This window comes from Streptomyces sp. NPDC045026 (assembly GCF_056432625.1).
On the sequence record NZ_JBWKIS010000014.1, the window covers coordinates 1 to 109,622 of the forward strand.

Sequence of the window (109,622 nt, forward strand, 5' to 3'; positions counted from 1 at the left end):
CCCGCGGAGCGGGTCCCTCCGGGCTGCGCCCGTCACAGCGAGCCGGGTCGCTGCGCTCCCCGGCCGCTCACGCTCCGCGTGAGCGGATGCGGTTCGCTGCGCTCACCGCCAGGCGGCACGCGCTGCGCGCGCACCACCAACAGCAGTGAAGACGGCCCGCGTTGCGGGCCGGGGCCGACCTCCGGCCGGCCCGTGGCCTCCGCTGCGCTCCAGCCACTCCAGGGCGCGCCCCCAACTTTCGTACAGGCAAGGCGCGCCACGCTCCGCGCGGCCCACCCACAGGGCTCGCGCCACAAGGAGCAGCAAGAGGAAGGGTGATGACGGGAAGTCGGAGCGAGTGACGGAGCACGGGGGCCGGTCTCTCGAGCGGGGGTGCAGATTGAGGAACCGTCAAGGTCTCTTGGGGGCTTGCGATAAGGAAAGACTAGCAGCTTTCGGCCACGTTAGGGGGAATCTCGGGATTCTGTGTGTCTCTTTTTTGAGAGCGAGATAGACTCTGGACTTAGAGCACGCCACCCCGGAGCACTCCGAGAGGTTTTCGAGATCCACGACACGGCCTGACCGGTGATCGGGAGGGCGGAGACACAAGCCGACCGCGTCAATCCAACCCTAGCTCTCACAGCTCCTCTACGTGCACGTTTTCCGTTTCCCGCCGCTCCAATCGACCGGACGGAATCCACGAGAAGGCAGACGGATATGTCAACCACTAACCGCGTTGATCAGCGCGAGGCCGCCCAGCGAGAAGCCATTGACGCGGTCGTGCGTACCCTCGAATTGCCTGCAAGATCACTTGTGCCCGAACGAGGGCTTCGAACGCAGGTGATCATGGCGACCGGGTCCGGGAAGACGAGGGTGGCGGTCCGCAGCGCGGAGGAGCTCCACGCAGGCCGTGTGCTGGTGCTCGTACCCTCGCTGGACCTGCTCGCCCAGACCGAGGCCGCGTGGCGCGAGGGGGGCCGCCGGGGGCCGATGATCGGGGTGTCCTCCCTGCGGGGCGAGGAGGTGTCCTTCCCCAACACCACGGACGTGGAAGAGCTGGTGGAGTGGACGCGGGGCCTGGACAAGGTCACCGTCTACGCCACGTACGCCAGCCTCGGTCTGGGCACGCTGGAGCGGGCGCACGCTGCGGGTTTGGCGGCTTGGGACCTGATCGTCGTGGACGAGGCCCACCGTGTTTCGGGCCGGATCGGGAAGCCGTGGGCGGTCGTCCACGACAACCAGAAGATCCCGTCCCTGCGCCGCCTCTACATGACGGCCACGCCGCGGCTGTGGCAGCTCGGGGACGAGGACGAGGGCGGCGCACCCGGCGAGCTGGTCGCGAGCATGGAAGACGACCCCGAGGGCCCTTTCGGCAGCCGGGCGTTCACTCTGACCCTCTCGGAGGCCATCGACCGGGGAATCTGCGCCCCCTACCAGGTCGTATGCGTGGACGTCACCGACACCGCGCTCCAGGCCGCGCAGCTCCTGGGAGCCGAAGGCCGGTCGGCAGAGGTCCGCGGGGCCCGGCTCGCCGCCCTGCAGACCGCCCTGGTGAAGGCGTCCGCTGAGGAGAACTTCCGGCGCACGCTCGTCTTCCACCACGTCGTCAAGGAGGCCGAAGCCTTCGCGGCCGGCCTCCCGGACGTCGCCGCGCAGCTGCACGCGGCCGACCCGGAGCTGTACCCGAAGACGATCTGGGCGGACTGGCTCTGCGGGGACCACAAGCCGCTCCACCGGCGCCGGCTGCTCGGTGAGTTCGCGGCCGGGATCGCCACGGACGGCACCGTGGTGGAGAAGTGCTTCCTGTGCTCGGTGAAGGTGCTGGGCGAGGGCGTCGACACGAAGAACTGCGACTCCGTGTACTGGGCGGACGTCCGCGGCTCGATGCCCGACCTGGTCCAGGCCGTCGGCCGGGCACTACGGATGCAGCCGGGCGAGGGCAAGATGGCCAGCCTGGTCGTGCCGGTGCTGCTCGGACCCGGAGAGACGGCGGACAACATGCTCACGAGCAGGGCGTTCGGCGGGCTCGCCAAGCTGCTGGAGGCGCTGCGGGCGCACGACGCGAGGATCGTGGAGACCCTCGCGGAGCAGCAGGCCCCGAGCCGCTACAAGCCCGTCAGCAAGGACGAGAGCGGGAAGAGCACGGGCGGGAGCGGCGAGGGCTCCGGGGGCGTCAGCGCCCCCGCCAAGGCCCTGCTGAAGTTCAGTACGCCCCGCGACCCCGCCGCGCTCGCCGCGTTCATCAAGCTGCGTGTCCTCAACCCCGAACACGAGCACTGGCGGCGCGGCGTGGAGGCCGCCGTGATCTACGCCCGCGAGCACGGTGACCTGCGGGTGCCGTTCACGTTCCGCGTGCCCGCCGTCGCCGACCAGGAGGCGGAAGCCACGGGGTGGCCGGCCTCGCTCGCGAACTTCCCGCTGGGGCAGTGGACCGCCGACGCGCGCCGGTTCTACGCCCGCGGCGAGATGGACGAGGACCGTGTCGCCCAGCTGGAGAAGCTCGGCATGATCTGGTCGCACTTCGACGTCGCGTGGGAGGAGGGCCTGTCCGCCGCGCGTGGGTGGGCTGCCGAGAACGGGCACCTCCTGGCGCCGCTGGACGCCACGTTCCAGGGCGCAGCGGTGGGCATCTGGCTGAAGAACGCGCGGGCCGCTGCCCGGAAGGCGCAGGAGATCGAGCGGCGGCGCGCGGAGGGTCTGCCGGTGGAGTCGTCGGCCGGGGCACTGTCGGACGAGCGGCGCGAGCAGCTGGAGGAGATCGACGCGTCCTGGTGCCCGTCGTGGCCCGTGACGTGGCAGCGGTGCTTCCACCTGGTGCGGATGCACCTGGACGCGGGCGAGGCGCTGCCCACCGAGGCGGGCGAGGTCCTGCGCCAGGGCGAGGATCTCGGACGGTGGGTGACGTCGGTGCGGTACGGGTGGGACCAGCTCAGCGGCGTGCAGCAGTGGATGTGCGAGCAGGTCCTCGGGATCGAGCCCGCGCCCGAGGACGAGAAGCCGAAGCGGCCCCGTACGCAGGCCGACAAGTGGACCGCCCACCTCGCCGCCGCCCGGCAGTTCTTCGAGCGCGAGGGCCACCTCAAGGTCCCGCGCAAGCACGTGGAGACCGTGCTCTCCGAGGACGGCCGGGAGGACCAGTACCGCCTGGGGGCATGGGTCAACAACCAGCGGAGCCGGGCGTCCGCGTTGTCCCCGGAGCGGCTGGAGCAGCTGTCCAAGGTCGGGATGCGGTGGTCCTGATGATGGCCGTCGTCGTCACCGCGGCCGCCGCGCTCGCGACCGGCTATCTGCTCGGACGGCTGCGCCCCTGGCGGCGTGCGGGCGACTGGGCGGCCGATCAGGTCCGCTTCACCGGGACGTGGGTCCGGGGCGGCACCGTGCGTCAGACCGTCGTCGTCCTGGTCCACGTAGTCACCGCACCGCGCACCAGCTGGCGCATCATGCGTGCCCCGGCCGCCGACACGCGGGCGCCGGTGCCCGTACGCGATCCGGACTGGGTCGCCAATCGCACCCGAACAGACAAGGGAGGCGCAGCGTGAGCACCGAGCAGCACGACGCCGACGCGTACGGCCAGGAGCTGGCCCGCATCAGCCACCACCAGCACGAGGGCACGAGCGCACGGTTCACCGTCTTCCAGGCCCTGGCCGCCATCGGGCTCTCGGACGAGCAGGCCGACGACATCGTGTCGAAGGTGGAGGCCGGGGCGGTGGCCGGCGCCCACACCTGGATCTCCGAGAGCAGCGCCCCGCACGGGTCCGAGCCGCGGTTCGAGGACGGCTGGTTCGCCGGGGTCCGCGACGTCGCCAGCTACCTGCTGCGCATCGCCGACACCACCGCCACCGCCCAGCGCGGGCGCGCCGCCTCCAGCGCCATGCTGCTCGCCCACGTTCAGCAGCCGGTCTCCCCCGCCCTGGAGGAAGCGCCGGCGGAAGAACCCGCCCCGGCCCCGGTGCCGCCGCTGGAGGCAAAGGACGTCCTTGCGGCGGCGGAACGCTTCCCGTGGGCCCTGGCCGCGCCGGGGACGCGTCACTGGCCGGACGGGGAGTTCCTGGACGTCGCGCTGAGCACGGTGCGCCCCGAGGAACGCGAGGGGTACATCGAGCGCCTGGAGGCGTTCGTGGAGCAGCGCCGCGCCCGCCTGGAGGAGCTGCTGCGGGCGTACGGGCCGGGCAGCAGGCCCGCCTCGCACGGCCGGTACGCGCTGGTCGGGCAGCCCGAGACCCTGGTCATCCTGGAGCGGATGGAGACCCACCCGTTCGGTCTGCGCGGCCAGTGGGAGAAGGAGATGGAGGACGTCTTCCTGGACGACCTCGAGTTCGCGTGGGGGCCGCGCATCCGCCTCAGCCGGTGAGCAGCCGGGAACGAGCAGCGGGGCCGGACAGGGTGAGGATCTGCGACACCGTGCTCTTCCCAAGGTCGGCCAGCTCGCCAACTCTCGCTCCCCACAGCGGGGCGTCCGCCGGCGCCGCAAGCAACAAACGCAGCACTTCAACTGTCGGCCGGGTCATGCGGATGACGGGAGTCTTCACACCACCCACCACAGCACCCCAAACCGCCATAGGTCAAGAATGAACTACAGCTCGAAACGCCCCAGACCCCGCTGCTTCACTGACACCCAGATGACGAATCACTACTGACACTCTCGTGCAGACCACCAGTCACCGTGACTGGGCTCGGCATGATCGGGCTGTTCTTCATCCCTACCGCCTGCTCCCGCCAGCTGCCGGACGTCATCCATCGGCGTTCCCGGCGTGTGACCGTGCCGGGTGAGGCGGACCCGCGGTAGGGACACCGTCTCGTCGGGCCCGGTCTGTCCGATTGCGAGATCGTCATTCCTCCGTGACCTCGGTGAGCGTCACACGGTGAGTGCTGCGGTGAGGGCCGGCCGCCATCATCCGCTTCGGTGGCTGCCGTGCGGCAGCTGCCTCAGCCGATGTGAGGAGACGTGACGATGGTTCCGTACCTGATGGGAGGCGAGGCGCTATACGCCGCTGCCTCGCCTCCGCGAGCGGATGAGGGCCAGAGGGGATGGATCGCCTCCTGGGTGATCCCGCTGCTGCCCAACACCATAGAAGAGCTGCAGATTTGGGTGGTCAGCGTCGCAGTTGCCGTCGGAGTCATGGGTGGGCTCGGCTCGCGCAGGCTCGCGGCGCAAGGGAAGAAGAACCGGCCCGGGCTCGACGGCGCAGCTGACGTACTGCTTGAGGGGCTGGGTGTTGTTGCTGGCGGACTGTGGCGCTTCGCTGCAGGTCAGTCACTGTGGGGCGAGCCCAGGAGCGACGCGACGTTTCTGCGCCGGGGCGTCCTCCTGGACCGCGGGCCGCTGAGCTCCGCCGGCGCCATGGATGGAGGAGCCGTCGTCGCCAGGGCAACGCCCGCCGTCGAGCAGTCCGACGTCGGCGAAGCAGCCCCGGGCGGGGCGGCCCGGCTGGGATTCTGGCACCAATGGCCGGGAGCGGCGCGCTCTGTCGTGCGCCTGGGTGCGGTGGCCGCCGGAATCGGCCTGTGGCGTGCCCCTGTCGTGACACTCGTCGGCCTCGCGGTGGCCGTGCCCCTCGTGCTCGTTCTGGTGAAGGTGATGGGTGGCCGGAGTGCCGACCGGACCGATGCACAGATCTACGGGCCTGGGCTGTGGGCCGCACTGATCCAGGTCCTGCGCCTGTCCGGTGAGGATCAGCAGCGCGGAGAGCGCTACTGGTTGGACCTTTCCGACGACCTGCACAGTGACGAGGCACGCATCGTCATCCGGCTGCCGCTGCAGTGGCTCGGGCACGAGAAGGAACGCGCAGCGCTGGCCCTCGCCATCGCCACCCGCATCCCCGGTGAATGGAACGGCGCCTACTTCCAGCGTGGCCGGTGCCACTACGCCCAGTTCACGCCGAAACCGGCGCCGAAGCCTCGGCCACAGCTGTCGGCCTCAGTGCCGTGGAAATCGACGGGCAACCCGTTCAAGGTGTTCGTCGGCCAGGCCATCGAGGGCGACCAGGTCGTCGACGTGGTGGTGTCCACCGAATCAGATACCCCTCACTGGGGCGTTGCCGGGGACACCGGCGCTGGGAAGAGCACGGTCCTCTACATCCCTGTGGTGCACGGGCGCCTGAACGGCTGGGTCGTGGACATCCTCGACAACAAGGAAAACTCGATGATCGAAGCGGAAGGGCACAGCGGCGTACGGGTCCACAAGACGACCCGCGCCTGCATGGGCGCTATCGCCGAGTTCATGACGTCGATGATCGCGGCGGAGAAGGCCAACGGCCTGGACGGCGACCCGCGGCTGAGGCGGACGCTGGTGCCCCGGCTCCTCGTCATCGACGAACTGCCGACCCTCATCCGGTTCGCCTACACCTGGTGGAAGTTCGGGATCCGGCAGAAGGGCACGCCGCCGTTCATCGACTGGTTCACCATCATCTTGATGATGGGGCGCTCTTCGGGGCACCGCGTCGTCGTCGGCGCCCAGCAGTTCGACAACGCGCTGTTCGGCGGCACGATCGGCCGGAAGCAGATCGGCACGAAGATCACCATTGGTAAGCAGGACATGGTGAGTTGGGGCGTTGCCTTCGGGCAGAACGCGCCGCGCTTCGGATACGACACGGACGTCAAGGGCCGCGGGGCGTACGCCGACAAGAAGACGGACCCGGACGGCGGCGACTTCGCCTGGGTGCGCGAGTTCCAAGCCGCCTACATCACTCCGCACGTCAAGGAGCTGCTCGCCGAGGCCCCCCAGGCGCCGGAGTGGTTCGACCGTGGAGAGATGGCTCCATGGATCACCGCGGAAGCACTCATGCAGGCTCAGGAAGAGGCGGCCGCCGACGACTTCCTGCCGGGCGGGGAATTCGCTCCGCTGTCCCGGCCTGTTGTCCCGGTGCGTCGAAACAGGGGGCAACAGGGGGATGTTCCCTGGTCAGGCGCCGGGACTGCCCCTCTCGGGACGGCCAGCGGGACAGCTACCGGGACAGGCGAGCAGGCCGTGGCCATCGCCACGGAACAGGCCGAGGACGAGGCGCTGCCCCAGACGTACAGCATCGCCGAAGCGTGCAAGCGCGGCATCCTGCCGTGGCACTACGACACGGCACGCAAGTACCTGCTGCAGCGGTCCAAGGCCAAGGGTGTTCCCGTCCCGGACGGCGTCACGGACGGCAAGGTCACCTACTACACCGAGCCGGAACTCATGTCCTGGCTCAAGGCCTGGAACGCCGCCGGGTCCGCTGGCTAGCCGCTCGAGGCGGCCCAGCCGGTCACGACCTGGGCCGCCGGGACGAAACGGCACGTGCGGTGCGACTCGGACGCTGTCCTGACCACCGATCAGGCAACGAACGACTGTACGGCGCGCGTGCATGACAGGGTGAAGATTGCTAACTGTTGATGATGGAGGGGCGGCAGTACGTGACTGCGGCGAAGGAACCGAGGGAACCCACCACCGCCATGCTCACCCGGACCCACCGCGTCCTGATCGGCGTGGTCGTCGCCGGAGCGGTGGTCATCGCCGGCATCGGCTTTGCGGGCTCATACGTAGCTGTGCGCGAGCTCGCCTTTCAGAAGGGGTTCGGGACGTTCAGCTATGTGTTCCCGATCGGCATCGACGCGGGTATCTGCGTACTCCTTGCCCTGGACCTGCTGCTGACCTGGATCCGCATACCGTTCCCGCTGCTGCGCCAGACCGCGTGGCTGCTGACGGCCGCGACGATCGCGTTCAACGGCGCGGCCGCCTGGCCCGACCCGCTCGGCGTCGGCATGCACGCCGTCATCCCGATCCTCTTCGTCGTCTCGGTCGAGGCGGCGCGGCACGCAGTGGGCCGGATCGCCGACATCACCGCCGACAAGCACATGGAAGGCGTGCGCCTCACGCGCTGGCTGCTCTCCCCGCTGCCCACCTTCCTGCTGTGGCGCCGGATGAAGCTGTGGGAGCTGCGCAGTTACGAGGCCGTCATCAAGCTGGAGCAGGAGCGGCTCGTCTACCAGGCGCGGCTGCGGTCCCGCTTCGGCCGCGCCTGGCGCCGCAAGGCTCCCGTCGAGTCCCTGATGCCGCTGCGCCTGGCGCGCTACGGCGTCCCGCTCGCCGAGACCGCCCCCGCCGGCCTGGCCGCCGCCGGCATCGAACCCGCGCTGCTGCCCCCGGCCCCGGCCGTGGCCGAGCTGGAACGCCCGGCTCTCACGACCACCGAGCCGCAGCCAGCTCCCTCCAGGCCGACGGCTGAAGCTGAAGGAGCGGAAGAGTCGAGCCCCTGGTTCACAACACCGCCGCCATCGGCCTCGTACGAAGGAAGCTACGACCCCTCGTACGCCGAGCAGGGGCAAGCTGCGGCAGTCCATGCTGGCGCAGCTGCGCAGACCGATCCGTTCAACAACAACGCGGTCCACACCGACGACGTCGGTCGGTTCGTTGACCCCGTCGACGAGTGGGAGTTCGGGGTCTCCCCCGCAGACGCATACGGACCCGTCCTGACGGACAACGACGGTCCGGACAGGGACACGGAGCCACTCCCGGACATGGAGACCGAGAACGCCGGCCTGCCGGTGACCGATCCGTCGGTCATGGGCAGCGCCAGCATCGGCGCGGTGACCGAACAGGCCGTCTCCGATGCGCTTCCGGGCTTCGGCACTCCGGCAGCCGAGCCGGTCCCCGTGTCGGCGGCATCCGCGGCTGGCGCCCCGGAGGGAAGCGGGGCTGGATGGACCGTCTCCGGTGGAGGGCCCGGCGAATCGGTCACGGTCAGCTCCGGCGAGGAAGCCACCGCTTGGGAAGCGACAGTGACCGACACCGGCGAGGCCACCGCACGGCTGCCCGAGCAGCAGACCGAGGAGTCGATTCCCGACCCCGTGCAGCAGGAAATCCTCACGGTGGTCACGTGGCTCGGCGAGGCGGACGCCGAGGGCAAGACGCTCTCAGGCGCGGCGGTTGCCCGCCGCCTGGGCGTCTCTCCCAAGACCGGGCAGCGCCGTGTCATCGCAGCCAAGGAGTACCGCGAAGAGCAGCGGCGGCAGCAGGGACGTGCCCACCTCAGGTCGGTCAACACCTGACTGAAGCCTGGCGCAGTGACCGGTGACCGATGTGGTCACCGGTCACTGGCGTTTCAGCCCCTTTGCGGTGACCGATCTGCGGCTGCGTCCTGTGACCGATAGAGCGTGACCGACGGGTCGTGACCGGTGACCGATTCCACGGGATCGGCCACCGGTCACGACCGATTCAAGGGGCGCGGTCACCGGCCACTGGGTCGGCCGGTCACTGCCCGCTCGGCTCGGGGAGCGTGACCTTCGAGCGGCGGACTCTCATCAGACCGGCCGCCGGCGCTGATCCCTATGGCGGCCCGCCTGAGCGCCTGCCCCTGACCTGTCTTTTATGGGCGGAGCCGCCACTCACGGCCGGGACTGCGAGCAGTTCCCTCATCCGGTGCCAGGCCCTCAAAACCGTGTCTGACCTGGGGTGGTGAGTGTGGGAGGACGGAACTCACCACGGCCTGGCCCACTTACCACCACGCTTACCACCAGGCCCAGGGCCGCTCACCACTGCAGGAGTTATGGGCTCGTGACGGCGTCAGGCCGGTGCTGGGAAGCGGGGCGGTGAGAGGGCGGGCGAAGAGTGACGGCACAGCCTCAATCCCGCTCTGGAGGAGCCGTCGATGTCCGCTTCCCTGCGCCGTGACCGGCGCGGCCCCACGAAAGATCAGCCGTCGGCGGGCTCGCCGCCGCGTGCCCGGTCACTGCCGGTGCGCCGGGCGGCCGTGATGCGCACCGCGGTGTGGCTCGCGGTGGCTGCCGGTCCGCTTGCGTTGGTCTCCAGCTGCGCACGACCGGACACCGCGGTGCGCAACACCCCGGCACCGGTCACGCGGACTGCCGAACTGCGCACCCCGTCGGTCACCCCGGCTGGATACGCCGAACTGTTCCTCGGCCTGTGGCTGCGCGGCGGCGGTGAGGACGGTCCGGCCGCTGACGAGTTGCACGCGATGGCTCCGTCCGTGCCGATGCCGACCTGGGGCGAGAAGAGTCCGGCCGTCGAACGGCTGGCCACGGTGCGCACCGCCCGCCAGGCACAGGACGCGTGGTCGGTCACGCTCGCCGTCACGTTCAAGGAGCCGGTCCGTGACCGATCCGAGCGCACGGCCGCAGCGCCGAGCGTGCGGTACTTCGCGCTGCCGGTGGTGGCCAAGGACGCGGGCACCACGCCGGCCTTCGCCGTCCCGGCCGCGCCGATGGAGGTCGCCGCCCCCAGCGTGATCGCAGAGAGCGCTACCCCCTACGGGCGCGAGGTCCCGGACGGCTCGGCCCTCGCGTCGACCGTTTCCGAGTTCCTGACTGCCTACCTCGGCGCCGAAGGTGGCGCCGAGCGGTATCTCGCCCCCGGCATCACGCTTCCCGCGCTTGCCGAGTCGTCGTTCGCCTCGGTTCAGATCGACGAACTGCGGGCTGTCCAGGCCACGGACGGAAAGCCGGGCCAGGACGGCTCCGTCGTACGCGTGCAGGCACAGGTCACCGCGACGGACGCGGCGGGCGGCCAGTGGCCGCTGTCGTACGCACTCGCCTTCACGGCGCGCGCCGGCCGGTGGGAAGTCACCGCGCTGCAGTCCGGCCTGGAGGACAAGACCGGAAAGGCGAAGACCGCGAGCAGCCACACGGACTTTGCGCTGAAGGGCACGGCCACGACGATGCGGACGGTCGCTGCGAGTCAGGGCACCGATGCGGTTTGGGAGATCACGCGATGAGCACCCTGCACTCCATCGTCATGGCCGCCGAGTTCAAGGACATGGGCGACCGACTCCTGGGCCTGAGCAGCGGCTGGGCGGAGAAGACGCTGAAGCTGTCCCTCATCGGGATCGTCGTCGGCAAGGTCATCCAAAAGTTCAGCCTGAAGGCCGGCATCGGCGGGCTGCTCGGTCTGGTGATCTGCCTCGGCATCTACTCCGCGCGCGGCGACCTGGCCGACTACTTCAAGAACGAACTGCTCAACAACGGCGCAGCGGCGCCTGTTGAGGCTCCGCTGGATCCCGGCCCCGGCTCGCACAACGCGACGCTGACTATGCAGGGCGCGGGCGGTGAGCGGACATGAGCAGCCCCACCTCCCTTCGCGTCGGCCGCTCGTACACGCGTGCCCGTCGGCACCCCTGGGTACTGGGCAAGATCGGCGACTTCACCCTGCCGCTCGGGCCCTACACCCCGGCCCAGTTGGCCATTGCCGCCGCCGGGACCTTCCTGCTGATCAAGACGTTCTCCCTCTGGTCATCCCTGGGACCCGTACCGGTGGTTGCCCTGGGCTTCGCCGTCTGGGCGGCGCGCGCCACCTCCATCGGCGGACGCTCCCCGCTCTGGACCGCCTACGGCTGGGTTCAATTCGCCCTCCAGCCGCACGGCGGCCGGATCGGCGGGAGCACCGTACGCGATCCCAAGGTGAGCAGCCTGCACGGCAGCTTCCTCATCGAGGACACCATGGCGCCCGCCTCTCGCCCTGCCGGTGCGGCTCCCTCTGCGCACCCCGCGCGGCCCTCCGCGCCCGGGCCGCGGCGTGGCCGGAACATCCGTGGTGCGCAAGGCATGTCGACCGGACCGCGCTGGGGGCGTCGCCGCCCGGGGACACGTCGGCCCGCGCCGGGCCCGCGCCCAGCGCCCACGCCTATGCAGCAGATGCTGCGTGAGCGGCAGGAGGCCCGCGGATGAAGCTCGCGATCCGGCACATAGTCGACAACGTGGTGTGGTCCACCTCCGGTGCCGTGTGGGCGATCTGGGCGGTGCCGGCCGAGGGCTCGCGCTACGTGGGCGAGCGCACCCGCGAGGAACTCCTGAACCGAGTCACCTCGCTGGTCCGCTCGCTGCCCGGCGCCGCCCGCATCTACGGGCTGTGCGCCCGGGTGGATCCGGGCGAGGTCGTGGCCCGCACCGTCGCCGGCGTCGACTACGTCAAAAACCCGCACTGGGCCGAGGTCGCCGACGCGCAGCTGCGCCTGCTCGCCGGCGACGACCTGGATGCACCGGTGGAGATGCACAAGCGCACCCTATGGCTGGCCGTCCCGCTGGAGACGAGCGGCGCACGGGCCGAGCTGTCCGCCGCGTTCGCCACCGCGTGGGCCGAACTGTCGGCCACGCTCGGCCTGCCCCCGGCACCGGTACCCGCCCACGAGGTCACCGAATACCAGCAGCGCGCCCGCCAGATGGCGGCGGAGTTCGGCGGCGGCCTGGAGCTGCACCCGGCCCGCCCGGCGGAGATCGTGTGGATGCACCAGCACGCCGTCGCCCGCGGCCTGGACGAGCCGCTGCTCGCCGAGTCCGAGCGTTCCGAGCTGCGCGGCAGCCGCCTCGTCAGCGGTGTCCTGCGTGCCCCCTCGCACGCCGACCTCGGTCAGGTGCGGATCCTGGAAGGCGGAAGCGACGAACCCGAGCCCGAACGCAAAGCTGTCCGAGGTCGCAGCGCGCGCGGCAAGGGAAAGTCCGGGCCGCGGGTGGGGCGCCGGTGGCTGCAGGTCGAGTCCGAGGCGGGCAGCTCCTACCAGGCGCACCTGGCGCTGGCGGAGATGCCGCGCAAGTTCCTTGCCACGGGCGGAGACTTCCTCGCCGAGCTGGACCGTCTCCCCTTCGGCGTCGACTGGGTGACGGACCTGAAGCTCGTGCCCACCGAGAAGGTCGCCGCGGAGATCAAGAAGAAGAAGCGGGACCTGGTCGACCAGGCCGAGCAGTACGCCGCGCAGCGCGAGACAGGCCTGCCCGAGGACATGCACGACGCCGCCGAGGACCTCGGCGACCTCGGCGCGCGGGCCGCCCGCAACAGCGTCGAGGTCGAAGTCCAGTCGGTCACCGTCATGACCGTGTGGGGCGAGAGTCCCGCCGAGTGTGAGCGGCGGGCCGGCGCCCTGCAGAGTCGGATGCGCGGCGCCAACTACCGCCTGGTGCGCCCGGTCGGCGGGCAGGAAGAGCTCTTCACCCTCACCCTGCCGGCCACGGCGACACCGCCCGCGGCCCGCCAGTACACCCAGCATCAGCTCGGTGAGGACTGGGCGATGCACGGCGCGTTCACCGGCCAGTCCTTCGGCGACCCGACCGGCGCGATGATCGGGTTCAGCCAGGACGTCGGCACGGTCACCCCCACCCTCCTCGACATCGCCAACGCCCCGATGCAGAACGCGTCCGCGTCCTTCGGGATCGCCGGCGACCTGGGCGGCGGCAAGAGCGTCCTGCTCAAGATGATCGCCTCCTCGATCGTCGACCGCGGCGGGCGTGTCATCGCGATCGACCGCACCAAGCGCCGCGAATGGGCGGCCTTCGCGCAGAGCGCCGCCCCTGGGCGCTGCCAGGTCGTCGACGCGGCCAAGGCCGAACTGTCCATCGACCCCTTGCGTGTGTTCGCCGACCCGGCCGTGGGCGCGCGCTACGCACTCAGCTACCTGACGGTCCAGCTGGGGGTGGGCCCGATGACCGAGTACGGAGCCCTGCTCAAGCGGGCCGTCGCGCAGGCCAGCGCCGCATCGTTCCCGTGCATGGCCGAGGTCCTCGTCGCCCTGGAAGAGATGGCTACGGGCGAGGGAGCGAGGGCCCACAACGCTGCCTCACTGGTGGAGTGGCTGAGGGTCGCCGCCGACGAGCCGCTCGCGGCCGCCGTGTTCGACCCCGAACTCCCGGTCCTCGATCTCGCCTCCGGCATGTCCAGCGACTTCGTCGTCATCACCACCGCCGGACTCACCCTGCCGCCCAGGGAGGCAGTCACCAACCCCGAGCTGATGCGCAACCAGCCGCTCGAGGCGCTCATCGGCCGCGCCGTCCTCTACCTGATCGCAGCCATCGGCCGCGAAGTCGCCTTCGCCGACACCCGCTTCACCCTGATCCCCCTGGACGAGGCGTACTGGCTGACCTCCTCTGCCGAGGGCCAGGCCCTGGTCGACGAGATCGTGTACGACGGCCGCAAGCACGGCGCCGGTGTCGGCCTGGGCTGCCACGACGTCCGCGAACTCGGCTCCAGCACCACCCTCGGGCTGCTTGCCTACCGGTTCATCTCCCGCACTTCCGACCCGGTCCTGGCCGCCCGCGGCCTGGAATGGCTCGGACTTCCCGGCGACGACCAGGACTTGCTGCGCATGGTCACTACCGACCTGTCGCCCTTCGGTAAGAAGGACCGCGCCGGCGAGATCCTCGGCCGCGATCCGCGCATGCAGATCGGGCGCTTCAAAGTCCTGGTCCCCGGCCTGGAGCGGCTCCTCGCGGACATCTTCACCAACCCCGAAGCCACCGCGCCCACCGACCAGACCGGCCACAGCGCATCGGTCACCGGCGGCACGCCCCCGGTGATGCCGCAGCTCACCACGAAGGTTCCCGCTTACCAAGCACAGCAGGGCTGACTCACCACGCCCGCTCGACGCAGGAGTTATGGCCCTGTGACGGCTGAGCCCCGCCAGCGGCAAGCGGGACGGTGAGCGGTCAGCCCGACAGTAGCGGCACAGCCCCGCACCTCCGCAGTGAGACGTCATCCGGGGCCGGCCCGCACCCCCGTCCGCTTCCGCGCCCTCTGGAGTACGCGATGAGTGACACCTTTTCCCACCCGCACCCCGTACGCAGGGCCACCCTGACGCTGGTCGCTGTCCTGGCGCTGACCGCCGCCGTGCTGGCGATGCTCTGGGGACCCGGCGTTCCGGACGCGTGGTGGCCGCAGACCGGCAATGCCTTCGCCGCCGAGCGCATCACGCCCTCCACTGCGCCGGCTGCCGCGGCCCCCGCGAGTGACCCGTGCGACCTGATCGTGGGCCCCGCCAAGGCGTACTGCCTGCGTTCCGACTCCCACATCCCGCCCGCCAAGGGCGAGCTCTGCTGGACAGGCGCGCTCCGGCTCACCCTCGTCCTCGCCCTGCTCGGCCTGGTCATCCTGCTGAACCGCCGACGGAGGCAGTCATGAACCCCGCACGCCGCAGCCGGTGGACGACCGTGGGGACCGTCGCAGCCCTGACCGTGCTGCTGATCGCCGCGAGCAGTGCTCCCTCGTTCGCCGCCGACGGTGGATCCTCCGGAGGACTGCTCGACCCGCTCAACGTGAAGAGCTCCGAGGGCGTGCCGGTCAACCGCTACGAGCTCACCGGCCATGCCGGGGGCGGCGAAATCACTGACCCCATCACCGCCGCGATGAACGGCGCCCTGGAACTGATCATGACCGGTGCCTTCGCCCTCGCACGGATCGTGACCGAGTTCGCATGCTGGCTGGTCGACTGGGCGTACCGGTTCCCGATCCTCGACAAGCTCGCCGGCCCCGCGCAGACGATCTCCGACGCCTACCAGGACAACATCGTCGGCCCGCTCGGGCTGGCAGGGCTGTTCCTGGCGTGGGCGTTCGTCTTCGGCCTCGTCCTGGTGATGCGGGGCAGGGTCGCCCGAGGCGCCGGCGAAATCCTCCTCACGCTGCTGATCGCCGCACTCGCCGCGACCACCATCGTGCGCCCCGCCATGCTGCTCGGCTACGACGGCCCGATCCAGCAGACCCAGCGCGCCGCTCTGGAGGCCGCCTCCATCACCACCAACGGCGGCGACAAGCGCCAGGGCAACGACCCGTGCGACCTGATCACCGGCCCCGCGCAGAACACCTGCCGCCAGGAGGCAGCCAAGACCCCCGCAGGCGACACAGACACCGCCAAAGCCCAGGACAAGAAGCGCAAGGCGAGCTGCGACGCAGTTGCCGGGCCGGCACGCGACACCTGCCTGAGCGGCGAGCGCCCCCTGGCCGCCGCCGATGTCTCTAAGCCGATCACTCACACCCTCACCCAAGTCCTGGTCGTGCAGCCCTACATGCTCCTGGAGTACGGCCGGGTCATCGACAAGGACGACCCCCTCTATAAAGTCCACAAGCAGGCCATCGACCCACCGAAGGTCAAGAACGACCCGTGCAACAAGCTCTACGGCCCGGCGAAGAGGTACTGCCAGCGCGACGACTTCATGGGCGACGGCGCGGCCAAGAAGTTCAAGGATCACGGCGCCGAAGGAAAGGCCGTCGCCGCCTACATGGAGAAGGTCACCTGGGACCGCGTCTTCGGAGCCCTCCTGGTCCTGATCGCCGCCGTCATCATCGCCGTCGTCATCATGGCGATGGTCCTGGCGCTCATCGCCGCACAGTTCGGCTGCGTCATCGCCGCCGTCTGCGGCTGCTTCGTCTTCGCCTGGGCCATGCTGCCCGGCCCCAACCGGGCCGTGCTGTGGAAATGGGTCGGCATCTACGCCTCCGCCGTCGTCGTCCTGTTCGGCGTCGCCGTGTTCATTCCAGCCTTCGGAGTGGCCGCCCGGGTCATGCTCGCCGACAACCAGACCCCTTTGGTGGAACGGCTGTTCCTCCTGGACGCCCTCGCCGTTGCCGCACTGGCCGGGCACCGCATCATGCTCCGCAAGGGCAACGCCCTGGGGCGCCGCTTCGCCGACCGCATGCGCTACGCCCGCATCGGCGGGAGCCACACGATGGGCGAGAACGCGGCCGCCACCGCAGCCGCGATGTCGTCCGTCGGCTACGGCCACTCTGGCAGCGGTTCCTCCGCGCACGTCTCGTTCATGGGACGCCACGCGGGGCTCACGGCAGGGCTGAAGGCCCTGGGGGATGCCGAGGGCATGGTCGGGCACCCAGGTGGCTTCCTCGCCGAGGCCCGCGCCGAAGGCCGCAGGGCTCTGGCCCCCCTCGCCCTCGGATTGAACGGCGCCCACACCGCCCTGATCGGCCCGCACCGTACGCCGAGGCAGCTTCCCCTGCTGGGCCCGGACGGAAAGCCCCTGCGGAAGGTCGTTGACGGCCGCACCGGAAGAATCATCAGCGGCGGCTACCAGCAGGGCTACATCCCCGCCGGAGCCCGCCTCGAGGAACAGCTCAAGCGGACCCGGGGCGGCCGCATCCTGGTCGGCACCAGCAAGGTCGCCTTCCACTCCACCGTCGGCCTGCCCGCCACCTGGACCCGGGTACGCCGGGCCAAGAGCGTCCTCACCCAGGACCTCACCCAGGAGTTCGGCCGCCAGCGCCAGCACTACGGCAACGTCGCCAGCGAGTTCAGCGCTGATTCACGCTCCGGCCTGAACTACTGGCGGGGCACCTGGACCGACTCCCACGGCCAACCCGGCGCGCGGGAGGAGCAGTGAAGAAAGTCGGATGCGCCGGCGCCCTCGTCCTCGCCCTCGTGGTGGCCTTGCCGGTCCTGTTCGTGGTGTTCGCCGCGGCCCGCGAGCCCGCCGCCGCCCCCGCCATGGAGACCGTGGGCAAAGTCTCCGGCATCCCGCAGCGCATGCTCGCGGCCTACCAGTCGGCAGCATCCCAACTGCCGGGCCAGGTACCCAAGTGCAAGGGCATGCGCTGGCCGATCCTCGCTGGAATCGCCAAGATCGAGTCCAACCACGCCGCGGGCCGCACCATCAAAGCCAACGGCGACATCACTCCGCACATCCTCGGCCCCCTCCTGGACGGTTCCGGCGTCGGAGGCAACACCACCGTCTTCCCCGAGGGCAACAACCGCGCGGTGGGCCCCTTCCAGTTCATGCCCGCCACCTGGACCGGGAGCGGGCGCGACGGAAACGGTGACGGTGACAAGGACCCGCACAATGCGGACGACGCCGCGCTCGGCGCCGCCGTCTACCTGTGCGGCAACGGACGCAACCTCACCGACCGCACCCAGCTCAAAGCCGCGATCTTCCAGTACAACCACTCCGACGCGTACGTCGCCGACGTCCTGTCCTGGATCGACCGCTACAGCCAGCTCGGCAACGGCACCATTCGCATCGGCGCCAACGCCACCGGGAACGCCCGCACCGTCATCACCAGCGCCTTGAGTGAACAGGGCACTTCCTACTCCTGGGGCGGCGGCGGCCCGAAAGGCCCCACCCCGGGCACCTGCTGCTCTCCGAGCGGGAAGTCGGGGGCGCGCATCACCGGCTACGACTGCTCGGGCCTGACCACCTACGCCTACGCCCAGGTCGGCATCAGCCTCCCGCGCACCGCCGCAGCCCAGTCGCAACACGGCAAACGCATCCCCGCCAGCCGCGGCGTCGGCGCCCTCAAGCCGGGCGACCTCGTCTTCTTCGCCTACGACCCCGCCAGCGACACCACCATCTATCACGTCGGGATCTACCTCGGAGACGGACAGATGGTCAACGCCGCCCGGCCAGGCACCAAGGTCCGCTCCGAAGCAATCTGGGACCACGGATTCGCCGGGGGTGCACGACTCCTGTGACCACCGACTCCCACGCCCCGCGCAAGGCCTCCGCTCTCGTACCGCTCGCCGTAGCTGCCCTCTGCGTCCTGATCGGCGTGACACTGCTGCGTCCTGCCGCTCACGACGAAACTGCGCGGCCGGCGCACACGCACGCCGCCGCCCCCACTCCTGATCCAAGCCATGACGTAACGAAACCAACGGCCGCACCGAAGGGCGTGGCAACCACCCGCGCCCCGTCAGAGCATGTGCCAACTAACCCGCAGGACGTTCCGGTTCCCGGAGAAGGACCCGCAGGCGACCCCGCCGTGCAGCGGCTCCTGGAGCGATCCTCACCCGCCGACCTTCCTCACGCACTGGAGACTCGGCTTGTTGCACTCGCCTCGCGCATCTGGAGGGCCGAGGTCACCGGCACAGGCCGTCAGGGCTGGCCCCGGTATTTCACTGGGCAGCCGCTGCGCGCGCCCTACCGTGATACGCGAATCCAGGCTGGCATCGGCCGCAGAGCAGACGGTCCTGGCGACCGCGTACGCGTACTCCTCGTGTGGGCCGGAACCGATCCGGCGGGCGAGAGCGAAGACGGCCGCAACGGCGAAGTGCTCCTTGTACGCCAAGGCACCACATGGGAACCGGAAAGGTGACTACGAGTGCGGCAGATCTGCTGCGTGACACCGGACTTGCTCAAGTTGCGTTTGTCTCTGCGAACTTGTGAGCCGGTAAGTACCGAGTTGCGACGGTCAACGACTCGAACGGGGTGGGCCGTTGACAGAGAGTTGCGTATCGTGCCTATTGCGCTACGCAAGCGGAAGGCGATCGTTGCAAATAGATGCATACGGTTGCCACCGTTACGAGCGCGACCAGACAACCAGTAAGCGTCACACGGGGCCAATGGGCCTATACGGGGAGGAAGTTGTGAGCCAGGCTTACCTCGGCGTCCTGCCTCTGCATAGGCGTGGGGCAATTGCCGCCACAGCCGCTTCGCTCACCTTCGTCACCTGCAATAGCGGCAGTAACAAGCCGGAAGCGTCGACACCGAGGACGTCAATAACGCCGGCTTTGGCGACTGCAGATCCCGACAACGCGGTGAAGAAGGAACTGCTCACCGTCTCCTCCCACTGCGGCGTGCCAGTGCGTGACAAGTCCGCGATCCAAGTGGATGGCGATCTTCGAAGACGGGGTGGACGTCACCGACGCGATGTTCCATCCAAGAGTGCCCACCATCGGCCACCGGCCCCCACGGGCTGTACGGGGAGGACGACTTGAACACCGCACCACATAGGCGCGCCGTTGCCACTGCCGGCGCTCTCACTCTCGTCGGTTTGGCTGCACTCACTGCCTGCGGAGGTGGCAAGGCCGACCAGAACGCCAAGCCGCATGCCCCCGCTACGTCGGAGCCCAGCACGCCGGACGGGTCACCCTCCACCAGTGCAGATCCGGACGCGGCCGAGAAGAAGGCCGTGACGGACGCATACGCCCGTATGTGGGAGGAGCAGGTCAAGGCCTACGCGAAGGCCGATCCGAAGGGCACTCACCTGTCGACGTACAGCGCCGCGATCAATTGGGCGGAGACGAAGAACGACCTCAAGGACCTCAAGTCCAAGGGCATCGTCGCCACCGGAGAGCCGGGCCACGAGGTCAAGTTGACCGGCATCAAGCCGGACAAGAAGGTGCCATGGGCGGGGCTGACCGACTGCCTTGACACGACCGACTGGAAGTTCATCTACAGCAAGTCAGGCAAGGCCGTGTCGATGCCAGCGGACCGCCTCAAGCGCTATGTCACCGAGATCCAAGCTGAGAAGTGGGGGAAGCAGTGGAAGATCGTCGACGTAAAACGGCTACAGCGAGCTTGCTGACCGCGGGCGTCGGCGGTCTGGCCACACTGGCCTTGCTGACGCCTACGGCGGTGGCCGAGCCTGAGGCCGGCGGAGGGGGCTGCTCCTCCGCGGGTCTGTTCATCCTCTGCAAGGCCACCGGGGACGGAAGGGCGGCGAGCGGGTCCTCCGCGTCCAAGGGCCAGAGCCACACCGGCGCAGGGAAACCGCCCAAGTGCGTGGTGGAGCGCCTCGAGGACCAGCCCCCGCCCGGCAGCCTCTGGTACGCAGGCGAGGGCAAGACTGCGTATACACGAACCTGCAAGACACCCGGAGGTACGAACGGCCCGACCACAGGGCTTGCTGTGGGCAATGGGCAGCCTCCTCCTCCCGTCGACCCGGCAGTCGTTGCCCAGCAGGCCGTGGACAAGATGAAGTTGTCCGGTCCCAGCGTCGCGAGTCCGCGGGCGGCAGGGAAGTACACGGTGGGCGTGCCGTTGTGGTTGTGGGTGAACAAATCACCAACCACGTTCGGGCCGAACACGGCGACGGCCACCGCAGGCGGCGTGACGGTCACCGCGACAGCGAAGGTGGAGCGGATCGTGTGGCGGCTGGGCGATGGCAGCACCGTGACGTGCGCCGGGGCAGGCACCCCCTACAAGGCCACCTACGGCATGAAGGACTCGCCGAGTTGCGGCCACCGCTACACCGAGACATCGGCCGATGCGCCAGGCGCCAAGTTCAAGGTGACCGCGACCTCGACGTGGGTCGTCGATTGGCAGGTGGCTGGCGGTGGCGGTGAGACGGGCCAGTTGAACGAGATCCGGCAGACCCAGGCACAGGTGGCCGTCGGCGAAGTCCAGGTCGTCGGTTAGCCCTCGAAAGGGATGAACGTGAGCAAGACGAAAGAACGCGCGATGCCCATGGGCGTCCCTGCGCAGGGGCAACCGGCCGGTCCGGTTGCCCCGCCGCGGGTCTCGGCACGCCGGCGCCGTCCGGGACTGATTGCGCTGTCCTTGGCGTTTATCGCCGCGGGCGGCGCGGGAGTTGTGGTGCTGGTCCTGCAGGCCGGGCACCGTACCCAGGTGGTCACCGTGACTCGCGACGTCCAGGTGGGCGAGGTGCTCACGGAGGCGGATCTCGGCCGCGCCTCAGTCGCCCTGGATCCCGCGGTGAAGGCAGTGGCCGCGGACGACCTCGACTCGGTCGTCGGCAAGAGGGCGGCGGTGGAACTGCGTCCCGGCTCGCTCCTTGCTCCTTCGCAGGTCACGTCCCACCAGCTGATCAAGGCCAACGAACAGCTCGTGCCGGTGGGGCTCAAGCCGGAGCAGGTCCCCGCAACGGCCCTGACTCCAGGGCAGAAGGTGCGCCTCGTGCACGTTCCGGCCCAGGGCGAGGACACGACGACGGCGAAGGACCCGCAGACGCCGGAGTCGGTGCCAGCGCGAGTAGTAAAGGCCGGTAAGGCGGCCCCTGGCACTGGCGTGGTGGTCGTCGATGTCGCCACCATCGCCGATGACGGCCCGCGGCTGGCCGCGTGGGTGTCGGCGGGCAATGTGCGGCTCGTGTTCGATGCGCCGGGCGGAAGCTGATGAGTGTGATCGCGCTGGCAGGCTGCAGCGGCGCGCCGGGGGTGACCACGAGTGCCCTCGCGCTGCTGCTGTCCTGGCCGCTTCAGCCCGGCCGGCGGATGGTGCTCGCGGAGTGCGACCCGGACGGTAGCGGCGTCCTGTACGGCCTGCTGCAGGGAAGTGTCGGAGACCGCTACGGGCTGCGGAACCTGTCGGTGGCCTCCCGTAAAGGCGAGCTGGTCGAGGCGTTCTGGCGTCAGCTCATCGATGTCAGCGCCGAGGAAGGCAAGCAGTCGCCGCACAACCGCCTGGTGCTGCCCGGCGTAACGGATCCGGCGCAGGCGGCCGGTCTCGGTCCGGCCTGGGATGCGATGGCGCAGCTATTCACGGGGATCGGTGAGCAGCGGGTCGACGGCCACGACGTGCTGATCGACCTGGGCCGCAGTGGTGCATTCGGGCCGTCGGCGGTATTGGCGCAGCGCGCGGACGCTCTGGTCGTCGTCGTGCGTAACACGGTGCGGTCACTTCAGGCGGCGCAGGTGCGCATCGAGGCGCTGGAGGAGCGCGTCGGGAACGTGGGGGTACTGATGATCGACGAAGGCCCGTATCCGGCCGGGGAGGTGCAGCGGGTGCTGCGCGCGCCCGTGGTGGCGACCCTGCCCTACGTTCCGCGTGAGGCGAGGGTCCTGTCCGACGGGGCGGAGCAGCCGCGCAACTTCACCAAGTCGCCGTTTATGAAGGCGGCCCGTTCGGCGTGCACGGTCCTGGAGCAGCGCGCCGCGATGCGCCGAGCGAGGCTCGCTCCGCGCTACGCAGGCCCGGGCGGGGAGGTGGGGCATGCGGGGTAAGCCCGTCCACGCCGACCCGACGGTCCGCCCGGTGAACCCGGGCGCACACCCTCTTGCGTCGCGCTGGCAGACCCAGGTGAACGGCACGGTGCCTGTTCCTGCCCCTGCTTCCGCGTCGAGCGCATCGGCCCTGGGCGTGGAGATGCCGCAGGTCACCGTCGATCACAAGGTGGCCCAGCACATCAAGTCCCAGGTCTCCAAGCGTCGCGAGGACCTCCTGAAGTCCGAACCGACGCTCGACCGGGCCGGCGAGGAACAGCGCTGCCTGGACTGGATCAACGAGGCGGTGGCTCTATGGTCGAGCGCCGAAGCCGCGAATACCGGGGTGAGCCCGACCGCGGCTGAAGACGACGCGTTGCGTCGTGCCGTGTACGACCTCCTCTTCCGTGCCGGGCGCCTGCAGCCCTACCTGGACGACCCGCGGGTGGAGGACATCTTCATCAACGGGCCCGCCGACGTGTGGCTCGACTACGGCGACGGACAGCGCCGGCGCGTCGGCCCGATCGCCGACTCGGAGGAGGAACTCCTGGAGCTCCTGCGCGAGCTGGCCCGCGAGTCCGGGCACAGCGAGCGGACCATCTCCACCGCGAACCCGCTGCTCGCGCTGTCCATGGCCGACGGATCCCGGCTGCAGGCAATCACCGCGGTGTCCCCGACCACGTATGCGGTGATCCGCCGGCACCGGGTCAAGAACGTGAACCTGGACGGCATGGTCGAGCTGGGCGCCATCGACCCGATCCTGGCCGAGTTCCTTCGCGCCTGCGTGAAGGCCGAGAAGAACGTGATCATCGCCGGGAAGCAGAAGGCGGGAAAGACCTCGCTGATGCGCGCGCTCCTCAAGGAGTTCGACCCCGACGAGCGTTTCGCCACCATCCAGACCGAGGACGAGCTTTTCACGCATGACAACGGCTACCACACCCAGGCACTGTCGCTGGTAGCCCGCGAGTCCAACGGCGAACTGGGCGCGAACGGCCGCGGGGCCGGCGAGGTCACCCTCCTCGACCTTCTGCACCCCGCACTGCGCATGTCGCTGGAACGGATGGTGGTCGGCGAGGTCCGCGGCCCCGAAGTCGTCGCGATGCTCCAGGCGATGTCCAACGGTGCCGGCGGCAACCTGTGCACCATCCACGCGCGTCGTCCCGACGTGGTCTTCGACCGGATCGCCGAGCTGTACGCGCTCGCGCAGAGCAACCTGTCCGAGAACAACGCCTACCGGCAGATCGCCAACGGCCTGGACTTCATCGTCTTCGTCTCCATGATTGACGAAACGAAGATCGGGGGCCGGCGCCACCGGTTCGTGTCCCACATCGTGGAGATCACGGGTGTCGGCGAATCCGGCCGCCCCGCCACCAACGAAATCTTCGCCCCGATGAAAGCGATCGGCGAGGAGCGGGGCGTGCCCACCGGGACGCACCCGGAGTGCATCGACGATCTGCGCCGCGTCGGGTTCGACTCCGAGCTCCTGCTGCACACCTACGGCGCCTGGCCACAGCCCCTGCCGCTGAAGGTGGTGAGCGGCACATGACGCTCCTGTGGGCCGTGCTGAGTGGCATGGCCGTGATGGGCGGGCTGGCCGCGCTCACAGCCGGCATCGTCGGCACCACCGCGCCCAAGAAGACCCCGGTGCAGGCCGGTTGGCGAAGGTGGCAGGCCATGTTCGCCGGGGCCGACTCCACCCAGCTACGGATGCAGCGCCGCACCCGGGCCGCGGCCGCGGGCGTGCTGTGGCTGGGGATCTGGCTCGTCAGCGGGAACTTCGTGGCCGGTGGGCTGATCGGCATGGCGGTGGTCGGCGTGCCCTGGCTGCTCTCGCCGGACCAGGCGACGAAGGTCCGCATCGGGCAGCTGGAAGGACTGAGCGAGTGGACCCAACGCCTGGCCGGACTACTCAGGCTCGGCATGGGCCTGGAACAAGCGATGATCAGCAGCCGGAAGTCGCCGCCGGAGGAGATCGCCGAGCAGGTCACCACACTGTCCGACCGGCTGCGGATGGGATGGCGGCCGGAAGAGGCGCTGCGCGCGTTCGGTGACGAACTCGACGATGTCACGGCCGACAAGATTGTCGCCGCTCTCATCCTGGCGGCCGCCGCCCGCGGCGACGGCCTGGCCGCAGCCCTCGAGGAGCTCGCCGCGAGCGTCCGTGAAGAGGTCGCCAAGAAGCGCAACACCGAGGCCGACCGGGCCAAGCCGCGCACCACCGTGCGCTGGATGACCCTCATCACCGTCGGTGTCATCGTCGCCGGGTTCTTCGTGCCGTCCTACACGGCCCCCTACGCGACGCTGGTCGGACAGCTGGTGCTGGCGCTGCTGACGGCCGGGTTCATCGCCACGCTCGTCCTGATGCGGCATCTGGCCCACTACCGGCGCATCCCGCGCTTCCTGGCCGTCGATCCCACCAGTACGGTCCGCCTGCCCGTGGCAGCTGTGGCACCCGAACCCGACAAGGCGGCGGTCCGATGAACCTGACACCCATGGTCCTGGCCGGCGGCGCCGTCGGCGCGGGCGTCGCGCTTTTGACGCGTGAACTGCTGCGCCCGCAGCCGGCCCTGGCTGCCGCGCTGCAGCGCACCGAGCAATTCGGTTTCACCGCCGCCGAGCCGGTCCTGGACCGTGAGGAAGTGTGGGGGCGCTGGCTGCTGGCCCGCATCGGGCGCCTGCCGGGTGTGCGGATCCCCACGCAGAACCTGTCGCTGCTCGGCCAGGGCCCGGGCCGCTTCCTCCTGATCAAAACGCTGCTTGCCGCGCTGGGGCTGCTGTGCCCGGTGCTGGCATCCGTCCCGTGGATCCTGGCGGGGATCTCCGTGCCCTTCTACGTCCCCGCCGCGGTGGGCCTGGGCGCGGCCGCACTGCTGTGGATCACTCCAGACCTTTCGGTGCGCGACCAGGCCAAACGCGCGCGCGAAGAGTTCGCTCATGCCATGTCCGCCTACCTCGACCTGGTGGCGCTCAAGCGGAAAGCCGACGCCGGCACCGCGACCGCGCTGGAGAAGGCCGCTGAGGTCGGCCGGGGCTGGCCGTTCGTCTACGTACAGGGCGCGTTGATGCGCGCCCGCCTGGAGAAGATTCCGTCCTGGCAGGCCCTTACTGACCTCAAGGACGAGTACGACCTGCCCGTCCTGGGCGACATCGCGGACATCATGCGGGGCTCGGACACCGACGGCGCCGCCGTCTACAAAGCGCTGCGCGCCCGCAGCGCCGCCCTGAACTCCGAGCTCCTTGCCGAGCAGGCCGCAGAGGCGAACACCGCCAGCGAGAAGATGACCGCCCCCGGCGCTCTTCTCGCGGTGCAGGTGATGCTGCTGATGGCCTTCCCCGCCGTGATCCGCATGCTGTCCTCATGACCGGCCGGAGAGAGATCCCCGTGAATGACAAGCAACCTCAGGGCGGTTCCATCCCGCTCGAGTTCATCGTCGTGTGGGCCATCGTCATCGCCATCGCGGTGACCATCACCATCGTGGTCACGATCATCGACCCCTTCCACCTTTCTGGAGCGTGAACACCGTGAAGCACACCGCCCGTTACTACTCCCGCCTCGCCGGCCGCCTCCAGTGGCTGCAGGCCCGCCTGGAAGAGGCGGCCCAGCGCCCCGACCGCGGCGACATCTCCATCACCACCGTCATCATCTGGGTGGCCTCCATCACCGGCGCTCTGTTGATCGCCGGGACCATCGCCCTGGTCATCTCGAAGTACAACGGCAAGCTGGCCGGCATCTGATGCCTTCCCGGGCACGGCTGACGGCCTGGTGGCACGGGCGACGGTTCCAGGACGACCGGGGCGACACCAGCATTCAGATGGCCATCGTCTTCCCGTTCGTCCTGCTGCTCACCGTCGCGGTCATCCAGGCGTCGATGTGGTTCTACGCCCGGGAGATCGCGCTCACCGCTGCCCGGGAGGGACTCAGCGCGGCCCGCTCCTATCAGGCGGGACCCGCCGAAGGCGCGGCACGTGCCCGCGACGTCCTGGACCGCACCGCGGGCGACAGCCTGATGTCGTCCAGCGTGTCCACCACCGGCAGCGGAGCCCAGCGCATCCGTATCGAAGTGTCCGGGACGGCCCAGTCGATGCTGCCGGGCGTGCCCGGCCTGCGGATCACGCAGTCCGCGTCGGGAACAGTGGAGCGTTGGACGAAGCCGGGGGCGCCGTGAACTCGCTGATTTCCAGGATCCGTTCAACCCAACTGGACCGGGGCAGCGCGGCCATCGAGGCCGCCATCATCCTGCCCTCTCTGCTCGTCTTTCTGTGCCTGGCCATCGCAGGCGGTCGGCTCGTCATGTCCGGCTCGAAGGTCGACGCCGCGGCGCAGGACGCGGCCCGTGAAGCCTCCATTCACCGCACTGCCGCCGCCGCCCAGGAAGCCGCCCGTGCCGCTGCCACCGAGTCCCTCGCCGACCAGGGCATCACGTGCGCGAGCAGCAGCGTGACCATCAACACCGCGGGCCTGTCCGTGCCCATCGGACAGGTGGCCACGGTGTCCGCGACGGTGAGCTGCACCGTCGACCTGTCCGACCTGCTGCTGCCCGGAGCTCCCGGCTCGCGAACCATGGAGTCGACAGCCACCTCGGTGGTGGACCAGTACCGGCAGAAGGGCGACTGACAATGAGACAGCAGCCGGCCCCCGCCTGGCAGAGAGCGGCCCTTGACGACCGTGGCGGCGTCACCGTCTTCGTGGCGGTCTGCGTGCTCGCGCTGCTCGGCATCATCGGACTGGCCGTGGACGGCGGCGGCAAGATGCGCGCCACCGAACGCGCCGACTTCGTCGCCACTGAAGCCGCCCGGGCCGGCGGCCAGGCCATCGACCCCGCACAAGCCGTGCCCGGCAAGACCCTCACCGTCGACCCCCAAGCCGCGCAGGCTGCCGCCCAGGCATACCTGCGCTCCGCGAACACCGCGGGCACCGCCACCGTCTCCGCCGACGGCAAGACCCTCACCGTCACCACTCAGGACAGCTACGCCACGAAGTTCCTGTCGGTCGCGGGCATCGGCTCCATGGCCGTGGCCGGGCATGGAAAGGCCACCCTCCTGCACGGCATCACCGCACCCGAAGGACCCTGACATGCCCAGCAATGCAGCCCCCAATGGCGCAGGCCGCACCATCGCCGCGGTGCTGCGCGCCCTCGCCAGCCTCGCCGTCCTGGCCACGGCCGTCGTGGGCCTGCCCCTCCTGCTGATCAAGGCCACACCCGTCGTATGGGACACCAGCCACGACGACCTGGCCCACCTGATCGACCGGCAGGACACCGGCGGCGCGTTCCTTCTCCTGCTGATCGCCGTCGCCTGGATCGGCTGGGCAACATTCGCGTTCTGCACGCTGCGCGAGATCCCCGCCCAACTCCGCGGCCGCGCTTGGAACGCCCCGCGCGGGCTCGGCTCATCCCAGCGCCTGGCCGCCGTACTCGTGGGCAGCATCCTGGTCCTGCTGCCCACCGGAACGGCCCTGGCCACACCCGCGACCGCCACCCCGGCCGCAACCGCCACCCACGTGCCCGCACAGACGCCGCACTCGCCCGAACCGCCGGCGCAGTCACCGTCCGCCGCGGCTCACGCGGCTGACGACGCTGCGCCGCATTACACGGTTCGCGAAGTCCGCCCTGCCGAGAGCCTGTGGAGCATCGCCGAGCGGGAACTCGGTGACGGCGAACGCTGGCGCGACATCGCCGCCTTGAACGACGGGCGGACCATGAGCGACGGAAGCGTCTTCCACGCCAGCACCTTCCTGCAACCTGGCTGGCAGCTCCGCATGCCCGACGCGTCGGCCTCTAGGACCAACGCTCCCGCCAGGCAGGGCGAGCACACGCGCAGCGTCACAGCCAAAGCGGGCGACACCCTGTGGGGGATCGCCGACAAGGAAATGGGCGACGGCGCGAAGTACCGCGAGATTTTCGACGCGAACAAGGGCGCCGAACAGCCCGGCGGCACCACGCTGACGGACCCCGATGACATCCGCGCCGGCCTGAAGCTCGACATCCCCCAGCCCACCGCGCCCCACACGCCGCCCGAAAAGGCGAAGCCGCACACCACGCCGCCCAGCGGGCCGGACGACAGCGCCGGCGCCGGCCAGGAGGCAGGCAAAGGCACCGGGACGGGCGGAGAGGAAACACGGCCTGCGCCGCATGAGTCAGCGCAGGAGACGGCGCCCCCGGCACCCGCCAAGACTCCGGAGCACGACAAGCCCCGGGAACAGGACCGCGGACAGCATGGCGCGGCGTCACACACGGCCGAGCCGAAGAAGCCGACCGCTGCCCCGTCCGTATCCGCTCAGCCGTCCAAGCCGGACGCGCCCGCAACAGCCCCGACGAACACCCCGCACGACGCCACCACTGGCGCTGATGAGACGGACGAATCCCCCGTCGGCGTACAGCAGGTTGCCGGGATCGGCATGCTGCTGGCGGGCTCCCTGGTCGCCTCCGTGGGCATCAAGCGCCTGCTGCAGCGACGCCGTAGGCGCCCCGGGGAGACCATCGCGATCGCCGAGCAGCCGGCCCCCCTCGAGCAGGTCCTGGAGGCGAGCGCCGAACCGGGCAGTGTGGAACTGCTGGACACTGCGCTGCGCACCCTGAACCACTACGCCCAGCAGGAAGGCCGCGCCCTGCCGGCGATCCTCGGCGCCCGCATCACGCACCGCACCCTCGACCTGCTTCTCGACACGGACGCCGAGTCACAGGCCGCAGCCGACCCGGTCCAGCCCTTCATGCAGCACAAGCACAGCCCCAGCTGCTGGACCCTGGACCGCAGCCACGAGCTCCTGGACCACGACCAGGCCCGCGCGATCCCCGCCCCCTACCCGGGGCTGACCACCATCGGGACCGACCCCGACGGCAACCACCTCCTCCTCAACCTCCCCGCCGCCCGCGTGCTGCTCCTGGACGGCGAAAGCGACGCCGTACGCGACACCGCCCGCGCCATCGCGCTGGAAGCCGCCACCAGCACATGGAGCGACCGCGCCGAAATCCTCACCGTCGGCCTCGGCACCGAACTGGCCACCCGGCTCCCCCAGGGCCGCCTGCGCGCCGTACCGCACCTACGCGCCGCGCAAAGAGACCTCGGCGAACTGCTCCTGGAACACCACCAGAACGCCGACGAAGACGAGACCGCCCCTCTTCCGTGGCTGCTGATCTGCGCCGCCGACGCCGCCGCAGAAGACGCCCAACACCTCGCGGACGCCCTCGCCGCAGCCCGCAACCTGCCCCTCGCCCTGGTGCTCCCCGCCCGCAGCGCCCAGAAGGCCTTCCCCAATGCCGAACGGCTGACCGTCGGATCCTCGACACCGCAGCGCCTCGACCTGCTCGACACCGACGTACTCGTGCAGTCGATGACCGACGGCGAATACCAGGACCTCGTCGGCGTGTTGAACATTGCCGAAGAACCCGCCCGTCCCGCCGAAGGCCCCTGGCAGCTGGTCCCGGCCGTCACCCTCGACCAGCCCGGCCACTGGCCCGCCTCGCCCAGCGCCGTCCCGGACACACCCTTCGCCGCGCTGACCGCTACAACATCCCTGCGCATCATGCCGACCCCACAGCACGCCGGCGAAGACGACTTGGCCCACGGACCCGCCACCACGCCCGGTCCGGAACCTGTACCCGCACGCGCCGAACAGGCGCCCGCGCAAGCCGAGGAAGACGAAAGCGAAGCAACAGGGGCCGTCGACTTGCACGCCCCCGACATTCAGGTCCTCGGCCCTGTCACCGTTGCGGGCATCGAGGCCTCCGGGCACGGCTTCAAACTCGCCCTGCTCGCCGCCCTGCTGTACTTCAAGCCCGGGATCAGCAGCGACACCGCACGCGAGGCCATGGACCCACGCAAGCCCTGGTCCAAAGCAACGCTCCAGTCCCGCATCTCGGAACTGCGCAACCGCCTGGGCACCGACTCCGACGGAAACCTTTACCTGCCCCGGGACCGTACCGGCACCTACCGCCTCTCCCCCAAGGCGCGCTGCGACTGGACGCGGTTCACCCAGCTCGCCGAACGCGGGCTCGCCAAGGGCCCGGAGGCCGGGGCCGGCATCACGGACCTGGAAGCGGCACTCGACCTCGTGCGCGGCCGCCCATTCGGCGGCGCCGACCTGGCCTGGGCCGCCGCCCGCATCCAGGAAATGCTCGTCCGCATCACCGACGTCGCCCACACACTCGCGACCTGGCACCGCACTGCACCGCGCCCAGACCTCACAGCCGCCCGCCGCGCCGTCACGCGCGGTCTCGACATCGACGACAGCGCTGAAATCCTGTACCAGGACTGGATGCTGATCGAGGACCAGGCAGGCAACCGCGCCGGAGTCAGCGCCGCGTACGAAACCCTCCGCGGCGTCAACCAACGCCTCGAGATCGGGATGGAAGGCGAGACCGAGAAAGTCTTCGACACCATCATGAGCCGGACCGCGTCCTGAGCGCGGCTGTAAGACCCGCAACTTCCTGACACTGAAGGCGGATCGGTGACAACGGATTGGCGAACGTAGGCCGTGCCGACCCAGTTGCTCGCGAGGATATGCATCTCGACAAGGCCATCGGCCACGATGTGCTGCAGCTGCTGCTCGGTGGTGCCGCACGCGCCACCGAGCAGCGTGGACCGCTACGCCGTCGTACCCGGGGATGCCTGCAACGTGCCACCCAGGTGGGACGGAGACTTGGCCCGCATCTCTGCGGCCACGGCATACGCTGCCCAGTCGGCTCCGTGATTGCTCTCCCACCCGCCCGCGTGCGTGCTGTTCACCGGCGCGCCCACATCGCCCACGTGTATGCAGATGCGTATGGCCAGGCGCTCAGCGGCCTTGAACAGCGTTGCGGGTTGGGCGCGGATGTCGGTCAGCCATGTGCGCGCGATCTCGGCACCGTCAGGCCTTATCCGCCCGTCGACCCAGCTCAGATCGGCCGCCATCAGCTCCACGTTGCCGATCACGGGCACGCCCTGCCGACGGTACATCGCCATGCCGTGACCGTGATCAGAGTCCTCTCCGATGAAACCTGTTTCCCTGTTCACCCTGCCGATGACGCCGCTCGCGCTCTCACCAACGCCGTTATAGAGGATGGGTCGGTCCAGCAGATTGTCTGAGAGTGTTACGTGTGCGCACCCGCACTGGCAGAACGCGCCCCGGCCGTCCACCCACGCGTACAGGCCGTGCTCGTCTTTCAGCGCCGACCCCGGCACTGGCGTGGGCATCCATCGGATGCCCAGCAACGCCATGGCCTTGGAGACGGTCCGAGGTGTGGTCAGGTTGAGCGTTACCGGTGCGGTCAGTGTCATGCGATGGCCACCCTTCCGACTCAATGGGCTCGCTCGTGTTGTGCGGCCGGGAAGCATTAAGCCACACCGGTACGACAAGCCAACTCCTCACGCGACCGGACTCCGCACGGCACGCACCGTGGGGTGCGGAGGGCCGTAGGTACGGAACACCAGGCCGTTCGTTCGAAGTGAGCTGAACACCCCTGTTGAACACCGGAAGTCGACTCCGTCCAGGCGTGTCGACGTCAGGGCGCCGCTGTCTAACAACCGATCGATTGTTGGACGGCGACGACCACCACGAAGGCGGAGCCGAGTGGTGCGACGGTTGTCTAGGCACCCGCCGGTACTGGCAGAGGGCCCCAGTCAAACGCGGTACCGCTGAACACGGCGGCGGGGAAGGGAGCGGTGCCGTCGCCGAAGCTAACGGGGCTGCCGCTGAACGTCGCGCCGCGAAAGCGGACGGTGCCGCCGGTGAACGCCGCGGCGTCGAAGCTGACGGGGCTGCCGTTGAACGTCGCGTGGCCAAAGCTGACGGTGCTGTAGCTGAACGTCGCGCGGCCAAAGCTGACGGTGCTGTAGCTGAACGTCGCGACGTCGAAGCGGACGGTGCCACCGCTGAACGCCGCGGCATCGAAGCGGACGGTGGGGCTGCTGTAATCCGCGCCCAAGCGGACGGTGGGGCCGGTGAACGCCGCGTGGGCGAAGGTGACGGTGCCACCGCTGAATGTCGCGTGGGCGAAGGTGACGGTGGGGCCGGTGAACGTCGTGCCGTGGAAGGTGACGGTGCCGCCGGTGAACGTCGCGTGGGCGAAGGTGACGGTGCCACCGCTGAACGTCGTGCCGTTGAAGTTGACGGTGCCGCCGCTGAATGTCGCGTCCCGGAAGATGGCCGTTCCTCGAAAGTGGCTGGTTGTGAAGTCGCCGCCGTCGAAGACCGCGCCGGTGAAGTTGAAGTCATGCAAGCACCAGGCGGTAGCCGTGTCCGGCTCCTGTAGGTGGTCGCGGATGACTCGGATGATCGTGTGGCGGACCTCGCGTTCCCCTTCTTTGTGGCCGGGCAACGAGGAGTCGGGTTCGTAGGGCATGCGGAGGTAGGCGCACAGGACGTCGACGCAGACCTGGCGTTGTTCTTCCCAGTCGTCGGCGAGGCGGGCGAGGGCGTAGACGCCGGCGAGGCGGACCGCGGCTTGGTCGTGGCCGAGCTGTTCGGCGGCGGTGGTGTACCGCTCGGCGAGCTGGCTTGCGTCCGCGCGGTGTGCGTCGCCCTCGGCGAGGCGCTGTTTGCGGTAGGCGTAGAGACCGGCGAGGACGGCACCGATCAGGGTCAGTGCCGTCACGGTCGCCTTGAGGACGTCGTTGATGTTGACCGGCTTGGGCGGCTTCTGGTCGGCGGCTGCCTGAGCGAAGTGGTCGTAGGCGTAGTGGTAGATGACCCAGCCGAGGGCGCCAGCGGCGATCAGCGCCACGAGTGCCACGAACCAGACGGGCCAGAGGTTCGGTGTGTACCGGCCCCGGGGGGGCCTCGCGCTTGCGCCGGAGTGAGAGTGCCACGTCAGGAGCATGGAGCCCGCCCGCTGTCCGGGACAGCGACTTGACGAAAGACGCCGAGGAGCTGTTCAGCCGACGGGGAATCCCATGGCCGCACGGAGCAGTCGGGCTGTCTCCTCTGCGGTCGCACGTGTCTCATCGTCGGCTCCGCTGGACCCGAGTTCGTCGAGGAGGAGCGCGGCTGCCTGCAAGACGCCCAGTTGTACCGGGACAGTCTGCAGCGCGGCGAGCGCGGCCGCGGCCTGCCCGGCGGCCGACACCTCGGTGCCCGACTGAGGGATGAGCGCGGCGACACCGCGGCCGAGTTGACGTGGGTGGAGCGGAGGCAGTTTGTGCACCCGCCAATTCTCCTGCTCCTCCGCTGTCTTGCTGCACCGGGTTGTCGCCGTGCTGTCCGAGCATGGTCGCCCCTGACCGGCTTTCGGCATGAGGCCGGTCACACGATGCGCGGCGCGGGCCCACATGGCCCGGAGTTCCTGCTCGGCTTCGTCGGGGACGTGGGCGACCTCGCGAAGCTCGTCATGGCCGAGGAGGGCGCCCGCCCGCCCCGGCGGCGGGCGCGCGGCGCGCTGGAGCATGAGCTGGCCGGCTGTCTGTGGTCCGTCCTGAACCTCGCCCACCGTTACGGCGTCGACCTCGACCACGCCTTCCGGCGGGCCTTGGAGGACCTCAAAAGCTCGATCCTCGCTCAACTGCCCGCTGGATAAGGCCGGTCAGTCGACGATGTACCACTCGTCCTTCATGTACTCCATGGTGGAGTCGCCGAGGTCGCTCTCGGAGAACGTCACGGAGGACCTGATCGACTCGGTCGGCATCTCGAACCTGTCGGGCGTCAGCTCGACGACGCGCTGCGGGTCGACGGTCGCGGTCTGCAGAGCCTTCTTCTGCGCCGGAGAGATCATCTGGAACGTGATGACGAACGTCTTCTTGCACGGACCGAACCCTTGGTCTTCGGCCTGCTTCGCCGCGGGCCCGGCCACCTCGCAGACCGTGTCGATGTCCTCCCGGCCCACGGCGTGGAGGAACTGCTCGTAACGCTTGATCGCCCCCTCCTTCGTCTTGGGCGCGGGCTGCTCCCCCGGTGGATCCGCCGGTGGATCCGCCGGCGGCTTGTCAGCACCCCCGCACGGTTGGTCGGTGAATACGCCTGGCAGCTGACGCTTGGGGTACGGGCCCATCGGTCCGTTGAACCCGTCCACGTGTTCCTGCGCCCCCCACCACCCCGCGTACCCCCACCAGGGCTCACGGTCGACGGGGCGGACGTTGTCCCACGTGCGCCACTCGACGCCGTCCTCCGACGTCCGGTCGAACGTGGGGGGCACCTGGTGGTATCCAGGAGTCGGGTAGGAACCGTGTGAGCCAAGCGCCGAGTACACCCTGGGATGCCCGTCGCTCGGGTTCAGGTCCGACCACTTCACGCTGCACGGATTGCCGCCGTGCTTCGCGAACGTCACAGCCTCCGGCTTGCCGTTGCGCAACTGGACCGCGACGCGCTCCCAGTCGCCCTCGTGCCTGTTGCCCGCAGTCAGCTTGTTGTAGGGGTAGAAGAACCAGTACACGTACGCCGTGCGCGCCGGGTCGCTCTTGTGCTTGTGGTACTCCCAATAGGCGGGCGCGCCGGGGCCCTCCCCCTTGCGAACCTCCTCGGGCGGGTCGAGATAGAAGCCGGCGCCGACATCGGTCGTGGCGCGCTTCCGTTCCGCGTGCCCGGGGCAGCTCACCGGCGTTGACGACGGTTTCCCCAGCTCGACATCCTGGTGTCGGTAAGGCTCGGTGGCACGCAGGCCCAATCGCCGTGGGTCGACCGGATCAGCCACCGGCTCCTCGCCACGGCAAAAGCCGTCGTGGTCGAAGCGCAGCACCGACCGCTCGATGAAACGCGTCGCGTCCATCGGCATCAGCGACTCCTTCTTATGGAGCCGCACCAGCGGCGCGAACTGAGCCGCCGCGGCCGCGGACGCCCCCGAAGGCTCCGCGCCCGTGTACTCCTTCGGTTTCTCCGGACCGCACGCGACCAAAGCCAAGGAGGCCGACACCGCCACGCTCACCATCGCCCGCACCCGAACGCTCACCGGTACCCCTTCGGTCGCAACCCACCAGCCGACAACACGTCAGGACCTCACGCAGAATTCGGCAGAACGGTTCCCTCGAGCGGAGCGTGGACGACCTCGACAGCTTGATCAGCGCCCAACTGCCGGCGGAAGGGGGCGCCGCTCGGTGTACGGGCGGCTCGGCTGCATGCGGACATCGCCGAGTTCGGGGCGGGTGAGGAGGTCCCATGTGGCGTATGAGGCGGGGAGCACAGCGGCGCTGTGGGTCGCTGACATGGCCGAGGCCAACCGGCGTGCCCAGATCAGCCTGTACGACGTGGTCGAGCGGGCCCTCGCCGAAGGCGAGACGTTCGAGATCCTTGCTGCCGAAGCCCACCTGTCGCCCGAGTATCTGCGCGCGGCGTACGAGCAGTTCAACCGCGAGATGTGGGCCGAGGCCGGCCCGGACGAGGATGGCCTGGAGCCGTGGCGCGTACTGGGCTAAGGCTGAAGCGCCGCATCACGAAGCGGGCCCCGGTCGCGCGCACACGCGACCGGGGCCAGGAAACGAGGACGGGCAGCGCGCCCGGGGGCGGCGCCCGCTCCGGTCCTTACGGTGTGTACCGGCCCCGGGGGGCCTCGCGCTTGCGCCGGAGTGAGACTGCCACGTCAGGAGCATGGAGCCCGCCCGCTGTCTGGGACAGCGACTTGACGAAAGACGCCGCGGGCGCCGGCCGAGCTGGAGCCCGGCCGAGGCCCGCGGATATCCGGGTCACAGCCGCAGGAAGAGGTACACCGCAGCCCACACGGCCAGGCCGACGCCGAGGGCGGGGACGAGGGTGGGCGCCTGCACGGTGACCACCACGGCGAGAGCGGAGCCGAACGCGGCGACGGCGAGGGCCGTCCGGTCGGTGGGCGGCGGGGTGGGCGAGGACGGCATCGGAAGGCCTCCGGGTCAGTCGGTTAGCCCGCCGGTCGGCGAGCCGCACCGACCTTGGAGGAGCGGGCAGTTAGCCCCGCAAGCCCTCCCGCCTGCTTTCCGTATGAGGCCGGTCAGGTGCGAGCCCGCCCGGGGCGAACACAGTGAGACCCAGCCCCTACTGCTCTCTCTGCCTTCGACATCGCCCCCTTGGTGGGCGTCGGCGTCGTCACGGTCCTGCACCTCCTGGTGCGATCGGGTAGGGGACGGCCGTGGCCGGGCCTGGTCGTCGGCCACGCCGCTGCCGCGGGGTCTTGATGGTGAAGACGTGGCTGTAGTCCGCCGCGCGTTCGGCTGCTCGGGTTGCTCCCGGACTGCGGCGCGGAAGTGCCCCGCGGGACCTTGCGGCCAGCTTCTGCTGCGCGACAACGACCGAGTTGGCTCCGAACAGTGCTGCGTCTTCGAGGTCTCGGCGTGCGAAAGGAACGGGGCGCTGCCCTGCCGGAACGAGCGGAGCCGTGTAGGTGGGGATCATGGCCTCGAGTTGCTCGAGGGCGGCCAGGGCGAGCTGCGTAGTCGCGTGAACGTCGCGAGGAGTGACTTCCCAACTCGGAGAGTCGTAGATAGCTGCGAGTTCACGCCCAGCCCGTCGGTCGCGCCATACACGGTTCCAGGTTTGGCTCCAGGCGTCGCGCTCCTCCTTGGGCACGTCGCAGACACGGAGGAAGGCGTTGAGCTGGGCGAGGGTCAGTACACCGCGGCCCATGAGCATGCGGCGGACTGTGGAGTGGGGGAGTTCGCCGAGCTGCCCCGCTCGCCGCTCCATCTCTGCGAGCGGCATGGCGCCAGCCCGGTAGTAGAGGCTGAGGAGGGCGGCGGTGAGATCGTCCCGGTCGTGGACACGGTCGGGACGCGGGATGTCGATGCGGCCTGTGCGCTCACGCTGTTCGGCGTACCGCGCGTCACGCCACATCCGGCGGGCGTGGGCCGGGGAAGCGCCGCAGGCCCGCGCGTAGGCCTCCACCACCGGCAGGCGGGGGATCCGCTCGCCGCTGGTGGCTCGAGCGAACGTCGATGCGGAGAACGACGAACAGGGACTGCTCGCGATGTCCTCGTGGGTGAGATCGGCTGCCAGGCGCTGATCTCGCAGCCACTGCGCGAGCATCCTGAGCTTGGCGTTCGGGGTGCTGATGGGTTGCTGGGGGCGTCCCATGCCACACCTACAGAGACGCGGGCGCCAGGGGCGCGCGACGGGCCAGGTGAGCGCCGACAAGTCCGGCGCCAGTCAGGACCTCGACGATGGTCAGGGCAGGCATCCCGGCCCACCCCAGAGCGGCGCCCAGCGCCGTGACCACGATGATGATGACGGTCTGCCCGAGGGTAGGGCGCCTGCGAGACCCGCTCGCGGTGCACGGATACTGCTCATGCGGGTAGGTCTTAACTACTCCTGAATTTCTCGGTGTTGGGGCGCGGAGCCTCAACGTCGCTATGGACTGCACGGTCAACTGGACGACGGCAATCGCCCGTTGGAGCAGAATCCTGGCACTACATCGGGGGTTCACCCGGGCGTTGTTGCACAGGCGACCCGCGCGGCCGCCCACCCTGACCGTGTGCACCTGGTGCATAAGGCTCTCTGACCTGCGGGCCCGGTGTTATCGGCGGGCTACGGTAGGCGGAGTTGTTGCAGAAGCGGCCCTCTCTTGCTTGCTGGGCGTACGCCTCGCCTGCGATGGTCGCCGCAGGTTCGTACGGCCCCCTTTACGGTGGGCGTACTCGTCTCGGCGCTATGGACTGCACACCCACACCGTCACAGATCACGAACCTCGCGGTGCTCCACGCGGCAACGTGGACCCGCTGTGCCGGAGCCGTCACCAGCGGCGGCTCCGGCACCGTCGTGCTCCGCCGGCCGATAGGCCGCCGCCGGCTGACCCGGAGACACGCAAGGGGCCCCGAACCGGCGCGCGGTTCGGGGCCCCTTGTCACGGGCGGGCGATCAAAGCTCGATGTCGAGCCGTTCTACGTCGGTGAATTCCACGCCGAGGCCGTGTGCCCGGGAGTTGTTCGCGCGGAAGTACATCTGCGCGAGGCCGTCGGCCGTAATCTGCTGGAGCTGCTGCTCGCCTGCGCCCTGCTCGTGGGCGGTGAACAGGCGGTCGGCGTACTCGGGCGGCAGGGCCTGCGTGATGTCGCGGATCCGGGCGTCGTCGGTCGTGCCCGCGGCGGCGGTGAACCCGAAGCGGGCGCGGGTGGAGACGACCAGGCCGTCCGTGGACGCCGCCTTCTTCCGGGCCTTCGCACGGATCTGCGGCTGCCACCGCTTCTTGACCTCACGCTCCAGACGGCCCCGCAGCTCCTGGCGGGGCCGCTTCAGCTTGCCCACGACATACCGCTCCACCGTGCGCTGAGAGATCCCGAGCGCCTGGGCGGCGGCCTTGGTGCCCTTGAGCTGCTTGACCAGGTACTTCATCTGCGCCTGGGCGCTCTGCGGGATACGGCGGGTGAACGCCCCCTCCAGCGCGCGGTCCAGGCTCTCCCCGAGCGAGTCGACCATCGGTTACTCCCCTTCTCCGGCGCTCTGGTCGGTCTTGATGAGGTTGGCGATGTTGAACACGACACCGCGCTCCTCGAACTGCTCTTCCGCCCACAGGACGGTCTGGGTGCCCTGGTGCTTGACCATCCCCGGCGAGATGCCGAGCCGGAACGTGCCCGGCACCGGCTTGCCCTCGGGCGTGTGCGGCAGGACGTCCAGCGGGGACGGGCCGGGCGAGGGGTAGACGATGGCGTCGGTGCCGATCGCGACCGGGTACAGGTCGGCGGCCGCCGTCTTCATCAGCTTGCGGTGCAGGCCGATCCGCTGGTTCGCCAGCACGGCGGCCCGGATGTCGGGGCGCCACGTCTCGCGCTTGAGCGCCGGGTACTCCTCGTAGTACGGCACCTGGCCCCGGCTGCGCTGGCGCAGCTTGCCGATGCCGCCCTTCGCTGTCGCCTTGATCGCGGTCGCCAGCAGCGCCATCGTCGGGTCGGTCTGCTTGGAGTGGGCCATCGCTTCCAGGAACTCCTGGCCGCCCATGCTGGTGGTGACGCCGAGGTCGGCCATGGTCGCGATGTAGGCGTCGCGCAGCCGCTTGTACCAGCCGTCCAGGTAGCGGCCGGTCTGGGTGCGGACGTACGCCTCGGTCGGCGTGACCTCGAAGCCGAGCTCCACCGCGTAGGCGACGGTGGGCGTGGCGTACCAGGCCGGCCCCTCGGGCCGGTCGCCCTTCGGCGTGAACGGCGAGGGCAGCCGGTCGCCGTCGACGGTGCGGCCGTTAATCTCCACGCGGGACAGGTCCACGTGGCTCAGGTCGACCAGCCACGAGCCGGGCAGCGACGAGTCGAACTTCGGGTTGGCGGTCAGGTGGGTCGGTCCGTTCAGCCCGACCGTGAGCCCGTTCGCGGCCGCGGCGAACGACATGTTGATGTCGACCGTGACCAGGAACTGGTTCATGCACTCCTCATCGGTCAGCGGCCGGCACCAGTCGTAGGGCTCCTCCATCAGCATCTCTGCCGGGGTGCGCAGGTGGTGCCGGGCGAACTTCCCCTCAAGGATGGGGTGTTCGTCGGGAACCTCGCACTCCACCACGGGATACAGCGCGGTGAGCGCGTCGTCGTTGAAGGCTCGCTTGAACTCGCCGGTCGTCTGGTCTTTCTCCGCTCGGGTCGGCGGGCGCAGCGCGACCATCAGCTCCAGACCGGTCGTCGCGGTGGTGCCGCGCGGCGTCATCACCCGCTCCGCGTACAGGCCGAGGTAGCGGGCGAGGTCGGCCGGGTGCATCGTCGGCAGCTGCGGGTCGTCCTTCTTGTCCCACTCCCGGGCGTCCAGCGCGTTCCAGGGCAGGATGCACAGCTGGACACAGCGACGCCGGGAGCCCTCCGGCTCGCGGAAGACCCGGGCCCACGGCCCGAAGCCGCGCTGGGTGAGCTGGAGTCCGGCCTTGGTGATCTGCTTGACCACCTTGTGGCTGTCCGGAAGCCGGCTCGCCCGCCGCTCCTCCTCCGACAGGGCTGCGGGCAGGCCGTAGCGCTCCAGCGCGGCCGCGGTGAGGACGAGGATCGGGTCGGCGTCGCGGCCGTTGCGGTGCAGCCGGGCCTGCCCGAGCTTCGCCTCCGTCAGCGTCCAGTCGACCAGGGCCGGGATCGACTTGGCGGGCACGTCCAGGACCAGGCCACCGACGCAGTACGCCGAGACCTGCCCGTCCTCGCAGTCGATGACCGCGAGCGGACCGTTCTCGAAGCGCGGGTCGACGGCGGCGGCCGCCCTGGTCTTCTTCGCCACCGCCTTCTTCGCACCCGGGCGCCGCGACGACGCGGCCGCCGGCTTGGTGGTGCTGCTCGCCGCCGGGCGGGACGGCGGGACGGCAACGGGCGCGGAGGTCGGCTCCGAGGCCGGACCGGTGAACGATTCCGGGACCACCGGGGCCGGGGCGGCGGCGGGCTCGTCGGCGGCCGGGGCGGGGAACCGCTGGGCGAGGCCCTCCAGCAGCCGGGCGTACGCGGCACGCTTCGGCGGCCGCGGCTCCGTCTTGCCGGTCTCCCAGTTCCCCACGGCCTCACGTCGGGCGTCCAGCGCCGTGGCGATCTGCGCCTGACTCAGGCCGGCCGCCTCACGCAGACGCTTGCGCTCCGCAGGGACCGGCAGATCATCCTGCGCGACTCGCTCCAGCAGTGCATCGACGGCACTGAACAGCTCGTTCTCAGTGGACACAGAGGTCACCTCCAATAGACACCATACCGGATCGCGCATCGATTCGTGCATTGGATCGCTCGCAAATCGCGCAGTTAGTGAGAGTGCGGCACGCGGGCGGGTAAGCGGCGCAACGACTTTCCACAGCTCAGGGCTTGAGTGTGGGGGTGCCGCAGCTCTCTGTTACGCCGCGTATTACGCATGGGCGATTTCAGGGTGCGCCTGACTTCTAAGTTCTGCTTAGCCACTGACAAGTAGAGTTGACGCGAGCTGCTTGTGCTACTTAAAATGGAAGAAGAAGTAAGCGATAGGGCCTCCGGGCCACTGATGGCAGGAGACCGCATGGCCACGCTCAGCATCCACTTCGACCCCGCCGTCATCGCCCAGCTCACGAGCGCGAGTGGCGACGACACCATCCACGTCACCCTGTCTCTCGGTGGCGGATCCGCCACCACTACGGCCCCGCCGGTCATCCCCCACGGGCCGCTCGCCGCACTGATGCAGGCGGGAAGGCTCAAGGCCGGCAGCGTTCTCACCTTCACTCAGCGCCGCGCCAACCGGTCGGGCCGCGCTGTCGTGACCGCCGAGGGCCAGCTCATCGTCGACGGGCACTCCTCCCCGTTCCCCTCCCCGTCAAAGGCAGCGGAAGCCGTCACGGGGAACGTCATCAACGGCTGGACCCTGTGGCACACGGAGGACGGAATCACCCTGGACCAGCTGCGCCAGAAGCTGGACGCCGAGTAGAGGGTCTCTGGCCGTTGCGGCCCGCGGCGGCGTCGCGCGCGGGCCGGCACAGCACACCGGATCGGACAGAAGCGCTCGCACCCAGCCGGGAGACGTTGGTGGAGAAGTACGGCGAGCTGCTCGCCGAGGTGATCTTGCCGAAGCTGACGGCGGGCGCGGTCACGCAGGCGCGTCCGGTGGTGGTGTTCGTGGCGGGGCAGGCCGGCAGCGGTAAGACGCTCGTGATGGACCTGGTGCAGGCCGCCCTTGAACAGCGCGGCGGTGCGGTGCGGGTGGATCGGGACGCGTACAAGGCCGTTCACCCCGACTACGCCGATTTCCTGGCGGAGGACGTGCGGACGGCCGGGGTGCGGGTGCGGTCGGAGACCTACCGCTGGCAGGCCGAGGTCGAAGCCCGGGCCCGGGCGGCCCGGTACGACGTAGTGGCGGAGGAAGCCCTTGCTGACCCGGCCGGGTGGCTGTCTTCGGTGGCCGCGTACCGCGCTGCCGGCTACCGGATCGAGATCGTGGCCCTGGCCGTGCCCGAGGCCGTCTCGCAACTGGGTGTCCTGGACCGGTATCTACGCCTGGCCGAGGAGGGCCGGGCTCGGTACGTGGGATGGGACAACCACGACACCTGCGCGGCCGCACTGCCCGCTGTCCTCTCGGACATCGAGGCCGGGCGCCTGGCCGACCGGATCCTCGTCGTCCGTCGCGCCGGCGAAGTCCTGTACGCCAACGAGCTCACTCCCGAAGGCCACTGGCGTCAGCAGGTCGGCGCGCGCGAGGCACTGCTGACCGAGCGGTTACGCCCGTGGGGCGCGGCGGAGACGGGCGCCTTCCGCCGCCAGCTCGCCGACGCCGACCGGCGGGCGCACGATCCGCGGCTGTCCCAGGACTGGGCGCTGGCCGTACGGCGCGACGGCGAGCGCGCCGCCGCCCTGTCCGAGCCGCTGCGGCGTACCGCGCAGGCCCGGCGGCAGGCGCCCGGCGTCGACTACCACCGGCTCTCCGCCGAGGAACACCGCTGGATCTACGACGTGCTCATCGCCCCGGTGCTCCTGGATAACATCACGCCGCAGGAGCGCCCGGTCGCGGTGTACGTGATGGGCCAGCCCGGCTCCGGCAAGACCAGCCAGGCCCGGGTGCTGCGCCGGGCGCTGCGCGGGCGGCCTACCCGGATCAGCGGCGACGACTTCAAGCCGTACCACCCCGACTACTACAACCTGCTGCGCGAGGAGCCGCGTACGGCCGGCGAACGGATCCGGGCGGACTACCGGGCCTGGCAGGCCATGGCCGAGGCGTGCGTGCGCAAGCGGCGCGGGGACGTGACCATCGAGATCGCCCCAGGCAGCGCGGCCGCCTTCGTGGAGGGCGCGATGGCCTACCAGCGGGCGGGCTACCGCGTGGAACTGGTGGTCCTGGCCGTGCGGGCGGCGGACTCCCGTCAGGGCACCGCGGTGCGCTGCGCCGGCGTGAACCGGCTAGGCGGTCATGGTCGGTTCACCACCGCCTCCGGACACGACCACCACTTCGCGGTGCTCGCCGACGCGGTCGCCGCGGCCGAGCAGGTGCCGGTGGCCGACTCGGTCATGGTGTGGGGGCGCGACGGCACCGTCCTCTACCGCAACGACCGCACCCCTCAAGGCGCCTGGTCACGGCCTACGGGCGCGGCGGCTGCCCTGCTCGCCGAGCAGAACCGCCCCTACACAAACCGGGAAGCGGACCGGTTCTGGGCCATCCAGCGGCGCCTGCGGGCCGAGCTGCCGCACTACCGCCACGACGTGGAGCAGATCGCCCGCCTGGCACGGGCGCTGATGCCCGCCCACCTCCAGCCGCGCAGGCTTCCCGGGTCCACCGTCGTGGCCTCGCTCCCCCTGGCCCGCGAAGACCCCGACTGCTACGGGCCGGTGGCCTCCAGCTCCTTGAGCCGGGCCGCGTAACGTGCCATGACACGGGCGACCTCTGCAGGCTCGGCGTCCTCGAGCCGCGCCCGGTCCCGTACGCACTCCGCCTGATCAGTGATCAGCCGGTTGAGCCGCTCGGGGTCGGGGGTGGGTGAGCGGCGCTCAGCCAGCAGCTGCTGGCTGTACCAGGCGATTACCTGCGCCACGGCGTCGGCGGCGTCCTGGTAGGCGACCTCGTCGGCCGGCTCGGGGATGTTGGACGGGGGTACCGGATCGTGCACGGGAACCAACCTCTTCACGGGAAGACGACAAAAGGATCATTGTCGGCCGTGGCCGGTATTCCGTCCACTATCGGCATCCACCGGCCGCGCCCAACAGAGCGCCCGCCGCCGGGCACCGTGCGGCATAGATTGGGGCTCAGACGATCATCTGTGGGGGGACCATGGCCGACCTGCGTGCGCTGTTCAGCTCCAACAACCCGGCGTTCGACGCCGCGGAGGCGTTCACCGACCGGCAGCACCAGTGGGCTCTGGTCGCCTCCGCGCTGGAAGAGCACCTGCGGCACACCACCGGCCGCGGGTTCGACGTGGAAGACCTCGAAGCGCCCCGCAGCAATGTGATCGTCTTTCACGGAGTGGGCGGCGTCGGCAAGTCCACGCTGCTCCGCAAGATCGAAGCAGCGCTGACCGCCGCCGAGCACCGCCCCGACCAGTGGGGCGCACCCACCTGGACACAGCAGCTCCTGCCCATCCGCATCGACCTGGCCCGCTCCGCATCGACCGGCTCCGACTTCGAGCGGGTCATCCTGACGATCCGCCTCGCCCTCGCCGGAGCTCTCGGCCGCACCCTGCCCTCCTTCGACGTGGCACTGCGCCACTACTGGGAGCACGTCCACCCCGGGGAACCGCTGGACGAATACATCCGGCGGACCGGGTTGACGGGCCGCTTCGCCGAGATACTCCCGCAGCAACTGCAGGCTGGCGCCGGCGAGGTCGCCTCCGCCCTCCAGCTGCCCGGCCTCGTCGGCTCCGCAGCCCAACAGCTCACCTCCGCGCTGGTGTCGGCCCTGCGGGAACGACAGGCGCGGGCCCACGCTCTGGCCGGAGCCACGCGGACCGCAGCCCTGCTGGAAGTTACGCCCGATCTGGAGGCGCTGTCCTACTACCCGCACCTGCTGGCCTGGGACTTGAACCAGCTGCCCGCAAAGAAGCGGCTCACCCCGGTGGTGCTGCTGGACACCTTCGAGGACACCAGCGACCGCCACCGCGACTTCGAGCGGCTCCTGCAACGCCTGGTCTGGCTCATGCCCAACGCGTTCTTCGTCATCGGCGGCCGCAGCCGGCTGCCGTGGGCCGACCCCGCGCTGCACGGCCAGCTCGACTGGACCGGCCCCGCCGCCTGGCCCGGCCTGGCCGCCTCCCCGGCGGTGCCGCAGCCAAGGCCGGCCAGGCCGTCCGGACGGCAGCACCTGATCGGTGATCTCTCCCCTGAGGACTGCGAAGCCCACCTCGCCCGACGCCTGATCCAGGACGGCCAGCCCTTCATCGGCGCCGACATCCGCGCAGCGATCACCGCTCGCTCCCACGGCCTGCCCCTGCACCTGGACCTCGCGGTCAGCCGGTTCCTGGAGATCCGCCGCACCGGCCGCACCCCCACCCCCACCGACTTCGACTGCACCTTCCCCGCCCTCCTCGCCCGCACCCTCTCCGACCTCACCCCCGAGGAACGGCACCTGCTGCGCTCCGTCGCCCTGCTGGACGCCTTCGACCTCGACCTCGCCACCCAAACAGCCGGCCTCACCCACCAGGCCCCCGCCCGGCGCCTAGCCGAACGGCCCCTGATCAGCGAGAACCCCTACGCCCTGTGGCCCTACCACCTGCACCGCGCGATCCGCAGCGCCGTACGCGACGACGACCACAGCGACGACCGCTGGACGAACGCCGACTGGCACCAGGCCGCCACCCGCGCCCTGGCCGCCCTTGGCGACCAATGGACGAAGGCCGCCGCCCACGCCCCCAGTCGGATGCTCCTGGTGGCGTGCCTGCGCCAGGGCCTGCGCCTGGCCCGCGACCACGCTCTGACCGGCCTTGGCTGGCTCATCGAGGCCGCCTTCGTCTACACCGACGACTCCGTCTGGGAACCCCTGGCCCTGCCCACCCCCGCGGACCCGGCACCGGACACTCCCGCCGATGCCGTCGCCGAGCTCCTCACCGTGATCACCCGACGCCAGCGCGAGCACCGCCAGCTCACCGTCGACCGCCTCACCGCTGTCCTGAACACCAGCCTGCTGCCCGCCGAGCTGACCGAGATGGCCCTGTACTACCGAGCCAAGGCCCACAAGGACCTCAGCCAGAACGACGCCGCCCGTACCGGGATGCAGCAGGTCGCCGACGCCGACGGCCGCCTCGCCCTCAAGGCCCGCCGGGGACTGGCCAACCTGGCCCGCCTCGCCGGCGACTTCCCCACCGCCCTGGCTGCTGTTCCCACCCTGGGCTGGAAAGGTCGCCACCATCGCGTCCTCGGCGACATCCGCTGGTCCCAAGCTGATATCGGCCTGGCCGTCGCCGCCTTCGAAGCCGGTCGCGCGGAAGCCGAGCAGCACGGTGCCGCAGGAGAGCGGGCCATGATGCAGGTCCGCCTCGCCCTCGCCGTCTCCTTCGCCGACCCCGACCGAGCCGACGACGAGCTCGCACTCGCCCACCAGCTCCTCGACGGCCTCGCCCAGCGCTCCAACAGCCTCCTTGCCCAGGTCGTCGCCCTGATCAAGGACGCCGGAACCAGCGGCGTCACCGGCCGTGCCCAGAACCTGAACGCCGAGATTGAGGCTGCGGGACTTCCCTTCCTCCACCGGTTCGTGGAGCTCGCCCTCGCCTTCCACCACGCCGTCCGTAGTGAGGACCAGGACCTGGCCGCCACCATCGACCGGCTGCGCGCGCTGACCACGACCGGCGATTTCGCCTACTTCACCGACATCGCTCACTTCATGGCCGCCCTGCCCCTGCCGGGGCCGTCGCCCATCCGCTGGACCACGAGCAAAGACAACGTCCGCTCCGCGTGGCGCGGCCTCGTCCAGGCCAGGCAGGAACACCTGCTCGCCGGAAACTGACCCTCGACCCGGGCCAGGCCGACGCCGGACACCTCGCCGCCGCCCACGCCCATCCCCGAGCCGGGGGTGCGTCCGGCGGTGCTCATGTTCACGCTGCGGGCCGCCCGCGCCGGCACCGGGAACATCACCGGCCAGGACCTGACCGGCTGGCTCGCCGGCGATGCCGAACGCGTCCTTGCCCAGCTGGTCGAATCCGACGGGCTGCGCCTGCCGACCACCGTCGCCGACGCGATGGCTTCCCGGCCCTGTTGGGGCTCGTTGAATTTCCTTGTTGGCTCGTCAGACCTGCTCACCTGGATCCCCACTCTCGCCGCGACCGCCAGATCGGTTGCTACCTCGCCGTGACCGCAGCCGCAACGAGCCGTAAATCGTTCGTCGCACGGATACCGCGCTCGCTACCGTGACGTCGGCCTGTACCTCCGACCTCCAAGAGCACCCATGACCATCCCGGAACGAGACGTACTCGACGCCTTCCAGCTCGCCGGAAGCCCTATCAGCCTGCCGGGCGGGGAGGGCCGCAGTGTCCGCGTGGGAGACGTGGTGCTCAAGCCCACTGGCCCCGACACCGAGTTTGCCGAGTGGCTGGCCGACATCATGGCCTCAGTCCGGGAAGACGGCTTCCGCGTCGCTCGCCCCCTGCCTGCCACGACCGGTGCCTGGAGCTACGACGGCTGGACTGCCTCTCACTACGTCTCCGGCACCGAACCTGATCACGCTGCTGCACCCCGCTGGCTTGAGATCATCGCTGCAGGACGCGCCTTTCACCGGGCACTGGCCGACGTACCCCGCCCCGAGCTCCTCGACCGACGCCGCAACTGGTGGGCGACCGGTGACCAGGCAGCCTGGCAAGAGAAGGAGGTCGGCCTACTTCCTGCTTTGCGAGAACCTTTCGACGAGTTGACCGCTCTACTTGGCCCGCAGCCGCAGGACGGGTCCCAGCTCATCCACGGCGACCTGACAGGCAACGTCTTGTTCGCCCCAGGATTGGCCCCGGCCGTCATCGACTTCTCACCCTACTGGCGCCCGCCGGCCTTCGGCGAGGCAGTCGTCGTGGGCGACGCCTTGATCTGGCATCGCGCCGACCCCGAGCTGCTCCGCGAGGCCGCTGCCGCAAACGGACCCGACTTCGCCCAGTACGTCGCCCGCGCCATCATTTACCGCCTCGTCGCGACGAACGAACGGCTCCGCGCCCTGCCAGGGGAGCAGTCCTGCGGCACCATCGCCGAGATCCGCCGCTACGAGCACGCCGCAGGGATTCTCACCAACATCGCTCGTGCACCCCATGAATCTGCACGGTTGACTGTGCAACCAAGCGGAGAAGACGAGCGCCACTGAGGAATTTTCAGGGCTCTGACCGCGATTGCGTGATGGCCGAAAGTGCGGCGAAGGGGTGTATGCCAGAGTGAGAACTATGACCCGTTGCGAGTTTGATGACGAGCTGACCCCATTCCTTCAGGGGTCTACTTCTGCATCGTGGTCTGTCAGAGCGGCCTCAGGCCGGCGTTTGGCAGCCGTCGCGGAGGTTCCCGAAGTAGCCGAGGTCCTGCACCGGCTGTTGCTGGATGGTCGCGACACTTTCGTCACTCAAGAGACGGCCGAGGCTCTACTCGGACGCTGGGACGTGCTTGGTCTGCGCATGGTCCTGGCCGCGCTCGCCAGCGCGGATGCGGCATCCTCTGGAGAGAGGCTGTCGACTACACCGAAGCAGGATTTCTCATGCGTCAGTTGGGCACGGCGTGCTTCATCGTCATCGCCTACCTGACCGGGATGCGTCCCGGCGAGGCGGCCGGACTGCGCAGCGGCTGCTGCCCCGACCCAGAGCCGGACAGCGCGGGACGTACAGGGCGACACTTGATCACCAGCACCGTGTACAAGACCGCCCGCGACGAAGACGGCAACCATCGCTCCGAGGGCGAAGCCCGCGATGCCCCCTGGGTAGCCATCGCCCCCGTCGTCAACGCCATCCGTGTCCTGGAACGCATGGTTCCCCAAGGGCAGCTGCTGTTCGACCACCACGCTCACGACCTGCGCGGAACCCGGGCCGGCACCGGCTCCCTCACCGTGCACACGCTGGGCACCCGGGTGGAGGACTTCATCACCTGGGCCAACCACGAGGCAGCCGCCCGCGGCCTGGTCAACGAATTCATCCCGCCGGATCCGCGCGGGAGAATCGGAACCGCACGATTCCGCAGGAGCCTGGCCTGGCACATCGCCCGCCGCCCCGGGGGCCTGGTCGCACTCGCGATTCAGTACGGTCATCTGCGGACTTCCGTAGCGGCCGGATATGCCGCGCGCAGCCGGGACGGCATCCACGACCTCCTCGACGTCGAGACGGCCCGTGCCACCATCGACACCGTCGCCGACCTGAACGCGGCTCTCGAGGACGGCCTCGGCATCTCCGGGCCCGCCGCCCGCCGAGCGATCAAGGCCGCCGCCACCGCGCCCCAGTACACCGGCACCGTCATCACCGCCCGGCAGGCCCGACAGATCCTCGCCAACCCCCACCTGGCCGTCTACGACAATCCCCACACCCTGCTGATGTGCGTCTACAAGCGCGACAAGGCCCTGTGCCACCGCGCACTCAAGGACACGCCCAGCCTCGACCAGTGCGTCCCCGCCTGCGCGAACATCGCCCGAACCGATCAGCACGCCACCGGCCTCCGCCTCCGCGCCACCACCCTTGACCAGCAGGCAGGCCACGTCCCCGGACCGCTGGGCGAGCGCCTGCGCGACAACGCCACCCGACTGCGCGACCTCGCCGACGCCCATCAACGCACCCGCAGCACTCTCCAGGACGGGACCGCATGAGCCCCGCACCCGACGAACGCGACCGTATCCGCGCGGCCATGGACCGCATCCTGCAGGGAACCGCACAGCACTCCAACGGCGCGCTGACGATCGTCGCCCTGGCCCAGGAAGCCGACGTACCGCGCAACGCGCTCACCCAACGCCACCCGGACCTCAAGAACGACTTCTACGTGCAGGTCAGGGCACGCGGACAGACACCGGACTCCGAGATCCGCCTGCGCCAACAGATCGTCAAGCTGAAGGAGCTCCGCGCCAAGGACGCCACCGAACTGACTCAGCTGCGGACCGACGTTGAGTACCTCGTCCGGGCAGTCCACCAACTGACCACGCACAACCGTCAACTGCTCCACGCGCTGTCCCAGCCCGACTCCCCGGTCCGGGCGCTGCCGGCCCAGCCGCACCCGGACCACAGCCACTGAGACTTCGCGATCTCCGTTCGCCTCGTTTTGATCTTGCTCCGGGAAAGGAGCATTTACGAGACTCCGCTCGTGGGGCCATCACGCCTCGCGCACAAGAGCCCGAATATGCGAGTTCATGGAGCCAATGGCTCCCACGCGGCGTCCTCTGGTGTAGTGAGGCGAGGGAGGGTGCATGACTGATGGTGAACACCGGCGCGTGAAGTTGCGCTTGGCGAGGCGACACCCCAGTCCCGATCGAGTGCGTCAGCGTGAGCGCGTCCAGCGTGACGTGGCCGAGGCGGAGGGGGGCCTACCCGCAGCCGGATGGCGGCAACGCGTCGACTGGGGTAGGTGGGGAACGATCGCAGGCATCTTCGTCGGCGCAATCGGCCTGCTTCTTACCGCTGTTGCAACTTACTACGATGCGGAAGTGGCATCCGACACGCTCAACGAGTCCCGTGAGAGTGCGCGGAAGGAGGCCCGCGATCAAGCTGCCAGGGTTTCTTTCTGGAGCAACGTTTTGACTGATGGGGAAATGCACATCATAAACAGGTCTCCCGACCCCATTTCGAGTGTGTCCCTCGTCTTCGAAACCCAGAAGGAGGGGAAAGGCAACACGCACGGCGTCCTTATCGGTAATCTTCCTCCGTGCTCGGAGCTCGCCATTACGTCCGATTCCCTGACGATGCTCCGAGACGGTGCAGAAGCGCCATCTCTGCCCTCCAAGGGCCAGGAAGCGGTTGCAGTTCGCTTCGTTGATCGCAATGGAACCGGTTGGGTCCGAACCAGTACCGACCTTCTGTTGCAGGATGATCCGAAGGACGAGTCCCGTGGCGGTTCAATCCCTATCGGGGAGCTGCTCGTTCTGAAGCCCACGGCGCAGGTACGGAAGACCACTCCGTGCGGCGAAGCGAACTAAGGAGCCCGATGGCGCGTCGAGCAGCGCGACGCGTCTATGATTCCCAGTCGTCCAACGGTCCCGGCGGCGTTAGTGGTGACGTTGGGTTTCGTCTGATGCGGGGTGGGTTGAGCCGTACGGGTGACGGGTGAGGTGCTCGGCACTCCAAGATCATCCCGTGACGAGTTCCTTGCATGACCGGGTCATGCCCCAGGTGTTGGCGGCTCGCGAATGAGGGTGGACGGTACCTCCCGATGCGGCACTCTCAACACGCAGAACTTGACAGGGAACAGGCGCGGTCGGTGTAGAGCTTCGTGGTCAGCTGGCCGCCGCAGCCGCCGAGCAGGGTCCCGCACCAGAAGGTGTCGTTCTCGTAGCGGTGGCGGAAGACGGACTCCGGCAGCGCCGCTTCCACGGTCTGAAGGGCGCCGAAGGCGAGCACGGCCGCCGCCGCGACCGGGTCCGCGTCCAGCTCGCCCGGCTCCACCGAGTCCAGGAACTCCCGGCGGGTGCGCTCGATGTCGGCGGTCAGCGACGCCCTGACATCGGCGGTGACAGCGGCGACGTCAGCCGGGTCGTCCAGCACGGCCGCCCAAGTCGCGGCGACCAGCCCGGCCTCCACGGTCAGGGCCTCGGTCCGGCGCCGGTAGCCGCACGCTTCGCACAGCCCACCTGCCTGCTGGTGCCCGCAGTCCTCACACGCCAGCGCCTGCCGGATCACATCGGCGGCAGCCGCGGCCTCCCGCTCACGCTCCGCCCGCTCCACCGCTGCCGCACGGGCCGCATCTTGCCGGGCCTTCTCCGCCGGGCCCGCTCCTGGCCGCACCGTCCTTACCTCCTATTCTTCGACGAATAGGAGGTAAGGACCCTCACTCGCTGCCGGGAAACGGCGTTTTCCTGGCGCCAGGATGGCCGGGTGGACGCCCGCGAAGTCGGCGACGACGTCCACCGGACCGTCCTCCTCCTGCCCGGCGCCCTCGTCCGGGCCGCGCCACAAAAAGGGCAACTCGCCTGCGGGCGCCGCCGCGACGGCCGCCTCGACCTGCTCGGACTCCTCGGGCTGCACGGCCGGCACGGGCTGTACGGGCTCCTCGTCGCCGCTGGCGGAGGTGGGACCCGTGTCGGTGGATGTCCGAGGCGACCGTAGATTCGCCCACCATGCGATCACGTGACTACGACCACGACTTCCGCGACCGGGCTGGGCGGATACGCGCCTGGGGCATAGGCCTGTTGGTTGTGGCGGCGCTGCAGTGGGCATGGTGTGCTCTGCTGCTGCTCACGCCATACTCGGTCGATCGCGAGCCAGACGACCAGTACCCCGCAGAGTGCGAGTCACGGTTGCTGACCGAACGGGGCACCGCCAACAACGGCCTGCAAAGCAGTGATTGGTGTCAGAACGAACGCGACTGGCCTGAAGCCCTGGCTGTGCTCGGGCTGTCCGTGCCGGTGTCGGTCGCTGGTGTGGCGCTCTTCACCAGCGGCAGTTTGAGCATCCGGATGAGCGCCCACGCAGAGGCGATGCGCGAATTGGACAAGCGCGCCGACGTACGGAACACCTAGCCCGCCTGCAAGGCCTGGATCGCATGAGGGGCAGGGAACCGCAAGGCCGATCGGTGGATGGCGCAACGCCGCTCACTTTATGAACTGCCCTACAACCTCGGGCACAAGCCTTCCGGCCGGCTATAGGGACGTCTGCTCCGCCGGGAGGCCAGTCTCAAGGGATCACACAGGTCAGGAATTTCTGAGTGTCCCCGTAGCTGTCCTGCATGTACACGATCGGGGAGAGGGAGTTCATGTTCGTCGGGCATACGGACCTCGTCATAACGATGGTTCCGCTGAGGCCGGAGTGAGAGCGCCGCAACGCGGACGGTGACGTTGGTGCTGGTGCCTATCTTGACGCGGTCACCGTTGCCGAGGAAGTAGACGACCGGCGGGTGAGAGTTCGCCTTCCACACATCATCGAGGGCGATGTCGGCGGTGTTGACGTCGCGGCCTCCCTGGTGACCTCCAGTCCTGGCATTGGCATGGAGGACGTCGGTGACGTCGAGTGCGATGTCCAGGGCGTGCTGGCGGCACAGCAGAAGGGGCTCAAGGCGCCAGGGTCTCGTGTACAGGCGAGGACGGCGCAGAGGTTCAGGTTCACGGGTCTCCTGGCTGATAGGGATCGCGCGGCATGGAGCAGCCCCCGGGCGATATCGCCCGGGGGCTGCCTTTATTCAGTGGTCAGTTCCACGGCGGGGCACCTCCGTTGGCCCAGGCGAGCAGAGCGTCGCCCGGTACGAGGCGGATCCGCTGCTGAAGCATCCCGCTCGTGGCGCACGCGTCGCGGGTGAAGCCGCTGGTCGTGACGATGGCGGCCTGCTGGCAGTGGTGGATCTCCCGGTAGGTGCCGTTGACCTTCATGACCTCTTCGGAGCTCACGTTGTTGCCGGGCTTGTAGCGCTTGCATTGGATGAGGACGTCCGTGCCGTTGGCGAGCTTGACGCGGACGTCCATGCCGCGGTCGTTGGAGCCGCCGACGACGGCCGCGGTGACGACGCTGGGGTCTTCGAGAGCGAGTCCGGCGATGGCCTGCTCGAACTGTGCGGGGCTCATCCGCTGGAAGGCGGCCAACGACCGCTGCTGGGGCAGGGCGCGGCGGCGGGCGTAGAGGCGGTCGATGCGGGTGAACACGCCTGCCATGCGGGCGGGGCGGATGACGTGGAGTACGACGGCGACGGCCACGACGGCGACGGCCGCGATGCTCTGCCACGGGTACGTCTTGGCGACGATGTACCCGCCGATGGCTATGCCGGCCGCCCAGCCCCAGGAGATACGGCGTAAGCGGCGGCGGTACCCGCGGATGGTGCGTCGTATGGAGCGGCGGGGCTGGGCCTTGCGGACTCGGGTGCGTCGAGTGGGCGGGCTGGTCGTCATGGCGGGCTCCAGGGTTCGCGGGACGGGAGGCGGGTCAGGCGCGAGGGTCGGACTGGTCGTTGCGGGTGCTGGCGATCAGCCCCTTGGTGTGGCTGGTGATCGCCTTGTGTTCCTGGTGGACGTAGCCGGTGTAGTGCTGGTGGATCTCGGGCGGCGCGGCCTGGACGACTTCCTTGGCACTCTTCATGAGGCCTTTGAGGGCGAGGACGGGGATGGCGAATGCGGCGGGGACGGCTACGGCGCAGCCGCAGATCCAGGCGATGACGTGGGGGTTGGCGTGTCCTGTGGCCCAGGTGAAGGCGGTGGCGGCTCCTCCGAGGACGGCGACGAGGACACTGCTGGAGAGGATGGTGGTGTTGAGGTCGACAGCCTTCTGACTCATGGGCGGGCGTCCGGGCTGGGGCAGGGGCGGAGCGGTGCCGATCGTGGGCACGGGGTCGTTGTTCTTGTAGAAGGTCGGGAAGCCGGGGGTCTGCTCGCGGGCGATGGTCCTGGCGGCCTCCTGCATGGTGTCGTCGACGGAGCGCTGGAGCGCGTTGGCGATGTCGTCTGCGGTGGGCTGCCCGGCCTGGGGGGCGGTGGGCTTCTGCGGGTCGGGCAGGCGGGTCACGGGCGGGTTCTCCTTCAGGGGCTGGGTTAGTTGGTGATCTGGTAGGTGCCGCGGCGGACCGGGGTGACGCTCCCGGCGTGGTGGAGCTCGACCATGACGTTGTTGACGCTGGTCGGCGCTACGTCGGAGAGCCGCGCACGGACGTCCTTGAGGGCCCAGGGCTGGCCGTCGGCGAGGAGGTCGAGGATGCGGTCCTTGATGGTCCCGACGGACGGCTGGTCGTCGTCCTCGTCGTCGGAGTCAACGCCGCTGAGTTCACGGGCCATCGCGGTCTCGTCGCTACTGAGTTCGTCGTCTCCGGCGAGGAGCTGCTCGGCGTAGTCGAGCCACTTCGCGTAGGAGGCCTGGAAGACGGCGTCTTCTTCGGGGGTGAGGCGCGGGATGGGTGCGGACTCCATAAGGGCGATGAGTCCGGGGTAGGTCTTGTTCTCCTTGCGGGCGAACCAAGTCCGAGCAGTAAAGAGGCTTCCGCCCTGGATGATGTTGGCCATGCCCGCGGTGATCGGTCCGTTCTTGGCTTCCTTGCCGTGGAACGCGGCGTCGATGGTGCTGCCGCCGCCGATGTTGAAGTAGCGCGGGATGGGCTCGGGATAGATGCCAGGCGGGAGGACTCCGTCCGTGGCCATGTGCTTGGTGGTGGAGGAGTTGGTGCGGCCGAGCCAGACGGTGCCGTTCTTCGCGTTGGCGCGGATGCGGTCCTTGTCGCCGAGGTCGGCGAGGTGGATGGACTGGGCGGCGAAGCGGATGCCCTCAAGGAGCTTCCGGCCGGTGGACTGCTGGTCTCCGACGAGACCGGTGACCCACTTACGGAAGGCGCGCGGGACGGTGGAGTCGGCGGACAGGATGCGGTTCAGCTCGTCCAGAGTGATGTTGACGAGAGGCCAGGGGTTGTTGATCTCGGCGGAGCCCCAGCCGTTGGCAGCGCTGACCTTCTCCCGGTACTTCCCGAGGTCGTTCGAGGCGGCGGTGGTCGCCGCCGTCGCTGCGACGCCCTTGCCGAAGTGGTAAACGCGCCCGTCGACTTCGGGAAGCGACATGCCGTCCTGGGCGTCCGCGACAATGGACACAATTCCGTTGATGCGTTCTGCTGCGACAACCGTCAGCAGCGTGACGGACTTCCCAGCGCCAGGGGCGCCAACGAAGAGGTCGGTGATGGCCCCCATCACTGGGTCGTACAGCGGGATGCGGGCCTGGCGGCCGTCGGGGCGCAGGCCGATGGCGATGGTGCCGTCCTCGTCCATCGTGAGGTCCTCGACAGTGGCCTCGCGGACGTTGAGCAGCGGATGCGTCTTGTAGATGGAGATGAGGCCGTCGCCGAGGCCGTCGGTTTCGACCATGACGAGGGACGCGTCGGCGACCTTCAGGGCGCGGGCGATCAACTTCTGGTTGAGCTGGATGAGCTGACCTTCCGGGGCGCTGGTGCGCAGCGCAATCCGGTTCTCCTCGACCTTGTAGGCGTCCAGGGACATGCCTTCGGTGGGGCCGCCCTTGCGGGCGAGCTTCTCGTCCCACAGGCGCTGGATCGGGTCGGTGGACTGCTCGAGGGCCTGGAGGGTCGGCTTGGCAGTGAGGAGCTTGCGGCCGGGGCCGGAGCCCTGGATGAGCTGGAGTTCGACGGTGCCCGGGGGCAGGTCGAACACGGCGGCGAGGGCGTTGGCGTTCAGGTCGGGGACGGCTTCGCCGGCTTCGGCGACGACGATTCCCCAGAAGTCTCGTACGGGCCGTCCGTTGGGGTCGGTGTACTGGGTGACGCTGGTCAGGCGGGTGGTGCCGGTGGCCTTCGCCCTGTCCCACTGGGCGGCGCGGGAGGCGGGGTGGCTGGCCGGGGCCTGCACGCCAGCGGTGGCTAGGGCGGGCACCTCGAGGGCGAAGTGCTCGGGGGTGAGGTTCGCCGAGTGGGTCAGCGGCGTCGTGTACGTCATGGCCGCGCCCCATGCTGGGGCGAGCAGCCACTCCCACCACGGGGTTCCTGGGATGCGCAGCGACGCCAGGTAGGTGGCGGAGCCGGTGAGGGCGGGGGTGAGGCGCTGGGCGGTCCTGAGTAGGTTCCATCCGAGCGGCTCGTCGTCCCACTTGCGCCACAGCCGCCAGGAGGCGAGTGCGCCGAGCGCGACGGCACCCAGGTGGGCGGGAATGAAGTCGGTGTGCGGGCCGACGGCGATGCCGAGCGTGACCGCTCCGTAGGTGAGGCGTTCGAGGCGCTTGCGGCGGAGGATGCTGCGCGCGGGCACGATCCGCGGCGCGGTGGCGGGCTGGGCGGGGGTCTTGTCGATGACGGCCACGGCCGTGTCCTTTCGTGAGTCAGGGGTTAGCGGACTTCGTTGAAGCCGGGCTTGGGCTGGGCGTACGGCAGGGCGTTGGTGACCTCGTAGATGCCGCCGTACTCGATCTGATGGGCGTCTTTGACGGCGATCGCGTTGGCTTCCATCTGGTCGGCAGCGTTGGCGACCGCTCCGGAGGCTTCGGCGACCCGATCGAAGGACTTGGACACTTCGATCGCCTGGCCTTGGAACTCCTGGGCGGCGCCAGCCTGTCCAAGGTGCCCGGACAGGCGGCGGGCTCGTTCGGCGTCCTTGTGCATACGGCGCTTGAGGAGGTGCAGCCGCTCCTTGAGGATGGCCGCGGCGATGGAGAGCGCCATGATGCGGGCGGCCAGGGTGATGAAGTTGATGATCCCGGCGATGGCTCCGCCCCAGCTCATCCGGGCGGGCGCGCTGTCCTGCGTGGCGGGCAGGTTGTCGCCGGTCGCGGCGGCGACTTCGGCGCCGGTCTGTACGGAGGTCGGCTCGATCGCGGTGGTGTCCGATGTGGTGTCGTCGCTCATCAGGAGCCTCCTCAGGTCTGGTTGTGGATCGGGGCGGACGGAGTGGTCAGGCCCGCGTCGGCGGTGGCCTGGGTGATGGGCCGGTAGGCGTCGTTGAGGTCGTTGTCGGCCTTCTCGGCGTCTTCGGCGGCCTCGTACGAGGAGACCTGCATCTCGTCGGCCATGCGGGAGAGGAGTTCCATGTCCTCGGACAGGTTGGCCATCGCTGCGGTGAACATCGGACCGATCAGGTTGTGCGTGGTGGCGAGGTCCTCTGAGAGAACGGCGAGGGCGTCACGGAGCTTGAGGGCCTGGCCGGACATCTTGGCGCTCTGGTCGTGGGTCTTGAACGCGTCGTCCTTGAACTGGCCGTACTCGTCGAGCGCGTCATCGAGAGTGATCTCGGTTTTGTGCTGGTCGTCCATGTGACGGGCCTGTCGGGTGACTTCGTTGGCGCGGCGGGCGGCCATTTTGCGGGCCTTCTGGAGGCGGGGGTCCTGGGAGGAAACCGGGGCGGGGGGCATGGGGCGGGCCTCCTTGGGGCGGGTGGTGCCGGGGCGTGCGGTGTGCGGTTCGGGGGCGGCCGGCAGGGCGTCGGTGCCGCGTCCGATGCCTACGATCGGTCCGGTAGCGGAGGTCGGTTCGGGCTGGTTGTCGCGTTCGACGGTCCAGGTGGTGGGGCCGGTGCTGGCGGCGTTCCCGAAAGGCGACTTGCGGCCGGTGCGCTGTCCGGTCCCGCTGCCCGTGCTGGAGGGGCCGGCGCTGGAGGGGCCCGCTGTGGTGGTCTTTGTGTTCGAGGTGGAGCTGGACCCTGAACCTGTTCCGGCGCCGGTTCCGGTGAAGCATCCGCTGTTCGCGGCCCGCTGGGCTCGCGCCCGCGCCCAGGCCCACGCAGTGTTCGCTCCCGTCTTCTTCTTGTGGGCCTTCTGCTGCCGCTTCGTGTTCTTGGTGCGGGTCTTGTGCGCGGCGCCCCAGACCGGCGGGGTCGTGCCGGAGTGGCGACGCTTCTTCAGCCGGGCCTGGGCAGCCTGGTAGGCGGCGTGGCCCATGGCCCCGGCGAGGGTGGTACGTCCCGCGCGGCGCTGCTTCTTCGTGGCCTGGTTCGGCTTGCGCAGGTTCGTCTTCTGCTTGGGGGGCGTGCCCGGTGTCGGCTGGGTGGGCTTCGGCGCCTTCGGGCCCTTCCCGTTCTTCTTCGTGGTCGGGTTGTTCCACACGGCGGGGTTGTTGAGGTTCTTGCGGCGGTTCTTGAGGCGGCGGTGTGCGGCCTTGCCGAGCTGGCGTGCTGCGGCCTGGCTGAGAGTGGTCCGGCCGCTGGGCTTGTTGCCGGGCTGCTGCTTCTTCGGTGACGGGCTCGGCGTGTTCCTCGTGCTGCTGCCCCGACCGCTCGCGCCCCCGGTGCCGGTTCCGGTGGTCTTGCCGTTGTGGTTCTTCTTCAGGCTGGCGCCGGCGCCCTGCGACCCGCGGTGCGGCGACTTCTGCGTCTTGTTCTTGGGGGTCGGGGACTTCTTCGGGCTGGTCCCTCCCCCCTTGCTGTTGGACGTGTTGCCGGTTCCGCGGCCGCCGGCCCTGGATCCGAACAGGCCCTTACCTTTCGAGCTGCTCGAGCGGCTTCCGTCCGAACCCGAGGAGCCCGAGCCCGAGCCCGTACGTGCCGACTTCTTGCTACCGCTGCTGGCGCTCTTACTCGCGCCTCCAACACCCCCGCCCGTCGATCCGCCGCCGAGCGTCTTCCGCCCGAACGCCTGACTCGACGGCACCTTCTTGGCGTGCTTCTCGGCCGACTTGTTGCCGATGCCCTGCATGCTGTTCGCGTGCTTGACCGCGGCCTCCGCGGAGCCGAAGCGGGCCTGCGCCATCGCCAGCTTGTGCTTGGCGCGTGCCTCCCGCATTGGCTTCGTCTCCGCTGCCTTGTCCATGCGGCGCTGCCGCCAGTCCTCGAGGACGATGCACGAGCCGCGCAGCGCGGCCACGGCGACGGCGAGGGTCGCGGCCATGGACAAGGCGCCCATCCGCGGGCCCACCCGGTCCCCGGTGTTGGGGCCGCGGAACGTGTCGGGCAGGCCCCCGTCGGGGTGCGGCGTGGAGACGACCGGCGGTGCGGTGAGCGTCGGCGACGGCAGCGCGGCCAGCGTGTCGAGGGGGCTGCGCCGGTTCCGCCCGCCCGTTCCGTTTGTGGGCGGGGTGACGGGCTGCGGTGGGATGACCGGGCCGAGCCCGCTGTTGTCTCCGCTGGGCGGGGTGGGGGTGAGGCTGAAGCCCGTGAGGCCGGTGCGGCGCCCGAAGTTGATGACGTTGCCGCCGGTGTTCTGATCGTCGTTGTCGCTCATTTCGGCCCCCTTTCAGGGTTGACAGTGGGTAGTCGGCTCGGGCATCCTCACGCGCGCGCGTCGCGCGCGCTCGTTGGGGCGGATCGTCACCTCGTTTTCGGGCGGGTGATGATGACGTTTCGTCACCCGTTGTGATGCTGGAAGAAGTCGTGGAGATGTCTGGTGAGGTCGTCCCACAAGGGCGGCTTGCCGTTCTTGTCGGCGTTGCGGGCGAGCATGCGGCACGCGTCGTACCAGACCGCCGCACGAGCGATGGGCGTTGTCGCCTTGGCCTGTTTGTCGTTCCAGAACTCGGCCTGGTTTTCCTTGCGTTGTGCTTCCGCTTGCGTGGTCATCCAGTCTCCGTGAACAGGTCGGTGAAGTCAGGGAGCGGGTCGTTGTTGCTGGTCGGGAACTGGTAGGCCTGCGGGTTCGTGTAGACGGGCTGCGGCTGCGCGGCCTGCGGCATCGCCTGGCCGGCCAGGCGCGGGTCGGCGGCCAGGCCCTGCGCGGACTCGGCGAGCGTCCGCTGCGTCAGCGCGCGCGCCTTCTGCCTGGTCAGCGCCCTGTGTTCGGCCCGGCGCTCCTTCTTCGCGACGGCCTTGGCGCGCCGCTCAGGCAGGTCCAGGACCTCGCGCCCGTACGTCGCGTCGATGGCCTCGCACTCGGCTGCGGCCTTCTCCAGGAGCTTCGCGACCCGGTCGAAGCGGCCGGCGACCTTGGAGGCGCGGCGCTTCGCTGACCAGGGCTTATCGCCGTCGATCTCGGTCTGGGCGATGCGGGCCTTGAAGATGCGGCCCATCTGTCGGAGCTGGGTGGCGTCGTTGACGAACGTGTCGCGCTGCTCGCCGCTGAACTCGCGCACTCCGTCGCGGGTCATCAGTTCGTTCATGTCCATGGTGGTCTTCTCCGTTCAGAGCGGCGGTGGTTACGCGTTGTTGCCGGTGACCTTGGTGTGGATGTCCTTGTAGAGGGCGCGGATGTCGTCGGTCTTGAGGCCGTAGCCGGCGTCGCGCCAGGCCTTCTCGAAGGCGTTCTGAGAGGGGGCGGGGCCGGTGCCGCGGAGGTCGAAGTACAGGTCGAAAGCGAGCCTGCGACGGTCGGTGTCGCCTCCGTCGCGCCTGTTGTTCGCCTGCGCCTCGCCGGGGGTCGCCTCGGGCGCGCCCGCCTCGGGCCCTGTGGTGCGCCCTGCTGCGCCCTCGCTGGTCAGAGCGCTTATGTCGTCGGGTGCGATGTGCGGTGCGCCCTGGGGGCCGCTGGTGGGGCGCAGGGACCTGAGGGTGTAGTCCGCGGTGCGTTCCGGGAGGGCCTTGAAGGCGCCCATGCGGTCTATACGGGTGGTGATCCGCAGTTCGGTGCCGAGCTCGTCGAGGGTGTCGTCCAGCCCGTGGAAGGAGGCGTCCCCGGCACGCATCAGGGACTTCTCGTACCGCCGGCTACCGAGCTTCCCGACGAGCCACCACGGCTTACCGAGCGTGGCGAGGGAGATCAGCCTGTCCTGCGCGTTGCGGCGGCTGATTGCCTGCGCGTCGGCTCCGCGTGATCCGATGCCGAGCTGGCTCTCGAGACGCTTGAGACGGTCGCGCCACCAGCGGGCGAGGATCCCGTCGGACTTGATCTCGATCTTCCCGAGCTTCGCCTCGAGGCCGAGGAGCTTGTGCAGGCCGTAGGCGAGCATCACGGGGCCGACGATCCGAACGAACGCCGTCCCGATGTCCTCGTGTTCTTGCCGGACGACTTCGATGGCGCCGACGGCCTGTGCGAGGACGAGCATGTATGCGGTGCGGGTGGCGCCCTTGTCGTTGAACGCCCAGGCGTACAGCGACAGGCCGAGGACGATGGCCTCGAGGACGAGGCCGACCGTCATGTTGAGGGGCGCTTCCATGTGGAGGCGCTTCTCGGCGAATCGGGCCGAGGTGTTGGTCGAAAGTGCGAGGCCGGCGGTGACGACGAGGCCCATGCCGAGAAAGCCGGTGACGGTGCGGCGCTTCTGCCGGTCGGCGGGCTTGCGGCGGTCGGTGCGGCTGCGGAGGGCGGCGATGCGGTAGCCGCATCCGAGTGTGACGAGGGCGAGAAGGGCGGCCCATGCCTGTACGGGCACCTGCTCGACCGCGTTCCGTACTTGGGAAAGCATGGGCGGGTCCTTCCTGGGTCAGTTGCTGTGGCGGATGGCGGGGCGGATGGTGACGCCGCTGGCGGTGGCTTCGCTGATGGACGCGGAGATGGCGAGGTCGGCGTAGACGGCGGCGCGGCTGATCTGCTCGCGGTTGGGCTTGTGGAACCCGGGCTCGGGGGTGAGTTCCTGGGCGGCGAGGGCGCGGTACTCGGCGGCGGTCACGGTGTCCTTTCGGGTCAGGCTGCGGTGGTGTAGTCGCGGATGGCGGCGAGGTTCTGCTGGGCTTCGATTTCGCCGGTGCTCCAGTCCTCGGCGCCGTGGAGGGCGCGGTAGCCGGGGCCGTCCTGCGGTTCGGGTCGGGTGCTGGTGGTGGTCGGGGTCTTGGTGTCCATGGCCTGCTCCTTCGAAGGCTGTGGTCGGGGGCGGTCAGGGTGGTGGGCTACCACCAGCTGCGCTTCTTCTTGGGCTCCGGGGCGACGGCCTCCTCGGCGCGCTTGGCCTCACCGCGGAGCTTCTTGCTGCGGGTGTAGAGGCGGCTCGCTTCGCGCTGCGCGCGGGCGGCCTTCTTGGTGTCCGTGTAGTCCGTGCCGGGGCGGCCGTAGACGTCGGCGTCCATCTGGTGGCGTTGGGCCTGCTGGTCGGCCTGGTGGGCGAGCTGCTGCAGGCGGGGAGCCTGGCGGGCCGCGTACTTCTGCTCTTCGGTCTTCATGTCCTTGAACTGGCGGCCCATGGCGGGCCTCCTTCCGGTGGTCAGCGGGTTAGCGGACGATCTTTCCGGCGTGCCGGTTGGCCGCGCAGGCGATGCACGCCTGGCAGTCGCCGCGGTTCTGGCGGTGAATGTCGGGGTCCTCGGCGTGCGCCCAGCAGTCCTTGCACTGGCCCTTCGGCGGGTTCGCTGCTCGCGCCTTCGACATCGCGGGCTCCTTCCGGTGGTTGGGGTGGTGGGGCCCGGTGTGGGCCGGGCCCCGGGTGGGGTTAGGCCAGGGGCCGGTATTCGCCGACCAGGTCAGCGGTGGCCAGCAGGTAGCGGCTGGCGCGGTTGAGGGAGCTCTTCACTTCCTCCCGGCTCGTGGTGTTCAGCGCGTCGGAGAGGTACGTGGCGGCGTTGTCGAGGTTCTCCGTGTGCCGGATGCCGGCCTTGCGGAGGTTGTCGGCGGCCGTCTTCAGCTGGCTAATGAACTCGCCGGCCGTGGCCGCAGGCTCCTTGCCAGAGGCGAACGCAATGTCCTTGGTGTAGTCGGCGATCAGCGTGAGGACGCTGGGCGTTGTGGGGGCGGTCATGAGCGGTGTCCTTGCTGGTCGATGGCGGCGGCGGCGTCGGCCGCGTGCTGGTGCAGGTCGGCATCGTCGGCGAGGTGGTGGACGAGGTGTTCGCCGTGGAGGCGGGCCTCCTTCGCACGGTCCGAGTCGATGTGGGCCAAGGCGGGGTTCGTGTCGTAGCTCGTGGTCAGGGCGGTGAGGTGCCCGATGGCCGTAAGGGCATCAGCGCCGTTGGAACCAGCGAGAATCGCGGCCAAGGTCTGGCTCGCATCAGAGTCGAGTCGGCCGGCGAGGACCGTTTCGGCCATCTCGCGCAGGGCCTCACGGAACTTGGCGACGCCGGGGATCCAGTCGAATCCGGCGAGGTCGGCAAGGACATCACCGAGGTCGGTACCGTCCAGGGCGTCGGCGTTCTGCACGGGGTTGGCGTTCACAGCTGCTCCCCGTTGGCGAACGCCTCGGCCTGCGTCAGCAGGCTGTTGATGTCGGCGGTCCCCACCTCGAGCGGCTTGGGCTCGGTCGACTCCTCCGTGCACTCCTTGCAGTTCGCAAGGGACTCGATGGTGATGCCGAGGGCTTCCACGTCGGAGTCGGAGAGACGGATGTCGCCGACGAACGTCCCGTCGGAGGTGCGGATGGTGATCCGGCCGGCCGTGTCGTCTCCGGGAGGGCTGATCCGGGCGAACTGCTGGAACAGGAACTGCAGAGCCAGGTCGCGGGGGTTCGGCTGCTCGGCCATCACGCAGCCACCGCCTTGCGGACTCGGTCCGACCCGGTCCACACGGTGCACGTGTACTCGCGGGCGCCGGTGAAGATGTCGACGACCTTGATGGCGAACTGCGCGGCGCGACGCCGCAGAATCCGGCGAGCCTCAGACGCGTCAGTGACAACCGCGAGGACCTTGAAGGTGCCGGACCCGTTGTCGTAGACGACGCCCTCGGCACGCGGACCGATCTGGTCGGCGACCACGCGGCGCAGCGCTTCGTCCTGCTGCGAGAGGACAGTGATGGTGGCCATCAGACGGTCACCACCTGGACGCCGCGCACGCTGATCGTGTTCATGGAACCGATACGCGTGACCGTGCCGCGCACCATGGCCGTCACGCCCTGCGTGAGGCTGTCCTGAAGACGGGCGTTCGCGTCGACGTCGATGGTGAAGATGGCCTGCCCGCCGGAACCGATGAGGATGCCGCGAGCGCGGCCACCACGGCCGCTGGCAAGGTGCCGGACCGTGACAAGCGCGGTCACCGTGGTGCCCGGCTTCACGTCGCTGAGGGCCTGGCAGTTCGAGCCGAGACCAGAGTCAAAGTCGACCAGCAGGCCGACGGGGGCAGACACCGCCTGGCTGGCGTCGATGGGAAGCGTAGGGATGGTGCTGACAGTGTTCGTGCGATCCTTGGCGTGATGCATTCGGATCGTCCTCCTGGTTACAGCAGGTAGGGCTAGGTCTGCATCCAGGGCTCGGCGTCCTACCGCCGAGCCCTTTTTGCTGTCTCCGTGTGGCGACGTGAACGACGCTACTCGAAGTTTTAGTTCGAGTCAACGCGTTGGTGTCAGTCTCGAACTATTTCTAGTAGTGTGAGACTGTCAGCATGACGAACCCAGGAGGAACATTGCAGAGCGGATACGCACTCAACGTGCGGTTCACCACCCGCGACGCCGACGCAGCACAGCGGTTCGACGCCCTCGTGGAACGCACTCTCGAGGGCATCCGCACCGAACCCGGCACGCTCGTCTACGTCGTACACACCCCCGAAGACGAGCCCCTCGTCCGTGTCTTCTACGAGCTGTACGCCGACCGTTCCGCGTTCGCGGCGCACGAGGCGCAGGAGCACACGAAGCGGATGCTGGCCGAACGGGAGCAGTACCTGACCAGCACCGAGGTGGAGTTCCTGAACGAGATGACCGGCAAGAGGCCGGCGAGGGAGGCGACATGAGCAAGCCCCGCGGAAAGGAGGTTGATCCCCGCGATCGCGCGTTCGGTAAGCGCGTCGCGGACCTGCGCAAGGCCAGAGAGCTGACGCAGCAGGAGTTGGCCGCCCTGCTGAACAACCGCTCTTCTGGATGGATGTCGCAGGTGGAGCGCGGTATCCAGCCGGTGCGCCGCATGGACGTGCTGCAGGAGATCGCGAACGCTCTCGGCGTGTCTACGACGACCCTCAACCCGGATGCTCCGGCTGCTCCGGTTGTCGAGCCGGTGTCTGTCAGGTCGAACGATCTGGACGGGGCGCGGGAGGTCATCGCCGGGCATCCGGCCCTGGACGCGCTGCTGGGTCCTGCAGGTACAGAGCCGGCCGACCTGGAGGCTCTGGCTGTTCAGGTGGACGAGATGTGGGAGCAGACCCACCAGGCGAATCATCCTGCGGTCAGTGACATGGTCACCGAGTTGATTCCGCAGCTGGAGCGGGCTGTTCGTACCGTCCCTGAAGGGCAGCGGGCGCAGGCGTACACGCTCCTGTCGAACGCCTACCAGGCGCTGGCATCGGCTTTCGCACGGCAGGGCGACGCTCGGGCTTCATGGGTGTCCGCGGACCGTGCCATCACGGCTGCCGAGATGGCCGGCGATGTGCTGCTGGTGTGCGCGGGCGTGTTCCGCATGGCGCACGCGTTCGTGCGGCTCGGGGACAAGCAGGAAGCCGAGCATGCCGTCCGTGCCGCTCTGCAGGCTCTTGAGCAGCGCGATGACCTGACGCCGGAAGGCCTGTCCGTTCTCGGGTCGCTGCACCTGGCGAAGGCTCTGGTGCACGCGCGATGCGTGCAGCGCACCGAAGCCCGGGAGGAGATCGAGAAGGCTCGTCAGGTCGCTGCCCGCATGGGCGAGGACCGCAACGACTACCACCTGGAGTTCGGTCCGACGAACGTCGCCATCCAGGCGGTTTCTACGGCGGTGGAGCTCGGCGATGCGGGCGAGGCCATCGAAGTCGCTCTGTCCGTAGATACATCGGCCCTGTCCCCTGAGCGCCAGGGAAGGCTGCTGATGGATTTGGGGCGAGCGTACGCGCAGCGGCGCCAAACAGGGGACGCCGTCGACAGCCTGCTGCGCGCGGAAGAAGTGTCGCCGGAAACCGTGCAGAACCACGCCGCGGTCCGCGCCGCCGTCAAGGAGTTGGTCCTGGTCTCCGGCCCCAACGTCCCCCCGAACCTGATGGAGTTGGCAGACCGAACCAATGCCATGGAGTAGAGCCAGCCGTTAAGCAACTCGACTAGAAAGTCCAGGAGGAGAAACACCATGATGCGATCACCGCCCTGAACAGCAGAAACGGCCCACCGGTGGCTAGACCGTGGACCGTTTCTACGCCGGCGTACTGCGAATACGGACCGGCAGTGACCACCGAACCTGTGCAAGGAAGGCAGTCGATAACGATGCTACTTGTTGGCGATCCTCTCGCGCTGCCCCCGATCTTCAAGATCCGGGGAGCATGCGTTGAAGAAGCCTGACCCAAGAACCCTGAACACCCTCCCGCCCGTCGTCACCTTCGCCACCGGCGCCGACCTCCTGGTCCGCCTCGGCAAGGTGAAGAACATGACGCGCGAAGGGGTACGCCGCCTGTCCAAGCACCCGGACTGGCCTTTCGGCCCGGATCGCCCGTACCCGTACTGGGACCTGGCGAACGCCGATGCGATGGAGACGGGGCCGTTCCTGAAGTTCTTCGACGAGCACCCGATCGTGGGCCGCGGCCCCGACAAGGAGCCACGTCGGAGCGCCAAGGGCGGCACCCAGCAGTAACGGTTCACAGGCCTGAGATCGCAGCCTCAGAGCCCTGGAAACGCGGAACGGCCGGCTCGAGGGCGCAGCACCCTCTACCGACCGTTCACGACACAACCAGCGGATCGCAGCCCGCTGGCCAACGAACAACAGCTTCTGAAGGCAGGTCGTTCATGGCCACAGTAGCGGGACATCGCTCCGCACCCCAGACCGTAGGGGTGTCACTGTGACCGGAAACAAGTTCAACGAACCCACCGGGAAGACTCCGATCGAGCTGTACGGGCCGGAGGACGGCGGCTGGTACACGACGCGCGTGTACGACTGGATCGCCCTGTGCCCGCAGCTCAAGGACGTCGACGTGCGCGGGTACCTGATCCTGCGGTCATTGGTGATCGAGAAGTACAAGAACCCGGTTCGGAAGATGACTCTGGCCAACCTCGGTGACTTGATCCCCGGGGTGAACGGCAAGGAGAACAGCCTCGGCCGGGTGCGGGGCATCATCGGCAGTCTGACCGCGGTCGGTCTGGTGACCACCCCGGAGGGCGATCCGGTGAAGACGTCTTCGCGTGCTGCGGCGGCGCAGCGGGTACTCCGTCTACGGATCAACGACCTGCCGCCTGAGGGGTACGGGGGCTGGCGAAACACCGAGGTCAAGCTGGCTTTCGTGACCGAGGCGAGGGGCCAGATCGAAGCGGGTCAGAATTTTGCCCCGGGTCACGACGGACCTGGTAACACAGGTGATCCGGGTCAGAATTTTGACCCGGCGGGCCAGAATTTTGACCCACGGGGTCAGAATTCCGACCCGGATCCGGGGGCTGAGCAGGAAGAACGCGACGGCCCTCTGGTTCCTTCTTTTGGTACGGCTACCGGTGGGAATGCGCCTTCGGCGCGTAGCGCTGGGGACGGCCGTAGGCCTTCTACAGGTAGTAGTGGGTCGAGCACGGGCGGCTCTGCCGCGTCCGGAAAGACATCTCCCCGTCCCTCTCCCGCCGATGAAAAGCGCAGCAGCAAGAAGAAGGCCAAGCACACCGCGGCTCAGCGGGCAGCCGTCCTGGCTGTTCGTGCGCACTTCCCGGACGAGCTGCGTCCTGCCGATGTTCCGGTCCTGAGCGACGCGATCCTTGCTGCGATGGCTACGGGCAGGCCGGACAGCCGCACGGTGGAGCAGCTTGCTGCCCGGATCGACCGGCGCTGGTACGTGCACGGCTGGGCGCGGAAGGTCGACGAGGGTGAGGAGATCAAGTCGCCTGTCGGTGTGGCGATCGACCTGGTGCGCACGTACGGGCGCGACGACAAGTGGGGCTGCGCGGCGCCTCGTTGCGAGGACGGTGTCGACGTCGACACGGGCGAGGCCTGCACGGTGTGCCCGGAGCGGCTCGAGGACCGCAAGGCGGCCCGCGGGCGCACCGCACCTTCCTCCGGCCCGTCAGAGCCTGCGATGCCCGGTCAGCGGCCGCCTGGCGCCCTCGGATTCCGCGAGTGCAAGTGCGGCAACCCGATCCCCAAGTCGAGCGATGGCGATCTGTGCCGGGACTGCCAGAAGTGGGCGGACTCTCTGCAGGAAGCCGGCCGGGCAGCCCAGGCTACCGAGGCGCCGTTCTGACCTCGTGAGGCGCCGGGACTGTCAGCGCCCGGCGCTACCCTGGAAATCTTCATCTCAGGGGGGTCGCTATGGGGAAGCGTCAACGTCGTCGTAAGCGTCAGCAGAGCGCCGGGCAGCAGCCCTCCGCCGTGGAACGGCACCTGATCCCGTCACGGGAACAGCCGCTCCTCGAGGTCCACTTGGAGCCGGGTCTCTCGGCGGAGGACACGGCGCTCTGCCTGGCGTACTGGGCGTTCAGCGAGCCCGGCACGTGGACGCACAAGGTCGCCGACCTCGGCGCCCCCCATCTCGTCTCGAAGAAGGTCAAGGAAGCCTGCCACGCCTCACTGCTCACGCAGGTCTGCCCTGACTGCGCAAGCCCGTCCCCGGTGTCCACACGGTCCGACGTGACGGCCGCCGTGTCCTGGACCGCGGACTGGTTCCCGCTCGAGGAGAACACCGCGCGGATGGCGTGCAAGGACTGCCGTGAAGCACATGCAGAGGCGTCACGGTTGGAGCGGGAGGCGGCCGCCGAACAGGCCCGCACCGAGAAGCAGCGCAGCCAGGAAGAGCAGCGCAAGGACATCGAGGAGCAGTCCGCCAACGCCAGCCGCTGGCTTGCGGATCACCAGGAGCGCCCGGCTCCCAAGGATCTGACGCCCCGAGAGGCGCTCTTCCTGCTGTCCGTGGTCGACGTCATGCAGGCCACGGGCAGTTCGACGTTCGGGCCGTTCCGCACCCTGGAGTACACGTTCACCAGCTCGCAGGACACCGACATCGAGACGATCCGCACCCTGTACGGGAAGAACTGGATCGCCCCCTGCCTGCCTGCGAAGGTCGACGACTTCGCCTACGAGGACGACAACACAGTCCACGGGGTCTACCCAGACCGGACTCCTTGGCGTCTCGCCTACTTCTTCGGCGACGACGCGCAGGCCCGCCACGATGCGACCGATGCACTGCGCGCCTACCTGACCGACGAGGGCCTCCTCCTGCAAGAGATCGTGTCCAACCTCGAGGCCGGCATGGCCGTCGACTACCTGAACGGGCTCCTCACTCGGAAGTACCGGGAAGACCCGGTGCCCGAGCATCGCCTTCCCGACGCGTACGAGACATTCCGTAACGCCCTCAAAGACGGCTTCAACCTGTCCCAACTGGTCGCGGTTGCCTGGGGTGCCACCTCTAGTTCCGTCGCCTGGGGGCAGCGCACGCCCGGCCTGAAGCCCGGCAGCGTCTCCGCCGCGTCCGTGACGAACCTGTCCCGCCGCATCGGCTTTGCCAAGGACAAGCCCGTCCCCGAGTACGACCTGCCGAACTGGGTTGCCCGGCCCGCCATGCACGCCGCCGCGCTGCGCCTCATCGCTGAAGACCGCGCCCGCGCCGACGCCATGCGCACGTTCCTCTCCCTCAAGCAGCGCATCAGCAGCGCGGCCGCCGAGGCGTACGAGATGGAGGCGGACTTCGACGAGGCACGCGAGGACTCTATTTTTGTCGGCGAGGGGCTCGAGATCGACCTGGAACGGCTCAGGTCGGGACGCCCCGGGGAGGACCGGGGCACGCCAATCTCGTACATGCTCGTCACCCCCGACGGAACGCTGCGGGAGTGCAAGGGAAGCGCGGTCCAGATGCGCCGGGCGACGAACACGGCGGGCGGCGGCATCGTCGATCGCATCATGATTGACGAGACGCCGACGGTGAACGCCTATATCGGCGAGCTGGTGGAAGCCTCCACGGCGAACCTCAACCCGGTCGGCACCGAGATGCTGCGCCTTCTGGGCAGCGACGGAAGTCCGCTACTCGGGACGGTCAGCTTCTTCCGCGTCGGCCTACGGCACAAGGCCCCTCGAGGCCTCGATGACGACCACCAAGAGCTGATTCGCGCGGCCTACGAGGTGGCCAGGGACAGGCTCCTGAACGGCTAGGCAGCTCTTGAGCGCCGTCGCACGAATGCCCCACCGGCGCGCTGGTGGGGCGTTGGCGTGTGGTCAGCCCTCGTCGGCCTTCATGGCCAGCGGCAGCGTCTCCCCGCCGCTCAGGATCGTCTGCGCGTCATCCGGACATGGAGAGCCTTCGATCCCGGCGTTCTCGTCTTTCAGGCACTCGTGCTTCGTGTACGCGTCGACCGCGGAGTTGACCTTGTCCAGTTGCTGCACGGTCTGCGGGTAGGCCGTCTTTCCGCCAGCCTCGTCGACGGCGCTCTCGAGGTCGCTGACGACCATGGCGATGTCCGTCAGATGGTCAGCGCAGTCTTGAGATCCGACCGCGTTGCATACGGCTTTGTCGCCGTCGGCGGCCGCGGACAGTTTCGGCCCCCACTCCGCGGACAGCTTCCCGCCCGACTGGGTTGAGGATCCGGCAGCCGATGACGGCGCGGCCTTCCCGTCGTCTCCCCCGCTCGAGCAGCCCGCGGCGAGCAGGGCAACGAGAACAGCAGCTGTAGCGGTGGCGGTGCGGCGCATTGGGGTCCCCCGAGTGTGTGGTGGCGTCAAAGGGCATGATGCGGCCGTGTGTAGGCGACGTGAAGGATGTGTCGTCGTACTGTGACCCGACCGGGACGGTCGACGCCTACTCGGCCGGCGTCCAGGGCCCGGCCGGGGTGTCGCAGTTGCCGCCACACCACCAGCAGTCGAAGTCGTCGAGATAGAACCGGTTGTTCCAGAACCCACCCCGCGCAGCGAAGACCACGTTCTCGGTCCCGCACCAGCCGCAGTCAAATAGAAACTCCACGCCGCCCCTCCCATGCCCGCACCCCATGCGGAACCGCCTGCGCTACAGGGTGCCCGGGAATGCCGTACATCGACAACGGGCCCTCACTGGTGGCCAGTTCGCGTTCTTGCCGCACGCCTTCGCTCCCCCGAGCCTGAATCCACAGACCAGCAGGCAGGGGGACGGGGCATGGCGAAACGCAAGGGCACGGGCCGGCGGGTTCAGCCGAGGGATAGTCGTGGCAGGTTCGTGTCGACGAAGATGCCGCTCTGGCTGATCGTCCTGGTGGTGGTGATCGTGCTGGCCTACGCCGCGACGTAGCTGGCCGCAAGGAAACTGCGGTCAGCGGCCCGCAATACCCCTTCCGAGCTGCGTCGTTGAGCTGGCATGGAGACCATCTACACCGCCCCTGGCCGCATCCTCTCGGTCCTTGAGGACGTGCGCAGGGATGCCCAGCCCGGGGCACACGACACGGCAGCCCTGCGTCAGGCATCCGAAGACCTGGAGGGGCTGGTTCTCCTTCTCACAGACACGATCGCTCACGTCAACGACAGCATCGAGGACGACGATGACGGGACCGACGACTAGGTCGCCCGTGGCAGAGTGCGCCTGTGGATGATCAGACGCAGTACCGGCTCACCCTCCTCGCGGGCGGCCGCATGGTCATGGAAGGCACCTGGTCGACGCGACGGTCGCGGACCGCAAGTTCCGGTCGTGGATCGGCGACTACAGCGACCTGAAGGACGCGCGGATCGTCCTCGAGGAACAGGCCGGCCCCGAAGGGGAGTGGCTGGTCGTGAAGAGCTGGCCGCAAGACGAGGCCGCTTCCTAGCGCCGGCTCCAAGCGAAACGCCAGCCTCGACTCCTCCCCGGCTGCGGCTCTGCGTGCATCTCCTTCCGGGCCTGGGTGCGGAAGCTCTTCCGCTCCGCTTGTCCCTGCGCATACTTCCCGTTGTACGCCGTCCAGGTGGGCGACCCCGTGTTCTCGGGGAGCTGGCTCACGATCGCGCGCCCCATGGCCCACAGCAGCGCGTTCATCCTCTCGGCGATCTCGTCAATGCCCTTCTCGCCGAGGAGTTGAACGCGCTCCGCGGCCGGACGCAGTCGGGTCAGCGCGGAATCCAGATCCTCTTTCACCGAGTCGCCCATCGCGCTGACCCCGTCGCCCACGTATTCGTCGATCCCGGAGAGCAGAACGTCCCATTCTTCGACCAGGTCGCTCATCTCTTCGTTGGCCCGGTCCCAGGCGTCGAGGTACGCGACGTATGCGGCTTCCCGTTGCCCGCGGAGCCACTGCTGGTGTTCCACTTGCGCCTGGGCGGCGACGCCGCGGCGTGACCCGAACCAGCTGCCCAGAAAGGCCAGCGCGCCGGCCACGATTCCGGCGATGACCGTCCCCCATGCATCTGTCATGCCGGGATCCTGCCACCGGAGTCCCATCCGCCGTCCAGGTAGCGGGAGTTTGGGTCGGGGCTGTGGGCGTCGTGTTACCGCTGCTCTCGCCGTTCCTGTCGTTCCGCGTCGCGTTGTTTGATCTCGGCGAGGCGGGCGAACAGGGACTTCCACTCGCGGGTGGCCGCCGCCTTCTTCTGCTGCTGGCCCACCGGTTGGATCCGGGCCCGTTTGGCTTTCTTGTCTTTCGGGCCGCCGTGGTCGCCGCTGGTGAGCTGGACGCGTTTGGTGGTGCCGTCGCGGCGTTGCCGGTCCCCTTTGGTCATGTGTGAACGGTACGGCGTGGTGCGGGTGTTGGGGAGACTCCCGACCGCCGAACGCATTGCGGCGCAATGAGTTATGGCTTACGATGGAGTCCACACCGCACCTATCAGGAGGAACGCCATGTCCCACACCCTGCCCGTGCTGAGCATCCACGCCACCACCGAGCAGACCCGCGCGTTCGTCCAGCACCTGCCTACCGACGAGTTGACCGAGTGGGCCGCCCAGCAGAAGGCCGGCGCCAACCAGGCCCGCCTGGCCGAGGACCGCGACAGGCACATCCGTGGCGCCGAGATCGCCCGCCAGGAACTGACCGCCCGCTCTCAGCTGGCCGCCACCGGCCCGCAGGTGTGGATCGTCATGACCGGTGAACTCGGAGACGGCGGCCGCATCATCGGCGTGTACGCCACCCGCAACCTCGCCCGCGGGGCGTTCATCGAGCAGGCCGAGGAGATCCACGACCGGTTCTCCATCGACGAGGTTGAGCCGCACGCCGACGGCAGCATCAGCATCAGCGGCGGCTGCGACTGGGTCGAGCTCAGCCCGCACACGGTCGTCACCATGAGCGAGCTTTCCGCCCCGTAGACCATCTGACCCACCCCCTACACCGCCCCGGCCCACCCCTTCCAGGGCCGGGGCGGACCCCTTCCCGAGCACAGGGAACACCCGCCGGAATCGGCGAGAGCCTGAACCAACGCCCTCTTCCCAGGAGCCCCGCATGGCCACCGAACATCCCGAACTCATCCGGCGTAGCCAACTCCCGTGCACCCCGCCCACGGAGAACGAGTTCCACACCTGGTTCCCGCGCCCTGACGGCGGCGGCGACATGGTGCCCGGCCAGCACGCGCGCGGCGTGCAGATCCGCCGCCGCGTCACCCGGGGCCCCTGGGAGCCTGTCTCGCCCGACCGCTGGGCCGAGGAGCCGCCGAGCGACGCAGGACCGGGCCACGCTGCCGCCGCGCCGTCTGCGCCCGCCGACGCCGACCTCCGCGAGCGCATCGCCCAGGCGCTGTACCCGACCTACGGGCAGGAGGACCGCAACCGCAGCCTGGCCATCGCCGACGCGATCATGCCCGTCCTTCCCGCGCCCACCGACCGGGTTGGCGCGGCCGAGGTGTGGACCGTGTCGTGCGAGGACAACTCCGTCTACGGCAGTTATGCCGACGAGACCACGGCCAAGCTCGCCATGATCGAGTACTACGAGGAGAACGAGGAGCGCTGCCCGGACTATGGCTGGCGCAAGACGGCCGACGGCCTGGAACTCCTCGCGGGCGGCGAGCCGACCTGCATCTACCTCGCCCGCCAACCGGTGAAGGGCTGGCCCGCGCCCGTCGACCGGGCCGCCGTGCTGCGGGAGACGATCGAGGCTGCCCGGCGTGAGGGTGAGCGCCTGGCGGCCGAGATGAGCGGCGACGCCGCCTACGGAGCACGCGCAGTGGCGAAGGTCCTCTGCCGCCTGGCCGACGAGGACTTCGACGACATCCAGCCGGCGCCCAACGACCAGGCCGCCGTGCGTGCGCAAGTGGCGTCGGACCTTCGCGCGAAGGCTGCAAAGGACTGGCCAGGCATCGGTGACTTCATGGAGGACATCGTCCGCGTTGTGGTGAATCAACCCGAGCCTGCCGCCGACGCCTTCGCGGCAGCTGACTGTCCCTACGGCGTGGGCCCGGGGGACGGCTCCGGCTGCATCAAGCCCGCCGGGCACGACGGAGACCACGTCGTCACCGCCGGCGTGACGGTGATGCCGTGCAGCCGAGCGGAACTGCATCAGCCGCACATGCCGCACTCGTGGCGGCCGCAGCCTGGAATGGCCTACGTCCACTGCCCCGGCGCAACCACCGAGGAGCAGCTGTGACCGGTCGTCGACGCACCTACACCCGCCCCTGCTCCACTGCTGGTTGCCGAGAGACCAGCCAAATCGAGTACACGGCACGACGCGACCTCGATGGCGTCAGCAAAACCTGGACGTGCCGACACCACGCCAAGCCGAATGAAACCCTGTCCCCCACGAACCTAGAGACCACGGCCGTCCTGGCCCTCCACCCGCTCTACGCCGACAGCTACCAGGCAGGAGACCCGGCACGACTGATCGGCCACTTCTGGGGCCCGGAAGACGCAGCGAAGGGCAGCCACGGGATCGTGTCCGGCCCTGGCTTCTGGGCGGACGCGAAGAACTTCCCGCCCGGCGCCCGGCTGATCGTCACCGCCCGCATCGAGCTTCCGGATGCGGACCCGCAGGAGGGGGAGGGCCGATGACCACCGGCATCCCCGAGCAACTCGCCACCTACTTCCAGCAGCGCGCGACCGCCCGCGCCAACGCCGTGAGCGAAGTCCTCGACGGGCTCACCGAACGCGAACGCGGCCTCGTCCACGACACGGCCGTCATGGGCTACGTCCGCGGCAGCCTCCACCCGAAGGGCGAGGAGATCCCGTTGAACGCCGGGATCGTCGCCGACGTTGTCCACGCATGCCTCACCCACGCCGACCTTTACCCGACCCTCACCGGCTACGTCCCGATCCCGCTGTGCACCGCATGCGGCCACGCGGAGGACGAGCACGAGGCGGGCGACGACCCCGTCACCCCCGGCACCTGCGCCGCCTGCGAAGACGACGAAGACCGGCACGACTTCGCCCAGGAGGCGTGATGTTGTACGCCCTCATCGCGGCCGCCCTCGTGGCCGGCTATGCCCTCGGTCGCTACAGGCCCGGCCCGCGACTCCTCTCCTGGGCCGAAACCGCCACCGCCCCCGGCTGGCGCACCTGGAAGTTCTGGCCCGCCGCCCCGATCGTCGTCGCCGCACTCGCCTGGATCTTCACCGTGCACCCGCGCCGCACCCTCGCCAACATGCGCTCCTGGCGCAACCCAGCGCCCCGCGGCCCCGCCATGACCTTCAACCCGAACTGGAAGGACGACCAGTGACCGAGCAGCCCGGGTCCGGCACGCTCGCCGACATCCAGCACGAACGGGACCAGTACGCGGCCGCGATCCGGCACCTCATCCTCACCGTCCGGCACACCGCCTACGTCTGGCAGACCACCCTCCCCGACACGATCCGCACCGCCGAGGTCTCCCAGGCACTGATGGAGCTCACCTCCCCGACCCCGGTCCGTGACGACCTCCGCAACGACCTGTGGCAGCAGATCGTCGGCGCCTACTACGTCCGGTTCGAGAACGACGGACACCCCGAGGACTCCAAGGCCGCCGCAGACGAGGCAATGGCCATCGTGCAGCCCGAACTCGACCGCCTACATGCCGCCCAGGACCGCGTAACGGCACTCCACAGCCCCGTACAGCACATGGGACAGACCTGGTGCGGCGAGTGCTCCGTACGCCGCTCCACCGGCCCCAGGGCCGAGGAGTGGGTGGCGTTCATCCCGCACCCCTGCCCGACCATCGAAGCCCTCAACGGGAAGGAGAGCTGACCGTGGGTGCCCTCAACCTCGTCCCCGACCAGAAGCCCATCGACGATCCGAAGCACAAGACGGGCGGCGGTGGCGGCGACGGACGCAGCTTCGCCGACTTCGCCCACCGCATCTACCAGGACGACCGCGCCGACGCCGACAGTCGCCGCCTCCTCCTCGCCTTCGCCTACGTCATCACGATGCAACCCACCGACAGCGCCAAGGAGCAGTGGCGCAGCGTACGGAAGGCACTTGGCCGCAGCGAACGCCACCGCTACACCAGCCTGCTGAACGAGCTGATCGAGCACGACCGGCCCCGATACGGGCCCCCGGAGGAGCGGTACGGCGGCTACGACCCGTCCACGCGGCGCTGCGTCGGCCCGCGCCTGCGCCCGTACAAGGAACGCCCCTACAAGGCCGAACAGATGACCCTGCCCGGCCGGGTCGCCCAGCAGAAGCGCGAAGAGGAAGACTTCCGGAACACCGACAGCGTGTGCGGCGCCCCTGGTAAGCACCGCGTCCTCGAGCTGCTCCCCGGGACCGGTTGGCACAAGTACTACTGGTTCTGCCAGCGCCACCAGCCGCACGCGGTACGTGTGCGCGAGCAGGTGAAGGCGCAGAACGCAGCGGCACCCGAGCCGATCCCCAACGCAGGCGGGCTGTTGGCCTGCTACTTCGAAGCGGACTGGGTGGGCATCTACCGACATTACGCATGGGACGGCTGGGAGCCGCCCGTGTACGGGGTGCGCGCGGACGACTGGCCGGTCCCCGGCAAGCAGCCCGTTCCGCAGCGTGCCCGGCTTCGGCTGGTCGCAAGCACGGACGCCTTGGAGGGCTCGTGACGGATCTGGTGGTCCACATCGAGCGTCTGGCGAAGACCCTTGCCACGTCCACACCCGCCCCGCTCCCGGGCCAGCAGGCCCTGGACGTCGCCACCGTCCACGACCACCACTACGAAGGCGCAGGCGGGCCCTGTGAGGCCGACACGTTCGGCGTCCTGTGCAGGGAGTACCGCGACGCCCACAAGCTCATCGACAAGGAGTCCGCGTGACCAACCCAGTAGAGAAGTGCGGGCCGGCCTGCTCCGAGCAGCACACGTACACGCTCGGCACCTGCGCCCTGTCCTGCACCGAGATGCACGGGAGCGTCGCGCACCCCGCATGGGCCGTGGCGTGCCCGCACCGGCGCTGTCAGGCCCCGGCGAACCGGCCGTGTCGTCGGGCGGACGGAAGCCCGTCCAGCGTCGTCCACCAGGATCGTTGCGAGGACCTGGACCGGCACCGGAAGACGAAGCAGCCACCCGTGGATGACGCTCCGGAGCCGGACCGCGAGGCGCTCCTGGCCGAGCAACTGTCCCGCGAGTACGACTTCCTCCCGCTGTCCGAGCTCGAGCAGGAAGAGCCTGAGCGTGCGCAGGAGCACCGGGACGCCGCACGCAACCTCGCCAAGTGGATCGAGGAGTGCCCGCGGGAGGAGCGGCATGCAGCGTTCGGCCGCGGCTTCGACAAGGGCAAGGAACGCCAGAAGGTCCGCACCGCAGCCGACATGCGGCGCCTCGAGGTCGAGGTGGCCGAGCTACGCCAGGACCGCGATCCCGAGGGCCTGCGCTCCCGTATCCGGGATCTCGAGTACGTCACCCGCGGCTACTCCCGCATCGTCACCGGCGGATCAGACCTCCGCAGCGACCTGGCAGACGCCCTGAAACGCCTCGCCGAGGCCCAGCGGGAGCTCGCTGAGCTGAAGGGCGTGCAGCCGTCCAACGCGACGAGCAACTTGCCGTCCTAGGCCTCGGACTCCCCGGCCGGCGCCCCTCCGTCTGACGGTCAGGCGGCCTGCTCGAGCGTCACGTCCCGTTCCGGGGAGGTCGCCCAGCGGAACGTCAGCTGGGCGATCGGCGCGTTCGGCAGATTCCACGCCGTGCGGATCGCGTCCAGTTCGCGCTGCAGGGTCCGCTTCGAGATCTTCAGGGCTCGTGCCGCGCCCTCCTGCGTCTCCCCCTCGGACAGGGCCCGCAGAACAGCGCGCTGCGCCTCAGACAGGCGCCTCTCCCCCGCCGGCGCAACATAAGGGCTGATACCGCCCCTGACGCGGCGTTCCCCATGCCAGACGCGGCCACGACGCCACTCCTGCTCGAAAGCATGCGCGCAGAACGCGACCATCGCCCGATCCGTGATGATCCACGCCGCGTGCGGCGGCGCATCCTCCATCACATAGTTCGCGATCACAGCCACCTTGCGGTCGACGACGATGACCCGCTCGAACGGATCCGCCAACGTACGGAAGTGCGCGCCCCGCCCCGCCATCGTCGACGCCCACTCGCACGTCACCGGATCGTCCCGCACCGCATCCAGATACAGGGTGCGGAACTGCACCCCCCGCCCGAGCGCGGCCGTGTCGCGGGCGATCCCGAGCTCCATCTGCTCCCGTCGGCGCGGCCCCAACGGGTGCGCTCCCAAAAGTTCCTGCCGGGCCCCAGCGAGGATCTCCCCGATGCGTGCGTTGACCTGCGCGACGTCGGCAATGAACTCGGAGCCGCGGCCGGCCCGCCACTGCGACCGCTCGAACGCGAGCGTCAGATCGTCGACGGCAGCCGGGACGGTCGCCATCCGCTCAACCTCGGCCGCCATGTTCGTCAGCGCGTCCTTGAGGACGGCCCAGCCGGCGGCCTGCGGCGGCAGTACCACCGGCTTCCCACCGGCCTGAGTGTCGCTGTCGTCGATGAGGCGCCACGACCGCAGCTCCTCCAACGCCTCCGCGCTACCGGGCCTGACCGGTCCCCCGTTCGCGAGCCGCTCATACTCGTCGACCGCGGCAGGCGAAACCGTCTGCGCCGGCATCGGACGGCCCTGCTTACCCGGGCCCGTCACACCCTCTCCCACCCTTGCCCCCGAATTGGTCAACGCTGGCTATCCGTCCGCCTGTTGGCGTCTGTGTGCCAGGCACCTATATGCCACCCGTGTTCGATTGAACGGCGGTGGCTGATACTCCAGATTAAGGCCGTGGCGTCTCCCGGCTCCCCCTGAAACTGTCTCCCCACCAGCACCACCGGCCACCAGCAACAGGCCCTGGTGCGGGCGGGGTTCGCGGCAGACAGAGGCAGAGGGAACAGCAGCCGGGAGAGCCCACATACTCCCCTCACGACCATCGTGAGACTGGAAGGACCACAAGATGAACCGCCGACGCTTCTGCCGCCTCATCGCCGCACTGTCCCTCGCCGCTGCTGCGGCCATCACGCCGCTCGCCGTCGCCCACCACGACGGTGCGACGGACACGCGCGCCGACTCGGTGTGGGGAGTCCTGCCGATCGACACGCCCGCCGTTCCGGCCCCGGTCGCCATCACGCCGCGGGACTCCGTCTGGGGCTAACCCCCCGCATCTGCCTGGTACGGCCCGCACAGGACGCCCGAGGGGGGGGAAGCCTTGCGCAGGCCGTACCAGGCTTTTCTATGCCCCCACGTCGGGCCGCGCGCCCGGCTTCGTCTCCACGATCTCCACGTCCGTGCAGCCCTCGCCCTCGAGCCGCTCCTTGCGGTGCTCGGCGCTCCTCTGGTCGTAGCTGACCACCGACACCCGCTTCCGCCCGTCGGCATCCACCCACGTGACCCAATAGCTCTTCATGTGGATCACTATCGCCGCCACCACTGACAATCCCCCGCCAGCCCCGGCCAGTAGGGGCGTACGGTCGCGTTGTCAGTGCCCTGTGCCACCCTGGCGTTGCCCGGCGGCGCCCTCACGAAGCCGATGCCGCCGCCGGGAACCGGCCGAAATCCTTCCGTCCCTGACCTCAGTGCCGCTACCTTCGAATCATCGTCAATGCAGGGAGGGCACTGTGGACTTCAGATTGCTCCATGCCCTCACAGGCGTCGTGAAAGAGTTCCGCCGCACCATGAAAGCGGTCAAGCGGGCGGCGGAAATCGAGGCGATCCTCAGATCCGTGCCCGACAACCTGCCACCGCCGCATGAGGTCCTCGAGAGCTATTCCCGCCCCTCTCCGAACGGAGAGGTCGAGATGGTGTCGGAGGAGGGGCCCAAGCTCCGAGCGGCCGAGGGAACGGTCTACCCCCCGCGGCAAAGGGCGCGCCAGGAAGCGGCCGACCTCCTTGCGCAGAGAGACCAGGAACCGCTCACCGACCGTGAGGCAGCCGAGGTCGCCCCGGCCTCTGGCGCAACCCTCGATCACGCCCTGGCGCGACTCTTCCTGCGGCTCGGTCCCCCGCCCGATCCCACCGAACTCGACTACGCACCCGCCTCGAGCGGCGATGGAGGGGCCAAGCAGTGAGCCCGGAAGACCACGGCCCCCTGCCCGCCCCGCAGGCCCCTATCGAAGGCCCCATCGACCCGGTGCTGTCCGCGGGCGTGGACATCGCCATGAAGTGGGGCGCCGTCCTGGGCCCCGAAAAGCTTCAGATCGCCCTCAAGGCGCTGGAGCCGCAACTCAAGCGGGACCACCAAGCGTTGATGAAGCGCCTCGATATGCAGGCAGAGGCAGCCGCCCGCGCCGACGCTGCCGTCACGGCAGCGGCCGAACACGAGGCACAGGAGAAGCGGGAGCAGCGCAAGCACACCCGGCACATGGCCGGGCTCACCGTCGGAGCGGTGGTGGCGGTCGCGATGCTAGGCGCCGGCGTGTACGTCGCGAACACCGACGCCTGGTGGCTGGCGATCGTGCTGTGCGGGCCCAGCCTGCTCGCGCTCGCTAAAATCTTTGTCCTTCGGCGTAGTGACCCCGGCGACATGCAGGCCGTCACTGCCGCCGCCCGCAGCGCCACGAACGCCGCCTCGCAGGCCCAGCCGCCACCCCCGGTCCCCTGACAGCACCTGCGCGAGCCCGCTACCGTGGAGCCCGCACCCTTCCCACGGAGGCCCCTCATGGCGCACCTCGTCTTCGACCCCGACGAGCAGAACGCCCTGCGCGCCGACGCCCGCGAACACGCCATCACTGACCCCGGTGTCGCCTACGTCCTCGAGCGCCTCGCCGCCGAAGGCGTCGACCTCGAGCAGTGCGCCGACTGGGAAGACCTCCGTCTCCAGGCCGGCCTCCCCGCCCGCGACGCCAGCGCCGCCTAGTGGGCAAGCACTCCCCGCGCCGGGCCCGCGTCGTCTTCTACGACGTCGCCCGTGAACAGATCCAGACCATGCCCCAGGCCGACCTGGACCGCCTCGACGCTGTCCTGGACGTGATCGCCGCCGACCCCACCGTCGGCACCGCGACCAAGCACGGTTCCGTCCGCGAGTACCAGCGCGCAGGGGTACGGGTCATCTACATCCCGACCGCCTTGGGCACCCTCGTCCTCGTCGCGTACGTCGAGGCCTGACCTTTCCGCGAACCGCCTCCGCTGCCTCATCTGGCCTGGCAGACTCGCGTGTATCCCGGCGTGACGGCGTGTACGGCCTGCACCGTGCACGAAACAGCCGGCCCGTGGCCCGGTTCCCCTCCCGTGAGAGACCGGGCCACACGGCTGCCCGGAACCCTTGTCAGTTACTGGGTGCAAGGCTGGGCCAGGGCGTTCCTCGACCGTCGGCGGCCGAGGGACGCTTTCTTTTCAGGGGCCGTCCCGATGGCGACCGGCCGCGGGCCTGTGGTCGTCAACGCCGTCCCGCATGGGCCACCTGGCGTCTGCCATGAGAGCCGGACGATTGAAAGACGCACGTCACCCATTCCTTCGGCACCACGTGGAGGTACCAATGCTTCGGCGCTGCACATTCACGGATGGACCCCAAGGAGGAGGTCAGGTGCCGGAGGGAAATGAACGTCATGCCTACAACGAGGAGCGCCAGCGCGTAGAGAGCGATCTGGAAGCTGTGCAGGAGGAGGTGGGGAACCTTCCGCAGGTAGACACGGACGTTCTCGAGGACTTGCAGAAGCGCGTCGAGGTCGCGCGTAAGAGCATCCTTGGTGCACTGGAGGCCATCCCAGACGCCACAGATCAGGAGCAAAAGCATCTCGCCGCTCAGGCGGTCAGCGCCATTGCCATGATCGAGGCGGACATCGCAGCAGTTGTGATAAGCGCAGATGACGATGGTCAGAACGGCGACTGCGAAGGCACAGAATTCGTCGACGGCGACACCATTGCAAATGGCCGCAGCCAGTTGAGCCGCCGGTTCTTCAGACGCATCCAGCCGAAGATGCTGTCCGTCACGAGGCGAGTGTGGAACATGCTCTCCAAGTACCTATCTCTGCAGTCGTGGTCGATCGGAGGCGAAATCAGCGCCGGAATTCCGGCCCTGGCCATGGGCAAGGTCACCGTGACGCTAACTTTTGGGCCGTAGGACCGCCGGGGAACGCTCTTGCGCATGCTGGCCCAGGGGCCGCGTCCTAGGCTGGAGGTCCGCCAGGGGGGCCTGGAGGCCACCAATGCCCCACGCCATTTGGTCCGGCGCGATCAGCTTTGGCCTGGTCACGATCCCTATCCGCGTAACTGCGGCGACCGAGGACCACAGCATCCGATTCCACCAGTACCACCTGGAAGATCAGGGGCGGATCCGCACCCGTAAGTTCTGCGAAATTGAAGAGCGCGAGGTCTCTGCGGACGAGATCGGGAAGGGCTACGAAGTCTCCAAGGACACGTTGATCGCGATCACCGATGAGGACCTGGCCGGCCTGCCGCTCCCCACGGCGAAAGCGATCGAGATCGAGGCCTTCGTCCCCTACGAGTCCATCGACCCCATCCGCATCGGGCAGGGGTACTTCCTCGAACCGGACGGCCAGGTCGCGAACAAGCCGTACACGCTGCTCCGGCAGGCCCTCGAGCGGAACAGCAAGGCGGCGGTCGCGAAGTTCGCGTGGCACGGACGGGAGCGGCTCGGTCTGCTCCGCATCAAAGACAACGCGATCATCCTGCACGCGATGCGCTGGCCCGACGAGATCCGCTCCCCGGAGAGCCTGGTCCCCGCCCCGGTCGAACTCACCGAGGACGAGATTGCCAAGGCCTTGGCGCTCATGGACGCGCTGGCCACCGACGACATCCCCGAAGACGTCGCCGTCGACCGGTACACGGAGGCGATCTCCGACCTGATCACCGCAAAGGAGAAGGGCAAGGAGCCGCCACACGCCGCAGAGAGTGAGGCGCCGGGCGGGGCGGTCGTCGACCTGATGGCCGCACTCCAGGAGTCCGTGCAGAAGGCGAAGGCCTCCCGCGGCGAGAGCGGCGAGCACGCGACCGTGCACGAGCTACCGAAGAAGAAGGCCGCGGCCAAGAAGCCTGCCGCGAAGAAGACAGCCTCCAAGAAGACCGTGGCGAAGAAGACAGCCAAGAAGGCGCCGGCGAAGAAGACGCGGCGCAGCGCCTAGGACGGCAGCCCGAGGCCGGGCATCGGATTGCAGATGGCGCAGGGCTCGATGGGCGTGCCTTCGTCCTGGAGGGCGATGACCGCGTCGTCGCGGGTGATGAAGCCCATCTGGTTCTTGTAGAGGTTGCAGCCGCCGCGGTGGAGTTTCGCGTCGCGGCCTGCCCGCTTCGGCTCGATCTTGAAACTGAGTTCGGCGTGGGCCCGCTCCCGGCGCCGCCGTTCCTCCTCGATCGCCTGCTCCGTCTCGCGGATCTTCCGCCGGGTATCGCTCAGCTGCCACTCCAGCCACTCCTCGAGAGCGGTGAGCTTGGCGAGACGTTCAGACAACGAAAGATCGGACATACGTTCGAGTCTAGCGGTGTGGCCTGCGAAAACAAGAAAGCGGCCCGCCGCTCCCTGGTGGGAAGCGACGGGCCGCATACCGTCCGAGGACGTCCTGATCTGGTCATGGGCGCAGCACGAAGCACCGCACCCCACCCGGCGCCAGGTCGAACCAGACCCCGCTCCCCCACCCCACCAACAGGCCGGCCACCTCCTCACCGGTGATGCCGATATGCCGCCGCGCCGACAGGCGGTCCGCGAGCGACGTCGTCACCACCCACACCCCGCCCGGCCGCAGCAGACGCCGCACCCGCTCCGCGACCGCCGCTTTGTCCGTGAAGAACGCGAACACCAACCGCATCGTCACCACGTCGAACCCGCCCTCCGGCAGCACGATCACGGCTTCCTCGTCGGCGAAGTCGACCTGCCGCACGGCGAGCCCTGCCACCAGGTCCTGGTAGCGGTCGCGGACCGCGGCCACCGAGGAGGCGGCCCAGTCCACGGCCGTCACGTCGAAGCCAAGCTCGGCCAGGCGCGCGGCGTACCCGCCGAGCCCGCACCCCACATCGAGCAGTGCCCCGCCCGCGGCCGGCAGGTGCCCCGCCAGAAGCCGCATCTCCCGCTCGTCGGCCGCCAGGAAACCCGCCCCAGCGGCGAACAATTCCTCCCACTGGTCGCGGGGCACTGTCGTCGTGTCGGTCACGATGGTCATCGCCGTCCCGGGTTCTGGTAGGCGGGAAGCGCCCGCGCCACGCGTTCGGCCAATACGCCTGCCGCATGCGGATCCTGTCCGGATCCTGCGGCGCGCAGCGTGGACATCATCCAGTCCGGATCCAGCACGTACACCGGCTGCGGCGTGCCGGGAAGCGTCACGTCCAGGTGCCCGCCGACTACCCGGGACCCGTGCACCACGAGGAGCGGCACCACGCTCCCGCCGGGCACGCCGACCGCGGCCGCGACCCTGCGCGCATACCCTGAGTGAGTGTTTGAGATCCCTGGTCGTGGGGCGTCTGCGTTCGTACATGTGGGCCCCTTCAGGCGTGGGTTCGTGCGGGCTGGCTGGTCAGGTGCCAGGCCCGGTCGTCGTCCGGGCACCGGTAGACGCGGCACTCGGCACGCCGCTCCTGGTGATGCACGGCCCGCCGTATCCGCGTATCCAGCAGGGCGTCCTTGGCGCGGGCCTCCGTGGCGTGCCGGATCTTCTTGCAGCCGCACTTCGACTGGACCCATCGGCCCGACCGCACCGTGCGGGTACGGGCGAACTCGCCGAACGGGACACGGTTCACGGACAGCCAGCCCCTCGGGGACACCCCGGGCGGTTTCAGGACGTACAGGTGAGCCTTCCCAGAGCGGGAACGGCCCACAGCGCCAGCGGTCACCATGGCGACCGCTCCGGACGGATGGAACGCCTCGAGACGGGCGCGGGCCACGGTGGCGGATATCTGGACCTGCCAGCCGTGCTCACGCAGGAGCGGCGCCCATTCATCGACGCGCTCGCGGGGCGTGAGGTCGACGTCGGGCTGCATGCTGGTCGTGATTTCGGGCATGAGGGCTCCACAGAACGGGATGTGACGGTGGGTTAAGGGATACGGGGCTGCACCCGCGGCTTGCGGGTCTCAGCCCCGAGGGCGGGAAGACATCCGGGCAACAGTCATCACGCTGCGTTGCTACTCATGGCCTTCCGAGCGGCCCGACGATCCGCGCGATAGGCGAGCTCGCCCTCCCAGCACGCCTCACACGGCTCTTCACCGCGGTACTTGTGCGCAGCGAACCCGGCATGGTCACCGTGTCGACGGGTCGGGTCGAGGACCCTCAGCTGAACAGCGATGAACACGGCCTGCGTGTTCGTCTTCGCGCCCAGCTTCTTCCTCAGCCGTTCCCCGATGGAGCGTGCACCGCTTTGCTCGTAGTGCCAGGCCCGGGCGATGTCCTGGATGCTCTCCCCGCGGGCAAGGCGTTCCAGGTACTCGACTTCTCGTTGCGTCAGGGACGGGCCGGGACCGCCGCTCGAGGGCACCGTGCTCATGCAATCCCCCCAGATGGCGTGGAGACGACGTACGGGACGTCGCTCGGTATACGGATGTCGGCGGGGGTGATCAGGCCCAGGCGCTGGGCAACCGCGACAGCCTGCGTCCGGTCGGACGCCTTCAACTTCCGCAGGACCCGGCGAAGGTGCGTCTTCACCGTCTCCTCGCCGATCCCCAGCGCCTGGCCGATGGCGCTGTTCGTGTTGCCGTTCGCGGCGAGGACCAGGACCTGCCGCTCCCGATGCGTGATGTAGGTCCGCCGGGCAGCGCCGTAGGGAAGGCTGCGGAGCGTGTCCAGGGAGGGGCTGGGCCCGCCACCGTGCGGCGACGGGCCCACCTGCACCGGGGCGGTCATACGGTGCTCCCCTGGGAGGTCAGGTACGCCGTGCGCTTCTGCGCCACCTGCTCGCCGAGCCCACCGCGACGGCACAGGAACCGGCCGCCCGCGTACTCGATCGCGTCGATGGCCTTCCAGATCACGGCCTCGTCCTGGAGGGCGGCAGGGCTACCCGTCCAGTCCGTCAGGCCTTGGAGGGCGGTGGCCGCGTCCTGCGCCTCCCGGAAGTCGTCGAACTCGCCCAGTGCGTTCGTTGACTGGTGGTGGGTGAGCCGCCAGTCGTCGCCGAAGATGCCCTGGTCGTGAACGATCAGGCCGGGCGTGGCGGTGGGGTGCGCGGTGACGGTCATGCTGGCGCCAGCGCCGAGGTCGATGGTGATGGAGTCGGTCACGGGTCAGCTCTCCTTGATGTCGGGGAAGAGGGCCTGCGCACGGCCGTGCGGGCAGGGCTTGTTGGAGCAGAACCAGAAGTGCTCGTGGCAGTCCCCGTCGCTGTTGATCCGGCACGGGTCCTTGTGGGCCAGGTCGCGCACGAGCTGCCGCAGTTCAGCGAGCTCGGCAGGGTTCGCCGGGTTGTCAGGGCACGGGAACGGGACCGTGTACGCGTACGTGTCGCCCTCGCGCAGAGAGCAGCCCCCACAGATCTGCGTGCCGTCCTGCAGCGTCACCGGCTCATGCTTCGCGTCACGCGCCGCGTACTCGGCGTCGATCCACGCCTGCGCCGGGAAGCCCAGCTGTTCGGCGTGCCCGTACGGATCCGTCATATCCGGGAACTCACCCTCCTCCGCAAGCTCCGCAGCGAACGCCTGCACCCCGTCGGGGTCGACGACGGCGAGACGCTCCAGGAGCCGGTGCGCGGCCCACGCCGCTCCGGTCCCTGCCGCATAGGCCCACATGCGGGCAGGTGTCGGGGCGCGCCCGATGCGCATGCCCAGGCGGATGTGCGCGTTCAGTGTGAACTCGTGCAGGTCGCGGACGTGGTCCTCGGACGGCGTGGTGCTGCCGGTGTCGGTCATGCGGTGGTCTCCTTCGGGGTCTTGTTGCGGCGGCCGAACGGGAGCCGGCCGGACGGGCGGGAAAGAACACGACGCGGCACCGAGGGACGCGCAGGACTGGCAATGGCCACGGCCTCGGGGTGCCACAGCTCGATCCACACGCCGTACTTGCGCCACACGCAGGTGGTACGGGCCGGGATGCTGTAGTCGAACGCGGGCCGCTGGTCGCCGGGCTGACCAAGGATCAGCAGGTTCTGGGCGGCGAACATCCGCAGCGCGGCCGCGGCGTCAGCCCCGACGACTTTCACGCTCAGGCGCGGCGCAGCGTCCGCGGGGCCGACTCGCCAGGAGGGCACGATCGCCTTGAAGCGGTGGTCGTTGGTGAACGCGTACCAGGCGCGTTGCGCGTACTCCTTGGCGTGGATGAGGTCGGAAGCGGTCTCGGTCATGGGGTGAGGGCGCCTTTCAGGCGTGGGCGTGGTCGGCGTCGCCGCCGGTGAACAGGTCGTGCAGGGCGTCGAGGGCGGCCATCAGGTAGTGCCAGGCCGACGGATCGCGTGGGCGGTCTCCTCGACGGCGTCTTCGGCGTCCATGCGGAACACGGCGACGCCGGTGGCGAGGACCGTGGCGGTGAAGACGGCGAGGCCGAGGCCGGCCTGCCACAACAGGCCCAGCCCGACCGAGCCGAGGACCTGCGCGAGGGAGTAGGCGGCGACCACGCCGAGGACGGCGAGAACAGTTCCGCGGATCGCGTGCCATACGTGCCGGGCGTACTTGGCCATAGCCGGGGCCTCCGGAAGTTGGGAAGGGGTAGGGCCGCGCCCCGAGGGGGCGGGGCGCGGCCCGGGGCCTCCCTGGGGGCGTGGGAGGCGGTCGGTGGCCTACTGGCCGTAGTGGTCGGACGGATCGTCCGAAGGGCCTTGCAGGCTGAGGCAGTTGGGTTCGTGGTCGATGTCGCCGGGCTGTGCGCTGCAGTCGCAGTTCACGCGGCGGCCAGGGCGCGCTCAAGGCGGGCGATGGCGTCCAGCGCGGCTGTCGGGAGGGGCTCCGTGCCCGCCTCCTGGTCGTCGAGGTCCTCGTGTTCGGGCTGGCGGGTGACGGTGAGTTCGGAGATGACAGACACCGGGTCCCCCTGGGGATTGGGTGGTTGGGATGCCTCCACTCTAAGCCATAACTCATGGCGCCGCAATGCCTTACGCGGAAACGAGTGAGGGGTCTGACCCGAAAGCCAGACCCCTCAACTCGCCATCGCGACAAGGTCAGAAAGGAGCGTCGTCACCCGCACCCCACGAGCCAGCCGCCTGCCCCGCCTGCCCCGCCTGCTGCGCAGCCGACGTCCAAGGATCCCCCGACCCCGCCGCCTGCTGCTGCGCCTGCCCGTACCCCTGCTGACCGCCGCCCTTGCTGGCCTTCGTCACCTTCGCCGTCGCGGACTTGAGGATTACCGCGACTTCTTCGGCATCGGGCTCATACACGGTCCGCTTGACGCCCTCACGGTCCTCGTGCGACCGCTGCTTCAGCCGGCCCTGCACCATCACCCGCATCCCCTCCTGAAGGGTCTCGGCACAGTGCTCTGCCTGCTGACGCCACACCGAGCAGGTGAGGAACAAGGACTCGCCGTCTTCCCAAGCGTCCTTCTGCTTGTTGAACGACCGCGGCGTCGACGCTCGTCCAACGCAGCTCAGGGTCCTCAACGACGTTGCAGATCAGGTTGATCACGGTCTCTCCAGCGATCAGGCTGCACTCCTGTTCCGTTCGACGGCCCGAGCCCTACGGCGCGAACCAGGTATGTGTATGGGTCCGCCGACGTGCTTCCACGCTCGGCCAATGAGAGCGGCGTAGACGCTCCCCTCTGAAACCCCGAACTCGGCGGCGAGCGCCGCACGCTTCTCACCAGCAGCGAAGCGCTCTCGAATGTTGAGGACTGCCGCCTCGGCGAGGAGCGCCATGCTGTGCCGGCTGCCACGATGGGCACGGTCGCGCTGCCACATGTCATCCACGTTCTGCTGGCGTGTCCCGTAGTAGACGTGGTTGGGATTGCAGCACGGCGGGTTGTCGCATCGATGACACCCCTCTTTGCCGGGCGGACATAGCTCCCCAGTAGCCAGTTCCACAGCGAACGTGTGCGCCCGGACCCTTCCGCGCTCAGGCGAGATGTGGAACTCGCCGTACCCCTTGGGATCCTTCGGAGGCTTCCATGGCCAGCACGCGGTGGGTCCTCCTGAGCGGTCCACCTTGAACCAGAACCGCTCTTCAACGGTGAGCCGGCTTAACCCAGGGGCCACGCCTCTCTGGTCGCGCGGGGTCGCTCGATACCAAGCGATGTAGTGCTTGCGGCACATCCCCCGCGCGACGAAGGGAGCGGCACAATCGGGGAGGTCACAGGTGTCGTTAGGCCTGCGGCTTTGCTTCTTTGGGGTCGGCAGGCTCATGCTGCCGCTCCCATCTCGTTCTTCGTCAGTTCCTTATTGCGCAGGGCCCAGCGACGCCGCCACGGCGCGGGCCGGCCCTCGGTCTTGCAGGCCCGGACGTGCCGGAACCAGGCCTGTTCGGCTGCGGCTTCGGTCGTCTCGAGTCGCTCCGCGATCTGAGCAGGGGACAGTTCCGACCACTCGAAGAGGTGCACGAGGGCCTTCTTGCGGTCCGTGGCCCCGAGGACGACGGCCTCGCCCAGTAGCCACCGGTCCACCAAGTTCTCGCCCTCCGACGCCACCGGCTGCGGTGCGTCAATGCGCGGGACCGCCTGCGGGTCGTCGATCGTGTCGTCGTCCCATGCCAGTGCAGAGCGAAGGCCAGCCCGCTGAGCGTCCGCCTGTACCCGGGACACCGCGTGCAGGGATATGCCGTGCTCCAGCGGGTCCTCGTTCCACCAAGCGTCGTACATCTCGGCGACCTTGCGGGCCAGCCGCGCGGTGACCCGCTCGCGGCCTGCCGCCTTACGGAAGTGCTCTTCCCTGCAGCCAACCCGCTCGGCCATCACGCGCCGCGGCCAGCCACGCACGGCCAGCGCCTCGACGCGCCGGCGTGTGCCAGTGGCGTCGATCCGTGCCGCGTCGGGGAAGTCGTTGAGGGATGGCCAGTAGGACAGCACCAGTTCTGCGGTCTCCCGGCGGACTTGGCGCCCAGGGCCATAGTCGCCACGCCCCCACATGAGGTGCTGAAGGGAGGAGTTCTGGGCGAGGCCCAGACGTTCGCTGATCGCCATGAACGGCATGCCTGCGGCGTTGATCTGGCGCAGGTGCTCGCGCACGGGCTCGGCGTCGACAAACGGCTCCCACTGGCCGTAGCTGATGAGCCTGCGGCGGCGGACCTGCCACCGGGCGCTGGCCGCGCGCTGGGCTTCGGTCTTGGTACTCATGCCGAGGCCTCCTCGCCGACAGCAGCGAGCGCGTCCCGCTCGAACTGCATCTTGCGGATCGCCCGCGAGGTGGTCATGAGTTGGCTCCGGGAAGGTGTACCGGCGGATGATCGCGCCGGGCTCTGCGAGGGCTCCGGTATTGGTAGATGAGGAGGAGGGCGCTGCTGGTGAGGCGGAGGGCGCCTCTGATGGCCGCCTGCCCGGTCACCGCTCCCCCACCGCCTGGGCCTGGTCGGTGTGGGCGAGTTCGGTTTCGGCGGCGGTGACGGCGGCCTGCTCCATGCGGATCTCGAGGACGCGGTCGGCGTAGCCGAAGGCGAAGGCGAGGTGGCCGTGTTCGGCGTGGAGGGAGGCGCGGACGGCGAGCTCGTCGACGGTGAGGGTGTGGGAGTCGTCGTAGGCGTCGGCGCGGCCGTTGGCGTAGTGGGGGTCGTGGGCGAAGCTGCCGCCGATGGGGGCGAGGTTCTGGATGCTCATGGCGTGGGTCCGTTCTGGTCTGTGGGGGTCAGGCGAGGGCGTTGACGAGCTCGTGGGGGATGTGCTCGTCGCCCAGAGCGGAGGCGTGGACGGTCGTGGTAGTGCCGTCGCCGCGGGGCTCGGTGCTGGTGCGCAAGGTCCAGTGGGCGGCGTCGCCGCGGGTGGTGAGGCGGCCGGCGGGGAGTCCGCGGAGGCCTGCGGTGGCGGCGGCGAGCTCGGCGTCGGCGCGGCTGAGGGTTGCGGTCATGGCGGGCTCCCCTGCTGGCGGGTCTGTGAGGTGCGAGGCGGGACACCCGGGAGCGGCGGCGTCACGGTCCGGCCGCTCCCGGGGAGCTGGGGGTTAGTCGAGGTCCGCGGCGGGTGCCGGTCAGCGCACAGGGGGCACTGGCGGATCGGCAGGTTGAACCCCTGGGACTGTTCGATGGTTCGGGCGTCGGGTCGGCGTTGTCGAAGACTGCCCGGCAGACGCAGGTGCAGGTGCAGTGGAGGACTTCGCCGCCGTAGGCGATGTCGAGGCTGGCGACACCGAGCATGAGGGCGTTGTATTCGCCGGAGTCGTTGGTGTTGCCGGCTAGTTCGACGACGCGGTCGAGGCGGGTCTGCTGGGCCGGGGTGAGGTCGCGGTACTCGACGCTGGGGCGGTTTTGGGTGCGCGTCATCACGGCCACGGCTGGCTCCCGTTCACAACTGGGGTTCTCCCCGGGGCCTTTGGGGCCTTCTCCGGGGTTGATGGGTCAACCGTAACTCATAACTCATTGCGGCACAATGGGTTGCATGAGGATGTGCGGGCATGGAAAAACCCCCGCCCTGGCGGACGGGGGTTCATCTGGCGCGCCGCCAGTCTCCGAACACGCGACGGGCGTGGAGCTCGAGAATCTCGCTGTCTGAATACTCCACGTACTGGCCCCGCCTGACCTCCTGAATGCCCGCCTCCTTGACCCACCGGCGCAGGGTGGACTCGGGGACCGGGTAGTCCGTCTCGGCGAAGAGGGCCGCGGCCTCCTTCAAGGTCACGGGGTCTTCCGCGACGCGAGGGGTCGGGCTCGGGTGAAGCGCGGCTATGGCCATGATGCGGCCTCCCATGATCGACGGCTTGCAGTTCGCAGCTGCTGCAGCCAGTCGGTAGTGCCGTCCCAGTTTTCACAACGAATCGTTGGCCAAAGGTGTCAGGTTCCGGCCGGGCCTGATAGCGACGACCGCGCTCACGGGGGTGTGACATGCAAAACGCCCCTGCCGTAGCGGGGCGTGGGCCGGGCGGGCATGTCCGTCTGATGACGGGGTTGTAGGCCGCAACCCCGCCACGCGGGAAGGCTGTTGCCCGACCTGCAGCGGCGCGGGAGGACGCGGGGGCTGCGAATCCCGCCCGGGGGTCACGGCGCCCCGCCGCCACAAACCCCGCGTGGTGGGGCATGCGGCACCCCAACAGTCGGGACCAGGTACCTGTAAGCGGAACCCGGCAGTCACGTATTCACTCGTAGGAGTGACGAAGAAATCCCTGCATGACGCCTGTTTTCGACCGACCGTGACCGGAAACGAAACAAGGGCCCCGCTCCCCCACCGTGAGGCGGGAAGGCGGGGCCAGTGCAGCAGTGGGGCTCAGTCCGTCGGTCGCGTCCGCTGCTTCGTCGCGACAAGGATGTCGACCATCTTGAAGAACTCCTCGTCCGTTTCCATCTTCCGGATCAGGAGGTTCGCGCTCAGGGCTCCGTTGTCGTAGGGGAAGTCGTTGCCCTCAACTGCCGAGATCTCAGCATCCAGGTTCGGCTCCTTGTGCGTCCGGGGTTCAGGGACGTCGTGAGGCGTCTTCGCAGGGGACGACGTCGGCGCTGGCGGCCTGGCGATGTCCGTGCTGGGCGCAGGGCGCTCACCGTTGTTCTTTACCGCGGTAAAGACGGGCTGCGGCTGAGACTGCCCGGTCAGGGCAGTCGACCCCGTCTCCGGATTCTTTACCGCGGTAAAGACGGGAGTGAGTGGTGCCTCCTGACGAGGCCCATCGTGAGGAACCTCAGCGGGCCCGAGCTTCGTCTGATCCTCATCGGCACGGGCACGCAGCCGCGCTTCCCAGGCACTGGCCTGTTCATCCACTGGCAGCTTGGCCAGTCGCCGGGTCTCGCGTACGGGTAGTACGCCCGCGCTGACGAGCTCCTGCAGCTCGGGAGCGAGCTTGAGCAGGTACAGCTGCTGGGTGACCCAGCCTGCCGATTTGCTGTAGTGCTCGGCGACCTTGGCTTTGCCTCCGAGCTGGTCGACCATCGTCTGGATGCCGATGGCCTGCTCGACTGGGTCGAGGTCCTCGCGGTCGTTGTTCTCCGACAGGACCGCGTCTAGGAACGTGGCCCTGGTTTCCGCGATGGTGTCGTCGACGATGACCTCGAGGGTCTCCATGCCTGCGGCCTGTGAGCCGCGGTAGCGGCGCTCCCCGTTGGCGATGACGTACCGGTGGGTGCCGACGGCGTCGGCCTCGCCCTCCCACAGCTTCAGGTAGGCCTCGCGGGTCACAGCGACGGCCGGCTGGAGCTGCTTCGTCTTCAGCTTGAGGCCGAAGTCCTTCAAGTCGTCGTCCGTACCGAAGTTGCGGCGTGGGTTGAACCGGGTCGGCACGAGCTGCTCGAGGGGAAGGGTGCGCAGCCGGCTGTCGACCGCGCCGGTCGTGGGGACACCGGTGGCGTCAGCCATGGCCTGGCGGCGGGCGCTGACGCCTGTCGTGCTGCTGCCACCGAAACGGCCCGCGCCCAGCTGATCCCTCTTGCTCACGAGATCTCCCGGGCCAGGGCCCGCATGCCCACGGCGTTCGGACTGGTGGGGGCATACGACAGCAGCGGCCGCTTCGTGCGGACGGCCTCGCGCTGCTCCTTGCGGTCGCTGATGATGGCAACGACCCGCGGATCCTTTATCTCCATCCAGCCTTCGAGCGACGAGGTCGCGATGTAGCCGCGGCGCGCGTCGTACAGGTTCACGACGAGGCCGAGGTAGTCCATGACCAGGCCAAGGTCGTTGCGCAGGTCCTCGATCTGGTTGGTGAGCAGGTCGTAGGCGTCGGCCGAACTGTCCTCAGCCTGGACGACGACGAGGACCCCGGACTGCCCGGGGACTTCCCCGTCGCGTCGGCGGCCGTAGTAGGCCGCGGCGTCCATGCTCAGTCCAAGGCTCGGGGGGCAGTCCACGACGACGACGTCGTAGTCGGCCTCCAGTGGTGCGAGCGCCCGCTCGAGGGCGGCCTCCCGGGCCCGGACCGAGGACAGGCGCACGTCGAGCAGGAACGCGTCGTTGCAGGCGGGCAGGAGGTGCAGGCGCCCGCCGAAGTTGTCGTCGTCGACGGACACGATGAGGTCCCGCAGGTCACCCTTGGGGGAGCCGCCCATGTGGTTGGTGAGGCTGTCGCCGTCCATCGGCAGTTTCTCGGCACCGAGCTGGGTGGTGAGGTGGCACTGGGGGTCGAAGTCGACTAGCAGGACCCTCAGTCCGAGGCCCGGGAGGTTCTCCACATCGAGCGGGTCGCCCTCACCGTCGCTGCCAGCGGAGAGCTGCTTGGCGATCTGGACCGGGCGGAGCGTGTTGGGGTCTTCGGCCAAGGCCTCACCAAGTCCGGCGGTGGCGGCCGTCTTGCCGACCCCGCCCTTCTGGTTGCAGACGATCAGACGGCGGGTGATGGCGGGCCGCTCGATGTCCGGGGTGGGGTGGGTGTCGAGCCACAACTGGACGGCCTGCGCGAGGCCTTGAGTGAGGGACACACTGCGGGTCTTGGTGACCGTCTTGAACGTGTCCCACTGGCCGTCGGGGAGGAAAGTGGAGAACGAGTCGGCGCCGGCGGTGTCAACCGTGTCCGGGCTGGCAGCCAACGCGTTCCAGGCGCTGATGCCTTCCTCGACTGCGATCTGGATGTCGACGCCTCGCTGGGCGGTGCGGACTTTGAGGTTCTGCCGGAGCCAGCCCGGCAGCTTTGAGACGACCTTTTCCCGGTCGCCGGAGGTGGCTGGAGAACTCATGCGTGACACCTTACTAACGTCGTAGATCAAGTCACGTCCCGACACGTTAGTTTTCCGGCGCCTCATTCTTTACCGCGGTAAAGCCCTGGCCGGACGAAGTAACTGATACCTCCTCAAACCTGCCGCACAGTGCAGAGCTGAGGCCGAACCGCACCCGGCATCCGAGTCAGCGGGAGGCCGGGTTCTTTACCGCGGTAAAGAACTCCTCATCCTCGTCCTCGCTGGCGTACGGGCCGTCGGCGTAGACAGGCTCTTGGAACAGGCCCTGGTGCGGAACGCGTTCGCGGGCGGGCCGTGCGATCGTCGTGGGCTGCTGGCGGGGGACAGGCGGCATCTGGGGCTCTCTTTCAGGCGGCGGTTATGTACGGGCGGAGGGCGCGGATGTTGGCGTCCAGCCACGCCCGCTCGAGGTCTTCCTGGGCGCGGTGCCAGGCCTCGCGCTCCTTCGGGGTGAGGGTGCGTGGGTCGTCGGCGGATGCTGGCTCGGCCACGGCGGCTCCGATCTGTTGGTGCGGTGATCGACATTCACGGTGCTACAGATCTGCAGGAGTGTTGCCCGTGCTCAAGCGGGCTCGGTTTTACGGCCGTAAAACTCCCGGGCCGTCAGGCGACGTCGAAGGCGCGGCGGGCGGGAGTGTCCCCGCCGGCATGCTTGCGGGCGATGGCGGCGCGGCGGATGGCTTCGCCGCGGTCGGGGGACTTGGCGGTGAGGTTCTCGAGCTCGGTGAAGGCGTCCGCGGGCTCCCGGTTCGCCGGGTTCTTCAAAACGGCGTTTTGACGCTCGAGGGCTTCCCGGAGCAGCGGGACGGTGGGGGTGTGCTCGGGCCGGTGGGCGAGGGCGAGCTCGAGGTTGTGCCGGTAGCCGGGGGATGCGGTCTCCCGGGTACGTACCGGTGCCTCCGGCCGCGGAGTCTCCTGCGGGGCGGCCATCGTGCTGGTGGTCGGCGCTCCGACGGGCAGGACACGGATGCTGCGGATGACGTCGCGGCCCATCTTGTCGTTGATCTGCTTGGCGAGCTGTCCGCCGAGGAGGCGGAGTTGCGCGGCGTAGGCCTGGGTGGCGGGGCGCAGGTCCAGGCGGCCGCGGTCGGCGTCGTAGGCGATGGGCTGCACGGCCATGGCGTACTGCGGGCACAGGTCCGTCCACCTGTCGATGACGCTCCCTCCGTCGATGCCCGTCTTCCAGGAGGCGTCGGTCCCCAGCTGCTTGATGACGGCACCCAGGCCGACGGGGTCACGTCCGTCGCCGGGGCGCAGTCGGCGGCGTGTGAGGCTGCGGTCGGTTCGGGCGCCGCGGGCGGGGCTGGACGCGGTGGCTTTGTAGTTGGCGAGGGCCTGGCGGGCGAGGTCGACGCCGGAGGCCTGAGGCGTGCTGGTCATGTTCGGCTCCTTGCGCTCAGAAGGCGGCGGCGAGGGTGCGGCGGGCAGCGATGGACTTGAGGGCGAGGGCCTGGTCGACGAGCCGGCTGGTGTACAGGCGCCGGGCGTCCCGCTCACCGAGCAGCTCGATCGCGGAGAAGATCAGGTCCGGGTCGGCCATGGCGTCGGCGCGCATAGCGTTGATCTCGTCGGGGGTGAGGTCAACGAGGGCCAGCGGGCTCTCCCCCACCGGCGTGGTGTAGGCGGCCAGGCGGTCCTGGATGGCGGCGAACGCCTCGTCCATGGCACGCCGGGCGGCGAGGCTCTTGGGTCCTTCGCCCAGGTCGCTGAACTCGGCGTCGGCGTGCCGGGCCTGCTCCTGGACGCGGGAGTCCTGCCAGGCCTGTACGGCGGTCTGGCGGCGCTCCGAGGTGGTGAACAGCAGATGCAGGCTTCCGAGACGGTCAGCGAGGAGCCCGGACGGACGGCGCACCATGGCGGCGACGATGGGGCGCTCCTGCTCGGCGATGGCCTGCACCTCGAGGGCCGTCCAACTGGCATCAGCACAGTCGCGAACGATCCACGCGATCCGCGGCACGGACGCGCCCCTCAGCCACGGCACCAGCTGGATTAGTTCCCTCGCGAGCTGGTAGCGGCGGCCGATCTTGTTCAGCTTCTTCGGCCCGCGGTTGGACTTCTTCTGGGTGGGGGACTTCGCTTCCCCGCTTGCGAGCTTGCTCTCAGGGGGGGAGTAAGTGTTAGCCGCAGAAGAAGACGCTGAGGTACCACCCTGCATTGGGGTGCAATGGGACTTGGAGCTGGAAGCCCGCTTGGGGGAGCGGCGGCGGACCTTCCGGGCGGCCTTCTTCGCCAGCTTCCCGAGCGTGCTCCGGTGCTCCTCGGCAGCGCCGACCGGGACACGCTTGTAGGTGGCGTCGTCCTCGTTGCGGAGCTTGGTGCGGATGCCGAGTGTCTCGTCGAACTCGACCGGGATGACCCGCTCGAACACCGAGGCCTGGTTCGGCTGGCCCGACAGGCGGGTGCCCTTGACGCGGTACACGAGCAGTCCGGCCTCCCTCAGCATGCCCAGGTGGTACTGGACGGTGCGCTCCGACAGCTTCAACTTCCGCATCAGGTACTCGATCCCGGGACGGCACACGGACAGCTTGGAGATCTCCTGGGCGATGAGCAGCGTGGTGGGACCCCACTTGGGGCCGTGCTGCCGCGCCGGCCAGTACAGCCCGGACCCGGCGACCCAGTGGACGGCCTGCATCCACGAGTGCGCACAGGTGGCGATGCGCCCGGCCGTGGAGGACAGCCACTGGTGTACTGCGTCCACGCAGAGCCGTTCTCCACGACCGGAGCGACGATCGTACCCGTACGTGCGTTCGATTTTGGGGGTTGGGGTGTGCGCGTCGTGAGTGGGTTCGGTGCCCTCAACATCACCCGAGCGAGGGGATATAAGGCGCGAATCGCTCGTACGGGGGCGTGGAAGCTGACAAGGGGATGCAGCGTGCTGCACTATGTACCTGCCTTCGAAAGTGGGCCGGACAGCACAAAGCCCGGCTTGGTGGTGAAGGGGTTCGTGGAGAACCTGTAGTTCGCTCGAATCGACCGGGTGCCAACCGGAAGAGACGGGCCTTAGCTCGGTCGCCAAACCGAGCCGTAGGAAGTGGCCGCGCACGGTGCGCCAACACCAGCGGCCAGCGGTGGAGGAAGTGCCCCCGCCAAGGGGCCCAGGACCTCCCGCTCAGGAAGTCGCTACGTCATCTGATCTCCCTCAATGGGTGAGGTCTGTCCCGGTGCGGTGCGCACGACCAGGAACGTGGTCGTCTCTGCGACAACGCGCATCGGAGTCTCAGGGAAACGGGCCTTCAACTGGCCCATCCTCAGCTCGGCTTCGGCGACGGTGGCCTTGGCGCTCGACATGCTCACCCACTCGCCGAACTGCTCCCAGCCCTCGACTCGGTAGGCCTGCCGAGTCCGGTGCTTCATCCAGCCGGGGCACGTCGACGGGTCGGCCGCGAAGGCGGCTGGGTCGCAGTGCTCGCAGGAGTCGCCGGGCGCGTGCAGGGTCGGGTCGACGGCAGGGGCCGAGTTCTGCTCGGCCGGCCCGCTCATCGCGCGGTGATGGTCGTGGTGACAGGGCCCACGTGCGTCGCCGGTGTGATGTTCACGGCCGACTGCTGGGTCCCACTGTCTGATCGCCCGGGTGTCCGGGTACGCTTCGCCATAGAGCTGGCACCTTCATTCGTTCGCAACGGGTGGTGTCGGCGGGCCCCGCGTCCTGATGCGGCAAACATCAGGACTCCCACTGAGAGTGGAAGCGGGGCCTTTTGACGTGTCTGGGGTGCCCCATCCGGCCCACCCGCAAAGGGTGAATCGTGTGGCGCATAGCGCAGCCTACCGGGAAGCCCCGCCGATCCGCTTCGAGCTTCCCCAACGTGTCGTGTGGCGCTCTTGACTGACCGCATGTCAGTGAACCCGCCCGTCGGAATCTCCGTCAGCCGGGTGCTCCTGTACTGCGATTGACAGGGCGCGCTGCACCTGCCCCGCCATCGCCGCGAACCCGGCCTCCGCGAGCTGGCGTTGCAGCCGAGCCAGCGTGTCCCGGTGGAAGCGCGGCGCTCCCGCCATCTGGCCGGCCCGGTAGTGCACGGCCGCGGACCGGTCCCAGATTTCCTGCACCACTGCCGGGTCCACGCCGGGGAACAGGTCCCGCGCCAGCTTTCGCGGCGTACCGACCGTGTCGAGTTGCGCGGCCACGATGAGGCCCCGCAGATGCTCGGCGGTGTTCGTGGCGCGACCGCCGAGGACCATGTCCGTCTGGGCCGTCTTGAACGCCGCAGCGTCCGCGTCCAAGTCCGTCGTGGCGGTGTTGGGGGAGTGGCGGGTGGTCACGCGGCAGCCTCCAGGTGCGAAATGGGTTCGAGGGAAACGATGTTGTCGGGGGAGGGGATCGTCGGATCCCACAGGGACAGCTGCACGGGCCGGAGGCGGCCCACTGTCGTGGAGCTGTCCCTCGAGGCGGCCCGGCGGCGCCGCTTCACTGTCGTGGCCGGCGTGGGAGATGCCGCGGGCCGGCCCGGGGGCGGGATCGCCGGAACGTCCTTGCCTTCCTCCACCAGCTCATCCCGTCCAGCAGGCCCCGGTCGGCGGCCGTCGCCAGCAGATCTCCGCGCGAAGCATTCCGGGGCAGGCCCAACAGGCGCACCAGGTGCGAGCGCTGCCAGTTCGCCGTCTGTACATCCATGCCCGCCGCCGCGCGACCTCGATCGGGTCACTGTGCGCCGCGAGCGCCTTGAGCACGGCCTGCTTCTGTGCGACAGCAGTTGATCCCGGCATACAAACCCGATGCGCACAGCAGCAGCAGCAGCGCGGCGAGCGGCAAGAGGATGTTCACGGCGGACCTCGATTCAGGCAAGGGCGTAGCCCTGTACGGCGGGTGAGGTGGGGTGAAGCGGGTCCGGTGGGGCGGACAGCAGATGGCCCCGCCGGGTGTCATGCGGCGTTTGTGCTGCCCATGAGGCGGTAGCGGCGATCCTGCCGGTTGTTGGCCGCCTTGCACGCGGCACACGGCTCCTCGCCGTCCGCGCGGTGCCGCTTGTACGCGGCGCGGGTCCCGCACGGCTTCAGCCTGCGTCCGGGCTCCGTGCGGCGGATGGCAGCAGGGGTCTCGCCGCGCAGCTCCGCGACGATGTTGCGCACGCTCGACTCGCTCAGCTTCAGGCGGCGAGCCATATCGGACTCCGGCACGTTGAACTGGATGAGGTGGGCGATCTCCTCGCGGCGCACGGCCGCCAACTCGTCTCTGCTCAGCCGGGTCTGTCCTTCTGGGGCGGCCCACGGTGTGGCAGCGGGATCGTCGATGGTGTCGTCGTCCCACGCCCCGACCGGCGCCCACTCAGCCCGCGACGCGTGGTTGAGGGCCCGGCTGTACGCCTGGTTGTCGACGCCATGGGTGCGCGGGTCCTGCTTCCACCGCTCGTCGTACAGGGCCTGCACCGCGAGCGCCCGCCGCGCCAGCACATGCGGACGGGCCAGCATGGCGCCGAAGTTGGCCGCCGTCATGCCTAAAGCCACGGCCAGGTGATGCTGCGGCCAGCCGCGCGCAACCAGCGCCTGGATCCGGCGCCGTGTACCGATCGGGTTCACGAGCGTGTTCGACGCCAGGTTCTCCAGCACCGGCTCGATCTCCAGCACGGCGGCGGCGAGCGCGGGGCGCACCTTCTCCTGAGGGCCTGTTCCACGCTCGGGGCGGCCGACGAGCAGGGCCTGGAGCCGCTTGCGGTCCACCCCCGAAGCGGAGGCGATGGCCCGCAGGCCCATGCCGCAGGACTGCAGCGTGCGCACGTGGACGCGGACCGGCTCGGCGTCGACCCAGGGCCGCCACGTCCCCGCGATGATGGCCTTGGCGCGGTTCTCGTCGTACCCACTACGCGCGAACCCGCAGACGTAGCAGCGGCAGCCGTCCAGCCGGTACCGCGCGTACCCGTGCCCCCGCTCCCCGGACATCAGGCGGCGCTCCCTTCGGTGTTGGCGGCCGCGCGGCGGATTTCCTTGCCGCGCTCCTGGATGTACGGGCCGAGGGTGGTCGCGGCGCCGTTCGAGTCGAGCAGCGGTGCGCCTTCCAGCCGGCGGGCCCGGACCCTCGCCATGAGCGCGCCCAGGTCTTCGAACGAGGCGTCCGTACGCAGGGCCTCGCTGATGAGGTCCTCGACCGGTTCGACGGCCGTGCCGTCCTGCAGCCAGTCCTTGATCTGCTGCCCGAACTCGATACCGGGGAGCCGCACGACGGCGCCGGTCAGCGGGCGCGCTCGGGACTTCGTCACCACGAGGGTGTTCTCCCAGTCCATCGAGCCGACGATGTCGAACTCGTACTCCAGACCCTCACGCTGCTCCGGCTTCATGCCGACCTTCTTCGGGACCTGCTTGCCCCGGTCGTTGGTCTCCAGCACGTAGTCCGTCTTCGCGCGCATCGTGACGATGACGTGCCCCGGATAGGCGACCAGCACGTCGACCATCCGGCACTCCATGGGGCGGGCCTCCTTCCACCCGCCGAAGGAGTTCCCGCCGAAGCCCTTCTTCGCCGCGTGGTCGACCTGCTCGAGCATGCCCCCCGACAGATCGTCGGGCGAGTAGTAGGCCAACTCCAGGACGTCGAACGCGAACTCGTTGGCGTACTTGCGGGCCGAGCCCCGCTCAGTGTCGATGACCGCGATCCGTGAAACGAGCGCAGTGGCGATGGTCAGGGCGGTGAATGTCTTGCCCGACCCGGACGGGCCGTCCAGCGCCACGCGGGCCCTGGACTGCTCCTTGGTGGCGGGTGCGAACTGGAAACGGGTGTGCGAGGTCGGGCCGCCCGCTTTCGCGGCAGCCTGGATGCCCTGGGGCATGGGTTTCTCCTATGGGGTTTTCGCGGTGCGGGGCGGCCCACTGATCCGGGGCCGGCATCCCGCCCCGGATCAGTCGTTCAACTCGTTCTCAAGACCGAACTCCTGGACCAGCCAGGCCAGCGCGATCGACGGTGCGGTCACCTTGTAGCCCAGGCCCTCCACGAGGTCCGGGAGTCTGTCCCGCAGTTCCTGCAGCAGCGCGGCGTCGACCGGAACGTTGAGGTTGACCTTGCGGATGTTGGAGCCGCGGCGGGCCTTCGGGATGTGCGGCGGGTTCCACTTGCCGTCCAGGACCCTGCGTACTCCGTCGGCCAGGACCTCGCTCAGGTCGGAACCGGTCCGCTCGGCTTCGCTTTGGATACGGGCTCGCAGCGGCTCCGCCACGGAGATCGCGAGGTTCTGCTCGTCGCCGCTGCGGGCGCGGTCGACGACGAGCATCCGGTAGCCGTGGGGGGCGAGCAGCTGGTCGAGGGTGTCGGCGATCTGCGGGTCACCGCCGGCGCGGAGCTTCGACGCAGCCAACTCAAGGTGGGCGCGGGTGCGTTCGACGTCTCGCTTGGTGGTGCGGGCCACGTGGGGTCCTCTCGGCGGGGAGCGCCGCTCGGACCGGGGACGGTTCGGCGGGCGTGTAGGGGGGTTGACCACGCCAGTGTCCTCCATATCTCGATTCCACGCCATGGTCTATGGCTGTGGTCCAACACCAGAACCGTAACCCATTTCGTCTTACGCTGCAATGACTTATGATTTAACCTGGAGCCACACCAAACAACCCGCGGGGGCAGCCGCACGTCGCCTGATTGTCTGCAACCAGAAGGGCGGGGTCGGCAAGACCGCCGCCGCTGCCGGACTCGGCGAGGAACTGGCCGAAGATCCCAACGCGCTCCGCCCGGTTCAGATCGCCAAACAGCTCGCCGTCGCTAGCGATACTGAGGGCGAGGTGAGGCCAATGCGCCCCGGTGGTTCCCGGCCACGGCGTACGCCATCGCGGCCTCGAGGTGCTGCTGGTCGGGGTCGCGCTCACTCAGCGTGCCACCGATCGTGCCCGTCCGTGGCAGTGAGCATGTGGAGGCGGCGGGGCTGGGGTTCGGTGTCTCGTATGCAGGTGTGCGCGGGGTGGTGCGGTCGGGCGCCGGTGCGTGCGGGGAGTGCGGCGGCGAGCTGATGCGCCCGTGTCGCCCGCGGCGTGCCGCATATATGCGCCCGGGTGCGACGGGAACCTGATCGATACCGTTCAACACCTGATCAGATTAGCGAAAGCGAACGAGTAGGAACCGCAACTGTCCCATTAACGGACTGTAGTGATGGTGTCTCGGATGCGTGAACGGTACGTTCGGCGCGAGCACGAGCAGCCCCGGCCCGGACGCCACATCTGAACCAGGGCTGTCTCGCATCCGGTGGACCTACTGATCAAGGAGGGGCTTGTGCCTCCCGACCACACACTCAGCCAGTCACTTAGGGGTGCCTGGCTGAGGGGACCCGAAGCTAGCATCCCTCGCAGGGGCTGGGGTAAACCCCGCGAGATGCGTGACAAGGCTGTCAACATGCAGCTCGGGCCGTTCATTGCGGTGCCTTTCGTGGGCGTCGTCCTCATCTTCCGCCCCGAGGCCGGCGAACTGGCGCTGGCCTCGCTGCCGTTGCTGATCGCCGCCCTGCGCCACTCTTACGTGCGCTACCGGCGCCTTTCCGTCAACTGAGGCGCGGACGGGCAGTGGGCCGCCGCGACGCGCCGGCCCGCCGCCCGACCCCGCGCTTTACCTGCCGCCCGTCACCGATGGCCAGCAGGCGCGCGGACCGCTCCCTTCCGAGTTGCGGAACCCCCCAATTCCACCCCGGATTTCCGGTAGCACACCCCCGAAAGGGACTACGCCCCATGACCCCCACGGACCAGGTACTCGTTCCGTGCGCCAACCCGGCCTGCACCAACAAGGTCGCCCCGGCCGCCAAACGCGGCCGGCCACGGCAGTACTGCACCGACGCCTGCGGACGCGCCTACCGCAAGCGGCACCCCGACCATCCCGGGGCGGCCGACTACGACGCCTACGCCGCGCAGGTCGCCGACGACTGCGCCCAGCGCATCCACACCGTCGTCACCCTGCTGCAGACCGGCGAACCCCTGGGCGCGCTGCAGCAGATGGTCGACCTCGACCTCGACCTGCGCGACCTCACCGCGGCCGCCGTCCAGCAGGCCCGCGGGCGAAAGAAGAAGGCCGCCGACATTGCGCGCGCCCTGCACGTCAGCGCCGACAAGGTCAGCCGCGACTGGTCCGTGGAGGCCACCGCCCGCCGCCGCAGGCTGCGCCAGGAGCGCCTCCAGCCGCCCAATCCGCCCGCACCTCCCGGCCCCCGCGCCATCACCCACCAGCGGCCGCCCCGCCCCGCCTCACCCCCGGGCCCCGCCCAGGACACCACCAGCAGTACGGGCAGCCCGCCCACCGCCGAACCCGAGGAGAGCACCGACATCATCGCCACGGCCAACACCGCAACCAACACGGACACCGAGCACGGCGACCGCGCCGATGCGACCCTCGCCCGCGCCCTGTCCCAACTCCACCGCACCAGCGGCAAGACACTGCGCAGCCTCGGCAAGGAAGCAGGCGTGTCCGCCTCCTACATCTCCCGGGTCCTCGCCGGGCAGCGCCTACCCTCATGGAAGGTCACCCGGCTCATGGCTCTCGCCTGCGACGCCGACCCGGACGACCTGCGGCCCCTGTGGAACGCCGCGCGCGGCCTGCGCCCCGCCGAGCCCACCAGCCTCTCCGCGGCGCTGCGCGGCCTGCTCCTGGCTGACGCCAACCCCAGCTTCGGCCTCATCAGCGCGCGCACCGACAACGCCCTGACGGCCGACGAGATCCGCTCCGTCCTGGACGGCTCCCACATCCCCGACTGGTACAGCGTCGGCCGCCTCGTCAACGCCCTCCACGGCCAGCCCGAGACCATCCGCCCGCTGTGGAGGGCGGCCCGCCCCGCCGCCGGGGAGACCACGCCCGCCCCGGGCCGGGCCAACGGCATGTCACCGCTGCTCGCCGAGGCCTTCGGGTGACCACGGCAGCAGTGTTACGCACGATCCGGCCGGCTGCCCCACGGCCACCGTGCCGGAGCGCGGCCCAACCCGCGCTGGCGGAACCGCCGTTGCCGGTACGGGTCGCGCTGCCGCCCGCCTTCGAGGCCCTTTGCGCACTGCACCACGCCTGCTACCTCGGCTACGCCCGAGCACACCTCGACCCGGATACGGCGCAGCAGGCCGTCGCCTCCGCGCTCGGGCACCTCGTCACCAACTGGCCCTACGTCGTCAGCCGTCGCAGCCCGGCCTCCTACGCCTGGGGGCAGGTTGTGGCCTGCACCGGCAGCCGCACTCGCCCCCTCGCGCTGCACACCGACTCGGGCCCGCAGTACGACGCGGTCGTCCTGCACCACGCACTGGGCTACCCGCTCGCGACCGTCGCTGCCGCCACTGGCCACCACACCGCCAAGGTCGACTACCTCGTTCGCAGCTGGCTTCCGGTCCCGTGACCTCGGCTCGGATGCCGGTGTCTGTGATGATGCGGTGCCCCGTGGGAGTGTTGATGTCGTTGGACAACGCTGCTGCTGAAAGTCTGTGAGATCACCTTCCGCTACCTAACGGATGTCCCAGTGCCTCTCGAGATGCTGGGACATACCTGAGAGCTGGGAGCGGGACATGCCCTGAATGTCTGATACGCCTAGGACGTTGAGGCGTCGCTTCCCAGGTGACAGCGAATCTGTGAGGCGAGCTGGGACATGGGGACAGATCCGTGAACCGCACCCCGGCGTGATGCGAATAATGACGCCGCAGTCTTGTATGCCTTGAAGAACAGCAAAGTGCCCAAGATCTGGTCTCACTGATGCTGGTCTGCGGGGGGATCGAGGCCAGTGACCGGCCTGGATATGTCACGACCGACACCACCTCAATGACCATCACCGGGAACATCACGTCCCAGGGTCCTGTCACGACGATCCGAGCCCCTGTCTCACGGGTTGAGGCAGGGGCCTCTGGACTGTGGGAGGGGCTACCTGGCGAGTGTCACCTTCACTGGAGCGTTCGGGCATCGGGTCGCGTTCTCCGCGAGTGCCGCCGCCTCCGACGGGTCGATCGCCAACTGCCACCTCACCTTCACCACGACCCAGTCCCGCACGTACTCGCAGCGGTCACCCTCGGCCGGCGGCATCCACGTCGACGGGTCCTGGTCGGCCTTGCTTCGATTCGACTTCGCCGACACGGCAATCAGTGCCCGGTCGTCGCCCAAGTCGTTGGCGTACGCCTGGCGTTCGGCCGCGGTCCAATCCGAGGCGCCGGAGTCCCACGCCTCGGCGAGCGGAACTCGGTGGTCTACGTCGAGGCCGCTCGCACCGTCGATGTACTGGTCGTCGTACTCGGAGTACCAGCGCCCGCCGGTCAACTTGCACTTCGGGCCTTGTTCCGGAGTCATGAACGCCTCGGCCTTAAGTACCTCGGCCCTCGTGTTGCAGCCGTCTTTGTCCGCGTCGATCCAGTGCTTGAAACTGCTGCGCTGGTAGCCGGTGCGGTCTTCGTCCCTGACTGGGAGCGCCTTGAGGGCGTACTGGAGCGGGGTGGTGATGACGTCACCGGGGCTGCCGAACGGGCCGGGCGCGGCGGCCTGGGCGGTGGCGGTGGGGATCGCGAGCGTGGTGATGGCGGTAAGCACGGTGGCGGCGCGGGCGAAGGTTCGCACGGGACTCCTCGAAGATCGCGAACAGGTTGTGATCTTCGTAGCGAGCCTGGGGCGGGCGACGTGCCGTGCGCGGCATTCGTGTCACCCGTGCGAGCGGTAAGTCGGATCGTCACGGCAGGGTCCTAAGATCCGCTCGTGGCACACACCTTCGATGAACTGGTTGAGAGACAGCAGGCGGCGAATGCTGCGCACCGCGAGGTCCTGCGCCTACGTGACGAGTACGGCCCGCCAACCGCGGGGGGCTGGGCTGAAACACAGACGGCGACGTACGACACGGCATGGCGCGACTGGCGGGACCTGGCCCGGGACACGCAGGCCGCGGTCACGGAGTACGCGAAGGAGCAAGGCGTTCCTCGGCATGAAGCCGAGCAGGATGTGAAGACAAAGGCCCGGAGCGGCGCCTGAGTTGACGGCAGCTGCGCCGCGCTGTCAGGCCACGCCTTGAGTTCGATCCACGACTCGTCCGCAGCCTGCTCGGCCAGTGTGATCCGGGAGCCTGGAGTGCTGCCGTAGCTGCCGATCCGGGCCTCGCGGGCATGCTCGCTGCGGACATGGACGGAGAGGCCCGTCAGGTGTGTAGGTCAGGGTGATCCGCAGTTCATGACGTCACGAGCTCACGCATGCGACCGCGGTAAGTCCTCACCACAGCATCGCGCACACCCTCTGTAGGAACATCTGTCCTGCAATCTGTCAGCTGATCTGTTCCACTATCTGCCGGTACGGGTCTCGCCCATTCCAACGATTCCAGCAGGTCAGGGCCCCTCTTCTAGCCCGGTGCGGCCTCTGACAACCCCTCTCACGCACCCTCCGCACGCCAGAAGCCCAGGGAATGAAGGGGGAGGGCGGGGCGGGCGGACGGGTGCGGGGTCTACTGCGCCGGATCTAGTTGCGCGCCGTGCGGGGCCGTCGCGCCGCACGCCGCCGAAAGGGGCGGCGTGGTGAGTGGGGCGGCGACGTTGGAGCGGCATGCTCGAGCGGTGCGTCACTCCGAGCCTGACGCTGCGGCGGCCTGACGAGCTTAGGAGGCCGCTAGGCCCCGTCCGGCTCTCTCGCCGCCTTGATCGCCACGCCCGTCAACCTTCGTCGGCCAGGTCGAGGACTGAGCGGGCCCCGCCGGAACGCGCTCTCCGCGACCGGCACGAAACATAAGCGCACCAGGCCCTACACCCCGCGCACGAACGGGAAGGTCGAGCGCTACAACGGGACGCTCGCCCGCGAGTGGGCGTATGTCCGCGACTACATGTCCGAACATGAACGGGCCGCCGAGTGCGGCGTGTGGCCGGTCGTGGTTGTAGTAGTTCACGAATTCAGCGAGGGCGACGCGTCGCTGGGAGCGACTACAGACTCGTCTTCGATCAGCTGCCCGAACCGCCCGGCGATATCCCGCAGCAACTCTCGTTCCAGGACTTCGTGTAACCAACGTCCCAAGACAGCACACCTAGGGCACCTCGCGCCCTGCCCAGCCCGCCGGCACGAGGGTGGCGGCCACGCGGCCGCTGCATCCAGATGGACAGTGCCGCGCCCTCCTCAGCTGTAGACCTCAGCGATGAGGCCTTATACGCCCGCGTACTCGACGAGTTCACGCACAGCGGGATGGTGGCGGTGCTGCTGGAGCCGTCCCAGGAGTGCGGTGCCCAGTTCGAGACAGCGATTTGCTTTGGTGGCCCGAGCGGTGTCGAGCGCGGTGCGGGCGTGGGCGGCGGCCTGGGGGATGTCGTGGGCGGCGAGGGCGGCGTCGGCGCGGTAGACGGTGAACACAGCGCGGGTGCGGTCGCGTTCGTCGTTGAGGAGGTCGAGTCCGTTGTCGATTGCGGCGGCCGCGGTGGCGGGCTGGCCGAGGTCGAGGTGGCAGCGGCCGGCGTCTGCTTCGAGGTCGGCGGGGGACATCCAGGACACCCAGGTGGGTGTCGTGTCGGGCTGGGCGTGGTCGAGTTCGCGGGTGGCGGACGTGAGGGCGCGGTGGGTTCCGGTGCGGTCGCCGAGGACGGCCAGTGCGCGGGCGGTGCGCACGTGAAGGAGGGCGCGGGCGGCGGGGGAGTGGGTGCGGGAGCGGGCGAATGCGAGGATGTCGACGGCCTCGCTCGGGAAGGCCCGCCATGTTGCCTGGTAGGCGAGGTCGGCGAGGATGCCGGCGCCGAGGTCGCGGTCGCCGGCGAGGTAGGCGGCGTGTACGGCGGTGTGCCAGCGTGCTTGTGCGAGGCCGTGGTGGCCGTTGTCGAATTCGTTCCAGCCGGCGCTCTGTCCGAGCTGTGCTGCCATGGAGTGGAGGCGGATCTCGGTGGGCTGGTCGTAGCGGGCGTTGTCGAGGAGCTCGTGCACGGCGCTGCGGTGGGCCTCGATCAGCAGCGCGGCGACTTTCTGGTGGTGCGCGCTCATGGCGCGAAGTTCGTCGGTCCTTTGTTCCAGCCAGTTCAGGAGGTCCTCGTCGAGGCGGCCGCCGTCGAGCGCGGTGTCGAGGCTTACGGCCTGGGCCGGGGTGGCGTGGGTCCAGTGCTGGGCCAGGGCGACGAGTGCGGCGCCGGAGTAGATGAGGAAGGCGCGGCGGTCGTGCGGCACGTAGGTCTCCAGGAGGACGGCGTGGCTGTCGGTGGTGGTGAAGGGCCTGGGCTGTGCGTGGACGGGCAGCCACCAGGGCCAGCCCAGTCGCTCGACTTCCGCGTGCGGGATGCCGAGCACATCGGCGATCAGGTACTGGGAGTCCTCGGACGGCTCGACGCCGCCTGTTTCCCACTTCCAGATCCGGTTGCGGTCGACGCCCGAGCGGCGGCCGCGAGCGCGCGCTGCCCGCCTTATCCGCATCGCGAGGTCGTCCATCGACCAGTTGTGTTCGTCGCGTACGGCGGCGAGCGGGTGGTTGATCAGCCGCATCACGGGCGTCCTGTCTGCTCGTCCGGCACTCCTGAACTCCACGATCGGGGGCGGGCGTTGGGGTGAACAAGCCCACCTCAGGGAAGTTTGCCCGGCTAGGGCAGGGGAGTGCTACTGGCCCGGTTATCCACGGTGGGTACCCACCTGGGCCTTACGAGGCGTCGGGCCACGCCGGAAGGCTGGCGCTGCCGCAGGCGGTGTCGAGTCCTTAGCGTGGAGCGCTGGTCGCGTGCAAGGCCAGTGCGGGCGCAAAGCGGGATGGACTCGTATGAACTGCATGGACATCGAGGGTTGCGGAGCTAACCCTCGGGTGATCCAAGGTCTGCGGTGCTGTCCGCCAAAGTCGAGCCGGCCTAGGGGCTGGAGAGCTGGATGGCTTCATCAGATGTGCGTGCCGCGCACGCCCGAACCGAAGGACCACACCCGATGTCCCTGTCCCAGCTGGTGCTTGTTCTCCTGCTCGTCATCGTGACGCTCGCGCTCGCTGTAGGCGCCGCGGTGGCGGTGCACCGCAGGCCCACCATGCAGGCGCCGATGACGGTCGCCTTCGGTGCCGTGTCCGTGGTCGCGGTCGTGCTCGGGGTGCTCGTGGCCGCCACCCGCTGACCGGTCTGCCGCTCGTTGCTGGAGCCGCCGGGGCGAGCGGCAGCGTCGAACGGCCTGTCAAATATGGGCCGTTGGACTTCCCGGATGTGACATCGCTCACGGGCAAAATACTCCATCAGTGAACGACCTAACAGAATGCGGGCGCCATTTTGTCT

General features: G+C 69.2%; 129 protein-coding genes and 3 pseudogenes. 67 read left to right on the top strand and 65 right to left on the bottom strand.

The annotated features are described in order from the left end of the window. Positions 1–696 precede the first annotated feature (696 nt). The 3 genes from AC07EJ_RS26730 to AC07EJ_RS26740 are packed head-to-tail and all read left to right on the top strand — an operon-like array spanning position 697 to position 4,330. Positions 697–3,219, top strand: a complete 2,523-nt coding sequence (locus AC07EJ_RS26730; protein ID WP_478885054.1) for a helicase associated domain-containing protein — start codon at positions 697–699, stop codon at positions 3,217–3,219. Next, positions 3,219–3,518, top strand: a complete 300-nt coding sequence (locus AC07EJ_RS26735; protein ID WP_478885256.1) for a hypothetical protein — start codon at positions 3,219–3,221, stop codon at positions 3,516–3,518. The genes AC07EJ_RS26730 and AC07EJ_RS26735 overlap by 1 nt, the downstream gene beginning before the upstream one ends. Next, complete coding sequence (locus AC07EJ_RS26740) at positions 3,515–4,330, top strand: hypothetical protein (RefSeq protein WP_478885055.1); 816 nt, start codon at positions 3,515–3,517, stop codon at positions 4,328–4,330. The genes AC07EJ_RS26735 and AC07EJ_RS26740 overlap by 4 nt, the downstream gene beginning before the upstream one ends. Here AC07EJ_RS26740 and AC07EJ_RS26745 read toward each other — a convergent pair. Next, positions 4,320–4,508, bottom strand: coding sequence for a hypothetical protein (locus AC07EJ_RS26745; protein WP_478885056.1), 189 nt, complete (start codon positions 4,506–4,508; stop codon positions 4,320–4,322). The genes AC07EJ_RS26740 and AC07EJ_RS26745 overlap by 11 nt on opposite strands. A 416-nt stretch (positions 4,509–4,924) precedes the next feature. On the opposite strand from AC07EJ_RS26745, the gene AC07EJ_RS26750 reads away from it, so the two are divergent. The 22 genes from AC07EJ_RS26750 to AC07EJ_RS26855 all read left to right on the top strand — a co-directional run bounded on the left by AC07EJ_RS26750 (position 4,925) and on the right by AC07EJ_RS26855 (position 30,726). Continuing rightward, the gene (locus AC07EJ_RS26750) at positions 4,925–7,192 is read left to right on the top strand and encodes a type IV secretory system conjugative DNA transfer family protein (protein ID WP_478885057.1); all 2,268 of its coding nucleotides are present in this window, start codon (positions 4,925–4,927) and stop codon (positions 7,190–7,192) included. A 209-nt stretch (positions 7,193–7,401) separates the two neighbouring features. Continuing rightward, positions 7,402–8,997, top strand: a complete 1,596-nt coding sequence (locus AC07EJ_RS26755; protein WP_478885257.1) for a DUF2637 domain-containing protein — start codon at positions 7,402–7,404, stop codon at positions 8,995–8,997. Between the two features lie 599 nt (positions 8,998–9,596). Next, positions 9,597–10,679 (top strand): conjugal transfer protein, encoded by a 1,083-nt coding sequence (locus AC07EJ_RS26760; RefSeq protein ID WP_478885058.1) that lies wholly within the window; start codon positions 9,597–9,599, stop codon positions 10,677–10,679. Further along, positions 10,676–11,023, top strand: a complete 348-nt coding sequence (locus tag AC07EJ_RS26765; RefSeq protein WP_478885059.1) for a hypothetical protein — start codon at positions 10,676–10,678, stop codon at positions 11,021–11,023. Before AC07EJ_RS26760 ends, AC07EJ_RS26765 begins: the two co-directional genes overlap by 4 nt. Further along, the gene (locus tag AC07EJ_RS26770) at positions 11,020–11,628 is read left to right on the top strand and encodes a hypothetical protein (protein WP_478885060.1); all 609 of its coding nucleotides are present in this window, start codon (positions 11,020–11,022) and stop codon (positions 11,626–11,628) included. Before AC07EJ_RS26765 ends, AC07EJ_RS26770 begins: the two co-directional genes overlap by 4 nt. Further along, positions 11,625–14,294, top strand: coding sequence for an ATP-binding protein (locus AC07EJ_RS26775; protein WP_478885061.1), 2,670 nt, complete (start codon positions 11,625–11,627; stop codon positions 14,292–14,294). Before AC07EJ_RS26770 ends, AC07EJ_RS26775 begins: the two co-directional genes overlap by 4 nt. A 179-nt stretch (positions 14,295–14,473) precedes the next feature. Next, positions 14,474–14,845, top strand: a complete 372-nt coding sequence (locus AC07EJ_RS26780) for a hypothetical protein (protein ID WP_478885062.1) — start codon at positions 14,474–14,476, stop codon at positions 14,843–14,845. Continuing rightward, positions 14,842–17,052: a hypothetical protein gene (locus AC07EJ_RS26785; protein ID WP_478885063.1), complete on the top strand. Its 2,211-nt coding sequence runs from the start codon at positions 14,842–14,844 to the stop codon at positions 17,050–17,052. Before AC07EJ_RS26780 ends, AC07EJ_RS26785 begins: the two co-directional genes overlap by 4 nt. Beyond that, positions 17,049–18,137 (top strand): C40 family peptidase, encoded by a 1,089-nt coding sequence (locus AC07EJ_RS26790; protein WP_478885064.1) that lies wholly within the window; start codon positions 17,049–17,051, stop codon positions 18,135–18,137. The genes AC07EJ_RS26785 and AC07EJ_RS26790 overlap by 4 nt, the downstream gene beginning before the upstream one ends. A gap of 1,298 nt (positions 18,138–19,435) precedes the next feature. After that, complete coding sequence (locus AC07EJ_RS26795) at positions 19,436–19,969, top strand: hypothetical protein (RefSeq protein WP_478885065.1); 534 nt, start codon at positions 19,436–19,438, stop codon at positions 19,967–19,969. 389 nt (positions 19,970–20,358) lie between these two features. Next, positions 20,359–20,802, top strand: a complete 444-nt coding sequence (locus tag AC07EJ_RS26800; RefSeq protein ID WP_478885258.1) for an ATP/GTP-binding protein — start codon at positions 20,359–20,361, stop codon at positions 20,800–20,802. 18 nt (positions 20,803–20,820) lie between these two features. After that, positions 20,821–21,519 (top strand): SAF domain-containing protein, encoded by a 699-nt coding sequence (locus tag AC07EJ_RS26805; protein WP_478885066.1) that lies wholly within the window; start codon positions 20,821–20,823, stop codon positions 21,517–21,519. Beyond that, complete coding sequence (locus AC07EJ_RS26810) at positions 21,519–22,346, top strand: CpaE/TadZ family protein (RefSeq protein ID WP_478885067.1); 828 nt, start codon at positions 21,519–21,521, stop codon at positions 22,344–22,346. Before AC07EJ_RS26805 ends, AC07EJ_RS26810 begins: the two co-directional genes overlap by 1 nt. Then, positions 22,336–23,871: a CpaF family protein gene (locus tag AC07EJ_RS26815; protein ID WP_478885068.1), complete on the top strand. Its 1,536-nt coding sequence runs from the start codon at positions 22,336–22,338 to the stop codon at positions 23,869–23,871. Before AC07EJ_RS26810 ends, AC07EJ_RS26815 begins: the two co-directional genes overlap by 11 nt. After that, positions 23,868–24,806: a type II secretion system F family protein gene (locus AC07EJ_RS26820; protein ID WP_478885069.1), complete on the top strand. Its 939-nt coding sequence runs from the start codon at positions 23,868–23,870 to the stop codon at positions 24,804–24,806. The genes AC07EJ_RS26815 and AC07EJ_RS26820 overlap by 4 nt, the downstream gene beginning before the upstream one ends. Further along, positions 24,803–25,687: a hypothetical protein gene (locus tag AC07EJ_RS26825; RefSeq protein WP_478885070.1), complete on the top strand. Its 885-nt coding sequence runs from the start codon at positions 24,803–24,805 to the stop codon at positions 25,685–25,687. Before AC07EJ_RS26820 ends, AC07EJ_RS26825 begins: the two co-directional genes overlap by 4 nt. Then, a complete protein-coding gene (locus AC07EJ_RS26830; protein WP_478885071.1) occupies positions 25,684–25,842 on the top strand; it encodes a hypothetical protein in 159 nt (52 codons plus the stop codon). Before AC07EJ_RS26825 ends, AC07EJ_RS26830 begins: the two co-directional genes overlap by 4 nt. 5 nt (positions 25,843–25,847) lie before the next feature. Further along, positions 25,848–26,060 (top strand): hypothetical protein, encoded by a 213-nt coding sequence (locus tag AC07EJ_RS26835; RefSeq protein ID WP_478885259.1) that lies wholly within the window; start codon positions 25,848–25,850, stop codon positions 26,058–26,060. After that, the gene (locus tag AC07EJ_RS26840) at positions 26,060–26,491 is read left to right on the top strand and encodes a TadE family protein (protein WP_478885072.1); all 432 of its coding nucleotides are present in this window, start codon (positions 26,060–26,062) and stop codon (positions 26,489–26,491) included. The genes AC07EJ_RS26835 and AC07EJ_RS26840 overlap by 1 nt, the downstream gene beginning before the upstream one ends. After that, positions 26,467–26,940: a TadE family protein gene (locus tag AC07EJ_RS26845; protein WP_478885073.1), complete on the top strand. Its 474-nt coding sequence runs from the start codon at positions 26,467–26,469 to the stop codon at positions 26,938–26,940. The genes AC07EJ_RS26840 and AC07EJ_RS26845 overlap by 25 nt, the downstream gene beginning before the upstream one ends. A gap of 2 nt (positions 26,941–26,942) precedes the next feature. Beyond that, the gene (locus AC07EJ_RS26850) at positions 26,943–27,398 is read left to right on the top strand and encodes a pilus assembly protein TadG-related protein (RefSeq protein ID WP_478885074.1); all 456 of its coding nucleotides are present in this window, start codon (positions 26,943–26,945) and stop codon (positions 27,396–27,398) included. A gap of 1 nt (position 27,399) precedes the next feature. Next, positions 27,400–30,726: a LysM peptidoglycan-binding domain-containing protein gene (locus AC07EJ_RS26855; RefSeq protein WP_478885075.1), complete on the top strand. Its 3,327-nt coding sequence runs from the start codon at positions 27,400–27,402 to the stop codon at positions 30,724–30,726. Between the two features lie 182 nt (positions 30,727–30,908). Here the strand turns inward: AC07EJ_RS26855 and AC07EJ_RS26860 are convergent, their stop codons facing one another. The 3 genes from AC07EJ_RS26860 to AC07EJ_RS26870 form a co-directional block, all read right to left on the bottom strand. After that, a complete protein-coding gene (locus tag AC07EJ_RS26860; RefSeq protein ID WP_478885076.1) occupies positions 30,909–31,580 on the bottom strand; it encodes a hypothetical protein in 672 nt (223 codons plus the stop codon). A gap of 308 nt (positions 31,581–31,888) precedes the next feature. Beyond that, positions 31,889–33,034, bottom strand: coding sequence for a pentapeptide repeat-containing protein (locus AC07EJ_RS26865; protein WP_478885077.1), 1,146 nt, complete (start codon positions 33,032–33,034; stop codon positions 31,889–31,891). Positions 33,035–33,175: 141 nt separating this feature from the next. Next, positions 33,176–33,445, bottom strand: coding sequence for a hypothetical protein (locus AC07EJ_RS26870; protein ID WP_478885078.1), 270 nt, complete (start codon positions 33,443–33,445; stop codon positions 33,176–33,178). 105 nt (positions 33,446–33,550) lie between these two features. Between AC07EJ_RS26870 and AC07EJ_RS26875 the strand changes: the two genes are divergently transcribed. After that, entirely contained in the window at positions 33,551–33,814 is a 264-nt protein-coding gene (locus tag AC07EJ_RS26875; RefSeq protein WP_478885079.1) for a nucleoside triphosphate pyrophosphohydrolase family protein, read from the top strand. 6 nt (positions 33,815–33,820) lie between these two features. Here the strand turns inward: AC07EJ_RS26875 and AC07EJ_RS26880 are convergent, their stop codons facing one another. Further along, on the bottom strand, positions 33,821–35,179 hold the full coding sequence (locus tag AC07EJ_RS26880) for a PT domain-containing protein (RefSeq protein WP_478885080.1): 1,359 nt from the start codon (positions 35,177–35,179) through the stop codon (positions 33,821–33,823). 208 nt (positions 35,180–35,387) lie between these two features. On the opposite strand from AC07EJ_RS26880, the gene AC07EJ_RS26885 reads away from it, so the two are divergent. Next, a complete protein-coding gene (locus AC07EJ_RS26885; RefSeq protein WP_478885081.1) occupies positions 35,388–35,642 on the top strand; it encodes a hypothetical protein in 255 nt (84 codons plus the stop codon). A 267-nt stretch (positions 35,643–35,909) separates the two neighbouring features. Here the strand turns inward: AC07EJ_RS26885 and AC07EJ_RS26890 are convergent, their stop codons facing one another. From AC07EJ_RS26890 to tap, 4 genes are all read right to left on the bottom strand, one after another. Then, entirely contained in the window at positions 35,910–36,077 is a 168-nt protein-coding gene (locus AC07EJ_RS26890; protein ID WP_478885082.1) for a hypothetical protein, read from the bottom strand. 208 nt (positions 36,078–36,285) lie between these two features. Then, positions 36,286–37,269, bottom strand: coding sequence for a helix-turn-helix domain-containing protein (locus AC07EJ_RS26895; protein WP_478885083.1), 984 nt, complete (start codon positions 37,267–37,269; stop codon positions 36,286–36,288). Between the two features lie 780 nt (positions 37,270–38,049). Further along, a complete protein-coding gene (gene tpg, locus AC07EJ_RS26900; protein ID WP_478885084.1) occupies positions 38,050–38,607 on the bottom strand; it encodes a telomere-protecting terminal protein Tpg in 558 nt (185 codons plus the stop codon). A 3-nt stretch (positions 38,608–38,610) separates the two neighbouring features. After that, positions 38,611–40,800, bottom strand: a complete 2,190-nt coding sequence (tap, locus tag AC07EJ_RS26905) for a telomere-associated protein Tap (protein WP_478885085.1) — start codon at positions 40,798–40,800, stop codon at positions 38,611–38,613. A 321-nt stretch (positions 40,801–41,121) separates the two neighbouring features. Here tap and AC07EJ_RS26910 point away from each other — a divergent pair, with 321 nt between their 5' ends. Beyond that, on the top strand, positions 41,122–41,523 hold the full coding sequence (locus AC07EJ_RS26910) for a restriction system modified-DNA reader domain-containing protein (protein WP_478885086.1): 402 nt from the start codon (positions 41,122–41,124) through the stop codon (positions 41,521–41,523). A gap of 98 nt (positions 41,524–41,621) precedes the next feature. Further along, positions 41,622–43,445, top strand: a complete 1,824-nt coding sequence (locus AC07EJ_RS26915) for a zeta toxin family protein (RefSeq protein ID WP_478885087.1) — start codon at positions 41,622–41,624, stop codon at positions 43,443–43,445. Here AC07EJ_RS26915 and AC07EJ_RS26920 read toward each other — a convergent pair. Further along, complete coding sequence (locus tag AC07EJ_RS26920; RefSeq protein ID WP_478885088.1) at positions 43,403–43,690, bottom strand: hypothetical protein; 288 nt, start codon at positions 43,688–43,690, stop codon at positions 43,403–43,405. The genes AC07EJ_RS26915 and AC07EJ_RS26920 overlap by 43 nt on opposite strands. 161 nt (positions 43,691–43,851) lie before the next feature. Here AC07EJ_RS26920 and AC07EJ_RS26925 point away from each other — a divergent pair, with 161 nt between their 5' ends. The 6 genes from AC07EJ_RS26925 (at position 43,852) to AC07EJ_RS26950 (ending at position 50,640) form a co-directional block, all read left to right on the top strand. After that, positions 43,852–46,515 carry an ATP/GTP-binding protein gene (locus AC07EJ_RS26925; RefSeq protein WP_478885089.1) on the top strand — a complete coding sequence of 888 codons (2,664 nt, stop codon included), beginning with the start codon at positions 43,852–43,854 and terminating at the stop codon, positions 46,513–46,515. 84 nt (positions 46,516–46,599) lie between these two features. After that, positions 46,600–46,860: a hypothetical protein gene (locus AC07EJ_RS26930; RefSeq protein ID WP_478885090.1), complete on the top strand. Its 261-nt coding sequence runs from the start codon at positions 46,600–46,602 to the stop codon at positions 46,858–46,860. A 93-nt stretch (positions 46,861–46,953) separates the two neighbouring features. Continuing rightward, positions 46,954–47,850 carry an aminoglycoside phosphotransferase gene (locus tag AC07EJ_RS26935; protein ID WP_478885091.1) on the top strand — a complete coding sequence of 299 codons (897 nt, stop codon included), beginning with the start codon at positions 46,954–46,956 and terminating at the stop codon, positions 47,848–47,850. A gap of 381 nt (positions 47,851–48,231) precedes the next feature. Continuing rightward, positions 48,232–49,323 carry a hypothetical protein gene (locus AC07EJ_RS26940; protein ID WP_478885092.1) on the top strand — a complete coding sequence of 364 codons (1,092 nt, stop codon included), beginning with the start codon at positions 48,232–48,234 and terminating at the stop codon, positions 49,321–49,323. After that, on the top strand, positions 49,320–49,742 hold the full coding sequence (locus AC07EJ_RS26945; RefSeq protein WP_478885093.1) for a hypothetical protein: 423 nt from the start codon (positions 49,320–49,322) through the stop codon (positions 49,740–49,742). The genes AC07EJ_RS26940 and AC07EJ_RS26945 overlap by 4 nt, the downstream gene beginning before the upstream one ends. A gap of 172 nt (positions 49,743–49,914) precedes the next feature. Further along, positions 49,915–50,640, top strand: a complete 726-nt coding sequence (locus AC07EJ_RS26950) for a hypothetical protein (protein WP_478885094.1) — start codon at positions 49,915–49,917, stop codon at positions 50,638–50,640. A gap of 244 nt (positions 50,641–50,884) precedes the next feature. Here AC07EJ_RS26950 and AC07EJ_RS26955 read toward each other — a convergent pair whose 3' ends face one another. Then, a complete protein-coding gene (locus AC07EJ_RS26955; RefSeq protein ID WP_478885095.1) occupies positions 50,885–51,445 on the bottom strand; it encodes a hypothetical protein in 561 nt (186 codons plus the stop codon). A gap of 90 nt (positions 51,446–51,535) precedes the next feature. On the opposite strand from AC07EJ_RS26955, the gene AC07EJ_RS26960 reads away from it, so the two are divergent. Next, positions 51,536–51,766, top strand: a complete 231-nt coding sequence (locus AC07EJ_RS26960; RefSeq protein ID WP_478885096.1) for a hypothetical protein — start codon at positions 51,536–51,538, stop codon at positions 51,764–51,766. Positions 51,767–51,777: 11 nt separating this feature from the next. Beyond that, the gene (locus AC07EJ_RS26965; protein ID WP_478885097.1) at positions 51,778–52,179 is read left to right on the top strand and encodes a hypothetical protein; all 402 of its coding nucleotides are present in this window, start codon (positions 51,778–51,780) and stop codon (positions 52,177–52,179) included. 663 nt (positions 52,180–52,842) lie between these two features. Here the strand turns inward: AC07EJ_RS26965 and AC07EJ_RS26970 are convergent. The 17 genes from AC07EJ_RS26970 to AC07EJ_RS27050 form a co-directional block, all read right to left on the bottom strand. Beyond that, positions 52,843–53,535: a restriction endonuclease gene (locus tag AC07EJ_RS26970; RefSeq protein ID WP_478885098.1), complete on the bottom strand. Its 693-nt coding sequence runs from the start codon at positions 53,533–53,535 to the stop codon at positions 52,843–52,845. Between the two features lie 34 nt (positions 53,536–53,569). Then, entirely contained in the window at positions 53,570–54,145 is a 576-nt protein-coding gene (locus AC07EJ_RS26975) for a hypothetical protein (protein WP_478885099.1), read from the bottom strand. Positions 54,146–54,171: 26 nt separating this feature from the next. Continuing rightward, positions 54,172–56,427 carry a hypothetical protein gene (locus AC07EJ_RS26980; RefSeq protein WP_478885100.1) on the bottom strand — a complete coding sequence of 752 codons (2,256 nt, stop codon included), beginning with the start codon at positions 56,425–56,427 and terminating at the stop codon, positions 54,172–54,174. A 26-nt stretch (positions 56,428–56,453) separates the two neighbouring features. Then, positions 56,454–56,969, bottom strand: coding sequence for a conjugal transfer protein TraB (locus AC07EJ_RS26985; RefSeq protein ID WP_389487057.1), 516 nt, complete (start codon positions 56,967–56,969; stop codon positions 56,454–56,456). Positions 56,970–56,980: 11 nt separating this feature from the next. Further along, a complete protein-coding gene (locus AC07EJ_RS26990; protein WP_478885101.1) occupies positions 56,981–59,275 on the bottom strand; it encodes a hypothetical protein in 2,295 nt (764 codons plus the stop codon). Positions 59,276–59,397: 122 nt separating this feature from the next. Further along, entirely contained in the window at positions 59,398–59,610 is a 213-nt protein-coding gene (locus AC07EJ_RS26995) for a hypothetical protein (RefSeq protein ID WP_478885102.1), read from the bottom strand. Continuing rightward, on the bottom strand, positions 59,607–60,152 hold the full coding sequence (locus tag AC07EJ_RS27000; RefSeq protein WP_478885103.1) for a hypothetical protein: 546 nt from the start codon (positions 60,150–60,152) through the stop codon (positions 59,607–59,609). The genes AC07EJ_RS26995 and AC07EJ_RS27000 overlap by 4 nt, the downstream gene beginning before the upstream one ends. A 30-nt stretch (positions 60,153–60,182) precedes the next feature. Next, positions 60,183–61,388, bottom strand: a complete 1,206-nt coding sequence (locus AC07EJ_RS27005; RefSeq protein ID WP_478885104.1) for a hypothetical protein — start codon at positions 61,386–61,388, stop codon at positions 60,183–60,185. An 18-nt stretch (positions 61,389–61,406) separates the two neighbouring features. Next, complete coding sequence (locus AC07EJ_RS27010; protein WP_478885105.1) at positions 61,407–61,592, bottom strand: hypothetical protein; 186 nt, start codon at positions 61,590–61,592, stop codon at positions 61,407–61,409. 14 nt (positions 61,593–61,606) lie between these two features. Beyond that, positions 61,607–61,762 carry a hypothetical protein gene (locus AC07EJ_RS27015; RefSeq protein ID WP_478885106.1) on the bottom strand — a complete coding sequence of 52 codons (156 nt, stop codon included), beginning with the start codon at positions 61,760–61,762 and terminating at the stop codon, positions 61,607–61,609. A 47-nt stretch (positions 61,763–61,809) separates the two neighbouring features. Next, positions 61,810–62,100, bottom strand: coding sequence for a hypothetical protein (locus AC07EJ_RS27020; protein ID WP_478885107.1), 291 nt, complete (start codon positions 62,098–62,100; stop codon positions 61,810–61,812). A 28-nt stretch (positions 62,101–62,128) separates the two neighbouring features. Further along, on the bottom strand, positions 62,129–62,284 hold the full coding sequence (locus AC07EJ_RS27025; protein WP_389487071.1) for a pRL2-8: 156 nt from the start codon (positions 62,282–62,284) through the stop codon (positions 62,129–62,131). Positions 62,285–62,345: 61 nt separating this feature from the next. Then, a complete protein-coding gene (locus AC07EJ_RS27030) occupies positions 62,346–62,651 on the bottom strand; it encodes a hypothetical protein (protein WP_478885108.1) in 306 nt (101 codons plus the stop codon). After that, positions 62,648–63,064 (bottom strand): hypothetical protein, encoded by a 417-nt coding sequence (locus AC07EJ_RS27035; RefSeq protein WP_478885109.1) that lies wholly within the window; start codon positions 63,062–63,064, stop codon positions 62,648–62,650. The genes AC07EJ_RS27030 and AC07EJ_RS27035 overlap by 4 nt, the downstream gene beginning before the upstream one ends. Beyond that, the gene (locus tag AC07EJ_RS27040) at positions 63,061–63,369 is read right to left on the bottom strand and encodes a hypothetical protein (RefSeq protein WP_389487078.1); all 309 of its coding nucleotides are present in this window, start codon (positions 63,367–63,369) and stop codon (positions 63,061–63,063) included. Before AC07EJ_RS27040 ends, AC07EJ_RS27035 begins: the two co-directional genes overlap by 4 nt. Continuing rightward, positions 63,369–63,647 carry a hypothetical protein gene (locus AC07EJ_RS27045; protein ID WP_478885110.1) on the bottom strand — a complete coding sequence of 93 codons (279 nt, stop codon included), beginning with the start codon at positions 63,645–63,647 and terminating at the stop codon, positions 63,369–63,371. Before AC07EJ_RS27045 ends, AC07EJ_RS27040 begins: the two co-directional genes overlap by 1 nt. Next, positions 63,647–64,039, bottom strand: coding sequence for a hypothetical protein (locus AC07EJ_RS27050; protein WP_478885111.1), 393 nt, complete (start codon positions 64,037–64,039; stop codon positions 63,647–63,649). Before AC07EJ_RS27050 ends, AC07EJ_RS27045 begins: the two co-directional genes overlap by 1 nt. Positions 64,040–64,221: 182 nt before the next feature. Here AC07EJ_RS27050 and AC07EJ_RS27055 point away from each other — a divergent pair, with 182 nt between their 5' ends. The 5 genes from AC07EJ_RS27055 (at position 64,222) to AC07EJ_RS27075 (ending at position 69,839) form a co-directional block, all read left to right on the top strand. Then, on the top strand, positions 64,222–64,566 hold the full coding sequence (locus tag AC07EJ_RS27055; RefSeq protein ID WP_478885112.1) for a putative quinol monooxygenase: 345 nt from the start codon (positions 64,222–64,224) through the stop codon (positions 64,564–64,566). Next, a complete protein-coding gene (locus tag AC07EJ_RS27060; protein WP_478885113.1) occupies positions 64,563–65,810 on the top strand; it encodes a helix-turn-helix domain-containing protein in 1,248 nt (415 codons plus the stop codon). Before AC07EJ_RS27055 ends, AC07EJ_RS27060 begins: the two co-directional genes overlap by 4 nt. A gap of 243 nt (positions 65,811–66,053) precedes the next feature. Continuing rightward, a complete protein-coding gene (locus AC07EJ_RS27065; protein WP_478885114.1) occupies positions 66,054–66,356 on the top strand; it encodes a hypothetical protein in 303 nt (100 codons plus the stop codon). Positions 66,357–66,561: 205 nt separating this feature from the next. After that, positions 66,562–67,938 (top strand): hypothetical protein, encoded by a 1,377-nt coding sequence (locus AC07EJ_RS27070; protein WP_478885115.1) that lies wholly within the window; start codon positions 66,562–66,564, stop codon positions 67,936–67,938. A 68-nt stretch (positions 67,939–68,006) separates the two neighbouring features. Then, positions 68,007–69,839, top strand: coding sequence for a hypothetical protein (locus tag AC07EJ_RS27075; RefSeq protein ID WP_478885116.1), 1,833 nt, complete (start codon positions 68,007–68,009; stop codon positions 69,837–69,839). Between the two features lie 63 nt (positions 69,840–69,902). Here the strand turns inward: AC07EJ_RS27075 and AC07EJ_RS27080 are convergent, their stop codons facing one another. Together AC07EJ_RS27080 and AC07EJ_RS27085 are read right to left on the bottom strand one after the other, a co-directional pair. After that, positions 69,903–70,376 carry a hypothetical protein gene (locus AC07EJ_RS27080; RefSeq protein WP_478885117.1) on the bottom strand — a complete coding sequence of 158 codons (474 nt, stop codon included), beginning with the start codon at positions 70,374–70,376 and terminating at the stop codon, positions 69,903–69,905. A gap of 106 nt (positions 70,377–70,482) precedes the next feature. Continuing rightward, entirely contained in the window at positions 70,483–70,644 is a 162-nt protein-coding gene (locus AC07EJ_RS27085; RefSeq protein WP_389487100.1) for a hypothetical protein, read from the bottom strand. A 168-nt stretch (positions 70,645–70,812) separates the two neighbouring features. Between AC07EJ_RS27085 and AC07EJ_RS27090 the strand changes: the two genes are divergently transcribed. Continuing rightward, on the top strand, positions 70,813–70,944 hold the full coding sequence (locus AC07EJ_RS27090; RefSeq protein ID WP_478885118.1) for a hypothetical protein: 132 nt from the start codon (positions 70,813–70,815) through the stop codon (positions 70,942–70,944). A 66-nt stretch (positions 70,945–71,010) separates the two neighbouring features. Continuing rightward, positions 71,011–71,211: a hypothetical protein gene (locus tag AC07EJ_RS27095; RefSeq protein ID WP_478885119.1), complete on the top strand. Its 201-nt coding sequence runs from the start codon at positions 71,011–71,013 to the stop codon at positions 71,209–71,211. A gap of 240 nt (positions 71,212–71,451) precedes the next feature. Here AC07EJ_RS27095 and AC07EJ_RS27100 read toward each other — a convergent pair whose 3' ends face one another. Both AC07EJ_RS27100 and AC07EJ_RS27105 read right to left on the bottom strand, forming a co-directional pair. Further along, positions 71,452–72,036 (bottom strand): hypothetical protein, encoded by a 585-nt coding sequence (locus AC07EJ_RS27100; RefSeq protein ID WP_478885120.1) that lies wholly within the window; start codon positions 72,034–72,036, stop codon positions 71,452–71,454. A gap of 74 nt (positions 72,037–72,110) precedes the next feature. After that, positions 72,111–72,341: a hypothetical protein gene (locus AC07EJ_RS27105; protein WP_478885121.1), complete on the bottom strand. Its 231-nt coding sequence runs from the start codon at positions 72,339–72,341 to the stop codon at positions 72,111–72,113. Between the two features lie 118 nt (positions 72,342–72,459). Between AC07EJ_RS27105 and AC07EJ_RS27110 the strand changes: the two genes are divergently transcribed. From AC07EJ_RS27110 to AC07EJ_RS27150, 9 genes are all read left to right on the top strand, one after another. After that, entirely contained in the window at positions 72,460–72,921 is a 462-nt protein-coding gene (locus tag AC07EJ_RS27110) for a hypothetical protein (RefSeq protein ID WP_478885122.1), read from the top strand. Positions 72,922–73,054: 133 nt separating this feature from the next. Further along, a complete protein-coding gene (locus tag AC07EJ_RS27115; protein WP_478885123.1) occupies positions 73,055–74,191 on the top strand; it encodes a hypothetical protein in 1,137 nt (378 codons plus the stop codon). Continuing rightward, the gene (locus AC07EJ_RS27120) at positions 74,188–74,592 is read left to right on the top strand and encodes a hypothetical protein (RefSeq protein WP_478885124.1); all 405 of its coding nucleotides are present in this window, start codon (positions 74,188–74,190) and stop codon (positions 74,590–74,592) included. The genes AC07EJ_RS27115 and AC07EJ_RS27120 overlap by 4 nt, the downstream gene beginning before the upstream one ends. Continuing rightward, complete coding sequence (locus AC07EJ_RS27125) at positions 74,589–74,981, top strand: hypothetical protein (protein ID WP_478885125.1); 393 nt, start codon at positions 74,589–74,591, stop codon at positions 74,979–74,981. Before AC07EJ_RS27120 ends, AC07EJ_RS27125 begins: the two co-directional genes overlap by 4 nt. After that, the gene (locus AC07EJ_RS27130) at positions 74,981–75,256 is read left to right on the top strand and encodes a hypothetical protein (RefSeq protein ID WP_478885126.1); all 276 of its coding nucleotides are present in this window, start codon (positions 74,981–74,983) and stop codon (positions 75,254–75,256) included. The genes AC07EJ_RS27125 and AC07EJ_RS27130 overlap by 1 nt, the downstream gene beginning before the upstream one ends. After that, positions 75,253–75,759 (top strand): hypothetical protein, encoded by a 507-nt coding sequence (locus AC07EJ_RS27135; protein ID WP_478885127.1) that lies wholly within the window; start codon positions 75,253–75,255, stop codon positions 75,757–75,759. The genes AC07EJ_RS27130 and AC07EJ_RS27135 overlap by 4 nt, the downstream gene beginning before the upstream one ends. Before the next feature lie 2 nt (positions 75,760–75,761). Next, positions 75,762–76,580 carry a hypothetical protein gene (locus AC07EJ_RS27140; RefSeq protein WP_478885128.1) on the top strand — a complete coding sequence of 273 codons (819 nt, stop codon included), beginning with the start codon at positions 75,762–75,764 and terminating at the stop codon, positions 76,578–76,580. After that, positions 76,577–76,789, top strand: coding sequence for a hypothetical protein (locus AC07EJ_RS27145; RefSeq protein WP_478885129.1), 213 nt, complete (start codon positions 76,577–76,579; stop codon positions 76,787–76,789). Before AC07EJ_RS27140 ends, AC07EJ_RS27145 begins: the two co-directional genes overlap by 4 nt. Continuing rightward, on the top strand, positions 76,786–77,523 hold the full coding sequence (locus AC07EJ_RS27150) for a hypothetical protein (protein WP_478885130.1): 738 nt from the start codon (positions 76,786–76,788) through the stop codon (positions 77,521–77,523). The genes AC07EJ_RS27145 and AC07EJ_RS27150 overlap by 4 nt, the downstream gene beginning before the upstream one ends. Before the next feature lie 38 nt (positions 77,524–77,561). On the opposite strand, the gene AC07EJ_RS27155 is transcribed toward AC07EJ_RS27150, so the two are convergent. After that, complete coding sequence (locus AC07EJ_RS27155) at positions 77,562–78,575, bottom strand: phospholipase D-like domain-containing protein (RefSeq protein WP_478885131.1); 1,014 nt, start codon at positions 78,573–78,575, stop codon at positions 77,562–77,564. Positions 78,576–78,906: 331 nt separating this feature from the next. Here AC07EJ_RS27155 and AC07EJ_RS27160 point away from each other — a divergent pair, with 331 nt between their 5' ends. Continuing rightward, positions 78,907–79,104 carry a hypothetical protein gene (locus AC07EJ_RS27160; RefSeq protein WP_478885132.1) on the top strand — a complete coding sequence of 66 codons (198 nt, stop codon included), beginning with the start codon at positions 78,907–78,909 and terminating at the stop codon, positions 79,102–79,104. Positions 79,105–79,182: 78 nt separating this feature from the next. Here AC07EJ_RS27160 and AC07EJ_RS27165 read toward each other — a convergent pair whose 3' ends face one another. Further along, a complete protein-coding gene (locus AC07EJ_RS27165; RefSeq protein ID WP_478885133.1) occupies positions 79,183–79,356 on the bottom strand; it encodes a hypothetical protein in 174 nt (57 codons plus the stop codon). 211 nt (positions 79,357–79,567) lie between these two features. Here AC07EJ_RS27165 and AC07EJ_RS27170 point away from each other — a divergent pair, with 211 nt between their 5' ends. The 6 genes from AC07EJ_RS27170 to ku all read left to right on the top strand — a co-directional run bounded on the left by AC07EJ_RS27170 (position 79,568) and on the right by ku (position 83,029). Next, the gene (locus AC07EJ_RS27170) at positions 79,568–80,017 is read left to right on the top strand and encodes a hypothetical protein (RefSeq protein WP_478885134.1); all 450 of its coding nucleotides are present in this window, start codon (positions 79,568–79,570) and stop codon (positions 80,015–80,017) included. Beyond that, positions 80,014–80,550, top strand: coding sequence for a hypothetical protein (locus tag AC07EJ_RS27175; RefSeq protein ID WP_478885135.1), 537 nt, complete (start codon positions 80,014–80,016; stop codon positions 80,548–80,550). The genes AC07EJ_RS27170 and AC07EJ_RS27175 overlap by 4 nt, the downstream gene beginning before the upstream one ends. 57 nt (positions 80,551–80,607) lie before the next feature. Continuing rightward, positions 80,608–80,805: a hypothetical protein gene (locus AC07EJ_RS27180; protein WP_329580454.1), complete on the top strand. Its 198-nt coding sequence runs from the start codon at positions 80,608–80,610 to the stop codon at positions 80,803–80,805. Then, the gene (locus AC07EJ_RS27185; protein WP_478885136.1) at positions 80,805–81,053 is read left to right on the top strand and encodes a hypothetical protein; all 249 of its coding nucleotides are present in this window, start codon (positions 80,805–80,807) and stop codon (positions 81,051–81,053) included. Before AC07EJ_RS27180 ends, AC07EJ_RS27185 begins: the two co-directional genes overlap by 1 nt. Positions 81,054–81,471: 418 nt before the next feature. Next, a complete protein-coding gene (locus AC07EJ_RS27190; protein ID WP_478885137.1) occupies positions 81,472–82,008 on the top strand; it encodes a hypothetical protein in 537 nt (178 codons plus the stop codon). A gap of 85 nt (positions 82,009–82,093) precedes the next feature. Continuing rightward, complete coding sequence (ku, locus tag AC07EJ_RS27195) at positions 82,094–83,029, top strand: non-homologous end joining protein Ku (RefSeq protein WP_478885138.1); 936 nt, start codon at positions 82,094–82,096, stop codon at positions 83,027–83,029. Here ku and AC07EJ_RS27200 read toward each other — a convergent pair. The 29 genes and pseudogenes from AC07EJ_RS27200 to AC07EJ_RS27340 form a co-directional block, all read right to left on the bottom strand. Continuing rightward, positions 83,026–83,370, bottom strand: coding sequence for a DUF6233 domain-containing protein (locus AC07EJ_RS27200; protein WP_478885139.1), 345 nt, complete (start codon positions 83,368–83,370; stop codon positions 83,026–83,028). The two genes, ku and AC07EJ_RS27200, sit on opposite strands and share 4 nt — an antisense overlap. Before the next feature lie 103 nt (positions 83,371–83,473). Further along, complete coding sequence (locus AC07EJ_RS27205) at positions 83,474–84,061, bottom strand: class I SAM-dependent methyltransferase (protein WP_478885140.1); 588 nt, start codon at positions 84,059–84,061, stop codon at positions 83,474–83,476. Beyond that, positions 84,058–84,273, bottom strand: coding sequence for a hypothetical protein (locus AC07EJ_RS27210; protein WP_478885141.1), 216 nt, complete (start codon positions 84,271–84,273; stop codon positions 84,058–84,060). Before AC07EJ_RS27210 ends, AC07EJ_RS27205 begins: the two co-directional genes overlap by 4 nt. Before the next feature lie 110 nt (positions 84,274–84,383). After that, a complete protein-coding gene (locus tag AC07EJ_RS27215; protein ID WP_478885142.1) occupies positions 84,384–84,896 on the bottom strand; it encodes a hypothetical protein in 513 nt (170 codons plus the stop codon). A 107-nt stretch (positions 84,897–85,003) separates the two neighbouring features. Beyond that, the gene (locus AC07EJ_RS27220) at positions 85,004–85,375 is read right to left on the bottom strand and encodes a LuxR C-terminal-related transcriptional regulator (RefSeq protein WP_478885143.1); all 372 of its coding nucleotides are present in this window, start codon (positions 85,373–85,375) and stop codon (positions 85,004–85,006) included. Then, positions 85,372–85,731, bottom strand: a complete 360-nt coding sequence (locus tag AC07EJ_RS27225; protein ID WP_478885144.1) for a response regulator transcription factor — start codon at positions 85,729–85,731, stop codon at positions 85,372–85,374. Before AC07EJ_RS27225 ends, AC07EJ_RS27220 begins: the two co-directional genes overlap by 4 nt. Next, positions 85,728–86,105: a hypothetical protein gene (locus AC07EJ_RS27230; protein WP_478885145.1), complete on the bottom strand. Its 378-nt coding sequence runs from the start codon at positions 86,103–86,105 to the stop codon at positions 85,728–85,730. Before AC07EJ_RS27230 ends, AC07EJ_RS27225 begins: the two co-directional genes overlap by 4 nt. 3 nt (positions 86,106–86,108) lie before the next feature. After that, a complete protein-coding gene (locus tag AC07EJ_RS27235; protein WP_478885146.1) occupies positions 86,109–86,729 on the bottom strand; it encodes a hypothetical protein in 621 nt (206 codons plus the stop codon). Then, on the bottom strand, positions 86,726–87,157 hold the full coding sequence (locus tag AC07EJ_RS27240; RefSeq protein ID WP_478885147.1) for a hypothetical protein: 432 nt from the start codon (positions 87,155–87,157) through the stop codon (positions 86,726–86,728). Before AC07EJ_RS27240 ends, AC07EJ_RS27235 begins: the two co-directional genes overlap by 4 nt. An 81-nt stretch (positions 87,158–87,238) precedes the next feature. After that, positions 87,239–87,490 (bottom strand): hypothetical protein, encoded by a 252-nt coding sequence (locus AC07EJ_RS27245; RefSeq protein ID WP_478885148.1) that lies wholly within the window; start codon positions 87,488–87,490, stop codon positions 87,239–87,241. Positions 87,491–87,690: 200 nt separating this feature from the next. After that, positions 87,691–87,831, bottom strand: coding sequence for a hypothetical protein (locus AC07EJ_RS27250; RefSeq protein WP_478885149.1), 141 nt, complete (start codon positions 87,829–87,831; stop codon positions 87,691–87,693). 136 nt (positions 87,832–87,967) lie between these two features. After that, a pseudogene (gene ssb / locus AC07EJ_RS27255) lies at positions 87,968–88,442 on the bottom strand (single-stranded DNA-binding protein). Then, positions 88,442–89,140 (bottom strand): HNH endonuclease, encoded by a 699-nt coding sequence (locus AC07EJ_RS27260; RefSeq protein WP_478885150.1) that lies wholly within the window; start codon positions 89,138–89,140, stop codon positions 88,442–88,444. The pseudogene ssb and the gene AC07EJ_RS27260 overlap by 1 nt, the downstream one beginning before the upstream one ends. Beyond that, positions 89,137–90,066: a hypothetical protein gene (locus AC07EJ_RS27265; protein ID WP_478885151.1), complete on the bottom strand. Its 930-nt coding sequence runs from the start codon at positions 90,064–90,066 to the stop codon at positions 89,137–89,139. The genes AC07EJ_RS27260 and AC07EJ_RS27265 overlap by 4 nt, the downstream gene beginning before the upstream one ends. A 204-nt stretch (positions 90,067–90,270) precedes the next feature. Beyond that, positions 90,271–90,543: a hypothetical protein gene (locus AC07EJ_RS27270; RefSeq protein ID WP_478885152.1), complete on the bottom strand. Its 273-nt coding sequence runs from the start codon at positions 90,541–90,543 to the stop codon at positions 90,271–90,273. Between the two features lie 28 nt (positions 90,544–90,571). Beyond that, positions 90,572–90,790 (bottom strand): hypothetical protein, encoded by a 219-nt coding sequence (locus AC07EJ_RS27275; protein ID WP_478885153.1) that lies wholly within the window; start codon positions 90,788–90,790, stop codon positions 90,572–90,574. A 61-nt stretch (positions 90,791–90,851) separates the two neighbouring features. Beyond that, positions 90,852–91,211 carry a hypothetical protein gene (locus tag AC07EJ_RS27280; protein WP_478885154.1) on the bottom strand — a complete coding sequence of 120 codons (360 nt, stop codon included), beginning with the start codon at positions 91,209–91,211 and terminating at the stop codon, positions 90,852–90,854. Positions 91,212–91,365: 154 nt separating this feature from the next. Next, positions 91,366–91,557 carry a hypothetical protein gene (locus AC07EJ_RS27285; RefSeq protein ID WP_478885155.1) on the bottom strand — a complete coding sequence of 64 codons (192 nt, stop codon included), beginning with the start codon at positions 91,555–91,557 and terminating at the stop codon, positions 91,366–91,368. Between the two features lie 582 nt (positions 91,558–92,139). Continuing rightward, positions 92,140–93,297 carry a ParB/RepB/Spo0J family partition protein gene (locus AC07EJ_RS27290; RefSeq protein WP_478885156.1) on the bottom strand — a complete coding sequence of 386 codons (1,158 nt, stop codon included), beginning with the start codon at positions 93,295–93,297 and terminating at the stop codon, positions 92,140–92,142. Beyond that, a complete protein-coding gene (locus tag AC07EJ_RS27295) occupies positions 93,294–94,529 on the bottom strand; it encodes a ParA family protein (protein ID WP_478885157.1) in 1,236 nt (411 codons plus the stop codon). The genes AC07EJ_RS27290 and AC07EJ_RS27295 overlap by 4 nt, the downstream gene beginning before the upstream one ends. A 166-nt stretch (positions 94,530–94,695) precedes the next feature. Next, the gene (locus AC07EJ_RS27300) at positions 94,696–94,863 is read right to left on the bottom strand and encodes a hypothetical protein (RefSeq protein ID WP_478885158.1); all 168 of its coding nucleotides are present in this window, start codon (positions 94,861–94,863) and stop codon (positions 94,696–94,698) included. Positions 94,864–94,876: 13 nt separating this feature from the next. Further along, positions 94,877–95,020, bottom strand: a complete 144-nt coding sequence (locus tag AC07EJ_RS27305; RefSeq protein WP_478885159.1) for a hypothetical protein — start codon at positions 95,018–95,020, stop codon at positions 94,877–94,879. Positions 95,021–95,132: 112 nt separating this feature from the next. Further along, positions 95,133–95,909, bottom strand: coding sequence for a DciA family protein (locus AC07EJ_RS27310; protein ID WP_478885160.1), 777 nt, complete (start codon positions 95,907–95,909; stop codon positions 95,133–95,135). A gap of 16 nt (positions 95,910–95,925) precedes the next feature. Then, a complete protein-coding gene (locus AC07EJ_RS27315) occupies positions 95,926–97,227 on the bottom strand; it encodes a helix-turn-helix domain-containing protein (RefSeq protein ID WP_478885161.1) in 1,302 nt (433 codons plus the stop codon). A gap of 422 nt (positions 97,228–97,649) precedes the next feature. Continuing rightward, entirely contained in the window at positions 97,650–98,009 is a 360-nt protein-coding gene (locus tag AC07EJ_RS27320; RefSeq protein WP_478885162.1) for a hypothetical protein, read from the bottom strand. Positions 98,010–98,363: 354 nt separating this feature from the next. Continuing rightward, complete coding sequence (locus tag AC07EJ_RS27325; protein ID WP_478885163.1) at positions 98,364–98,789, bottom strand: hypothetical protein; 426 nt, start codon at positions 98,787–98,789, stop codon at positions 98,364–98,366. A 600-nt stretch (positions 98,790–99,389) separates the two neighbouring features. Continuing rightward, positions 99,390–100,403, bottom strand: coding sequence for a hypothetical protein (locus tag AC07EJ_RS27330; RefSeq protein WP_478885164.1), 1,014 nt, complete (start codon positions 100,401–100,403; stop codon positions 99,390–99,392). Next, entirely contained in the window at positions 100,403–101,284 is an 882-nt protein-coding gene (locus tag AC07EJ_RS27335; protein ID WP_478885165.1) for an AAA family ATPase, read from the bottom strand. The genes AC07EJ_RS27330 and AC07EJ_RS27335 overlap by 1 nt, the downstream gene beginning before the upstream one ends. Positions 101,285–101,353: 69 nt before the next feature. Then, the gene (locus tag AC07EJ_RS27340; RefSeq protein WP_478885166.1) at positions 101,354–101,857 is read right to left on the bottom strand and encodes a hypothetical protein; all 504 of its coding nucleotides are present in this window, start codon (positions 101,855–101,857) and stop codon (positions 101,354–101,356) included. A gap of 214 nt (positions 101,858–102,071) precedes the next feature. On the opposite strand from AC07EJ_RS27340, the pseudogene AC07EJ_RS27345 reads away from it, so the two are divergent. The 4 genes and pseudogenes from AC07EJ_RS27345 to AC07EJ_RS27360 form a co-directional block, all read left to right on the top strand. Further along, a pseudogene (locus tag AC07EJ_RS27345) lies at positions 102,072–102,221 on the top strand (nucleotide-binding protein); the annotation flags it as partial. A 583-nt stretch (positions 102,222–102,804) separates the two neighbouring features. Beyond that, positions 102,805–102,978, top strand: coding sequence for a hypothetical protein (locus AC07EJ_RS27350; RefSeq protein WP_478885167.1), 174 nt, complete (start codon positions 102,805–102,807; stop codon positions 102,976–102,978). Between the two features lie 176 nt (positions 102,979–103,154). Next, positions 103,155–104,324 (top strand): helix-turn-helix domain-containing protein, encoded by a 1,170-nt coding sequence (locus AC07EJ_RS27355; protein ID WP_478885168.1) that lies wholly within the window; start codon positions 103,155–103,157, stop codon positions 104,322–104,324. Positions 104,325–104,413: 89 nt separating this feature from the next. Then, positions 104,414–104,794: a hypothetical protein gene (locus AC07EJ_RS27360; RefSeq protein ID WP_478885169.1), complete on the top strand. Its 381-nt coding sequence runs from the start codon at positions 104,414–104,416 to the stop codon at positions 104,792–104,794. 515 nt (positions 104,795–105,309) lie between these two features. Here the strand turns inward: AC07EJ_RS27360 and AC07EJ_RS27365 are convergent. Beyond that, positions 105,310–105,993, bottom strand: coding sequence for an HNH endonuclease family protein (locus AC07EJ_RS27365; protein ID WP_478885170.1), 684 nt, complete (start codon positions 105,991–105,993; stop codon positions 105,310–105,312). A 135-nt stretch (positions 105,994–106,128) separates the two neighbouring features. On the opposite strand from AC07EJ_RS27365, the gene AC07EJ_RS27370 reads away from it, so the two are divergent. Next, positions 106,129–106,398 (top strand): hypothetical protein, encoded by a 270-nt coding sequence (locus AC07EJ_RS27370; protein ID WP_478885171.1) that lies wholly within the window; start codon positions 106,129–106,131, stop codon positions 106,396–106,398. A 736-nt stretch (positions 106,399–107,134) separates the two neighbouring features. Next, positions 107,135–107,272 (top strand): annotated as a pseudogene (locus AC07EJ_RS27375) (integrase core domain-containing protein); the annotation flags it as partial. Positions 107,273–107,547: 275 nt separating this feature from the next. Here AC07EJ_RS27375 and AC07EJ_RS27380 read toward each other — a convergent pair. Then, on the bottom strand, positions 107,548–108,861 hold the full coding sequence (locus tag AC07EJ_RS27380) for a helix-turn-helix domain-containing protein (protein ID WP_478885172.1): 1,314 nt from the start codon (positions 108,859–108,861) through the stop codon (positions 107,548–107,550). A 426-nt stretch (positions 108,862–109,287) separates the two neighbouring features. On the opposite strand from AC07EJ_RS27380, the gene AC07EJ_RS27385 reads away from it, so the two are divergent. Next, positions 109,288–109,467, top strand: coding sequence for a hypothetical protein (locus tag AC07EJ_RS27385; protein ID WP_478885173.1), 180 nt, complete (start codon positions 109,288–109,290; stop codon positions 109,465–109,467). The last annotated feature ends 155 nt before the right edge of the window (positions 109,468–109,622 follow it).

Coding starts and splice junctions, on each gene's coding strand:
- AC07EJ_RS27275 (WP_478885153.1), bottom strand. CDS start 90,790: ATGACCGCAACCCTCAGCCGCGCCGACGCCGAGCTCGCCGCCGCCACC.
- AC07EJ_RS27025 (WP_389487071.1), bottom strand. CDS start 62,284: ATGTCGAAGGCGCGAGCAGCGAACCCGCCGAAGGGCCAGTGCAAGGAC.
- AC07EJ_RS26810 (WP_478885067.1), top strand. CDS start 21,519: ATGAGTGTGATCGCGCTGGCAGGCTGCAGCGGCGCGCCGGGGGTGACC.
- AC07EJ_RS26820 (WP_478885069.1), top strand. CDS start 23,868: ATGACGCTCCTGTGGGCCGTGCTGAGTGGCATGGCCGTGATGGGCGGG.
- AC07EJ_RS26895 (WP_478885083.1), bottom strand. CDS start 37,269: ATGGGACGCCCCCAGCAACCCATCAGCACCCCGAACGCCAAGCTCAGG.
- AC07EJ_RS27335 (WP_478885165.1), bottom strand. CDS start 101,284: ATGCCCCAGGGCATCCAGGCTGCCGCGAAAGCGGGCGGCCCGACCTCG.
- AC07EJ_RS26815 (WP_478885068.1), top strand. CDS start 22,336: ATGCGGGGTAAGCCCGTCCACGCCGACCCGACGGTCCGCCCGGTGAAC.
- AC07EJ_RS26935 (WP_478885091.1), top strand. CDS start 46,954: ATGACCATCCCGGAACGAGACGTACTCGACGCCTTCCAGCTCGCCGGA.
- AC07EJ_RS27225 (WP_478885144.1), bottom strand. CDS start 85,731: ATGACCGCCCCGGTGCAGGTGGGCCCGTCGCCGCACGGTGGCGGGCCC.
- AC07EJ_RS27220 (WP_478885143.1), bottom strand. CDS start 85,375: ATGAGCACGGTGCCCTCGAGCGGCGGTCCCGGCCCGTCCCTGACGCAA.
- AC07EJ_RS26755 (WP_478885257.1), top strand. CDS start 7,402: ATGCTCACCCGGACCCACCGCGTCCTGATCGGCGTGGTCGTCGCCGGA.
- AC07EJ_RS26800 (WP_478885258.1), top strand. CDS start 20,359: ATGAAGTTGTCCGGTCCCAGCGTCGCGAGTCCGCGGGCGGCAGGGAAG.
- AC07EJ_RS27300 (WP_478885158.1), bottom strand. CDS start 94,863: ATGCCGCCTGTCCCCCGCCAGCAGCCCACGACGATCGCACGGCCCGCC.
- AC07EJ_RS27095 (WP_478885119.1), top strand. CDS start 71,011: ATGGAGACCATCTACACCGCCCCTGGCCGCATCCTCTCGGTCCTTGAG.
- tpg (WP_478885084.1), bottom strand. CDS start 38,607: ATGGTCGACTCGCTCGGGGAGAGCCTGGACCGCGCGCTGGAGGGGGCG.
- AC07EJ_RS27240 (WP_478885147.1), bottom strand. CDS start 87,157: ATGACCGAGACCGCTTCCGACCTCATCCACGCCAAGGAGTACGCGCAA.
- AC07EJ_RS26860 (WP_478885076.1), bottom strand. CDS start 31,580: ATGACACTGACCGCACCGGTAACGCTCAACCTGACCACACCTCGGACC.
- AC07EJ_RS27235 (WP_478885146.1), bottom strand. CDS start 86,729: ATGACCGACACCGGCAGCACCACGCCGTCCGAGGACCACGTCCGCGAC.
- AC07EJ_RS27265 (WP_478885151.1), bottom strand. CDS start 90,066: ATGAGTACCAAGACCGAAGCCCAGCGCGCGGCCAGCGCCCGGTGGCAG.
- AC07EJ_RS26910 (WP_478885086.1), top strand. CDS start 41,122: ATGGCCACGCTCAGCATCCACTTCGACCCCGCCGTCATCGCCCAGCTC.
- AC07EJ_RS27130 (WP_478885126.1), top strand. CDS start 74,981: ATGTTGTACGCCCTCATCGCGGCCGCCCTCGTGGCCGGCTATGCCCTC.
- AC07EJ_RS26785 (WP_478885063.1), top strand. CDS start 14,842: ATGAACCCCGCACGCCGCAGCCGGTGGACGACCGTGGGGACCGTCGCA.
- AC07EJ_RS27180 (WP_329580454.1), top strand. CDS start 80,608: ATGGCGCACCTCGTCTTCGACCCCGACGAGCAGAACGCCCTGCGCGCC.
- AC07EJ_RS27005 (WP_478885104.1), bottom strand. CDS start 61,388: ATGCTTTCCCAAGTACGGAACGCGGTCGAGCAGGTGCCCGTACAGGCA.
- AC07EJ_RS26830 (WP_478885071.1), top strand. CDS start 25,684: ATGACCGGCCGGAGAGAGATCCCCGTGAATGACAAGCAACCTCAGGGC.
- AC07EJ_RS27125 (WP_478885125.1), top strand. CDS start 74,589: ATGACCACCGGCATCCCCGAGCAACTCGCCACCTACTTCCAGCAGCGC.
- AC07EJ_RS26890 (WP_478885082.1), bottom strand. CDS start 36,077: ATGCCGTCCTCGCCCACCCCGCCGCCCACCGACCGGACGGCCCTCGCC.
- AC07EJ_RS27055 (WP_478885112.1), top strand. CDS start 64,222: ATGACGAACCCAGGAGGAACATTGCAGAGCGGATACGCACTCAACGTG.
- AC07EJ_RS27045 (WP_478885110.1), bottom strand. CDS start 63,647: ATGGCCACCATCACTGTCCTCTCGCAGCAGGACGAAGCGCTGCGCCGC.
- AC07EJ_RS26925 (WP_478885089.1), top strand. CDS start 43,852: ATGGCCGACCTGCGTGCGCTGTTCAGCTCCAACAACCCGGCGTTCGAC.
- AC07EJ_RS27090 (WP_478885118.1), top strand. CDS start 70,813: ATGGCGAAACGCAAGGGCACGGGCCGGCGGGTTCAGCCGAGGGATAGT.
- AC07EJ_RS26760 (WP_478885058.1), top strand. CDS start 9,597: ATGTCCGCTTCCCTGCGCCGTGACCGGCGCGGCCCCACGAAAGATCAG.
- AC07EJ_RS26770 (WP_478885060.1), top strand. CDS start 11,020: ATGAGCAGCCCCACCTCCCTTCGCGTCGGCCGCTCGTACACGCGTGCC.
- AC07EJ_RS27320 (WP_478885162.1), bottom strand. CDS start 98,009: ATGAGCGGGCCGGCCGAGCAGAACTCGGCCCCTGCCGTCGACCCGACC.
- AC07EJ_RS27350 (WP_478885167.1), top strand. CDS start 102,805: ATGCGTGACAAGGCTGTCAACATGCAGCTCGGGCCGTTCATTGCGGTG.
- AC07EJ_RS27385 (WP_478885173.1), top strand. CDS start 109,288: ATGTCCCTGTCCCAGCTGGTGCTTGTTCTCCTGCTCGTCATCGTGACG.
- AC07EJ_RS26940 (WP_478885092.1), top strand. CDS start 48,232: ATGCGTCAGTTGGGCACGGCGTGCTTCATCGTCATCGCCTACCTGACC.
- AC07EJ_RS27295 (WP_478885157.1), bottom strand. CDS start 94,529: ATGAGTTCTCCAGCCACCTCCGGCGACCGGGAAAAGGTCGTCTCAAAG.
- AC07EJ_RS27060 (WP_478885113.1), top strand. CDS start 64,563: ATGAGCAAGCCCCGCGGAAAGGAGGTTGATCCCCGCGATCGCGCGTTC.
- AC07EJ_RS27355 (WP_478885168.1), top strand. CDS start 103,155: ATGACCCCCACGGACCAGGTACTCGTTCCGTGCGCCAACCCGGCCTGC.
- AC07EJ_RS26930 (WP_478885090.1), top strand. CDS start 46,600: ATGTTCACGCTGCGGGCCGCCCGCGCCGGCACCGGGAACATCACCGGC.
- AC07EJ_RS27040 (WP_389487078.1), bottom strand. CDS start 63,369: ATGGCCGAGCAGCCGAACCCCCGCGACCTGGCTCTGCAGTTCCTGTTC.
- AC07EJ_RS26995 (WP_478885102.1), bottom strand. CDS start 59,610: ATGACCACGCAAGCGGAAGCACAACGCAAGGAAAACCAGGCCGAGTTC.
- AC07EJ_RS27160 (WP_478885132.1), top strand. CDS start 78,907: ATGAACCGCCGACGCTTCTGCCGCCTCATCGCCGCACTGTCCCTCGCC.
- AC07EJ_RS27050 (WP_478885111.1), bottom strand. CDS start 64,039: ATGCATCACGCCAAGGATCGCACGAACACTGTCAGCACCATCCCTACG.
- AC07EJ_RS26965 (WP_478885097.1), top strand. CDS start 51,778: ATGCGATCACGTGACTACGACCACGACTTCCGCGACCGGGCTGGGCGG.
- AC07EJ_RS27105 (WP_478885121.1), bottom strand. CDS start 72,341: ATGACCAAAGGGGACCGGCAACGCCGCGACGGCACCACCAAACGCGTC.
- AC07EJ_RS26850 (WP_478885074.1), top strand. CDS start 26,943: ATGAGACAGCAGCCGGCCCCCGCCTGGCAGAGAGCGGCCCTTGACGAC.
- AC07EJ_RS27200 (WP_478885139.1), bottom strand. CDS start 83,370: ATGTCCGATCTTTCGTTGTCTGAACGTCTCGCCAAGCTCACCGCTCTC.
- AC07EJ_RS27245 (WP_478885148.1), bottom strand. CDS start 87,490: ATGGCCAAGTACGCCCGGCACGTATGGCACGCGATCCGCGGAACTGTT.
- AC07EJ_RS27075 (WP_478885116.1), top strand. CDS start 68,007: ATGGGGAAGCGTCAACGTCGTCGTAAGCGTCAGCAGAGCGCCGGGCAG.
- AC07EJ_RS26855 (WP_478885075.1), top strand. CDS start 27,400: ATGCCCAGCAATGCAGCCCCCAATGGCGCAGGCCGCACCATCGCCGCG.
- AC07EJ_RS27215 (WP_478885142.1), bottom strand. CDS start 84,896: ATGCCCGAAATCACGACCAGCATGCAGCCCGACGTCGACCTCACGCCC.
- AC07EJ_RS26945 (WP_478885093.1), top strand. CDS start 49,320: ATGAGCCCCGCACCCGACGAACGCGACCGTATCCGCGCGGCCATGGAC.
- AC07EJ_RS27100 (WP_478885120.1), bottom strand. CDS start 72,036: ATGACAGATGCATGGGGGACGGTCATCGCCGGAATCGTGGCCGGCGCG.
- AC07EJ_RS27310 (WP_478885160.1), bottom strand. CDS start 95,909: ATGACCAGCACGCCTCAGGCCTCCGGCGTCGACCTCGCCCGCCAGGCC.
- AC07EJ_RS26730 (WP_478885054.1), top strand. CDS start 697: ATGTCAACCACTAACCGCGTTGATCAGCGCGAGGCCGCCCAGCGAGAA.
- AC07EJ_RS27270 (WP_478885152.1), bottom strand. CDS start 90,543: ATGAGCATCCAGAACCTCGCCCCCATCGGCGGCAGCTTCGCCCACGAC.
- AC07EJ_RS27015 (WP_478885106.1), bottom strand. CDS start 61,762: ATGGACACCAAGACCCCGACCACCACCAGCACCCGACCCGAACCGCAG.
- AC07EJ_RS26825 (WP_478885070.1), top strand. CDS start 24,803: ATGAACCTGACACCCATGGTCCTGGCCGGCGGCGCCGTCGGCGCGGGC.
- AC07EJ_RS27110 (WP_478885122.1), top strand. CDS start 72,460: ATGTCCCACACCCTGCCCGTGCTGAGCATCCACGCCACCACCGAGCAG.
- AC07EJ_RS26950 (WP_478885094.1), top strand. CDS start 49,915: ATGACTGATGGTGAACACCGGCGCGTGAAGTTGCGCTTGGCGAGGCGA.
- AC07EJ_RS27030 (WP_478885108.1), bottom strand. CDS start 62,651: ATGACCGCCCCCACAACGCCCAGCGTCCTCACGCTGATCGCCGACTAC.
- AC07EJ_RS27330 (WP_478885164.1), bottom strand. CDS start 100,403: ATGTCCGGGGAGCGGGGGCACGGGTACGCGCGGTACCGGCTGGACGGC.
- AC07EJ_RS26970 (WP_478885098.1), bottom strand. CDS start 53,535: ATGACGACCAGCCCGCCCACTCGACGCACCCGAGTCCGCAAGGCCCAG.
- AC07EJ_RS27205 (WP_478885140.1), bottom strand. CDS start 84,061: ATGACCATCGTGACCGACACGACGACAGTGCCCCGCGACCAGTGGGAG.
- ku (WP_478885138.1), top strand. CDS start 82,094: ATGCCCCACGCCATTTGGTCCGGCGCGATCAGCTTTGGCCTGGTCACG.
- AC07EJ_RS26765 (WP_478885059.1), top strand. CDS start 10,676: ATGAGCACCCTGCACTCCATCGTCATGGCCGCCGAGTTCAAGGACATG.
- AC07EJ_RS26780 (WP_478885062.1), top strand. CDS start 14,474: ATGAGTGACACCTTTTCCCACCCGCACCCCGTACGCAGGGCCACCCTG.
- AC07EJ_RS26875 (WP_478885079.1), top strand. CDS start 33,551: ATGCGCGGCGCGGGCCCACATGGCCCGGAGTTCCTGCTCGGCTTCGTC.
- AC07EJ_RS27380 (WP_478885172.1), bottom strand. CDS start 108,861: ATGCGGCTGATCAACCACCCGCTCGCCGCCGTACGCGACGAACACAAC.
- AC07EJ_RS27020 (WP_478885107.1), bottom strand. CDS start 62,100: ATGGGCCGCCAGTTCAAGGACATGAAGACCGAAGAGCAGAAGTACGCG.
- AC07EJ_RS26990 (WP_478885101.1), bottom strand. CDS start 59,275: ATGAGCGACAACGACGATCAGAACACCGGCGGCAACGTCATCAACTTC.
- AC07EJ_RS26840 (WP_478885072.1), top strand. CDS start 26,060: ATGCCTTCCCGGGCACGGCTGACGGCCTGGTGGCACGGGCGACGGTTC.
- AC07EJ_RS27260 (WP_478885150.1), bottom strand. CDS start 89,140: ATGAGCCTGCCGACCCCAAAGAAGCAAAGCCGCAGGCCTAACGACACC.
- AC07EJ_RS27080 (WP_478885117.1), bottom strand. CDS start 70,376: ATGCGCCGCACCGCCACCGCTACAGCTGCTGTTCTCGTTGCCCTGCTC.
- AC07EJ_RS27000 (WP_478885103.1), bottom strand. CDS start 60,152: ATGGACATGAACGAACTGATGACCCGCGACGGAGTGCGCGAGTTCAGC.
- AC07EJ_RS26735 (WP_478885256.1), top strand. CDS start 3,219: ATGATGGCCGTCGTCGTCACCGCGGCCGCCGCGCTCGCGACCGGCTAT.
- AC07EJ_RS26985 (WP_389487057.1), bottom strand. CDS start 56,969: ATGAGCGACGACACCACATCGGACACCACCGCGATCGAGCCGACCTCC.
- AC07EJ_RS27155 (WP_478885131.1), bottom strand. CDS start 78,575: ATGCCGGCGCAGACGGTTTCGCCTGCCGCGGTCGACGAGTATGAGCGG.
- AC07EJ_RS26775 (WP_478885061.1), top strand. CDS start 11,625: ATGAAGCTCGCGATCCGGCACATAGTCGACAACGTGGTGTGGTCCACC.
- AC07EJ_RS27115 (WP_478885123.1), top strand. CDS start 73,055: ATGGCCACCGAACATCCCGAACTCATCCGGCGTAGCCAACTCCCGTGC.
- AC07EJ_RS27165 (WP_478885133.1), bottom strand. CDS start 79,356: ATGAAGAGCTATTGGGTCACGTGGGTGGATGCCGACGGGCGGAAGCGG.